We start from the raw sequence: 103,959 nt of genomic DNA, 5'->3' as shown, positions 1-103,959 counted from the left end.
TCCCCCATCCGCGTCATCCCGGCCGAAGCGCCGAAGGCGCGCAGAGCCGGGATCGGAGAGCCTCCGCGCCTGCCGAATTCGCGTTGTCGATACCGAAGAGGTTCCCCGCTCCCGCCGTGGCTCTCCGGTCCCCGACAATCGCGCTGCGATTTCCGGGACGACGATGGAGAGGTCAGGGCGCTCCGCGAGTCACGGCTGTGAGGCCGGCGGCTCCCGTCTCCCCCATCCGCGTCATCCCGGCCGAAGCGCCGAAGGCGCGCAGAGCCGGGATCGGAGAGCCTCCGCGCCTGCCGAAGGCACACAGCCGATACCGGAAAGTTCCCCGCTCCCGCCGTGGCTCTCCGGTCCCGGATAATCGCCGGGCGATTTCCGGGACGACGATGGAGAGAGGTCAGGGCGCTCCGCGAGTCACGGCTGTGAGGCCGGCGGCCCCGCCTCTCCCCTTCCGCGTCATCCCGGCCGAAGCGCCGAAGGCGCGCAGAGCCGGGATCGAAGAGCCTCCGCGCCCGCGCCCGAAGGAAAAGCTGCGCCGATAAAAGGAGAGCCCCCGCGCCCGCCACCTTCCCATCGACGCGCCCACGCAGCTCCGGCGCCGTTCAGGACGTCTCCGACGTCTCCAGCGCCGCCGGGTCGACGTGGTACTCGGTTGAGCAGAACTCGCAGGTGACGACGATCTCGTCGTCCTTGACCATGTCGGCGCGCTCCTCGTCGGAGAAGCCCCGCAACATGTCGGTGATGCGATCCTGCGAGCAGCGGCAGCGCTCGATCAGCTCGGTGGGATCGAACACCCGCACGCCGCGCTCGTGATAGAGCCGGATCAGCAGGTTGCCCGCCGAGATCGACGGATCGATGAGTTCGTGGTCCTCGACCGTCTCGAGGATCATCCGGGCCTCGGTCCATTCGTCGACCTCGTCGAAATCGGGAAGTTCGACGCCCTCGGGCACGTCGCCCGGATCGAGGTCGGGCATGCGTCCGGGCCCGGCCTCGGGAAGATGCTGGACAAGGATGCCTCCGGCGCGCCAGTGGAAGGTGCGGTCGCCGCCCCGGTCGCTGCGATAGGCATGGGCGGCCGCCAGCCGCACCGCCGTCGGGATCTGTTCGGACTGCCGGAAATAGAGCCGCGCGGCGTCTTCCAGCGAACCGCCGTCGAGCGGCACCACGCCCTGGTAGCGGCTCGCATGTGTGCCGGGATCGATCGTCATGGCCATGTGACCGGTGCCGAGCAACGCCCCGACCGGCGCCTGGTCCGCGGCAAACGCCTCGACCCGCTCCCTGTCGAAGGTGGCGCAGGCCCTGATCCGGTTCGGCAGCTCGAAGTCGACGACCAGCAGGTTGACCGGCCCGTCGCTCTGGGTCTGCAGGATGAAGCGGCCCTCGATCTTCAGCGACGCGCCCAGCATCACGGCGAGCGTGGTCGCCTCGGCCAGCAGCGTTGAGACCGCATCGGGATAGGAATGGCGCGCCAGGATGGCGTCGATGGCCGGCCCGAGCCGGACGATCCGCCCGCGCACGTCGAGGCCTTCCACCGAGAAGGGGAGCACGAAATCGTCGGCCGAGGTGTCGAGCACGACGGCCGCCGGCGAGTCTGACGACATCAGGCCGCGCCTGCTCCGAAACACCAGGCCAGGATGCCCTTCTGGGCATGCAGGCGGTTTTCGGCCTCGTCGAACACCACCGATTGCGGTCCGTCCATGACGGAATCCGTGACCTCCTCGCCGCGATGAGCCGGCAGGCAATGCATGAAGATCGCCTTCGGCGACGCCTCGGCCATCAGCGCGTCGTTGACCTGATAGGGTTTGAGCAGGTTGTGGCGACGCTCGCCGTCGTCGTCGCCCATCGAGACCCACGTGTCGGTGACGACGCAGTCGGCGCCGCGAACCGCCTCGAACGGATCGTCCAGCACCTCGACGTCGGCGCCCTCGCGCTGCGACCAGTCGATCAGGCCGTTGGTCGGCGCCAGCTCCGCCGGACAGGCGATCCTCAGGGCGAAGTCGAAGCGCGCCGCGGCGTGCACCCAGGACGCGGTGACGTTGTTGGAGTCGCCGGTCCAGGCGACGGTCCGCCCCTTGATCGGGCCGATGTGTTCCTCGAACGTCATGACGTCGGCCATCACCTGGCAGGGGTGCGACAGTCTGGTCAGCCCGTTGATGACCGGCACCGAGGCGTGCTTCGCCAGTTCCGCCAGCGCCTCGTCGTCGAGGATGCGGATCATGATCGCGTCGACGTAGCGCGACAGCACGCGGGCCGTGTCGGCGATCGTCTCGCCGCGGCCGAGTTGCATCTCCTTGCCAGTCAGGAACACCGTCTCGCCGCCGAGCTGCCGCATCGCCACGTCGAAGGACACGCGGGTCCGCGTCGACGGCTTGTCGAAGATCATCGCCAGCGTCTTGCCCGCGAGCAGCGGCTGGCGGCCGTCGCTGTCGGCCTTCATCTGCCGGCTGTGATCGATGATCCGCCTGAGTTCCGGGGCCGAAACCTCGGTGAGGTCGACGAAGTGGCGGGGTTGTGCGGCACCCGGTCCTGCCGGGGAATGATCGCTCATTGCGCCGCCTCGCCGTCCCTGGCGCCGACGCCGCTTGAGAGGGCCGCGCAGGCCGCATCCATCCGTTCCAGCGCCAGGTCGATGTCCGCCGGCTCGATGATCAGCGGCGGCACGAGGCGCACGACGTTCTCGCCGGCCCCGACCGTCAGGACGTGTTCGGCGCGCAGGGCCGCGATCAGGTCCTTGCTCGGCACCTTGCACTTGATGCCGATCATCAGCCCCTCGCCGCGGATCTCCTCGACGATGTCGGGATAGGTGTCGGCGATCCGCGCCAGCCCCTGGCGGAAACGCAGCCCGGCGTCGCGGACATGCTCCAGGAAGTCCGGTTCGAGGACGATGTCCAGCACCGCATTGCCGACCGCCATGGCCAGCGGATTGCCGCCGAAGGTGGTGCCGTGGATCCCGGGCGCCATGCCCTTCACGGCATCGTTCGTGGCCAGGCAGACGCCGACCGGAAAGCCGCCGCCGATACCCTTGGCGACAGCCATGATATCGGGCGTGACGCCTGACCATTCGTGCGCGAACAGCTTGCCGGTGCGACCGACGCCGGACTGCACCTCGTCGAGGATCATCAGAAGGCCGTGCTCGTCGCACAGTTCGCGCAGCGCCCGCATGAAGGCGTTCGGAGCGACCCTGATGCCCCCCTCGCCCTGCACCGGCTCGATCAGGATGCCGGCGGTCTCGGACCCGATCGCGGCCTTGACCGCGTCGAGGTCGCCGAACGGCACCTGGTCGAAGCCATCCACCTTGGGGCCGAAGCCTTCCAGGTACTTCTGCTGCCCGCCCGCCGCGATCGTCGCCAGGGTCCGGCCGTGAAAGGCGCCTTCGAAGGTGATCAGCCGGTAGCGCTCCGGGGCGCCGTTCACATAGTGGTAGCGGCGCGCCGTCTTGATCGCCGTCTCGACCGCCTCGGCGCCCGAGTTGGTGAAGAAGCAGACGTCCGCGAACGTCGCCTCCGTCAGGCGGTCGCCGAGCTTCGACTGCTCCGGGATTTCCCACAGGTTCGACACGTGCCACAGGCGTCGGGCCTGGTCGGTCAGTGCCTCCACGAGATGGGGGTGGCTGTGGCCGACCGAAACCACGGCGATACCGCTGGCGAAGTCGAGATATTCCTCGCCTTCGACGGTAAACAACCGAATCCCTTCGCCCCGCTCGAAAGCGAGGTCGGCCCGCGCGAAGGTTGGGTATAGCGCAGACGTCACGGCTTAGAATCCTGTCCAGAAACGAAATATGCCGCCTGCTGAGGCGGCACCGGCTTAATTCTAGGCGAGGAGGCAGCGATGTCAATCTGTGCCGCCGGCAACGGGCCGTGGCGCCGACATCCCGCCCCCGGCTATGGCGTCCGACCCCGCCGACATCGGGACAGGACACCCTTCTCCCGCGCGTCTCCCGCGCGCGGGGGCGGGAAAGTGTTGCATTCGCGACTCACATTCGGGGGTTCCTGGGGAAATCGTTGAGGAACCGTTACTGCGGGGTTGCCGGGGAGTCCGCCGGTATTGTAGCTTTCGGGCATTGGGTACGACATTTCGTGCGGCGGACCAGTACGTCACCCAGATTTAGTGGGAACAGCGGCTCGTAAAATCGCGATTCCGCGATGGACTCGGAGTCTGCCCGCAACCTAGACATGGAGTGGCGGATGTCTTGGACAGAAGAACGTGTCGAACTCCTCAAGAAGCTGTGGACCGACGGTCTGAGCGCGAGCCAGATCGCGGCGGAGCTTGGAGGGGTGACGCGAAATGCGGTTATCGGGAAGGTGCATCGGCTCGGACTGTCGGGACGCACCAAGACGACGCGTCCGGCTGCGCCCCGCGTGCGCAAGGCGCGCAGCCCCTCGATGCCGCCGCGGCCCGTCACGCGGGTGATCGGTAACACCGCGCTGAAGTTGAACGTCGTGGCCGAGCAGCAGGTCGAGGCCGAGATCGTCCCCGTGCGCACGCTGGCGCCGGTCACGGAACTGTTCATTCCGCCGGAGCAGCGCGCAACCATCCTGGAGCTCAACGAACACACCTGCAAATGGCCGATCGGCGATCCCGGCCATGACGACTTCTACTTCTGCGGCCGGCGCTCGGAGTCCGGGGTGCCCTATTGCGAGCATCATTGCAGCGTCGCCTATCAGCCGGCCTCGGATCGCAAGCGGTCCAAGGCGTCGGGCGCGAACTGACCCGGGTTCAGCTCTGAAAGCCTACGCCCGGCATCGTCCCTGCGGAGTCAGACGTTGGCGGGCGGGACGGTGACGCCGTTCGAACGGACCGTCCGGTCGCGCGGGTCGTGCCGCCAGGCGGCGGGGGGACAGTGGAAAGCCCGCGAAAAGGCGCGGCTGAAGGCGGCTTCGGTCCCGTAGCCTGCCTCTTCCGCGATCACGGGGATCGGCTTGGCGGTCGTCCTCAGGTCGGTGCTCGCAAGATAGAGCCGCCACTCGCGCACGTAGCGCATCGGCGATGTGGCGAGCACCGCTTCGAACCGGTCCGTCAGGGTGCTGCGCGACAGACCGGCCTCGGCCGCCAGCGTGGCAACGCTCCACTCCCGACGCGGCTGATCGTGGATCAGGGCAAGGCATCGGCCGAGTGCCGGGTCCCCGGCCGCAGCCAGCCAGCCGACCTTCTCCGGCGGCCCGGCGATGATCTGGTGGCGCAAGAGCTCGATGAAGATGATCTCGGTCAGCCGCTCGATGACGGACTGTCCCCCCGGCCGCGGGTGGTCCGTCTCCAGCTCCATTTGCCGGATTGTCGCGGCAAGCCAGCGGGTCTGCTCCGAGGTCGCGGTGCGCACGTGCAGCAGCGTCGGCAATGACTGTCTCAGCGGCCGGAAGTTCACCGCATCGCATTCGAGGTAGCCGCACAGCAGCCGCACCCGGCGGCCGTCGCCGCCGTAGCGCAGCACCGGCAGCTGGTTCCAGGGCTTCGGCGGAAGATCGTCGGTCGGCGAAATCCGGCGGCCGCCGCGGCCTGCGCCCAGTTGATGGCCGGTCGCAAACGGAAAGGCGGCGACGTCGCCGGCCTCGAGCGCCCATTCCCCTCCCTGCATGCGCAGCCAGCATTCGCCTTCGACGAGGATGTGGAACGGGATCGCTGCGACCGCCCGCGTGGCCAGCGCCGCCATGCGCGGCTTGTCGTCGGTTTCCCAGTCGCCTTCCGGCATCAGGCAGAACTGGAGGGCGCCGCCGAGCCGGACCGTGCGCAACAGCGCCGACAGCACGTCTCCGCCCGGGCCCGCCGGCCGAGCCGGCGCCGGCCGTTCGATCAACTCTTTCGGCGCTCCGGCCAAAGACGTCAGGACTCCCGCCGCCTATTGATCATCCGCAGTTCAGGCAGGAGCACATTACAATGACTGCGGAAACCGGAAAACTCGTGATTGTCGTAACCAGGGGCATCGACTCGGAGCTCTCGTCGGTCGCCTTCACGATTGCAAACGGCGCCTTGAGCGCCGGCATGAAGGTGTCGCTCTTTCTCACCAGCACGGCAATCGACCTGGTGCGCAAAGGCGGGCAGACGATGACCCAGGTGGCGCCGCTGGAGCCGCTGGCGGCGCTGATCTCGTCCTTCCAGGACCGCGGCGGCGTCATCTGGGCCTGCCCGCCCTGCGTCGCCTCGCGCGGCTACCGGCAGTCCGACCTGCTGGACGGCGTCGTCGTGATCGGTGCGAGCGCGATGTTCGAGGAAATCCGGACCGGAGCCGCGACGCTGTCCTTCTGAACCTCGTCAGGCGACGGTCACGAACTGCTCGTTGAAGGCGTAGCCGGCGCCGCGCACCGTGCGGATCGGGTCGGCCCGGCGGCCGCGGTTGATCGCCTTGCGCAGCCGTCCGACATGCACGTCGACGGTGCGCTCGTCGACATAGACGTCGCGGCCCCAGACGCCGTCGAGCAGTTGTTCGCGGGTGAACACCCGGCCCGGGCTCTGCATCAGGAATTCGAGCAGCCGGAACTCGGTAGGCCCCAGGTGGATCTCCCGGCCCGAGCGGCGCACCCGGTGGGTGTCGCGGTTGAGCTCGATGTCGCCGGCGTTGAGCACGCTCGCGATCAGCTCAGGCTTGACGCGCCGCAGCAGCGCCTTGACGCGCGCCATCAGCTCCGGGATCGAGAAGGGCTTCACCACGTAGTCGTCGGCGCCGGTGGCGAGACCACGGATCCGCTCCGTCTCCTCGCCGCGCGCCGTCAGCATGATGACCGGCAGCCCGTTGGTTTCGGGACGCGTGCGGATGCGGCGGCACAGCTCGATGCCGGAGATGCCGGGTAGCATCCAGTCCAGCAGCACCAGGTCGGGCGCGCCCTCGCGGATCCGCGTCTCGGCTTCGTCGCCGCGGCTGACCGCGTCGACGTCGTAGCCCTCCGACTCCAGATTGTACCGAAGCAGGAGGGTCAGAGGCTCCTCGTCTTCGACAATCAGGACCTTGGCGTTCATTGCCCCTGAATCCCGTGATTGGTCATCGTCTCGAAGTCGTTCGTCTTCCTGCGATCAGTCATCGGTTTGCGGATAGTCGGCCGGCGTGAAGCTCGAGGCGTCCTTCTTCGGACGCGCCTCGCGCAGCGGTGCGCCGGTGGAGAGATAGTAGATCGTTTCGGCGATGTTGGTGGCGTGGTCGCCGATGCGCTCGATGTTCTTGGCGGCGAACAGCAGATGCGTCGAGAACGTGATGTTGCGCGTGTCTTCCATCATGTAGGTCAGCAGCTCGCGGAAGATCGACGTGTACATGGCGTCGAGCTCGGAATCGCGATGCCAGACGTCCATGGCCTTGTCGACGTCGCGCTGCGTGTAGCTGTCGAGGACGTCCTTGAGCTGGCGCGACGCGATCCGGCTCATGCGGTCGATGCCGAGCGCCGCCTTGACGGCGCCGGTCTCCGACTGGATCGCCACCGCCCGCTTGGCGATGTTCTTCGCCAGGTCGCCGATGCGTTCCAGGTCGGACGAGATCTTGATCGCCGCGATGACCTCGCGCAGGTCGGCCGCCATCGGCTGGCGCTTGGCGATCATCAGGATCGCCAGTTCCTCGATCTCGTGTTCGAGCCGGTCGATCTCCTCGTCGGCGTTGATCGTGCGCATCGCCAGCTCTTCGTCGTGGCGGTTGAGCGCCTGGGTCGCGTCCGTCAGGACCTTCTCCGCATGGCCGCCCATGCGCGTGATCATGATGGCGAGCGCCTTCAGTTCGTCGTCGTAGGAAGTAACGATGTGTTCCGTCATGTCCGTTTCCTCGGTCCGCGGAGGCTTGTCCTCACGTACGTGCGATCAGCCGAAACGGCCGGTGATGTAGTCGTGGGTGCGCTCGTCCTTCGGGTTGGTGAAGATGTGCTCGGTGGGCCCGGCCTCGACCAGGATGCCGAGATGGAAGAAGGCGGTGCGCTGCGAGACGCGCGCGGCCTGCTGCATCGAGTGGGTGACGATGATGATGCAGTAGTTCTCCTTCAGCTCGTCGATCAGTTCCTCGACCTTGGCGGTGGCGATCGGATCGAGCGCCGAGCACGGCTCGTCCATCAGGATGACTTCGGGGCTCACCGCGATTGCCCGGGCGATGCACAGGCGCTGCTGCTGGCCGCCCGACATGCCGGTGCCCGGCTCGTCAAGGCGGTCCTTCACCTCGTTCCAGAGGCCGGCCTTGCGCAGGCTCGTCTCGACGATCTCGTCGAGCGCCGCCTTGTTGCTGGCCAGCCCGTGGATGCGCGGACCGTAGGCGATGTTCTCGTAGATCGACTTCGGGAACGGGTTCGGCTTCTGGAACACCATGCCGACCCGGGCGCGCAGTTCCACCACGTCGAGCGTGCGGTCGTAGATATCGCGTCCGTCCAGCGTGATGTCGCCGGTGACGCGGCAGCCGTCGATGGTGTCGTTCATCCGGTTGATGCAGCGCAGGAAGGTCGACTTGCCGCAGCCGGACGGTCCGATGAAGGCTGTGACCGAGCGCTCGGGAATGTCGATCGCCACGTCGAACAGGGCCTGCTTGGCGCCGTAGAACACGGAAACGTCCTTGGCGGAGACCCGGACGGGGTTCATGTCCGGATCGGGGATGATGATCGGCCCGGTCGCGGCGCGCTGCTCGGCGGTGGTCACTTGGTTCATGTCGTTGCTCCCGTTACCACGTCCGCTCGAGGCGCTGACGCAGGAAGATGGCGATACCGTTCATGATGATGAGGAAGCCCAGCAGCACCAGGATCGCGGCCGACGTCCTGTCGACGAAGCCGCGCTCGGGACTGTCGGCCCAGATGAAGATCTGCGTCGGCAGGGCGGTCGACGCATCGAGCAGGCCGCCGGGCGGCGAGGTGATGAAGGCGTTCATGCCGATCAGCAGCAGCGGCGCGGTTTCGCCCAGCGCCTGGGCGAGGCCGATGATCGTGCCGGTCAGGATGCCCGGCAGCGCCAGCGGCAGGACGTGATGCATGACCACCTGGTGCCGGGAGGCGCCCATGCCGAGCCCGGCCTCGCGGATCGACGGCGGCACCGCCTTCAGCGACGCCCGCGTCACGATGATGATGGTGGGCAGCGTCATCAGCGACAGCACCATGCCGCCGACCAGCGGCGCTGATCGCGGCAGGCCGAAGAAGTTGAGGAAGACGGCCAGGCCCAGCAGCCCGAACACGATGGACGGCACGGCGGCCAGGTTGTTGATGTTGACCTCGACCAGGTCGGTCCACCGGTTCTTCGGCGCGAACTCCTCGAGATAGACCGCCGCCGCGATGCCGACGGGGAACGAGATCAGGAAGCAGACCAGCAGGGCGTAGAACGATCCGACGATGGCGCCGGCCAGACCGGCGAGCTCGGGGAACCGGCTGTCTGAGTTGAAGAACAGGCCCCAGTTGAACGGCGTCGAGATCCGCCCTTCCTCCACGAGCTGGTCGTACCAGCCGATCTGCTGGTCGTCGATCTTGCGCTGATCCTCCGGGAGGTCGCGGCTGAGCACGCCCTTCTCCAGCTGGTCGAAGGGATCGGAGACCGGCACCGTGATGTCGAACGTCGTGCCGATCAGGGCGGGATCGGCGACGACGCGGTCGCGGATCATGTACTGGGTGTTGTTGGTCAGGAGCTGGCCGAGGTCGCGCTGCTGGCGCGGATCGGTGACCTCCGGGAAAAGTTGCGCAAGCGTGTCCTTGACGATCGCCCGGTAGTTGCCCTTGGAGGGATCGTCCTCGCTGACATATTGCGGATCGACGTAGACCGGCACCGTCACCATCGTCTGGACGAAGGAGCGGTAGCCGTTGGCGACCAGCGAGACGATCAGGATGCCGAGCAGCCCGACCGCGATGCAGATCGCGCCGATGCCCAGCAGGCGCAGCCGGCGGTCGGCCATGTGGCGGCGCCTGCGCCTCGCGGCCGCGGCTTCGCTGGACCAGTCGAACTTGGCCGGCAGGGATGCGTCAGCGGTGCTCATTCGTACTGCTCCCGGTATTTCTGGACGATCCGCAAGGCGATGATGTTGAGGCAAAGCGTGACGACGAACAGGACCAGGCCGAGCGCGAAGGCGGCCAGGGTCTTTGGACTGTCGAATTCGGTGTCGCCGATCAGCAGGGTGACGATCTGCACGGTCACCGTGGTCACCGAGTCGATCGGGTTGAACGTCAGCGTGGCGATCAGTCCCGCCGCCATCACCACGATCATGGTCTCGCCGATGGCGCGGCTCAGCGCCAGCAGCACGCCGCCCATGATGCCCGGCAGTGCCGCCGGGAGCATGACCTTGACCATGGTCTCGGCGCGCGTCGCACCGAGCGCCAGCGAGCCGTCGCGCATGGTGCGCGGCACCGCCTTGAGTGCATCGTCCGACAGCGACGAGATGAACGGGATGATCATGATGCCCATCACCGCGCCGGCCGCCAGCGCGCTGTTCGGCGATATGGCGATGCCCATTACCGAGCCGGTCTCGCGCACGGCCGGGGCGACGATCAGCACCGCGAAGAAGCCGTAGACGACGGTCGGGATGCCGGCCAGCAGTTCCATCACCGGCTTGACCACCGTGCGGACGCGGTCGTTGGCGTATTCGACGAGGTAGATCGCCGTGTAGATGCCGATGGGCGTCGCCACGAGCATGGCGATGAAGGCGATCAGCAGCGTGCCGGTGAACACCGGAATCGCGCCGAACGCGCCCTTCCCGGCGACCTGGTCGGCGCGCAGCGCGATCTGCGGCTCCCAGCTCAGGCCGAACAGGAACTCGTGCAGGGGAACGCGCTTGAAGAATTCCCAGGCCTCGAAGACCAGAGAGGCGACGATGCCCACGGTCGTCAGGATCGCCACCAGCGAGCAGAAGATCATCAGGCCCGACAGCACCGTCTCGAAGTTGTTGCGGGCCCGGAACCGGACGGCCAGCCGGCCGCGCGCCACGACCAGCGCGATGATCATCAGCGCCAGCGTCACGACGAGCATCGCCCAGCGCGCGATCGCCTCCCATCGGTTGTACATCTCCGCTGCCCGCGTGATGTCTGGCGTCGGCTCGGCGAAGATGCGCCCGGCGGCGACGTTCTTGATCTCGGAGAGGACGAGGCTCGTGCGCGAGGCGCTGTCACCGTCGAGATAGCCGGCCGGCAGGCTGGACAGCAGCATGTGATCTATGACGGGGCCCTGCAGGAACAGCCAGAGCAGGACGAGAACGAACGCCGGAACGCCTACCCAGACGGCGACGAAGGCGCCGTGATAGCCGGGCAGCGAATGAACGTGGCGGCCGTCGGTGGCGACATAGCGCCTGCCCGCCGTCTGGCCAATGAAGTATCCGACGACTGAAACGATGACGATCAGGAGAAGTGCGTACCCGGCCACGACGGCTCTCCCTGGGAGTCGGCACCGGCGACAAACGGACCGGCGCGGGAAACGGGGAAACGGCCTCGCGCCGCCCGCTGCCGGGCGGCGCGAGAACCGGTAGCCTCTGCGATCAGCTGCCGAAGCGGCTCATCGGCGTGCCGGCTTCGGTGGCTTCGCGGGTCTTCGTGCGCTCTTCCTCCGACAGCGGGATGAGGCCGCGCTCGGAGAGGTAGCCGCCTTCGCCCATCGAGGCCTCGGAGACGTATTCGGTCACGAATTCCTCCAGGCCCGGGACGACGCCGCGGTGCGCGTTCTTGACGTAGAAGAACAGCGGGCGCGACACCGGATAGGAGCCGTCGGCGATGGTCTCGGTCGAGGGCGCGACGCCGTCGATCTTCTCGCCTTCCAGCGTGTCCTGGTTCTCGTACAGGAACGAGAAGCCGAAGATGCCGAAGGCGTTGTGGTCGGCGTTCAGCCGCTGGACGATCAGGTTGTCGTTCTCGCCGGCCTCGACGAACGGACCGTCCTGGCGCATCCGCTTGCAGACTTCGTCCTTCTTGTCGTCCTCGAGAGCCTCGATCGCCGGGAAGGACGCGCAGCCCTCTTCCATGACCAGCTCGACCCAGGCGTCACGGGTGCCGGAGGTGGGCGGCGGGCCGAAAACGGTGATCTCGGCGTCGGGCAGCGAGGGATCGATTTCCGACCACTTCTTGTACGGATTGGCGACGATCTCGCCGTCCACCTCGACCTCGGCGGCGAGAGCCTGGAACAGCTGCGGCCGGGTGATGTCCATCGTGGTGCCTTCGCGCGACGAGGCGAAGGCGATGCCGTCATAGCCGATCAGGACTTCGGTGATGCTGTCCACGCCGGCGTCCTGGCAGGCCTTGTATTCGGATTCCTTCATGGCACGCGAGGCGCCGGTGATGTCCGCGAAATCCGGGCCGACGCCGCCGCAGAAGATCTTCATGCCGCCGCCGGTGCCGGTCGACTCGACGACCGGGGCCGGATTGCCGGTGGCGTTGGCGAATTCTTCGGCAACGGCCTGCGTGAACGGAAACACGGTCGACGACCCGACGATGCGGATCTGATCGCGGGCGGCGGCCGGCGAAGCGGCGATGGCCCCCGCTACCGCGATCGCGGCAACGCTGGCGAATGTGGAATATTTCACGTGATTGCTCCCTGTCAGGATCGGATTGAGTACGCGGTTCGATACGCGTCGGTTCGGACCGAAGCGTTTGCCCGGGCCACATCCCGCCGCGACTCTATGGGCCTCGTGCGATCCTTCTACGACAGGCCTGTAACGTATTGATGACAAGATAATATGTTGTTTTTGTTATGGAATCTCATCCGCACGACTGTGGACGACGGAATCACGTCACATTTTCCGCGCCGTCCAGCAGCACCTTGAATTCCGCCCCCTCCCCGGGCTTGCTGTCGATCAGGAGCTGGCCGTGGTGACGGTTCAGGATGTGCTTGACGATCGCCAGTCCGAGGCCGGTTCCGCCCTTTTCGCGGCTCGAGGCGGTGTCGACGCGATAGAAGCGCTCGGTGAGCCGCGGAAGGTGTTCGGCGGCTATTCCCGGCCCGTAGTCGCGCACCGTGACCGAGGCGCGCGCCGGCTTGCCGGCGCCGCGCTGCACCGACACGGCGGTCACGTCGACCCGGCCGCCCGACTGGCCGTACTTGATGGCGTTATGGACGAGGTTCTGGAAGACCTGCGCCAGTTCGTCCCGATCGCCGACCACCGACAGCGGCCGGTCGCGGATGTCGAGCTTCAGCTCGACGCCGCTCTCGATGGCGAGCGGATGCATGGCGTCGGCGACGTGCTCCAGGATCGGCGCGACGTCCACCACCGTCTCCGGGCGCACATGCGCCTTCAGCTCGATGCGGCTCAGCGACATCAGGTCGTCGATCAGCCGCGACATGCGCCGCGCCTGCACGGCCATGATTTCCAGGAACCGCTCGCGCGCGTCGGCGTCGTTGCGGGCCGGGCCCTGCAGGGTCTCGATGAAGCCGGTGACGGAGGCGAGCGGCGTCCGCAGTTCGTGGCTCGCATTGGCGACGAAATCGACCCGCATGCGCTCGACGCGCTGGGCCTCGGTGAGGTCGCGCAGCAGGACCAGGTAGACGGCCGGTCGCGCCGGGGCGGCCGGGCCGGCGTCGCCCAGCGGGCTCACCCGCGCCTCGAACCAGCGGTCCGCCGGCACCCGCTCGAAGAACGTCACGGTCGCGGTGGCACCGGTCGCCCTCGCCCGCTGCACGGCATCGCCGACCTCCGGAGCCCGCAGCACGAACGAGATCGGCTGGTTCTTCGCGACGACGCCGAACAGCTTGCTCGCCGTCGTGTTCTGGAAGCGGACGTTGCCGGCCCGGTCGATCAGGAAGCACGGATCCGGCAGGCCGTCGGCCACCGCCGCGTATCCGGCAAGCGGGTCCAGGACGTCGGCCGTGCCGGTGGCGCGGTCGGCCGGCTTTCCGTTGGCATCGCCGTGGCGCAGGAGCACGATCGCGACGATGGCGAAGCCGAGCGCCGCGACCGGAAGGCTCAAGCCCGCAAACAGCCAGCAGCCGACGAAGACCGCAGCAGCGATTGCGAGCGGCCAGCGCGCGGCCTCGATGCGCCGCACGAGCGCCGAGGCGCGGGTCGGAGTGCGCCGGGCCGGCTCTGATTCAGTCCGCGTCATGGGTCCCCGAAATCTCGACGTTCGCGCTTCCCTTATCCCCAAGCACCGCCGAGGCCAACTCTCTCGTTGCGGTTTCCCGGGCCGGGCCCGCGCGTTGGCATGCCCGCGTGACACTGCCGTGTCCGGTGATACTGTCTGGGAAAGGGTTCACGGCGCCGGGAGGTCGCAGATGGGAAAATCGAAGGACACGCCGTCCTCCGGCGGCAAGAGTTCGAGGAAGTCGGCCGGCAAGGCCTTCGATCTCGACGATCCGAAGCTTCCGAAGCGCATCGACCATGGCGCGCTGCAGTCGGGCCACTATCCCTATGACAGCAAGATGGACTCCCACGCCTACGAGGACGAGCTGCGGCTGCTGCAGATCGAGCTGCTCAAGCTGCAGGCCCACGTCCGCGATGCCGGCATGCGGCTGGTGGTGCTGTTCGAGGGCCGCGACTCCGCCGGCAAGGGCGGCACGATCCGGCGGTTCATGCGCCATCTCAATCCGCGCCATGCACAGATCGTCGCCCTGTCGAAGCCGAACGAGCGGGAGGCCGGCGAATGGTACTTCCAGCGCTATATTCGCCGGCTTCCGACAAAGGGCGACATCGCCCTGTTCGACCGCTCCTGGTACAACCGGGCCGGCGTCGAGCGGGTCATGGGGTTCTGCACGCCGGAGGAGACGGAACGGTTCCTGCAGGTGGTGCCGACGTTCGAGCGCATGCTCGTGGACGACGGGATCGTCCTGATGAAGATCTGGCTGAACATCGGCCGGGAGATGCAGATGAAGCGGTTTCACGCCCGCCGGCACGACCCGCTCAAGCAATGGAAAATCTCCGACGTCGATCTCGCCGCCATCGAAAAGTTCGACGCCTACACGATTGCCCGCGACGAACTCCTGTCGCGCACCCACACCGAGTACGCCCCCTGGACCGTCATCCGCGCCAACGACAAGAAGCGGACCCGCCTGAACGCCCTGCGCCTCGTGCTGTCGCATTGCGACTACGAGAAGAAGGACGAAAAGATAGTCGGCGTACCGGATCCGAAGATCGTTCTCCCCGCGCCGGCGTTCCTCGCCGATCGCGGCGACTGAGCAGGTCCGGGGCCGCAGCAGCGCCCTTGATTCCGGTGCGGCGATGTTTAAGTGACCTTCCGGAGGACGACCTCCCCCGCAGATTGGGCAATTCGACCGGGACGGCCCGGGCATGGTGAGCATCATGTCGTGGGTCTTTTTGTTTCTTGCCGGTCTTCTCGAGGTTGTCTGGGCGACTGCGATGAAGGAATCGCAGGGCTTCACCCGTGCCGTGCCGACGGCGATCACGCTCGCAGCATTGGCCGGTTCGATGGGACTGCTGGCGATCGCGATGCGCAGCCTGCCGCTCGGCACCGCCTACATGGTCTGGACCGGGATCGGCGCGATCGGCGCGTTCGCAGCCGGTGTCTGGTTCCTCGGCGAGGCGCTCACCCTGCAGCGGGTCGTGGCGGCCCTGCTGATCGTCGCCGGGATCGTGACGATGAAACTGTCCCACTGACCGTCCGGTCGTCGGGGCGCGGGAGGCCTTGAGCAAGTCCTCCCCGGGTGGAATCATTCCGCGACGATCCTGGCACGGGAGGCGACGGCGAGCGATCATGGCGAAGGAAATCGAACGGAAGTTCCTCGTTGCCGGCGACGGCTGGCGGCGTGGGGGCCATTCCAGCATGCGCCTGCGCCAGGCCTATCTGGCCAGCACCGACGCCGCCGCGATCCGGGTGCGCATCGTCGATGACCGCGACGCGTTCCTGACCATCAAGTCCGCCGGCAAGGGCATGTCCCGCGACGAGTTCGAATATTCGATCCCCGTCGCGGACGCCGAGGCGATGCTGGCGCTGCGGGTGGGAGAGATGATCGAGAAGATCCGCCACGCGATCCCCTGCGCGGACGGCGACCTCACGGTGGACGAATTCGGCGGCGGCAACGAGGGACTCGTGATCGCCGAGATCGAACTGCCGGACGAGGCCTGCGATCCGGCGCTGCCGGACTGGATCGGCGCCGAGGTCACCGACGACCGCAGGTTCTACAATGCGAGCCTTTCCGCCCGGCCGTTCTCCGCCTGGGCGCCTGCGGACCGCGCGGCCATACTCGGCAGCGGCGGATAGCCCTCAAGCCGTCACTTCTTCCGGGCGGGCCCGGCCGTCGGTATCTCGTGCCCCGGGCTGACGACGGCAGGCGGATCGCTGGCCGGAAACGTCTCTTCGAGACCCTCATCGAGCAGGTGGTTGAGATGCTCCTTGCGCTTCGTCCGGTCGTCCTCTTCGGACATCGGCCGCGGCTTTCGCGATTGCTTCGTCATGACATCTCCTTCGCCCGGAGCCGGAGGCTCGCGTTTCGTTGCACCGGCGACACTCCTTTATATGGGGAGCATCCCCTCGGACTTCACCTCCTCCATCACCGCATAGGTATGGGTCTCGCGCACCCCCGGCATCGCCAGCAGCACATCGGCGAGGAAGCGGCGGTAGGCGGTCATGTCGGCGACGCGCGCCTTGACCAGGTAGTCGAAGCCGCCGGCCACCATGTGGCACTCCATCACCTCCGGGGCGCGGCGCACGGCAGCGGCAAAGGTATCGAACACGTCGGGCGTGGTCCGGTCGAGCTTCACCTCGACGAAGACCAGCAGGCCGAGCGCCAGCTTCCCCGGGTCGAGGCGCGCCGAATAGCCCAGGATGACTCCGTCGCGGGTCAGCCGCCTGACCCGTTCGGCCGTCGCCGTCGGCGACAGCCCGACGCGCTCCGCCAGGTCGAGCGTCGTCATGCGCCCCTCCGTCTGCAGGGCGGCGAGGATGCGGCGATCGATACGGTCGATTCCGTGAATTTCGCGCATCGCCGCCTGTTTCGCCTTCGCTGCCACCGCAATCCCCGCCCATTTCCGTGAAAGTCACCATGTATTACCTGATATCGTGGAGAATATCCAAGCGTGGAGGCTGATTTGCCCGCAGATGCTTCGCCGACCCTCGACCCGGCCCCGGACGGCGCCCCGCCGTCCGGCCCCGAGGTCGTCCCCGGTTTCGCCGCCCCCTACGCCGCCGCCGACGGCCCGCTGATCGCCCGCCTGCTCGCCGACACCCGGCTGTCGCCGGAAGCCGAGGACCGCGTCGACGACACCGCCCGCCTCCTGATCGACGGCATCCGGGCGCGCATCGGCGGCATCGGCGGGGTTGAGGACTTCCTGCGCGAGTACGGCCTGTCGACCCGCGAGGGCCTGGCGCTGATGGTGCTGGCCGAGGCGCTGCTGCGGGTTCCCGACGCCGCCACCGCCGACCGGCTGATCGAGGACAAGCTCGGCGTCGCCGACTGGTCGGAGCACGAGGGCCACGGCGACACGTGGCTCGTGTCCGCCTCGACCTGGGCGCTCGGCCTGTCGACCCGCTTCGTCCATCCCGGCGAGACGCCGGAGGGCATCATCGCCGGCCTCGTCAAGCGGCTCGGGCTGCCGGCCGTGCGCACCGCGACGCGGCGGGCGATGCGCGTGCTCGGCCACCAGTTCGTGCTCGGCGAGACGATCAGGGATGCACTTTCCCGGGCCCGCTCGGCGTCGAGCCGCGGCCTGCGCTATTCCTACGACATGCTCGGCGAGGGCGCCCGCACCCAGGCCGACGCCGACGGCTACTTCGCCTCCTACGCCAATGCCATCGACGCGATCGGCAAGACCGCCGGCAACCGTCCCCTGCCCGACCGGCCGGGCATCTCCGTCAAGCTGTCGGCCCTGCACCCGCGCTACGAGGCGGTGAAGCGCGAGCGCGTCATGCGAGAGCTGGTGCCGAGCCTGATCGAGCTCGCCCGCAAGGCGAAAGGCTTCGACCTCAACCTCACCGTCGACGCCGAGGAGGCCGACCGGCTGGAACTGTCGCTCGACGTCTTCGCCGCCGCGCTCGCCGATCCCTCGCTGGCCGGCTGGGACGGCTTCGGGCTTGCCGTGCAGGCCTACCAGAAGCGCGCGCCGCGGGTGATCGACTGGCTCCGCGAGGCAGCCGAGCACCACGACCGCCGCCTCATGGTGCGCCTCGTCAAGGGCGCCTACTGGGACACCGAGGTGAAGCGGGCGCAGGAGCGCGGCCTCGACGGCTTCCCTGTGTTCACCCGCAAGCCGGCGACCGACCTCTGCTACATGGCCTGCGCCTCACGCCTGCTGGCGGCGCGGCCCCGGCTCTATCCGCAGATCGCCACCCACAACGCGCTGACCGTCGCCGGCGTCCTGGAGATGGCCGGCGGCGCCGATGGCTACGAATTCCAGCGCCTGCACGGCATGGGCGAGGCGCTCTACGAGACGCTGGCCAGGCACGTGCCGCAGGCCGCCTGCCGGATCTACGCCCCGGTCGGCGGACATCGCGACCTGCTCGCCTACCTCGTCCGTCGCCTGCTCGAGAACGGCGCCAATTCCTCCTTCGTCTCGGTGGTCGGCGACAAGTCGGTGCCGGTCGAGCGGCTGCTGGTGCGGCCGGCGGCCTATCTCGGCCCCGACGAGCCGGCCCGCCATCCGGCGATCCCGCTTCCCGTCGACCTCTACCGGCCGCGGCGCGCCAATTCGCGCGGCCTCGAGTTCGGCCACCGCGCGGCGCTCGCCGCGCTGGTGAAGGGTGTCGACGCGACCGCCGTCCCGGTCGCCGACGCGCGCCCGGTGGCCGGCGGCAAGGCGCTGCAGGGCACCGCGCGTCCGGTCGTCAGCCCGGTCGACGGCAAGACCGTTGTCGGTACCGTCCACGAAGCCGCGCCCGACACCGCCGACGCGGCGGTCGAGGCGGCGGCGAAGGGCTTCGCCGCCTGGTCGCGGGTCGTCCCCGAGGAGCGCGCCCGCATCCTCGAGCGCATCGCCGATGCCTACGAGGACAAGCAGGACGACCTGATGGCGCTGCTGGCGGCCGAAGGCGGCCGCACCCTCGTCGACGGGCTCGCCGAGGTCCGCGAGGCCATCGATTTCTGCCGCTACTACGGCGCCGAGACCCGCCGGGTCTTCGTGGAAAAGGTCATGCCCGGCCCGACCGGCGAGGAGAACCGCTACCGCCACCGCGGCCGCGGCGTCTTCGTCTGCATAAGCCCGTGGAACTTCCCGCTGGCGATCTTCACCGGCCAGATCGTCGCGGCGCTTGCCGCCGGCAACGCCGTCGTCGCCAAGCCGGCCGAGCAGACGCCGCTGGTCGGCGCTTTTGCCGTGCGGCTGATGCACGAGGCCGGCATCCCCGGAGAGGCGCTGCAGATCGTCCCGGGCGACGGCGCGGTCGGCGCGCGGCTTGTCGGCCACCGCCGTGTCGCCGGCGTCGCCTTCACCGGCTCCACCGAAACCGGCGGGAAGATCAACCGGGCGCTCGCCGCCAAGGACGGGCCGATCGTGCCGCTGATCGCGGAGACCGGCGGCATCAACTCGATGATCGTCGACGCCACCGCCTTGCCCGAGCAGGTCGCCGACGACGTCGTGATGTCCGCCTTCCGCTCCGCCGGCCAGCGCTGCTCGGCCCTGCGCCTGCTGCTGGTGCAGGAGGACGTCGCCGACAAGGTGATCGACATGATCTGCGGCGCCGCCCGCGAACTGACGCTCGGCGATCCCGCCGACCCCGCCACCGACATCGGCCCGGTCATCGACGCGGAGGCCCGCGACAGGCTCGCCGCCCATGTCGCCCGCATGGAGACGGAGCAGACGGTCCGCTTCTCCGGTGCCACTCCCGACGGACCGCTGGCCGGCGGCACCTGGTTTGCCCCGCACGTGGTCGAGCTTGAATCGGCGGCCGACCTCACGGAGGAGATCTTCGGCCCAGTGCTGCACGTGGTGCGCTGGAAGGCGCGCGACCTCGACGCCGTGATCGACCGGATCGGGGCCACCGGCTACGGCCTGACCCTCGGCGTCCACAGCCGCATCGACGCCGTCCATCGCAAGGTCGCCGACCGGCTGCCCGTCGGCAACGTCTACGTCAACCGCAACATCATCGGCGCCGTCGTCGGCACCCAGCCCTTCGGCGGTTCCGGCCTGTCGGGCACCGGTCCCAAGGCCGGCGGCCCCGACTACCTCGCCCGCTTCGCCCAGGAGCAGGTCGTCTCGATCAACACCGCCGCCGCCGGCGGCAACGCCTCGCTGATCGCCATCAGCGACGACCGCGGCTAGGAGGCGACGCACCGGGCAAAGCGTCCGCGGCGACCCCCGGGGCGATCCCTCGCTCCGCTCATCTCCGCGGACCCTACCTCCCAACGCCCCCTCCCGATCATCCCCGCGGACCCAGCCCGGTGAACGCCACCTTCCGCTCATCCCCGCGGACTTGCGCAATCGACCACTCTCCGCTCGTCCCCGCGGAAGCGGGGACCCAGCGCAAGGCCCGGCGAAGCCGCCGCTTTCCCCCCGCCAAACGCCCTCTCCCACGTCATCCCGGAAACGGCGCAGCCGTTATCCGGGATCGGAGAACCGGGGCGCCACCTGTGGCTCCCCGATCCCGGCTCTCCGCTGCGCTCCGGCCGGGATGACGAGGGAGACGGAATGCAGCGGCTTCTCCACGCTGACAGGAATAGCCCGAGACGCGCCCCCTCCCCCCGCTCGTCCCCGCGGACGCGGGGGCCCCAGCGCAACGACCCGGCCAAGCCGCCGCCTTCCTCCCCCGTACCCCGCACCCTCTACGTCATCCCGGAAACGGCGCAGCCGTTATCCGGGATCGCCAGGAGCCGCAGCGGCTGCGGTCTGGGGCGATCCCGGCTCTCCGCTGCGCTCCGGCCGGGATGACGCGCGTGGGCTGGTACGACTGGTGGCATCGTCGGAGCGCAATGGACCGGCAGGAAGCCACAAACCTCCGCCTCTGCCCGCCCGGAACGGCCCGGCCACACCCTTCCCCCGCTCGTCCCCGCGGAAGCGGGGACCCAGTGCAACGACCCGGCGAAGCCGCCGCTATTCTCCGGCCCAACGCCACACCCTCTCCCTCGTCATCCCGGAAACGGCGCAGCCGTTATCCGGGATCGCCAGGAGCCGCAGCGGCTGCGATCTGGTGCGATCCCGGCTCTCCGCTGCGCTCCGGCCGGGATGACGTAAGTGGGCTGGGGCGACTGGGGGTTTCGTCGTCGGGGATCTCCGAGAGCCAGCCGCCCCCTCCCCGCTCGTCCCCGCAGAAGCGGGGACCCAGCACAACGACCGGCGCAGCCGCCGCCTTCCTCCCCCCTACCCCGCACCCTCTACGTCATCCCGGAAACGGCGCAGCCGTTATCCGGGATCGGAGAGCCGGGGCGCCTCCTGTGGCTCGCCGATCCCGGCTCTCCGCTGCGCTCCGGCCGGGATGACGCGGGTGGGCTGGTGCGACTGGTGGCATCCTCGGAGCGCAAAAGACCGGCAGGAAGCGGCGAACCTGAACGCTTGCGCCTGCTCGGAAAGGTCCCACTGCACCCTCCCCTCCGCTCGTCCCCGCGGAAGCGGGGACCCAGCGCAAGGCCGGCGAAGCCGCCGCGTTCCTCCCGCCACACCCTCTCCCTCGTCATCCCGGAAACGGCGCAGCCGTTATCCGGGATCGCCAGGAGCCGCAGCGGCTGCGGTCTGGTGCGATCCCGGCTCTTCGCTGCGCTCCGGCCGGGATGACGCGGGTGGGCTGGTGCACCCGGTGGGATCTTCGTCGCGGATTCCCGAGAGCCGGCCGCCCCTCCTCCCCCGCTCACCCCAGCACGCGCGCGGGGATCCAGCGCAACGGTCCGACGCCGCCGACCGGCTTCGCGCTCGCGATCGAGCGGGGGCGGGGATGTGACCGCTCGAGCCCCGGACCCGAGCCCCGCGCAGCCGGTTGGCGCCATCCGTCGCACCCGGCTTCGTTGACATCGGGACGTGTCTGCGCTTTGTTCCACGCGGAAACATGACTTTTAGAGTCTGGAATTATTCCAACTCGTCCAGGGGTTTACGGGGCGAGCTGGTTCGGCTCGCAGACATCGAATCTCACGACGAAGGGACCTGGGGACACCGACATGCGACACACGATACTGACGCTGGCGACGGGCGGGCTGCTCGCCCTGTCGAGCGCGTCCGCCAATGCCGCCGACGCGAAGGCGGTGCTCGAGAACTACGCCGACATCGCGCTTGCCGGCTACGAGGATTCGCTGCAGACGGCCAGGACGCTGGAAGCCGCCATCGACAAGCTGGTCGCCGATCCGAGCGAGGCGACGCTGAAGGCCGCCCGCGAGGCATGGCTCGCCGCCCGCGTCCCCTATCAGCAGACCGAGGCGTTCCGGTTCGGCAACGCCATCGTCGACGACTGGGAAGGCAAGGTGAACGCCTGGCCGCTCGACGAAGGCCTGATCGACTACGTCGATCCGTCGTACGGCACCGAGTCCGACACCAACGGCTACTACACCGCCAACATCGTCGCCAATCCGGTGGTGAAGGTCGGCGGCCAGGAAGTCGATGCCAAGACCATTTCGGCGGACTTCCTCTCGGATACGCTGCAGGAGATCGGCGGCGTCGAGGCCAATGTCGCGACCGGCTACCACGCCATCGAGTTCCTGCTCTGGGGCCAGGACCTGAACGGTACCGGGGCGGGCGCCGGCAACCGGCCCCACACCGATTTCGACCCGGCCAACTGCACCGGCGGCAACTGCGAGCGCCGCGCCCAGTACCTCACCGCCGCTGTCGACCTGCTGGTCCGCGACCTGGACGACATGGTCGGCGAATGGGGCAAGGACGGCGAGGCCCGCGGCAACCTCATCGGCGGCGAGCCCGATGTCGGCCTGATAGCCATCCTGACCGGGCTCGGCAGCCTGTCCTACGGCGAACTGGCCGGCGAGCGCATGAAGCTCGGCCTGCTGCTGCACGATCCCGAGGAGGAGCATGACTGCTTCTCCGACAACACCCACAACTCCCACTACTACGACCAGCTCGGCATCGTGAACGTCTACACGGGCTCCTACACCCGGGTCGACGGCTCCAGGGTCGAGGGCGCGAGCCTGTCCGATCTCGTCAAGGCGAAGTCGCCCGAGCTCGACGAGGAACTGCGCGCCAAGCTGCAGAAGACGCTCGACGCGATGGACGAGATCCGCAAGCGGGCCGCCGACGGCGAGGCCTACGACCAGCAGATCGGCGAAGGCAACGAGGCGGGCAACGCGGCGGTGCAGTTCGCCATCGACGGCCTGGTCGACCAGACCCGCTCGATCGAACGCGTCGTCTCCGAACTCGGCCTTCAGGGAGTGACGATCGAGGGCTCCGACAGCCTCGACAATCCCGATGCGGTGTTCCAGTAGGACCGGATGACGGGGCCGGCGCGAGCCGGTCCCGATAGGGAGCCTTCGAAATGCACGTTCGGCGGGGTCTGGCAGCGGCGGTGGCGGTCATCGCCTTGTCGGGCCCTGTCGCCGTCGCCGTCGCCGCCGCAACCGGTGTCCTGGAGTGGCGCGACGATCTGTCGCCGCACGACCGCGGCCGCGTCGCAGCGGTGACCGCGCCGGCGACGGGCTTCTCGGCGCCGGAGCCCTTCGAGCTCAAGCCGGCCGGCGCCGCCACCGTCGACAAGATCGTCAATCGCGACATCTTCTCCCATCCCTCGGGCAACCTGTCCTTCGAGCAGCGCGAGAGCTTCTTCCTCGGCAACGGCCTGTTCCGCAAGGACTGGGTGTCGTCGCCGTCCTCGACGCAGGCCTCCGACGGCCTCGGCCCGCTGTTCAACGCCCGCTCCTGCCAGGGCTGCCACCTCAAGGACGGCCGCGGCCATCCCCCGCGCAACGCCGAGGACGACGCCGTCTCGATGCTGATCCGCCTGTCGGTGCCGCCGTCGAGCGACGCGGAACGCAACCAGCTCCTCGAGCGCAGCCTCGCCGTTCTGGCGGAGCCGACCTACGGCACGCAGCTGCAGGATTTCGCCGTCCCCGGCCTGCCCGCCGAGGGCAAGGTGAGCGTCACCTACGAGGAGATCCCGGTCGCGCTGAACGGCGGCGAGACGGTGAGCCTGCGCAGGCCGACCTTCGCGATCACCGACCTCGGCTTCGGCCCGATGCGCGAGGACACGCTGATCTCGCCGCGCATCGCCCAGCCGATGATCGGCCTCGGGCTGCTGGAGGCGGTGGCCGAAGCCGACATCCTCGCCAGGTCCGATCCCGACGACGCCGATGGCGACGGGATATCCGGCCGCCCGAACCTCGTGCGCGACGTCGAGACCGGCGAGATCATCCCCGGCCGCTTCGGCTGGAAGGCGATCCAGCCGACCATCCGCGCCCAGACCGCGCATGCCTTCGCCGGCGACATGGGACTGTCGACGCCGGTCCTGCCTGTCCATTCGGGCGACTGCACCGACGCCCAGGCCGACTGCCTCGCCATGCCGGACGGCGCGCAGCCGGCGCTCGGCCCCGAGGAGGTTCCCGAGGACCTGCTCGATCTCGTCGTCTTCTATTCCGCCAATCTCGGCGTCCCGGAGCGGCGCGACGTCGACGACCCGCAGGTGCTGGCCGGCAAGGAGCAGTTCTACGCCGCCGGCTGCCCGGCCTGCCACACGCCGAAATACGTCACGCGCCGCGACGCCGAACGCGAGGCGCACCGCTTCCAGCTGATCTGGCCCTATACCGACATGCTGTTGCACGACATGGGCGAGGGCCTCGCCGACCACCGGCCGGAGGGCGATGCCGACGGCAGCGAATGGCGCACCCAGCCGCTCTGGGGGATAGGCCTGACCGGCACCGTCAACGAGGAGGCGACCTTCCTGCACGACGGCCGGGCCCGGACGATCCTCGAGGCGATCCTCTGGCACGGCGGCGAGGCGCAGGCGGCCCGCGACAGGGTCGTGGCGATGCAGCCCGCCGAGCGGGCAAACCTCATCCGGTTCCTGGAGTCCCTGTAGGATGCGAACGCTCATCGCGGCACTTGGGCCAGTACTTGGCTCGGCACTTGCGATCCTGCTGGCCTCGACGCTTGCCCATGCCGGCGCGCCGAAGGATATCGGCGCAAACCTGGTCGACGGCTACATCCGGCCGGCGACGACGCAGTTCTCCGGCGACGCGGCGGCGATGACCCGGTCGCTGGAGAGCTTCTGCGGCGCGCCCGACGCGGCCGGCGAGGCTGAGGTCCACGCCCGCTTCGACGCCCTCGTCCGCGACTGGTTCGCCGTCATGATCCTGCGCTTCGGACCGCTGGTCGAGGACAACCGGTTCGAGCGGATCTTCTTCTGGCCAGACCCGCGCGGCGTCACGCTGCGCCAGGTGCAGGGCCTGCTTGCCGGCGATGATCCCGCAGCCGTCGACGCGGCGCGGCTCGCCGAAAAGAGCGTCGCCGTCCAGGGGCTGCCGGCCCTCGAATACGCGCTCTACGGCACCGGATCAGACGGTCTCCTCACGGACTCCGACCAGGGCCGCTACCGGTGCGCCTATGCGCTGGCCGTCAGCCGGCGGATCGCCGCGACTGCCGGCGGCCTGGCGGACGCCTGGGCGCCCGGCAGCGCCTACGCCCGCGACTTCTCGATGCCCGGACCGGACAACGACGTCTACCGCGACGACGGGGAAGTCACGGCGGAGGCGATCAAGGCGATGGCGACCGGCCTCGTCTTCGTCGCCGATGCCGTCGTGACGCCGTTCCTCGGCGACGACCCCGCGAAGGCGAACTACAAGCGCGCGCCGTTCTGGCGCAGCGGGCAGGCGCTTCCCGCGATCGCAACCACGCTGACCGCCGTGCGGGACTTCTATTCGGCGGCCGGGTTCGCCGGCTCCCTCGACCAATCCGACCAGTGGATCGACGGCAGTCTCCGGTTCGAGATCCGCAGCGCCCTTGCCGCGCTCGACAGCGTCGACGTGCCGCTCGAACAGGCCGTTGCGCCGGGTCCGGCCCGGGACGCGCTGACCTATGTCGTCATTGCGATGAAGAGCATCCACACCACGATAGAGACGGTGCTTGCCCAGGCGGCCGGCGTCGCGGTCGGATTCAATGCGCTCGACGGCGATTGATCGACGGACGTTCCTGGTGTTGCTGGCGGCAGCCGGCGTCGCCCCGAAGGCGCTGGCGGCGGCGCCCGAGCCGGACCTCGTGCGCTACCTGACCGCCCGCAAGCGCGATGCGCGGTTCGAGGTCGCAGTCCTCGACGAGGCGGGCCGCGACCTGCTGGTCGTGCCGCTGGAGGCTCGCGGCCATTCCTTCGCGATCGCCGGCGACGGGCGCCGGGCGATCGCGTTTGCCAGGCAGCCCGGCCGGTTCGCGGTCGCCTTCGACACGACCGGCGCCGAGGCGCCGACCGCCTTCGCCTCGCAGCCCGACCGCCACTTCTTCGGCCACGGCGCGTTTGCCGACGGCGACCGGCTGCTGTTTGCCACCGAGAACGACTATGACGGCGCCCGCGGCGTCGCAGGCGTCTACGACGTCGCCGCCGGCATGCGCCGGATCGGCGAGTTCGCGACCGGCGGCCTCGACCCGCACGAGGCCGTGCTGATGCCGGACGGCAGGACGCTGTGCATCGCCAATGGCGGCGTCCTGACCCATCCCGACTACGGCAAGCTGGAGCTCAACCTCGACACGATGGCCCCGTCGCTGTCCTATGTCGACGTGACGACCGGCGACATCGTCGAGCAGGTCTCCGTCGACCCGTCCCTGCACCAGCTCGCCTTCCACCACCTGGCGGTGGACGCCTACGGCGCGGTCTGGTTCGGCGGCCAGTATCACGGCCCCAGGGGCGACCGGCCGCCGGTGGTCGGCCGGCACAGGCGCGGCCGCGAGCCGGAGCTGTTTTCCGGCTCCGACGACGTCCTGCGCGACCTTGGGAACTATATCGGATCGGTTGCCGTCGATTCCTCCGGCACCACGGTCGCCACCTCGAGCCCGGTCGGCGGCAACGTCGCCTACTGGGACGCGGCGACCGGCCGCTGCCTCGGCACCACGGCGCTGCGCGACGTCTGCGGCGTGGCCGCCGGCTCGGCCGAGCCGTTCCGCCTCACCAGCGGCTACGGCGAGATGCAGGAATCCGGTCCCGGCATGCCGACGGACGTGCTGATCGACGCGCCGGACGAGCCGACCGCCTGGGACAACCACCTCCGGCGGCTGCCCACCGAACCGGCCTCGGGCTGAGGCTGCGGCTCAGACCTTGACGACGACCGGGGTGCCGACCGGCGTGCGGTCGTAGAGGTGCTCGACGTCGGCATTCAGCATCCGGATGCAGCCGCTCGACATCGCCTGGCCGATCGAAGACGGCTGGTTGGTGCCGTGCAGCCGGTACAGCGTGTCGCGGCCGCCACGATAGAGATAGAGCGCGCGCGCACCCAGCGGATTGTCGGGGCCGCCCGGCATTCCGGCGGCGTACTTCTTCAGTTCCGGCTGGCGCTTGATCATGTTCGGGGGCGGTGTCCAGGTCGGCCACTGCGCCTTGCGGCCGACGGTCGCCCGGCCCGACCACGAGAACCCGGCCCGTCCGACCCCGACGCCGTAGCGCGTCGCCATGCCGCCCTCCTCGACGACGTAGAGAAAGCGCTCGGAGGTGTCGACGATGATCGTGCCAGGCTTTTCGCGGGTTTCGTAGCGCACCCGCTGACGGCGGTACTGCGGCGCCACCTCGCCGCTGACCGGCGCGTAGGCCGTCCAGCTTTCCATCGTCTGCGAGGTGCAGCCGGCAAGTGCAACAGACAAGCCGCCGACGACGAACGTACGGCGGCTCAGCAATATATTTCCGTCAGTATCCTCGGAACTGTCAAACCGCATATGAAGCCCCTTGCTCCCGTGTCTCAAAATGACACTGATTCGCCCCGATCTTTACCACGAATCGGCAAGATGCGTATCGATCCCTCAGCACTATGTGGCGATAGTGCGATCAAAGATCCTTGACCGGCCAGATGGCGTCGCAGACGGCTCCGCCGGGTCCTCAACCCGGGTCCCGGCGCAGCGGCCGGGACGTATCCCGTGCCGGGGCTCGGCTTCGCCATACGGAAAGCTTACGCCCCGGACCCGATCCGGGGCCCAGCACGGCGGCTGCGGCATCCGGCGGGTCGGGAGACCGGGCGCCGGGCGCCCGGAAACGGCGGCTGCGCCGGGTTCTTGCGCTGGATCCCGGCGCGAGGGCCGGACGTAGTCTGTGCCGGGGGCGGGAACTTTGCCATACGGGAGGATTACGCCCCGGACTTGATCCGGGGCCCAGCGCGGCGGCTGCGGCATCCGGCAGGCCCGAATAGCGGGCGCCGGCACGCCCTGATGCGGCGACTGCGCCGTGTCCTCACGCCGGATCCCGACGCAGGGGGCCGGGATGCGAGACTGTTTTTGGAGGCAGGACTTTGCCACACGGGAAGCGTACGCCCCGGACGTGATCCGGGGCCCAGCACGGCGGCTGCGGCATCCGGCGGGTCGGAGACCGGGCGCCGAGCGCCCGGAAACGGCGGCTGCGCCGGGTTCTTGCGCTGGATCCCGGCGCGAGGGCCGGGACGTAGTCTGTGCCGGGGGCGGGAACTTTGCCATACGGAAAGCTTACGCCCCGGACTTGGTCCCAGGCCCAGCGCGACGGCTGCGGCATCCGGCGAGTCCGGAGACCGGGCACCGGCGAACTCCCGATGCGGCGACTGCGCCGTGTCCTCACGCCGCATCCCAGCACCGGGGAGCCGGGATGCAAGGCTGTGTTTGGAGGCAGGACTTTGCCACACGGGAAGCGTACGCCCCGGACGTGATCCGGGGCCCAGCGCGGCGGCTGCGGCATACGGCGGGTCCGGAGAGCGGGCGCCGGCACATCCGCAGGCGACTTCGCCGCATCCTCACGCCGGGTCCCGGCGCGGAGCCGGGACGTAGTCTGTGCCGGGGGCGGGAACTTTGCCACCCGGGAAGAGTACGCCCCGGACTTGATCCGGGGCCCAGCCGGGCGCCTGCCGCGTATCGCGCTTCCGTCGAGACGGGCGACCGCGCGCCCGCGATACGGCCCTCAGCGGCCGCCGGCGGCGCGGACCTTCTCCGGCAGGTCGGCGACGAGCGGCGTCGCCGCCGCGAAGCCCTTGCCGATATTGACCTTGGAATCGGCAGGCAGGTTGTCGACGAACTCCGAGGGATGAATGAATTCGTCGCGGAACCAGGGGAACCTCTCGGGGTCGAAGATCCGCTTGATCCAGTCGATCACGAGCGTGTTGCGCTGCGTGCGCCTGATGTCGGGATGGAAGGTCATCCAGACGTCCATCGAGTGCCGGATGCCGATGTCGACGGGAACGATCGGCGCGCCCAGCGCCGCGGCGTAGGTGGGCAGCGCCCCGATGCCCGCCCCCTTCTCGATCGCGTAGAGCAGCGCCGAACTGAGATTGGTGCGCAGCGACACGATCCCCTCGACGTCCTGCAGCTTCAGCAGCCGCGCCCAGGCACCGGTGTCGAGCTGCGGCGCCGCCTGGTCGACGAGGCGGTGGCGCTTCATTTCCTCCACCGACTTGGGCAGGCCGTAGATCTCGGCATAGCTCTTGGCGGCGAACGGATAGATGTGCAGCCGCCCGAGCTTGGTGACGATGAGATCCGGCGAGGTCGGCCGGTCGAACTGCACCGCCAGATCGGCTTCCATGCGCAGCACGTCGGCGCTCTCCATGCCGCAGCGCATGTCGATGATCAGGAACGGGAACTGCCTCTGGAACTCGACCAGCCGCGGCATCACCCAGTAGGTGCCGATGCCTTCGGTGACGGAGACCCGCACGGTGCCGCGCGTCGTCGTGTCCTGCTTCTCGACGCGGCGGAACACCGCGTTGATCGCCAGTTCCATGCGGTGCGCGTGATCGACGATCGAGCGCCCCTCCTCGGTCGGCACGACGCCGTCCGGCGTCCGGGCGAAGAGCGGGCTGCCGAGCGCATGCTCGAGCCGGTCGATGCGCCGCACCACGGTGGACGAACTGACCCGAAGCTCGGCAGCCGCGCGTCGGAAGCTGCCGGCCTGCACGCAGGACAGGAAAATCCGGATATCGTCCCACGAGACGTTCCGAAGCTGCTTCTCCGAGACCCGGCGCTCCATTTACGCATCACCCCTTTGCAACAATTGCTGCACAGTATAGCCGACTTTGCCCCCTATGATAAAGCATTACGCCTGAAGCGGAGTGTTTTTTGATGCCTGCCAGTCAACCCGTTCTGCGGATCGTCCGAGGGGATGCTGCAAATTTGCAGCGCCGCGAATTCGACCATCTCGGCCGCATCCACCGGTCCGGAACGAACGTCCGTCGGGTGCAGAGGGCCGAGATCGGCAGCCTGCTGGCCTTCGCAGGCCGCGAGATCCCGGTCCTGTCATCGGCGGAGAAGGTTGTCGCCAAGGTGATCAACCGGAACGCGGACAGCATCTGGGTGTTCGAGCGGGGCGACAGCGCCGTCGGCATCTACGCGATGCTGCATCTGTCGAGGGACGGGCTTGAGGCCCTGCTGCTGGGCGAACTCAACGCGGGCGATCCCGATCCCTGCACGCTGGTGCCGACCGGCGGCACGCCTGCGGCGATCTACAAATGGGCCGTCGTCGCGCCGGGCCCGGCGATTGCCGGCGTCTGCGCCATGAGCCGGCTGCTTCAGGCCGATACCTTCGCATCGGCCAACCTGTACGCGCGGCCGACCACCCCGCAGGCCCGGCCGCTGATGGCGCATCTGGGCTTCCATGACGTTCGTTCGGGATGTCCCGGCCTGCAGCGCTACGTGCGTATCGCCAATCGCAGCGGCGGACTGGTCGGCGACCGGTAGCGGCGTTGGCCCGGGCGAACCGATGTACAGGGTGAACGAGCGCAGTGACAGGGAGAACCAGACGATGACCACCCCGATTTACGCCACCTACGGCAGGACCGAATCCCGGAGTGCGCCCGGCAAGTCCAGGCCGTACAGCATACAGGTTGCCCGGACCCTCAACGACATGATGAAGGTGGTCGCCATCCGCTCGGCGGTGTTCCTGAGCGAGCAGACCTGCCCCTATCCCGAGGAATTCGACGGCAACGATTTCTGCGCCACCCACCTGATCGGCTACGTCGACAACGAGCCGGCCGCCTGCCTGCGGGTGCGGTTCTTCGCCTCCTTCGCCAAGATCGAACGGCTCGCCGTGCGCCACGAGCACCGCAATTCGCGCCTCTCCTTCGATATCGTCTGGGCGGGAATCGAGCTGTGCCGGAAGAAGGGCTACACGACCATCTACGGCCATGCGCAGGACCGCCTGGTCAAGTTCTGGAGCCGGTTCGGCGCCAAGCCGATGGGCGGCAACCGCAAGCTGGTGTTCTCCGACTACTCCTATACCGAGATGCTGCTCGAGGTCGAACCGCACCCCGATCCGCTGACGCTGGACAGCGATCCCTACGAACTGATCCGTCCGGAAGGCGAGTGGGACGAGCCCGGCGTGCTCGAGAACTCGATGGCCCGGCCCGTCACGTCGCCCCTCGGCGACCGGAAAGCTGCCTGAACGGAGGATACGAATGACTGTGATCCAGTTTCCGCGCCACACGGAGGACCTTGGAACACCGCTGTTCGTGTTCCTCGACCTGCAGCAGGAATACATCAGCGACGGCCGCGCCTATGCGCTTTCGGGCCGCGACCCCTGGTGGTCGAACTCGCTGCGGCTGCTCGATTTCGCACGCGACCGCGGCCTCCCGGTCGCCCATTTCCGGCAGCTGCGGCGCGAGCCGTTCTTCAACCGGGCGACGCCCTTTGCGGAGTGGATCGAGGAGTTCCGGCCGCGGCCGCACGAGATGGTCTTCGAGCGCTCGCATCCCTCCTGCTATTCGAACGATTCCTTCAGCACCTTGCTCGACAGCCTGTCGAGCCCATTTTTCCTGCTGGCCGGCCTGACCTGTGAAAGCAACTGTCTCTCGACCATCTTTGATGCGCATCACCGTGGTCATAAGACAACATTGGTTTCGGATGCCTCGGCCAGTAAGGCATTGGGAGACCACGATGAAAGGGAGGTCCACGAAATTGTCGCGGAGATCGCTGGACTCTTTTGCGACGTGACGTCAACCTCGCAGATCGTCTCCCGCTACACCGGGAGAAAACCGAGCCTGGCCGGATAGGGTGCCGCCAGGCCTAACTGGTCCGGCATCGGTGAGGGGCCCGCTAACGCCTTTGCGGGCTCCGGCGGACCTCGTCCGATGCCGGACATTTTTTCCGGCTTGCCGCCTCATGCGGCGGGCTCGGTTTTCTTCCGGTGGCACCGGCGACCGTCCGGGGCCAGTCCTGCCCTGCGAGTGAACCGCCCTGCGCGTCCCGTGAGGCCGACGGCTCGAGGCGCCTGAGACATCAGGGCGTCCGTCTCGGCGTCCTGCCGGCCCGGGCGCTTGACAGCGAAGCCGTGTCTCTGTTGCCTCTGCGCGACCCGCTTCTCGTCCAAGGCCGCTTCCTGCGTCGCGCCAGATGAACGACACGCCCTGCAAGGTCTGCTTCCTGCTGATCCCCGGTTTCGCGCTGATGTCCTACGCGAGCGCGGTCGAGCCGTTGCGGGCGGCCAACCGCCTGGCCGGACGCACGCTCTACCGATGGAGCCACGCGACCCTCGACGGTCGTCCGGCGCAGTCCTCCAACGGGGTGACCATCGCCCCCGACGTCGCCGTCGGCGCCGACCAGGGCATCGACTGGCTCTTTGTCGTCGCCGCCGCCGAGGGCGCCGGCGTCGACAGCGGCCGCGCCATGGCCTGGTTGCGGCACCTGGCGCTGCGCGGCGTGCGGCTCGGCGGCGTGTCGGGCGGACCGTTCCTGCTCGCCCGCGCCGGCGTCCTCGCCGGCTATCGCTGCACCGTCCACTGGGACCATCACGCCGCCTTCGTGGAACGGTTCCCCGATCTCGACGTCACCCGCTCGCTGTTCGAGATCGATCGCGGCCGCTTCACCTGCGCCGGCGGCATCGCCGGCCTCGACCTCATGCACGCGCTGATCGCCGAGGCGCACGGCCGGGCGCTCGCCTCCGAGGTCAGCGACTGGTTCCTGTCGACGCAGGTGCGCGCCGGCTCGCGGCCGCAGCGCCTCGAGATCGCCGCCCGCTACGGGATCGGCGACGCCAAGCTGATCGCCGTGCTCGGCCGCATGGAGGAAGCCATCGAGGAGCCGGTCCGCCGCGAGGAACTTGCCGCCGTCGCCGGCGTCTCGGTGCGGCAGCTCGAGCGCCTGTTCCGCTCCAAGCTCGGCTGCACGATCAAGGAGCAGTACCTGCGGCTGCGGCTCGACCGGGCGCGGGCGCTACTCACCGAGACCTCGCTGTCGGTATCGGAGGTCGCGATCGCCTGCGGCTTCGTCAGCGCCAGTCATTTCGCCGACGCCTTCCGGCGTCGCTACGGCACGTCGCCGACACAGGCCCGGCGCACCGGGGTCCCGGAGCTGGCACGTCCATAGCACAGCCCTGGCACGGTTACGGCACGCTGATGGCACCGTCCTGGCAGCCTCCTGACACGTAGCTACCGACGAAAGCCGCCGCCGCGCGAGAACCCGCCGCCGCCCCGTGAAGGTGCCCGGACCTGCGGTGCCGCCGGCCGGCTGCCCATGCGCTGGCCCTGCATCATCTGGTTGCCGAGCTGCCGGCCGAACTGATCGGCCCGAATGTTCGAAGGCACGTTGCGGGCCTGCGGGACCTGGATGTTGGGATGCGACGAAATGTTTGGCCGCGCTTGGAAATTCGGCGTCTGCGGCAGATTCGGACGGGTCGCCGGCCGGGTGGCCTGCGGCACCGTACGGGCCGGCGTCGCCGGCGGCTTGACGGCCCCCCAGCCGTTGCCGGTGCGCTGCTGCCATTGGCCGTTCTGGTTGCGGTAGACGGTGCCGTCACGGCCTGCGAACACGTTGTCGCCCGGCCGGCGCCCGGCCGAGTATCCTGCCCCCGCGGTTCCGACGCCGGTGCGCCAGCGGGCGGCGCTGGCGCTGGTCAGACCGGTCCCCCGCGACCGCGCCCAGGCGGCTCCGCCGGTGACCCCCGTGACGCCCCTGGCTCCCCAGGAGCCATAGATGTTGTGGCCTCCGGCGGCGAACCCGCCAGACCCGGTACGCGGATTGTAGGCCGCCACGAACCCGCGGCTGCCCAGCGGACCGTAGGATCCGCCGGCACGGACATAGGTACCGGTGCGCGGGTTGTAGTAGCTTGCCCGCCCGATGCCGCGATACGGCCCGTACGCGTAGCCGTACCGCCCGTAGACGCCCCGAACCGGGTTGTAGTAGGCGCCGATGCCGTAGGTGACAGGCCGCGGATAGTAGATCGGGTAGCGGGCGGCGCCGTACCAGCCCCAGTAGGGCGGGTAGTACCAGCCGGTGCCGTAGACGAGGTTGTCCCAGGCCAGATAGGCGCCGAGATAGCCCATCGTGTACCCGAACCAGACGGCGCCGGGTTCGGTGTCGTACACCCGCACGTAGGTGACGTTGTAGACGGGCGAGGACGGCGGTATCTCGTAGATCGCCTCCGGCACCGACGTCGCCACGCTGAACGGGCCGTTCGGCGTGTCGCCCACGAACCAGACGCCGTCCTGCAGCAGGTAGTATTTGGTCCCGACCTGGATCACCTGGCTCTGGGTATTGTCGGCATAGGCGAGTTCGGTCCCCTCGATCGGCTTGAACTCCGGGTCGCCGGAGTACTCCACCGATCCGGTGATCGTGCCGTCCGTCTCGACGCGCGCGGTCTGCGGGACCATGGCCTTGAGGCGCGCCTCGTCGCTTTCCGACGTACCGGGAACGGACGCCCGCACCGTGTAATAGGGGGTATCGTCGGGGATCTTGCGGAAGTCGTCGGGAAGGTTCGTCGTGGCAAAGGTCCAGGGGCCATCAAGCGAGGTGGCGCTGAACCAGCGGCCCGAAAACAGGGCGTACCAGGTCTTCGAGGCCGTGTAGAAGAACAGGTCGGTCTCCGTGTTCGAGACCCATTCAAGCGCGGTCCCCGGCACCGTTTCGAGCTTCGGTTCGCCGTCCAGCAGGATCAGTTCGGCCGGCTTGTCCGAATACACCACCTTCGGCGCCCTGCCGTCCGCGAAGGGCGTCGGCGGCATGGCCTCGCGGGCATCCTTCCAGCTGTCGTCGTCGGGCAGCTTCGACAACACCTCCGGCAAGCTCGTCGCCTGCTGCCAGTCGCCGCTCAGCGACTTGCCGGTCAGCCACGACGTCTCGTCACGAAGATAGTAGTCGCCCGATGACGTCACCTTGAAGAGGTCCCAGTTTGTGTTGACGACGAAGGTCAGCCCGTCGACAGCCTCTATCGGCGCCTCGACGGCCTCCCCTTCGGTCTGCACCAGGATGGCCGGTGACTCCGACACGAAAATCGGCGGCGGATCCGACTTCAGGCCCTCGACGTCGCCAAGCTGTTCGTAAGCGGCCAGACTCGCCGTCAGGCGCTGCATCGACAGCGTGATCGGGTCCGTCGGCAGCAGTTTCCCGACCTCGAGCGACAGATCGCCGAGCTGGTCGCGGCCGAGAACCGAAAAATTGAGCTCGGTCACCGTGATGTCGCTGATAACGACGTCATTGTTCTCGTGATCGGCCTGCGTCTTGCCTTTCAGGCCGATGACGCCGAACACGGCGTCGGCATCCTTGCCCGGCTTGTATTCGGCCGCGACGAGGGCGGATAGGTCCGTGAAATTGTCCCAGGCCGTGACCTGCGGCTGATGCAGGACGATCGTCGCGCCGCCGTCGGTGGTGAAGGCGCGCGGCCAGGCAGTCGGATCCTCGTCGATCGTCAGGTACTGCCCGCTGACGAAGCCGTTGCGGTCGCCCTGGCTGACGGCGCACCACGCACCGGATTCATCGCAATCGCCGACCTCGACCGGGGTTCCGGAGGCCAAGGTTCCCATGCTGGCGTAACTCGTGCCGGGGCCGGTGCGGAAATTGACGTTCGCGGTGGTGACGCCGGGAGCCGCGCGGGCCGGGACAACGAGGGACGGCGCGGCCAGGAGAATCGCCACGATCGCCACGGAAATGCCTTGCCGCATCCTATTCCTCCTCGCTGCTCGCACCTGGCCGGCGGCCGCCATACCGTAACGTCCGCCGGGCGGGATGTTCTGACGGCCGGACCGCAAGTGCAAGTTTTGATGTCCGGAATGACTCCCGGCGTATCGAATGATGCGAATTCGCGGCGAAGGCCTATATGTGTGAAGCCTGCCCGCCTTTTCCGAACAGTCCTCGAACCGCGGTTGCCCACCCCATGACGTCAAACAAGCCCGGCACCACCCATCAATCGGCAAATCCGCTCCTTCGCGACTGGCACACGCCGCACGCGGTGCCACCGTTTGCAGAGATCGACGTGGCGCATTTTGCGCCCGCATTCGAAGCGGCACTGAAGGAACACGATGCCGAGCTCGCCGCAATCGCGGGGGATCCCGGCGAGCCGACCTTCGACAACACGATCGTGGCGCTGGAGAAGAGCGGCCAGTCCTTGCGCCGCGTCTCCTCCGTCTTCTTCAACCTCGCCGGCGCCCACACGAACGACGCACTGCAGGCGATCGAGCGGGAAATCGCTCCTGTCCTCTCCCGCCACAGCTCGGCCATCTTCCTGAACGAAAGCCTGTTTTCCCGGGTCGACGACCTGTTCGCTCGCACCGACGCGCTCGGCCTGGATAGCGAACAGGCGCGCGTGCTGGAGCGTTACCACACGGCTTTCGTGCGCAACGGGGCTTCTCTCGATCCAGAGGGCAAGAAGCGCGTCTCGGAAATTGCCGAGCGGCTAGCAACGCTCGGCATCCGGTTCGGGCAGAACGTGCTTGCCGACGAAAAGGACTTTGCCCTGGTTCTGGAGAGCGAGGAGGATCTTGCCGGCCTTCCGGAAACACTTGTCGATGCCGCCGCCCAGGCCGCGGCGGACCGGGGCCTGCCCGGCAAGCACGTGATCACCCTGTCGCGGTCGAGTATCGAGCCGTTCCTTCAGTATTCCGCACGGCGCGACCTCCGCGAGACTGCCTTCAACGCCTGGATCGCGCGCGGCGAGCGGGGTGGCGAGACGGACAACCGCTCCATCATTGCCGAGATGGTGGCGCTGCGGGCCGAGCGCGCGGCGCTGCAGGGCTACCAGAGTTTCGCCCATTTCCGGCTCGACGATTCCATGGCAGGTACTCCCGAGGCAGCGCTCGGCCTGCTTCAGACGGTGTGGGGGCCGGCTCGCGCCCGGGCGCTGAATGAGCAGGCAGCGCTGCAGGAACTGGTCAGCGAAGATGGCGCAAACTTCGAGCTGGCACCGTGGGACTGGCGCTACTACTCCGAAAGGAAGCGGGCCGCGGACTTCGACCTCGATGAAGGCAGGCTGAAGCCATACCTGCAGCTCGACCGCATCATAGACGCCGCCTTCTACACCGCAAACCGGCTGTTCGGGCTGTCGTTCACCGAACGGGACGATGTTCCAGTCTACCACCCCGACGTCCGCGTCTGGGAGGTGACCGGCCGGGACGGCCGCCATGTCGGGCTGTTCCTCGGCGACTATTTCGCCCGATCCTCCAAGCGCAGCGGCGCGTGGATGAGTTCATTCCGCAGCCAGGAAAAGCTGACCGGCGACCGCCGGCCGATCGTCGTGAACGTCTGCAATTTCGCCAAGGCGTCGGCAAACGCACCGACGCTGCTAAGCTTCGACGACGCCCACACCTTGTTTCATGAGTTCGGCCATGCCCTGCACGGCCTTCTGTCCGACGTCACCTATCCGATGATCTCCGGCACCAGCGTTGCACGCGACTTCGTCGAGTTTCCCTCGCAGATCTACGAGCACTGGCTCGAGCGGCCGGAGGTGCTGCAGAAGTTTGCGGTCCATTATCGCACCGGCGAACCGATGCCGCCGGAACTGCTCGAACGCCTGCTGGCGGCACGCAATTTCAACCAGGGTTTCGCGACGGTGGAATATCTGTCCTCGGCGATGGTCGACATGATGGTGCACATGCAGCCGCCGGGCGACGGCTTCGACATCGGGGAGTTCGAGGGGAGAAGCCTCGAGCAGATCGGAATGCCCCGCGCGATCGCCATGCGCCATCGCCCGCCGCACTTCCTCCATGTATTCGCAGGCGACGGCTACTCGGCGGCATATTACAGCTACATGTGGTCCGAAGTGCTCGATGCCGACGGCTTCGATGCATTCGTCGAGGCCGGCGATCCATTCGATCCCGATACGGCCAACCGGCTTTACCAGCACGTCTATTCGGCCGGCGGGCGGCAGGAACCCGCAGCCGCCTACGAGGCGTTCCGGGGGCGGCCGCCGGTCGCCGATTCTCTCCTGAAGAAGCGTGGTCTTGCGGACGCCTGAACGTGACGCCTCACCGGTTCGTGCGGCAGGCCGGGCGGGGGCCATGGCTCGTTGAATTCGTCATCCGGCCGGGATAGCATTCCCTATCGTCAAGACCTCGGATCGACATTCTCCTGACAATTGATTGGATGGGCCAAAGGAATGATCAAGCGCGTCATATTGCCTACACTGTGCATATTGGCGGTCGTCACCGGAAGCGTGGCTCCCGGGCTTGCCGCCACTAAGGTCGGCAGCGAGTTTCGGGTGAACTCGAGGGCGGCCGGTAATCAGATCCAACCGGCCACCGACGGCTTCGCGGATGGAGCATCCATCGTCGTCTGGAGCTCGTCGGGCAATTCCAATCCTGATGCGCCCGAATACGACGTATTCGCCCAGTACTACAACAAGAAGGGCAACAATACCCGGGGCGGCTCCTTCCGGGTGAACGGCTACACGAACGACAACCAGACGAATCCGGACGTGGCCACGCTCGAGAACGGCGGCTTCGTCGTCGTCTGGACTTCGGAGGGCCAGGACGGATCGATATCGAGCATCTACGCCCGTCGATTCGACAAGAACGGGAACAAGGTCGGCAAGGAGTTCCGGGTCAACACGTATAACGACGAAGACCAGTTCTCCCCGCGTGTAGCCGGGCTGAGCAACGGCGGCTTCGTCGTCGTGTGGGGGTCCTGGGACCAGGACGGATCGCAAGGCGGCGTCTACGCACAGCGCTACAACAAGAAGGGCAAGCCGGCGGGCGGCGAATTCAGGGTGAACACCACCACGCAGTACAGCCAGCTCTATCCCGCGATTGCGAGCCTCAAGAACGGAGGATTCGTCGTCGTGTGGAGTTCGACGTTTGCTTCAGTCAACGATCCCACCAAACTCTTCGGGCAACGATTTACTGGCAAGGGCGCCAAGGTGGGATCGCAGTTTCCGGTTAGCGCCAAGGACCACCATGCGCGAAACCCGGACGTGGCGGTGCTCACGAACGGAGATTTCGTGGTCGCCTGGACGTATAGCGGGGTCGGCGGGGGCACATACAGCGTCTACGCCCAGCGCTTCTATCAAAAGGCGAAGAAAAAAGGCGGAGAATTCCGGCTCAACGCAAAGAACAAGGGCGACCAGCTTGCGCCAAGGATTGCTGCCCTCCCCAAGGCCAAGTTCGTCGGGACGTGGTCCGAGGCAACCAATTTCGCGGTGCCCTCGACCTACGACATCAAGAGCGGCGTGTTCAACAAGAAGGGCAAGCGGGTCGGCAAGGAATACACGGTCAACACCTTTAAGAACGGCCGCCAGAACCAGTCGGACGTAGCTCGCCTCGGCGACAGGGGCTATCTGATCGTCTGGAAATCGGAGGATCAGGACACCTCCGGCGACGGCATCTACGGGCAGCGGTACAAGTAGCCTGCCGAGCGCAGGGGATCGCCGCAGTGCCGCGGTTCCGGCCAACGGATACCAGCGGCACGCAAGTCGGGAAACCGGCGGCCGCAGAAATGGCTCGCGGTCAGCCCCTCGAGGGTCGGACGCGCCCCGTCTACGTTCCGCCTGGCCGCTTTGGCCTGGTGCTCTCGCGCTCGACGATCGTAAAGCCCAGGTCGATGCGTCGCTCTTCAGGGCGGTTGCCGGAACCGCGGACGACGTCGAGCACGATCTCGGCGGCGCGCCGGGCGATCTCGTAGCGCGGGGTCGAAACCGACGTCAGCGCCGGATAGGAGCTGGCACAGAACTCCAGATCGTTGAAGCCGATGATCGACAGGTCTTCCGGCACCCGGATACCGCGGCGCTGACACTCGAACAGTGCCCCCAGCGCCAGATCGTCGTTGCAGCAGAACACCGCCTCCATGTCCGGCGTCGAGGCCAGACCTTCGGCGAACATCTCGGCTCCGAGCGCGAAGGTGGACGGCCGCCTGGTGCTGGCCACCAGCAGGTTCGTATCCTGGCCGAACTCCTCCATGGCCCGCCGGTAGCCCTCCATGCGGCGGCGCGCGCGAGGCTCCAGGCGCGCGGCGACATGGCCGATGCGGCGGAACCCGAGATCCAGAAGGTAGCGCGTCGCCGCGTATCCGGCGTCGACCTGGGAAAGGCCGATGTTGATGTCGATGGGATCGTCGGCGAGTTCCATGGTCTGGACGACAGGAATGCCGGCGTTTTCCAGAAGCTTTCGGGCGTGGTCGGTCTGATCGATGCCGGCGACGATCATCGCCTCGGGATGCTGCCCCAGCAGCGTCGAGATGGCGCGTTCCTCGTCGACGAGCGCATAGCGCGAATTCAGCACCAGAACCTGGAACCCGGCGGGCTGGAAGATGTCGTGCAGCGCCTTGAGGTAGTCGGCGAAGACGATGTTGGTGAGCGACGGTACTACGACGCCGATCGTGCCGGTGCGTGCCGACGCCAGGGCGCTTGCCAGCTGGTTGGGGATATAGCCGAGCTCGCGCACGGAAACGTCGATGCGCTCGCGCAGGTCGAGCGAAACCATGTCCGGCTGCCTGAGTGCGCGCGACACCGTCACCGCGCTGACACCGGCATGGCTTGCCACGTCACTCAGCGTCGTGCGCCGGCGCGAGCGCCCTTGAGAGTTTTTCGGAACCTGCGTCATCCCCTGCCAACACGTTTTGCGTAGCACGATTCCGCCTGACGTTCAGCCACGGCGGCGACACTGCGACCCTCCAAAACGCTTGATGTATTTATCATCTCATGCGGACAAGTGAGGGCAATTGACAGCGCTTTCATCTATGCATATCATACCCCGACAAAAAAGTTCTGCAGAAAATACCATGTTCTTTCAGAAGAATGTGCGCCTTTCCTGCTGCCTGCGCAGAGTCGACGTTTATTGAAATGTGGCCTTTGCGCTCAGAAAAATAGAATCCCGGGAGGAACGGAAATGAAAACCTTAACCAGCGTATCTGCCTGCTTGGGCATCGGCACGCTCGCCGCCGCTGCGCTTGCCTTCTCCGCTCCGGCGCGCGCCGAGGGACCGGAGATCGTTGCCGGACCGGCGGCGGATGCCGAGTGCTTCGTGCCGTGGAGTGCCGACACGAAGTTCTTCAAGTACCCGGCGAAGGAAGGGCCCTACCGGATCGCACTTGCCAACGGCTACATCGCCAATACCTGGCGCATCCAGATGATCAAGACCGCCAAGGCCTATGCCGAGCAGCCTGAGGTCGCCGAGAAACTCGAGGAGTTCAAGGTCGTCTCGACCGGCGAGGACGTCGCCGCGCAGATATCCGCGATCAACAACTTCATCGACTCCGGCTACGACGCGATCGTCGTCAATGCCCAGAACCCGAAGGCCTTCGCCCCGGTGATCAAGCGCGCCAAGGACGCCGGGGTCATCCTCGTCGCCTTCGACAACATTCTCGACACCGAGGACGCCATCAACGTCAACGTCGACCAGAAGGGCCTCGGGGTGCTGTGGGGCGAGTGGCTGGCCAAGCATCTCCCCGACGGCGGCAAGATCCTCGAGGTCCGCGGCGTCCAGGGCACTTCGGTCGACCGCGACCGCCACGAAGGAGTCCACGAGACGCTCAACGCCACCGGCAAGACCTGGGAGATCGTCGAGGTCGACGGCAAGTGGGACGATCCGACCGCCCAGAAGGTGACGGCGGACGCGATCGCCGTGCACAAGGCCTTCGACGGCATCACGGCGCAGGGCGGCGACACCGGCATCGTGCAGGCAATGATCGACGCCGGCCACCCGATGGTGCCGTTCGGCGGCGAAACCGAAAACGGTTTCCGGAAATTCTGCGCCGAGTACTCCGACAAGGGCCTGAAATGCTCGTCGGCCGGCACCGGCCCGGCGCAGGTCGCAGTGGCGATCAAGACGGCGATCGCCGCGCTGGAGGGCCAGGTCGTTCCCCAATCCGTCAAGCTTCCCACCGCGATCGTCGAGGACCCGAACTTCAAGGAAGGCGAGAATTTCTACCCCGGCCAGTCCGACAACTTCTTCGTCGGCAACTCCTTCCCGACCTGCGGCATCAACTTCACGGCGCAGGAAATCATGGGCCAGTCGGAAGCCAACGACTGACCGGGGAACCGGCCGTCAGCTGAAACACAAGCATGTCGAGGCGCCGCCGGATCGGACCGGCGGCGCTTCCGGTCGGGGGACGACATGGCACCAAGCGAGCCGCTGTTCCGGATGGAGGGGATTTCGAAGCGCTATGGCGGCGTCCATGCGCTCGAGAAGGCCGAGCTCGCGGTCGAAGCCGGGCGCATCCATGCCCTTCTCGGCGAGAACGGCGCCGGCAAGTCGACCCTCATCAAGGTGATGTCCGGCGTGGTGGCGCCGGACGAAGGGCGGATGACGCTCGACGGCCGCGAGATCGCGTTCGATTCGCCGGCGGCCGCCAACCGTGCCGGCATCGTCTGCATCTTCCAGGAGCTCTCGCTCATCCCGGACCTGTCGGTTGCCGACAACATCGCGATTTCCAATCCGCCGACTCGGTTCGGACTGATCGACCGCCGCCGACAACGCCGGATCGCCGAAGACGCGCTGGCGCGGGCGGGCGCGGAGGACATCCATCCGCGCGCCCTCGTCAAGGACCTGCCGCTGTCGCGCCGTCAGATGGTCGAGATCGCCAAGGCCCTGGCGCGCGATCCGCGCATCCTCATCCTCGACGAAGCGACATCGGCGCTGACCCAGGCGGACGTCACCAGGATCTTCGACGTCCTGAAGCGGCTGCGCGCGGACGGCCTGGCGCTGCTCTACATTTCGCACCGCATGCACGAGATCACCGAACTCGCCGACGACTGCACTGTCTTCCGCAACGGCCGCAACGTCGCGACCTATCTCGCCGGCACCAAGACCGACAACGAAGTCGTCGAGATGATGATCGGGCGCGAGTACAGCCACATCTTCCCGGCCAAGCCGGAAACTGCGGACATGCGCAAGCCGCCGGTGCTCGAGGTCCGGAACCTCTCGTGGAACGACCGCGTGAAGGACATTTCCTTTGCGGTGCGACCCGGCGAGGTGGTCGGACTGGGCGGCCTCGACGGCCAGGGCCAGCGCGAACTTCTGCTCGCCCTGTTCGGCGTGCTGCGCGGGGTAACGGGCGATCTGATCATCGACGGCAAACCGACCACGATTTCGAGCCCGCGTTTTGCCAAGAGCGAGCGGGTCGGGATGGCCCTCATCCCCGAGGACCGCAAGACGGAGGGGCTCATGCTGCCGATGTCTGTGCGCGACAACCTGTCCTTCGCGACACTGGACCGGCTATCACGGGGAGGCATCATCGACACGGCTGCCGAGCACGCCAAGATCGAGGAAATGATCAGGCTGCTGGCGATCCGGACGGCCGGCACCGGTATTCCGGTCGGCGCGTTGTCGGGCGGCAACCAGCAGAAGGTCGTCATCGCCAAGTGGCTCATGCGGGGCCCCCGCATCATCCTCCTCAACGATCCGACACGCGGTATCGACGTCGGCACCAAGCAGGAGATCTACCAACTGCTCCGGAGGCTCGCCGATGCCGGCGACGCGATCATCTTCTACTCCACCGATTACGACGAACTGATCGGCTGCTGCGACCGCGTGCTCGTCCTCTACGACGGCGCGGTCAAGCGCGAACTGATCGGCGATGGAATCACCGAACATGCGCTGGTCGCCAGCGCCCTGAACATCGACGAGGGCAACGGAGGCGGAGCCATGGCAGCCACGGTTGCGGCCGGCACATGACGGAGTGGCGATACCTCGTCAACGACAATCGCGGCACGCTGCTGGCGATCGCCATCTTCGTCGTGATGTTCACGATCTATGTCTCGAACCATCCGGCGGGGCTGACCTCGAACGTGGTCACGACCGCTTCCAACAAGGGCGTTCTCCTCGCCTTCGTTGCGATGGCGCAGACGCTGGTCGTCCTGACGGCGGGAATTGATCTTTCCGTAGGGATGATCTTCGTCCTCACGAACTGCCTGGCCTCGGGCCTGGTCTTCGGCACGGCGCTGGAAACCACGATCGGGGTCGTAGCGGTCCTGGGCGCTGGCCTGGGATGCGGCGCGCTGAACGGTCTCATCGTCATTTACGGACGCCTTCAGCCGATCGTCACGACGATCGCCACCGGAGCAGTCTTCTATGGGATCGCCCTGGCGTTGCGGCCGGTTCCCGGCGGCGAGGTCAATCCGGTGCTCGCCGACGCGCTGACCGGCAAGCTGTTCGGATTCTTTCCGGCAAGCCTGGCGACGCTGATCCTGGTGGTCCTGGTCGTCTGGATCCCGTTCCGCCGCTCCGTGCTCGGCCGCGCCGCCTACGCCGTCGGCTCGTCTGACCAGGCCGCCTACATGTCAGGCGTGCCGATAAAGGCCGGCAAGTTCGCTGCCTACGCGCTTGGCGGGCTTCTGGCGTCCATCGGCGGGCTCTTCCTGACCTTCTTCACCTACTCCGGGGAGGCATCGGCAGCAAACGGCAACACCTACACGCTGTTTGCCATCGCCGCAGTCGTGCTGGGCGGGGTGTCGCTGTATGGAGGGGTGGGCAGCGCGATCGGCGCGATCTTCGGGGCACTGGCGTTCCGTACGATCGGCGACCTGCTGTTCGTCTTCGATCTCGAGCCGTTGTGGCAGCCGCTGTTCCAGGGCGTCGTGCTGTTTGCGGCCGTATGCCTCGGATCGCTCAGGCTGATCCAGGTCCGCAACCGCCTGGAATACTTCCGGTAGACGATCATGAGCAGCGATCACCTGAGCCAGACCTCGCGCGTGCCTATGTTCCGCCGGATCGATCCGGCCGTCCTCATCGCGTTCGGGTGCATCGTCGCTCTGCTGCTGGTCGGCAGTCTCTACTCGTCGAGCTTCCTGTCGCCGGAATATCTGTTGCAGCAGTTGAAGGTGGCGTCCTTCCTCGGCGTGATCGCGACGGGCATGATGATGGTCATCCTGCTCGGCCATATCGATCTCTCCGTACCGTGGGTGGTTGCGGTCGGCGGCATGATGTCGACGGCGATGGCGGCGTACGGTCCTCTCGGCGAGGCACTGGCGATCCCCTTCGGCGTCTTGTGCGGCGTCATTCTCGGGCTCGTCAGCGGCATCGGCGTCGCCTATCTGCGCATCCCCTCGATGATCATCACGCTCGCCGTCAACGCGGTGGCGCAGGGGCTGATGGTGGTGCACACCGGCGGCTTCTCGCCGCAGGACGCGGCGTCCGGCGCCATGCGCTACCTGGCGACCGGCTTCATCATTCCCGGCGTGCCGAACGCCGTGCTGGTCTGGGGCGTCGTCGGCGCGGTCGCGGTGTTCGTCCTGACGCGGACGACCTTCGGACGATCGATCTACGGGATCGGCAACCAGGAGCGCGCCGCCTATCTGTCCGGGATCGACGCCCGGCGCGCGGTGATGCTCGTGTTCGCCACGGCGGGCGGTCTCAGCGCCTTCGGCGGCGTGCTGCTGGCGGGGTACGCCAGCAAGGCGGCGCAGGCGATGGGCGACCCCTACCTGCTGCCGGCGATCGCGGCCGTGGTCCTCGGCGGCACCTCGATCCTCGGCGGCCGGGGAACCTATCTCGGCACGGTCGCCGGGGTCATCCTGATCACGCTGCTGCAGTCGATCCTGTCGGTCATGCAGATGCCCGAGGCCGGCCGCCAGATCATCTACGGTGCAGTCATCGTCGCCATGCTTCTGCTCTACGGGCGGGAAAAACTCCTGCGCTGACCCTCCCGTCCCGGGCGCCTGCTACTTCAGCACGTTGCTGTCGACCAGCTTCCAGACGTCGCTCAGCCGGCCGTCCAGCACCGCCTTGGCGCCGTAGATCGCCGTCGACACGACCTCGCTTGCCTCGACGATCGGCGGCATCACCAGCTCCATCCGATTGACCGCGACGTCGAGCAGGGCCGGCCCGGGCTGCGCCAGCCATTCGCGCATCGCACCCTCGAGATCGTCGGCGTTGTCGACGCGGGCGCCGTAAAGTCCGCACGCCCGGGCGACCGCGCCGAAATCGGGGTTCTTGAGTCCGGTGTAGCTGTCGAGCAGTCCTTCGACCTTCATCTCCATCTCGACGAAGCCGAGCGTGTTGTTCTGGAACACCACGAGCTTCACCGGCAGTTCCTCCTGCACCAGCGTCAGAAGATCGCCCATCAGCATGGTCATGCCGCCGTCGCCGCACATCGCGATGACCTGGCGGCCGGGATGCGATTTCTGGCAACCGATGGCCATTGGATAGCCATTGGCCATCGAGCCGTGCAGCAGGCTCGTCAGGAAGCGGCGCCTGCCGTTGGCGCGGATGTAGCGAAGCATCCAGACGAACGGCGTACCGACGTCGCAGGTGAAGATGGCGTCGTCGGCCGCCAGCCCGTCGAGTGTCTTGGCGACGAACTGGGGATGGATCAGGTCGGGAGATTTCTCCTTCGTCTGGTCGTCCAGCTCCTTCAGACTCGACTGGTGCTCCTTCAGGCATTTCTGCAGGAAGCTGTCGTCGCTGCGCTCCTCGAGCTTCGGCAGGAGCGCCGCGATAGTGTCCTTGACGTTGCCGACGAGCCCGAGCGCCACGGGAACGCGACGGCCGATATGGGTCGGATCGTTGTCGATCTGAACGATCCTGGCGTCCTTCGGGTAGAATTGCGTCCACGCGAAGTTGGTCCCCAGGCACAACAGGAGATCGCAGTTTTCCACCGCCTCGAAGCCCGACTTGATGCCGATGATCCCTGTCATCGAGACGTCGAATGGATTGTCGTACTCGAGAAACTCCTTGGCTCGCGATGTGTGGGCGACCGGCGCCTTCAGTTTCGCGGCCAGCGCAACGACCTCGTCATGGGCGTCGCGGCAGCCGTAGCCGCCATAGATGGTGATCTTCTTGGCCGCACCGATCATGTCGACGAGCTTGTCGAGTTCCTCCTCGCGCGGCCGCAGTACCGGATCGGGCACCGACACGCTCCAGTGGATCGAGTCCGCCGTCCTGGCCTTGGTGGTATCTCCGTTGACGACGATCACGGCGACGCCGCGTTTGGTCAGCGCCGCCTGCGCCGCCATCACCGTGATCCGCCGCGCCTGGTCGGGATGGGCGATGTACTCGCAGAACACGGAGCACTGCTCGTAGATCTTCTTCTGGTCGACGGACTGGGGAAAATCGAAGCCTTCCTGGACGCTGTCGATCTGCGAGGCGATCAGTACGACCGGCGCGCCATTGCGGTGGCTTTCGAAGATCCCGTTGATGAAATGCAGGCTGCCCGGGCCGGTGGAGCCGGCGCACAGCGTCAGTTCCCCGGTCATATAGGAATCCGCCCCGGCGGCGAAACCGGCCACCTCTTCGTGGCGGACGTGGATCCAGTCCATGCCCTTCCGCCGCATCGAGTCGGTGACGTAGTTGAGGGTATCACCCACGATGCCGTAGCAGCGCCTGGCGCCCGCTTCCATCAGGGCTTCCACCATCACGTCCGCAACTGTCTTGGTCACTGTCAGAGTTCTCCCTGTTGATGGTGGCGCCCGATCCTGAACGTCGCCGACCATATTTTCAGTCGGCACACACGTAAATGCCGAGGCGATGCGATCAGCCGCCAATCACTCCTGCACAACGCTCCCGCAGCCCGATACTCGGTTTTGGGTTTGACGGTCCGGGCATTCAGGATAGGTTCGCGGTGTCCGACGGGCTGGCGATATCGCCGGGTCCATACAATCGATGATTTCCACACCGCGTGCAGCGCCGGCGCCGAAGACGTCCCGGTGCGGTAGCGAGGTCATGCGGCCGGTGGATGTATGGCGAAACCGATAAATGGTTCAGGTCAAGAAAGCTGAAGTGCGTGACGCGATCCTCGATGCGGCGTTCACGCTGTTCGAGGAAAAGAGCTACGCCCGCACGTCGATCGCAGAGATCGGCCGGGTGGCGGGCGTCGCCCCCTCGGGAATCTACATCTATTTCGGTTCGAAACTCGAGCTGTTCTATTGCGTCTACGAGCCCTGGCTGAAGGAACGTCTCGTCCGGCTCGAACGGGAGATCGAGCAGGTATCGGGATATCGCGCGAAGGTGCGGCGGATCGTCGAGGTGATCTGGCTCGATATCCCCAGCGAATGCAATTTCTTCGCCAACAACCTGATCCAGGCGGTCTCCACCGCAACGCCCACGGACGGCTACAGCGGAGAGCTGCTGGACTGGTGCGAGTCCCGCGTCGCAGGCATCCTGCGGGCCTCGCTGCCGCCGTCCCGGCGCAACCGTACCGATCATGCCCAGATGGCCCACGTGATCTTCATGGCATTCGACGGCTTCGCGGTACGTTCCTATCTTGGAGTACGGGCCGAGAAGATGCGCACCGCGATCGACACCATGACCGACCTGATCCTCGGCAGCGATACGGCGCCGAAGCTGTCGGCAGTGCCTCCTCCCGGTGACCCCGGGCGGCCAGAAAAACCGGCCTGACTACAGATCGATCGTCCTGCTGTCGGTAATGCTCGCAAGGTACGACATGACCTCGAGCGAGGCCGTGTGCGCCGCACCGTTTCCGGATGTGCAGCAGTCGCGGACGACAGTCACCCGGTAGCCGAGGTCGGTGGCGTGCCGCACGGTGTGCTCCACCGAGAACTGCGTCGCAAGGCCTGTCACCACGATCGTGTCGATGCCCCGCTCGCGGAGGATTTCGTCGAGACCCGTGCCGTGAAACGCGTTGTTGCCGCTGTGGACGAGGACGACATCGTCCTCGCGGGGCTCGAATCCCCTCATCGGCGCCGCACCCCAGGACCCACGCTTGACGGCACCCAGTTGCTCCACCGCATTGAACAGCCGGCAGTTGCGCGGAAGGTCGGAATAGTCCGGCGCAAACGCGATGTGGACATGGACGACCGACCAGCCCTTTTCCCGCGCTGAATCGATCAGCCCGCGGCTTGCTTCGAGGAATCGGGCCGGTTCCGGACCGTCACGATCCAGGGAAAACGGAATACGCCCGTCGGGATGGCAGATGTCGTTCTGATAGTGCAATGCGATCAGCGCGCTGGGCATCGTAATCTCCAAAAACGTATGGTATTCATTTTAAGCTTGAAGCAAACACGATTGCACATGCAATGTGAACCAGAACGGAGCAGACCGCCACAATGACCGATGCAGCCGATATGCAGGGCCCGCCCCCGCCGACCGTCGATCCGACAGGCCTGAAGGAGATCGCTGCGGGCGTCTGGATCATCGACGACAAACGCGTGCCGCTGGTGCCGAATATCGGGATCGTCGCCGGCTCCGAGGCGGTGCTCGTCGTCGACACCGGGATGGGACCGGCGAACGGCGCGAAGGTTCTCGAGGCGGCGCGCAGGGTGGCGGGCGACCGGCGACTGATCCTGACGCTGACCCACTTCCACCCTGAGCACGGATACGGCGCCCAGGCGTTCAGAGGAGAGGCCGAGATCTTCTACAACGCCGCCCAGCGGGACGAACTTGCGCAGAAGGGCGCGCCGTATCTCGGCATGTTCAAGACCTTCGGCCCCGCCGTCGCAGAGGCACTCGAAGGGACCGAGATCGTGATGCCGGACCGGGTCTACGAGGGCCGTTCCGCCGAACTCGATCTGGGCGGCCGGACGGTCGAATTTCGCACCTGGGGGCTCGCCCACACCAAGGGCGACCAGATCGTCTGGCTTCCCGCGGAGCGCGTCCTCTTCACCGGCGACCTGGCCGAAGAGCGGATCTTTCCGATCTTCCCGTGGTTTCCTCCCGAAGACGCGGATCTGGACGCGGCGCGCTGGGTCGAGATCCTGTCCGAACTGGAGGCCCTCGATCCCGCCATCGTCGTGCCGGGTCACGGCGATATCGGCGGCCCGAGCATACTTTCGGCCGTGCGCGGCTACATGGTCGATCTGGCGGCCCGGGTCGGCGCCGAGCGCAAGGCGGGCAAGGACGCCGACACGATCGTCAGAGAGCTTGCGCCGGTCATCCGCTCCGAGCATCCCGATTGGGACGCACCGGAATGGATCGACTTCGCGATCCGCTACTACGCGACGGTGTCCTGAGGCCGATCGCAAAGGTCGCCCGCGCGGACGCTATCGGCCGAACGGCCAGCCGATCTCCTTTCCGCCGGCAATGCCCTTCGGCCGGAACAGGATGATCAGCAGCATCAGCAGGGCCAGCACCACGTCGCCCAGACCGCCGGGGGCGGCGAACGTCGTGGTCCCGACGGTGACACCCACCTCGGCCTGCCGAAGGAGTTCCGTCAGTCCGGAAATGACGATCGCGCCGGCCACCGCGCCCGTCAGGCTGCCCATGCCGCCGATCACCAGCATCGCGACGATCAGGAAGGTCAGGTCGAGGTAGAACGTCTCGACCCGTACCGTTCCGAGAAAATGGGCGAGCAGCACCCCCGAAATCCCCGACAGGAAGGCGCTGACCACGAACGCGCCGATGCGGTGCCGGACCATGTTGACGCCTGAGGCCGCCGCCGCCGCCTCGTCTTCGCGCGATGCCCTCAACAGTAGCGCCGAACGCGATTCCTGGTAGGTGAAGGCGACGACGATCGCAAACAGCGCTCCAATAGTCGCGGTCCACGGGCCGACATGGATGGGCAGTCCCATCAGGGAGTTCTGGCCGCCGGTGACGGAAGACCAGTTGCCGATCACCACGTAGGTCACGACCAGGATCGCGAAGGTGGCGATGCTCGCCGAGATCCCCGACAGGCGCATCAGCGGCAGACCGACCACGAAGGCGAGCACCGCGGCAGCCGCGCCCCCGGCCAGTGCCGCCGCGAACGGCGCCCACTCCGCCGATCGGAGCCAGAGCGGGAGGTCGGGGAGGAAGACGCCCTTCGCCGCTGCCGACATCGTCAGGAGCGCCGAGACATAGGCACCGACCGCCATGAAGGCGACGTTGCCGAAGGCCAGCACCCCCGAATTTCCGACGAACACGTAGAGTCCGACCACCGCCACCAGATAGATCAGCGCCTGGGTGATGCGGCGCTGCAGGACCGTCGGCGCAAGGTCCGCCGCGACGCCGATGGCGACCACCAGCACGATCAGGCAGACCAACGGCCAGAGCCGGCGCAGCACCTGTGCCCCGGCCATCAGATCCGCTCCTTCAGGCCGCGCGCGGGAATTATGCCCTGCGGCCGGAGCAGCAGGACGAGCGCGACGGCAACGAATACGAAGGCTTCCCGGAACACCCGAAGGTCGGGCGGCAGCAGGGTTTGCAGGAGGATCGTGGTCGCGCCCACCAGAAATCCGCCGAGCGCCGCACCGGGCAGGCTGCCGAGCCCGCCGATCACGGTGCCGACGAACGCGATGACGACGAGTTGCAGGCCCATGCGCGGCTGAACCAGGCCGGTCTGCGCCACGAACAGGCAGGCCACGACCGCGGCCAGCACCGCGCTGATGGCGAAGGCGGTGGCGATCACCCGATTGGCCCGCACTCCCAACACCTGCGCCATTGCGAAGTTCTCGGCTGCGGCGCGCATCTCGAGACCGAGACGCGTCGTCCTGAGGAACCAGCTCAGGCCGACCAGGAGGATCGCGCTGACGACGATCGTGACGATCTGCAGCAGTTGCAGCCGTATCCCGGCAATCTCGACCTGCCGGGCGAGGTCCGGAAGGAAGTCGACCCCCTTCGGCCGCGAGCCGACGAACAGGATCATCGTCTTCTGCAGGAAGAAGCTCACGGCGAAGGACGAGATCAGCAGCGTCGGCGGATCCGCGGTCCGGATGGGACGGAAGGCGGCGCGCTCGATCGCAAGCGCCAGCAGCACCGAAGCCGCAAGCGCTCCGATAACGACCAGCCCCACCGGCATGTCGAACATCAGCAGGACGGCATACCCGGCGATCATGATCAGTTCGCCGTGGGCGAAATTGATCAGCCGCATGACGCCGAAGATCAGCCCGATGCCGAGCGCCGTCAGGGCGTAGAGTCCGCCGACGCTGACCGCGTCGACCAGTGTCTGGACGAGCCGGTCCATCAGGGCCTGCCTGCCGCTTCCGGCGGCGCTGCCTCGGCCATCGAGACGCCAAAATAGGCAGCGTCGAAGTCGGCGTGCGCGCGCAGTTCGTCAGGCGTACCGGCGAGCGCCAGGCGGCCGTGCCTCATGACGTAGGCGCGGTCGGCTACGGCGAAGGCGCGCGCGGCGTTCTGCTCGACCACGAGGATCGTGACACCGCCGTCGCGTATCCGCTCCAGTTCGGCATAGACCTGCTCGACGATCTTCGGGGCGAGCCCGAGCGAGGGCTCGTCGAGCATGAGCAGCGTCGGACGCGACATCAGCGCGCGGGCGATCGCCAGCATCTGCTGCTCGCCGCCCGACAGCAGCCCGGCCGGCTGGTTGCGCCTCTCGCCGAGAATCGGAAACGACTCGAAGAACGCCTGCAGATCCGACCGCACCGCCGCGTCGCGCCGGATGGTGGCGCCGAGTTGCAGGTTTTCCAGGACCGTGAGGCTGGCGAAGATATTGCGACCTTCCGGTACCAGCGCGATACCATGGCGAACGACGTTCTCCAGGCCGACCGTCTCCAGCGTTACGTCCCGCAGCAGGATCGCCCCGGCCTGAGGCCTGACCAGCCCGGCAATGGAGGACAGCAACGACGTCTTGCCGGCCCCGTTCGGGCCGACGATCGCAACGATCTCACCGGCATCGACGTGGAGACTCAGACCGTGCACCGCTGTGATCGCGCCGTAGCGCACGGTCACATCGCGCACCTGCAGGAGCGGTGCGAGGGTCGCCTCGGCGGCCGTCATCGTGCGGCACTCGCTCCCAGGTAGGCAGAGCGCACCGTCTCGTCGGCCCTGATGGCGTCCGGCGTACCCGCAGCGATCGTCCTGCCGGTGTCGAGAACATGGATATGGTCGCAGAGGCTCATCACAAGCGCCATGTTGTGTTCGATGACGAGCACGCCGCATCCGTACCTGTCGCGGATGCCGCGAATGGTCGCCGCGAGTTCGTCAGCCTCGGCCGGTGCGACGCCGGCGGCGGGTTCGTCCAGCAGGAGATGGCGCGGCTCCATCGCCAGTGCCCTGGCCAAACCGGCGCGGCGTTCCTGGCCGTAGCTCAGGCCCGTCGCCGGCAGGTCGGCCTTGTCGGCGAGGTCGAACTCTGCCAGGAGCTCCCTCGCCTTCCGGCGCGCCGCGCCACGAGCGATGCCGCGGCTGACGTAGCCCACCTCGACGTTTTCGCTGACCGTCATCGATCTGAACAGGCGGACCGCCTGGAACGTGCGCACGATACCGGATCTGGCAAAGCCGTCACGCGCGCGCCCGGTCAGGTCCTCCTCGCCCAGCCGGACCCTCCCGGCGCTCGGGCGCTGAAACCCGGACAGAACGTTGACGAGCGTCGTCTTGCCGGCCCCGTTCGGCCCGATCAGGCCGACGATCTGGCGCGGCCTGACGCGGATCGTCACGCCGTCGGTCGCAACCAGGCCGCCGAACCGGACGGTTATGGAATCCGCATTGAGGTCCACAAGCTGTCCATCCGGTGCGGCGACTGTACGTCGATCAGAAGTTCGGCACCTCCTCGACCGCGTATCGGCCTTGCGCGCTGAACTTTCCGTCGTCGACGCCGATGATGGCCATCGGCCGCGTCGTTGCAATATGCAATTCCTGTGTGAAGGTCGTCGGACCGATCACCAGCGGCTCGTCCTTGAAGGTGTCGAGAACGGCTGCGACCTTGTCGCCGTCCAGCGAGCCGGCCTCGTTGGCCGCCTTCGCCCAGGCCTGGACCGCAGAGTAGCCGCGCAGGCCGTAGGAAACGTCGGCGGGCTTGCCGTACTTCTTCTCGAAGCGTTCGAAGAAGGCGTTGACCTCCGGATCCGGGTCGTCGCCGTACTTGGAGCCGTAGTTCACGACGTAGAAGTTGCTGAGATCCGGCACGCTGCCGATCCAGTAGTCGCCGTCCATCGACTCCCCGGTCAAGATGGCCGATTCGATGCCGGCGGCGCGCATCTGCCGGATCGCGCTCGGGCCGCCGGGCGCGTAGGAACACAGGAAGACGATGTCCGGCTGCTCGGACAGGCTGGTGATGCGCGTGACCTGCGCGGCGACGGAGGGATCGCTGTTGAGGAACGTGTCCTCGCCGACCAGACCGTCGTCGCCGGCAAGTTCCTTCCAGCGCTCGGCGAAGCTCCCGCACAGCGACTTCGTATAGGAGATCGTGTTGTCGAGCAGCACGTATGCGGTCCGCCAGCCCTTGTCGTTGTAGGCCCATTCGGCCATCAGCGCGCCCTGAGCCTGCCCCGCGTTGGACACCGAATAGGCCAGCGGGCCGATGCCCTTCACCCCGAACTTCGGGTCGGAAGCCGCGGAAAAGGCGATCACGTTGTTCTGCTGGGCGACGAAGGCGCCGGGGGCGCCGAAGTCGAAGTCGCTCGGAAACAGGATCGCCTTGGCCTCCTTGTCGATCACCTCGATCGCCCCGTCGGCGCCGAGCGCCGGCTCCGACTTGTTGTCGAACTCGACGATTTCGATCGGCTGGCCGAGCACGCCCCCGGCCGCGTTGATGTCCTCGACCGCCAGCTTCGCCCCGGCGATGGTGTCGGCGTCGATCGGCTGGAACCAGCCGCTGAACGACATGACCAGCCCGAAGACCGGCTTGTCGTCGGCCTGCGCCGCCGAGACGGCGAGGGCCGACAGGACACCGACCAGGCTGAGCGTCCATTTCTTCATGCTGAACTCCTGTCCCTCTGTCATCCGGCCTGGGCCTGTGCCCGGCCGCTTATCCTTTAGCGTCCGCAACGAAGTGACCCTCGCTCGGCGCAAAAACGAACGTTAATCGATATTGGGGATGGTTCAAGCTTGAAATGATTGCGGCGGCAGCGCCTCGGCCCAGTACGCCGACCCCTCCCGATGGGGTGGCCTGCTCGACTTCGACAGTTGAGACAAACCTGAAGTAGAGCGAGCGCCTTGTTGGGTATTGGGCGATCCTGCCCATGAACGCGCACATAAATTGGCATTCAGGCGTGAATATCGAGAATTTTTCATGTAGGGGAGCCGGACAATATCTTGCCCCTTCGGAAGGATCGTGATGCCTGATAGTCCGACGCGTTCCGACGGCCCGTCGAGCGAGCCGGTGACGGATCTCATGGCGACCGATGTCGTGCTCCTGTCCGCCGGACTGAGTTGCGGTGAGGCGATCGCCCGGCTGGCGGCGCAAGACACCGCCCGGGGCCTCTACCATGCGTGTGTCGTTGCCGAGGACGGCCGGTTTGCCGGATTGGTATCGCTGCGCGACTGCCTAGTCGTGCCGGCTGCGACGCCGCTCGCGGATGTGGTCACTCAGCCGGTGCTGACGTTGCGCGACACCGACGACGCACGGGTCGCGGCCAGGAGTATTGTCGAATCCGGGCACGGCGGCGCTCCCGTCCTCGATACGGGCGGCCACGTGGCCGGATTCGTCACCACGGACGTCGCCAGCCGCTTCCTGCTGCATGAAATGGAGGAATCCACCGGCAAGTTCGCGGGCCTCCTCGGCGAGGCGCGGGATGATTATCTCGACTATACCGTCTGGACCGACTTTCTCCGCCGCGCGCCGTGGATCCTCGGTCTGGCCGTTGCCGGCCTTGCATCCGGTTACGTCGTCCACGTCTATGAGGATGCGCTGAGCGCCCTCGTCATCCTTGCTCTGTACATGCCGATGGTGGCGGATACGGGCGGCAACGTCGGGACGCAGTCGGCAAGCCTCGTCACCCGAGCGATTTCCATAGGCGACGTCGGGGTTCGCGATGGAGCCCGGGTGCTCTGGCGCGAAGCCCGCGTATCACTGCTGATGGCGGCGGCACTCTTCGTCTTCGCCTTCCTCAAGGTCTATCTGATCTCGAACTCGGCGGACGTTCCGCTGGGGCTGACAATCGGCGAAATCGGCTTCGCCATCGCGCTTGCGCTCGCCGTCCAGGTGATCACGGCGACGCTTCTCGGGGCGGTGCTGCCGCTTGCAGCGGTGGCTGCTCGCCAGGATCCCGCCGTGATCTCCGGTCCGGCGCTCACCACGATCGTCGATCTGAGTGGGCTGATCCTCTACTTCATCATTACCGGCCACCTGCTCGGCTTGCCGGCAGCCGTGCCCTGAAGAGACCAGGTCACCGGCCCGAGCAGGCGCCTCAGGGGCCGGAGGTGCGGCTCGGAGCGTCCTGCGAGGTCAGATTGCCGAGCGCAAATGCGAGCGTCGATGCAGCGACGAGCGCGGCGGCATGGGCGTCCGACAACGACTGGCGGGCATCGAGCAATCCCGAATCGGCGGCCGTCGCGTCGGTTATCGTGCCGACACCGGATCGATAGGACTGGAAGGCGGCGTCATAGGTCACTTCCGCAGCAATCGTCAGCTCGGTCGCGGCCACATAGGCCGCCAGAGCGGTTCGCAACGTGTCGCTCGCGATCACGATCTCGCGCGCAGCGGCATCCTGGGTCTGCGTGAAGGTCGCCTCGGCCGACCGCGACAGGGACTTCGCCTGCTCGACCTGTGCCCTCTGCAATCCGCCGGAATAGATCGGAAGCGCCACTCCGACGAGAACGCCAGCGGATGTCGATTGCTGCCCGACCCCCGGGAATCCGCTGACCGCGAAACCGACCTGATCACTTGCAGCGATGCCGCTCAGGTAGACTTTCGGTCGGAACTCCGCTTCCGCGGCACGGATACCGGCCTCCGTCGCCTTCATGCGGGAATAGGCCGCCAGCACGTCGGGACGCCGGGCTAGCGCCGACATGATCAGCTGTTCCGTCGGCTCCCCGATGGAGCGCGGCAGTTTTCGCGCGGCCACGTCGCCGATTCCGATCTTCGTCATCGGCGAGACGCCCATCGCGGCCAGCAGGGTCTGATAGGCATCGCGCCGCGCGCCCTGTGCCTCGACAACCCGCAGATTGGATTGGGCGACCTGCTGGCGCGCCTGGGCGACCTCGACGCTGGTCCCGATGCCGCGCCCGTATCGGCTGTCGGCGGCATCCTCGATCAACTGGCTGTTGGCGAGGGCCTGCCGCGCGGCCCGCTCCTGCTCCAGAGTGGCACCGTAACGGTAGTAGGCCACGGCGACGTCGTAGATGACCTGCTGGTGCATCCCGTTGAACGAGATGTTTGCGGCAAACGAATTGTGGCGCGCGGCGTCGACGTTGGCCCGCCTCTGGCCGAAGTCGAAGAGCAGCCATTCCAACACCAGGGCCGGCACCACGCCGTCAATTGTCGACGTATACGAGGCGTTGCCCGCCGGTCCGCCGGGCAGTTGCGTCTCGACCTGTTGGGCGCCGCCGATCACGGTCGCGGTGATCGTGGGTAGAAACGTCGCTTCGGTCATGCCGACGGCAAGCGCCGCCTGTCTGGCTTCCTCCCAGGCCAGGCGAGTCTGCGGATTGTTGCGCGCCGCGATGTCGATAAGGGCAGGAAGCTCGTAGGTCCTGCCTTCCACCAACTGCGGCGGCGGCGCGAGCAGGGCCGCCGCCGGATTGGACGGAACGGAAAAATCGGCCTGGCCGGATCCGGGCGATGCGTCCGGAGCCCTCGCCGGCAGCAACGCCGATTCCGAGGTCGCTGCAGGTGCCCACGGATTGGACGGCGACTGTGGTGCGAGCTTCAGCGCATTGTCCGCGCAGCCCGCCAGCGCGACCGCGACCGCGAGCGCGAGGCAGGCGCAAAGCCGCGGGGCTCCGATCGTCCTCATGCGACGTTGCTCAGGTATCGGGCGCATTCAGTTGGCAACGTGGCTCTTTGCCCGCCCGCCGTTTCCGGCCAGCGGGCGCAGGGCAATCGCATCCCCCGGCGCATCTTCCGACCGGAGCCCATTTTGCCCCAGAGCGGCCGCGATCCCGGAAAGCCGCTCCGACAGCGTCGGCTGCCCGGTGTCGCCTATGGCAAGACCCGGCGCGAGGGCGGCTGCAGATTCGATCAGGGCTGCGATCCGCCGGACCTCGGACTTGCCTGGCTGTTGGCGGCGAGGCTCGAACGGCAACAGAAACAGGCCCTCGCGTGCACCCGCCAGTGCCACGGTCGCCGTCGCGACGTCGTCGATGCGGCCGGTTGGAGATGCACTCGGGAACGCGGCCGCGCGAGAGAGGGCTCTCAACGCGACTTCGAGCCGGTCTCGCACGGCAGCGATGGCGCTGCGCGGCCAGATGCCCGTGAAAATCAGGTAGACGATCACGTTGCCCAGCAGGATGCCCGCGATGCGGTCGCCTGCAGCGCTCATGTCGGTACTCGGACCGAAGCCGTTCAATATGGTCAGCAGAAAGGCAAGGCCGATCTGTACGCCGGCATAGGCGATGCGCTCGCTGCCGGCCGCCACCCAGCCGGCAACCAGTATCCCCGCAAACACGAGCACCATCAGGCCGCCGATCGACTGGAGCTGGGGGATCACAAATACGATAGCGCCGACCCCCAGAATCGCCCCGATCAGACATCCGACGATGCGCAGGGCCAGCTTGTGAACCGTCTCGCCGGTCGTCCCGAGCGCCGCCACGTAGCAGGTGATCATGGCGGTGTGGATCCCGTCCCAGCCAATCCCCGTGTAGATCAGGTAGCAGATCATCGCGGCGGCCGTAGTCTTCAGGGCGTAGCGCTGATGATCCGGATTCGTAAGGGCATCCGGTGCCAGAAACGGTGATTTTTTCGGCGCCGGGTCGGCGCCGCCATTGGACTGGGCAAGACCGCGCAGCGCTTCCCAAGCCACGGCTTCTGCCGGCGAACCGGTTGTTGCGGGGGAATCTGGAACCACCGGTCGGCGATCCTCGCTCACCGCCGCAGCTGCCGCCCGGCAGGCAGCCGAAAGACGTGCGCGCGCCCTGGCTGCATCGTTCGGAAGGGCGGCGGTGGCCAACATCAAGCGGTAGCTGGTATCGACTGCGCCTGCGAGCCATCTCGTGCGGCGGGCCGGAGCGAGATGGAGCAGGCGCGCGACCTGGACCTTCTTGGCAAGGTCGTCGTTGCCCTCGGCCAGCAACTCGTGCAGTGCCTGAACAGTGTCTTCGGCCTCCAGGGCACCGGCTGCCGCGTTCAGGCGGGCGGCAATCTTGTCGGCAGCCAACCCATGCGGGCTGCGGCCGAGCGCGAGGCAGAACACGATCATCAGCAACATTGGCATGACGGCCATCTGCCACGCATACAGCAGCCCTTGGGATGCGACGATTCCAGCCGGAACGTCACTGGACAGCGTCATGATGAAGGCGACGACGAGGCCGATGATCGCGCCCGTTTCGCCGAGAGAGGTGGCGGAGCTGAGATAAAGCATGACGAAGGACACCGTCGCCATCACCAGGAGTCGGAGAAATGCCGAGTCCATCGTGGCCGTGATCAGGGGCGCCATCACCAAGACGATCACGCTTGCCAGGCCGATCAGCCCGACAGCCTGACCGATTGTTTCGCTGGCGTCGGGCCGCATGAGAAAGATCACGAGGTAGCAGCTGATCGCAGCTTCGGGGATCTTGAAGAGCATCGCCGCGGCCGTCACCAGCGCGCAAAGGAGCGCGATGCGCCAGGCCATGCCAAATCGCCCCGGCGCCGGACCCAGATCCCGGATCGCGCGGGCGAATATCGCCGGCCAGGTCGCCTCAGCAATCGGTTTCATCGTGCACCGTCGCCGTTGCCGAAGCGCCCATTCGCATCAGGCTCGGTGGCGGATCAAGCAGCCGGATCCGTACCGGGAAGCGCTGTGCGACGCGGACCCAGTCGAGAGAACGTGGCACCAGCGGCAGCCCGCTGGGAATATTGATCATCTGCTCCGACGTCACGCCCCATCCCGCGCCCTCGACGCGCCCGCGTATGGCGACGCTTCCGTCGGCGAGGGCATGGACGGTGGCGCAACTGCCGACCTTGACGCGGCCCAGTTCCGTCTCGACGAAGTTCGCGCTCGCATACCAGGTGGATGTATCGATCAGGGTGAAGACAGCCTCGCCGGGCAGCACGAACTCGCCAGCCGCGACCGCAAGGCCGACGATGCGGCCGTCGTGCGGCGCGCGCACCACCGTCTCGTCCAGCTCGTGCTCGGCGATCGAGAGAGCGGCTTCGCGGGCCTGCACGAGCGCCTCCGCGCCGGCAGGATCGCCGATGAGGGCCGCCGCGGCCTCTGCCTGTCGCTGCGCCTCGCGGAGACTGATCTCCGCGTCGCGCCGGGCCGTTGCCGCGGTATCGACCTCCTGGGCGCTGACGTAGCCCTTGGGCCGAAGCGGCATGAGCCGGCTCAGTGTCTCCGTCGCGTAGGCGAGGTTTTCTTCGGCCCGCTCCACCTGTGCCGTGGCAATCTCTGCGTTGCGGGTCTCGGCTTCGATTTCCCGATGACGGTCGGAAAGAGCCGCCCGGGCGATTGCCAGATCCCCCGCGGCCTGATTCACGGCGAGCTGATAAGGGACAGGGTCAATACGGAACAGGACGTCGCCCTTGCGTACCGCTGCGTTCTCGGTCACCTCCATGTCGACGATCCGTCCGGAGACCGTGGCAGCGATGTGGACAACATCCGCGGTCAGCACGGCTTCCTGGGACAGCGGGTTGAGCCGCGCGGTGCGCAGGTGGTTCCAGCCAAGCATCGCAGCCGCGAACACCAGGACCGTGGCAACAATGACGCCGCCGACACGAGAAGCGTGTATGCGATCACCATTCATCGGCTCACCGCCCGAAGACCGTCATGGAGACGAGAAGACCCGCCACCGTGGCCACGGCCAGATAGACGAGCAGCCGTGCGGGAAGTACGTCGTCGAGCCTGATCCACACGAACGCGATGCGCACGAGGATCGCGGTCAACACCCCGGCAAGTGCACAAAGCAGCCAGGAAGGAAAATAGGCCCCCAACATCGGCACGGCCGGAGCAGCCGTCTGGGCGCATCCGCCGAAGCAATTGACGAGCAACGCCATTGCGAGCGCCCTCGTCCACCGCCTCGGACGTCTGGTCCGATCGGCCGGGAGATCGGTGTCAGCCGGCGAACGGAGAGGATACACGCGTACAACTCCTCTCCATTCGCTCAGCGATGCGCCGAGTCGCGGCTCTCGCGCATAAGCAGGATGGCGCCGACAAAGAAGCACAGCGCTCCGAACCACAGGTGCACATTGCCGACGACAGGAACCCAGGCCGGCTCCGTGCCAGCTGGAACGTAGGCCAGTATGGCCGCCGTCATGAAGGCGATACACCCCACGAGATTTACGAAGACAATCCACCAGGCGAGTTCTTTCGGCCGCCAACTCCAGTAGGCGTGTCCTGCCTCGATGTAGGCGAGATAGCCGGATATAAGAAAGAGCAGCGAGCCGATCATTCCGGGAATCCATATGACAAGATCCTGGGCCCTCCAGCCGGACGGGTCGTAGATTGCGTCGAACGTGTTGAGGTTGAACGCGACGGTTCCCACGAACTGGGCAAGGGTGCTGAGCCATCCCGGACTTTCCGGATGCCATCCGATCAATGCGATCCGGCCGGACGAAATCGCGCTCGCCGGCCGTGCGGGCGCGAATGGCCCGGCATTGGCGGCCTGGAAGAGCTGCAGATAGCCCGCGGTGGTGAAGGGGATCGAGCCGAGAAAAAAGACGGAGTTGATCGTCGTCGGGTCCAGGGCTTCCCAGACCTGGCTGATCAATGTCAACACGCAGCCGGTCATGAACAGGAACGCGCCGACGGCGAATATCGCGCCGGTCAGCCAGTTGTATCTCTCGGTGTGCCAGAAGGGCGCCTGCGTCGGGTCGAGGCCGCGCGTTTCGTGTTGGAGCCCTTTCCTGTGCTGGCGGGCACGCCAGGTCAGCAGCCGGCCGTCGTGACGGTACCGACGGAGCGTCACGAATGGCCAGGGCCCGGACTGAGAGACGCGAGACCGGCCGGAGCCGGACGGGCTACGCCCGCCGGGCTCCGCCGCTGCGGTTTTCCCCATGTCGACAGTCAATGATGGAAGCCCGAAGCCTCATGTTTGGTTAGCGGGTTCTGGACCGGGTGCGTCTGGAAATAAGTGAGGGCCGCCTTCATGTGGTCGAGCAGCATCGAGCACAGATCATAGCTGACACCGTTTCGCACGAGGATGCGCTGAACCGCCTGATCCTGGCAGTTGGCGGGCAAAGTATAGGCCGGAACCTGCCATCCGCGGACACGCAACCGGTCGGCGAGATCGAAGAGCGTGAAACCGGGATCGGTTGCCTCCTTGAGCCTCCAGCAGACCGCCGGAATGCCCCGGGAGGGCGCGCCATCGAACAAGATCTCGAAAGGTCCCATCTTCGAGATCTCTTCGGCGAGATACTCCGCGCTGCCATAGCAGGCACCATGGACCTTTCGGTATCCCTCCCGCCCCAGTCGCAGGAAGTTGTAATACTGGCAGATGACCTGGCCGCCGGGACGCGAGAAGTTAAGAGCTATGTCGCGCATGTTGCCGCCCAGGTAGTTCACCCAGAACACCATCTCGTCGGGGAGGTCAGCCTCCTCGCGCCACAGCACCCATCCTACTCCCAGCGGAGCGAGACCGAACTTGTGCCCTGACGCATTGATCGAGCGTACGCGAGGCAGGCGGAAGTCCCATTCCAGATCGCGGTCGCAAAACGGAGCGAGGAAGCCACCGCTCGCGCCGTCGACATGGATGGGAATGTCAAGACCGGTTCTCGCCTGAAGGTCATCCAGGGCGTCGCTTACCGCCTTTACGGGCTCGTACTCGCCGGTAAAGGTCACTCCCAGCGTCGGCACAACTCCGATCGTGTTCTCGTCGCACCGGCTCAGCACCTCCTCCGGGGACATCAGGAAGCGGCCGCTGTCCATCGGAATCTCGCGGTGTTCTATGTCCCAGTAGCGTGTGAACTTGTGCCAGCAGATCTGGACCGGACCCGTTACTAGGTTTGGATTGTCCGTGGGCTTGCCCTGCGCGCGACGCCTGGCCTCCCATCGGCGTTTCATCGCCAGGCCGCCGAGCATTGCCGCCTCGCTGGAGCCGGTGGTCGAGCATCCTGGAGCCGTCTGCGGATGGGGGGCGTTCCAGAGATCGGCAAGCATGTGCACGCAGCGGGATTCGATCTCCGCCGTCTGCGGATACTCGTCCTTGTCGACCATGTTCTTGTCAATGCAGTCGTCCATCAGTCGATGGACTTCCGGTTCCTCCCAGGTCTGGCAGAACGTCGCCAGATTCTGCCGCGCGTTTCCGTCGAGCATGAGCTCGTCGTGCATTGCCGCGTACACGCGTCGAGGATCCCTTTCGGCGTCCGGAAAGTTGACCTTCGGAAGAGCTCGCGCAAGGTCTCCGGCACCGTAGGTCGTGTCGTCGTTGTCGTCGTGTCGATGGTGTGTCTTCGTCATGGCCCGTTTCTTCGATTGAAAATGCTGGGACGGTTCAGGCCGGACCGCCGGCCACACCCAGATCCGACGCCACCGGATTCGCAGCGGCGATCTTCTGGAGGGGAACCACCCTCGGCTCCAGTGTGCCCGCGAGACTGGCGAGATCGAATCGCGTGAAGTTCAGGCTCCGATAGTCGCGGACAAAAAAGCTCTTCCCAGTTAGATCGGAAAGGCTCGTCCACGCGGTGTACTCCGTCGCGTAGTCCGCTTCGCCGCCCGGTTCGAGCCCGGCGACTTCAAGATGCCCGGCGCCGGCTGCCGGATAGTCGATCGTCGCCCCGCGCGGTCGGTCGAAATTGTTCATGATGTGCGCAAGCGTCAGCACGGCGAGATCCGGCGTCGCGGCCTTCTCCGTGAATTGCGCGTAGTATGCCGCACGCACGAACCTGCCCACGGATGTATTCGAACCCGGCAGGGCCGCGGTCGCGATGCCGGAATCCGGCTGCACCGCCTTGTACGCACCGAATGTCGCCACCGGCCGGTCGACATTCGTCAGATGCGTGTAATTGTCGAGGTTGGTGAGGTGCCAGTCGAACCTCGGACCGTTCGTCATGACACCGACAGGATTGTCATAGACGGTCATCTCACCGCGATGGAACTCAATGACGATCGAGCCGCCTTCGGCATCGTGGACGATGTAATGGAACGGGGATTCGGCACCGCCGAGGACCGCCAGCGGCTCCAGCATCACGGGTTGGTCAGCCAGCGCCGACTTCACTTCTCCGACGCGGGCAAAACTGGCCAGTATCCAGCTGCCGAGATCCGACGCAGCGAGCACGGCGTGCGTCATTTCCACCGGTTTCTGGGTTCCACCGGCCGAGGGATAGGACAGGACGCTGAAGGTCAGGCCCTCGGTGTTCAGTCCTTCGAGGACCTTCATGTCGCCGAGCCCGAGGGGGGCGGCGGCGGTCGGCATGCGCGCCGGCATTGCGACGGCGAGAAAGGCATTTTTCGCCGGGTAGGAGAGTACGGGGTGCCCGGGCACCTCGGAGGAGAAGGCTTGCCCTCTCGGAACGAACACCAGCTGGTAGGGAAGATCGACGGTCAGTTCGAGCGTTCGCCCGAAATAGAAGTTCCCGTTCTTGTCACTGTAAATCAGGGATGTACACATGGCGTCTGACTCGAGCGCTGGTTTCGCAGGGGAAGATGGTGGAACGTTCCGGCATCTGGTTCGAGGAGGCGGTGGCAGCTAGCGCGCGGAAAGCCAACGAGGTATCGTTGTCTCCTATAGGTTCAGTACCGCTTCGATATTCGTGGCGCCCGTTGCCATCGCCGGGTTCGTCCGGTCGTCATCGTGAAGTCCGGTGCCGCAATGCCGGGCCGGTTCATGCGCGGGTGTCCTTGTAGATCTTGCCGTCCTTCATGATCAGCCGGAGGTTGGTCTCCGGGTCGGAGAGAAAGTCGAGGTTCTCGGTCGGATCACCATCCGCAACCAGGACGTCTGCAAATGCACCGGGCTCGATCACGCCGAGCTTCCCGTCATAGGGATTGCGTGGGCCTGACAGCCGAAGCAGTTCGCCGTTCGTCCCTGTCGCAATGGCCAGCAGGTCGAGCGGATCATAGAACCGGGTGAGTTTCGCAAGCTGGCGGCCCTGGCTTGGCAGGTTGTCGGGGCTGAACAGGATGTCGGTCCCCCACGCGGTCTTCACGCCGAAGTGCTGCGCCATCTCGTAGGCGCGTACGGTTCCCTTGGCGACCTCTTGCTGCTTCGCCCTGGCGTGCGGGCCGGACTTGATGTTGGCGTCGACGTCGGCGAGGAACGGCTGCAGGCTCCACCAGACTCCGGCGTCGACCATCATGCGGACGGCCTCCTCGTCGGCAAGCTGGCCATGTTCGATGGACCGGGCACCGGCACGAATGGCGCGCTTGATCCCCGGGGGCGTGTAGACGTGAACCATCACGTAGGTGTTCCAGTCGCCTGCCGCCCTGACGCCCGCGTGCAGCTCCTCCTCGGTGTATTGGAGCGTGTCGAGCGGATCGTAAGCCGAGCTGACTCCGCCCCCGGCCATCAGCTTTATCTGCGAGGCGCCGAGCATCAGCTGCTCGCGCACACGCCGAAGCACCTCGTCGGCGCCGTCGGCGATCGCCGCCATGCCGGCGCGTTCGCTGTGGCTGAGATCGCCGGGGCTGCGGGGGAGCTCGTGCCGCATGCGGAAGTCGCCGTGCCCGGAGGTCTGCGAAATCATCGCGCCGGAGGGGTATATTCGCGGTCCGTGCACGATCCCCTCGTCGATGGCGCGTTTCAGGGCGAACGACGGGCCGCCCGCGTCCCTGACTGAGGTGAATCCCCGCAGCAGGGTGCGCTCGGCCTCGCGCGCGGCCACCAGATAGATGTAGCCGACATCTGAAGTCATCGCGGCGAGTTCGGTGATCGCGCAGAGCATGGTGTGCCAGTGCGCGTCGATCAGCCCGGGCATGGCGAGGCGGCCGCCGCAGTCCAGGACCTCGGCGCCCTCGATCCGCTCCTCCGCTCCCGGCAGTCCGGAGATGCGATTCCCCTCGACGAGAATCGAGACGTTTTCGCGGAGAGTGGCATCGCGGCCGTCGAACAGGCGCAGGTTGGTCAGCAGCAGCGGCCGGTCCGACATCTTTGGCCCGGCGGCGAAAGCCGGCGTTGCGCCCCTCCCGAGAAACGGCGCGACAGCCGCGGCCGCGGCTCCGAGGAGAAGGGACCTGCGCGACTGGTCGGCCGCTACCTTTTCGGCGATGGCGAGTGCCGCCGGTCCGGCGCAATCGCAGGCATGGCGATGGGAATGACGGTGCCTGTGCCCGGTGCCGTGTGCGCACGCAAATGTCGTAGGCGATTCGACATACATGGCCGATCCCGGTTGACTTTCGATGATGGAGAAAGGAGCATGCCCATCGACGAAACGAAGCCGCCCTACCCGTTGCCGAGCATAAAGTTCGATGCAACGCTGTCAACCGGCCCCGTCCTGTCGGGCAGTTTTATTTCGGAACTATTGAAAAATGTGAGTTAACATTTTGGTAGAGCCGTAAATATAGGTCAGTTATTCAAATTTTCATAAAGTAACCCTGAATTTGTCTATGAATCCTGGTTTCTGTTTTCTCCCGATATTGCCTCCCGGAGGTCATTTCCTCTGGAGTCCGGGCGCTACGGCCGGAAGCGATGGAGACGAAGATCAGCCGCATAAAGACGTTTCACTCGCCGCTATCCGAAAGGCATTTCTGATGCTCCGACATGCCCTGCCGCTGCTCGTCGGACTATGTCCGACGGTCGGCCTCGCCGATGACGTGGGTTCGCTCTCGATCAATCTGCCGCTGGGCGAGGACGCCGGTGTCGTTGTGCAGCGGTATCGCTGCGGCGACGACGCCCCCTTCGCCGTCCGCTATGTCAATGCGGAACCGAACCAGATTGCCATTCTGCCGGTCGACGACCAGCCTCGCATCTTCGTCTCGGTCATTGCCGCTTCCGGCGCTCGCTATGTCGCCGGGCCGTATGAATGGTGGACCAAAGGTCAAACGGCGACCCTGCGCAACGAACTGCAGGAGGGCGGCGGCGCCGAGTGCGGAGCGGTGACGCCGAGTGAATTCAGGACCGGGGATTGAGCAACGAAGGGAATACGCCCGCTTGCCGGACAGCACTGCAGTCCAAATATTGGCTAAGTGATTGATTTTATTGGCGCGCCGGGGAGGATTCGAACCCCCGACCCCCAGATTCGTAGTCTGGTGCTCTATCCAGCTGAGCTACCGGCGCCAAGAGAACGCGTCCGGGAGGGGTAGACCATCTCGGATGCGCAATGCTTCGCCGCAGGGTGAGGGCGAAGCGCGGGGCATACCTAGTCCCAACTCGGGGGGAATGCAAGACGCGGGATTGCGGGATGAGGGTCGCGTCCGGCCCGGTCGGGACGCTCGCTCTGACGCGGCCGATCAGCCGGCGCTGCGGCGGCCGTCCTGCGGCGCGCGGATGCGCACGACACGGTCGGGAACCTCGATCGAGAATGTCGCGCCGAGCGTCCCCTCGGCGAGCCGGATCGTGCCGCCGTGCGCCCGCACCAGTTCGGCGGCGATTGCCAGGCCCAGCCCGACACCGCCGGGACGCGTCGAGCCCTGGAAGGCCTCGAACAGCCGGCTGCGCGCCTTGTCGCTGACACCGGGGCCGGTATCGGCGACCTCGATCGTCACGACCGAACCGTCGCGCCGGGCCGACACGCGGATCATGTCGTGTTCGGGGTCGGCGTCGCCGCGGCCCTCGATCGCCTGCATGGCATTGCGGACCAGGTTGACCAGAACGCGGAAGAGCTGATCGGGATCCGCGTCGACCTCGAGGTCATCGCCTACGGCATTGAGGAAGCGCAGGCTCGAGCTCGACATCAGTTCCAGGGTATCGCCGACCTCCTCCACCAGAGCGCGCAGTTTCAGCCGCCGGCGCTCCGGCGGCGATTCCTGGGCGCTGCCGTACTTGAGCGTGTTGGTGCAGAACTCGACGGCCCGGTCGAGGGTGCGGATCAGTTTCGGCGCAAGCCGCTGCACCAGCGGGTCCTCGACGGCGCCGACGCGGTCGACGACCAGCTGGGCGGAGGCGAGCATGTTGCGCAGGTCGTGGTTGATCTTCGAGACCGCCAAGCCCAGGGCAGCCAGCCGGTTCTTCTGGTTCAGCGTACCGATCAGCTCGCGCTGGAGATGGGCGAGTTCGCCCTCGGCAACGCCGATCTCGTCGGTCCGGCCGGACGCCTCGATCACGCGGGAAGGATCTTCCGGATTCTCGGTGAAGGCGACCATGTTGGCCGTCAGCCGGCGCATCGGCCGCACCAGCAGCCAGTTCAGGGCCAGGTAGACGAGTGCCGCAGTGATGATCGAGATGAAGATCGACAGCGTCAGGATATTGACCGAATAGTCGATCATCGCGCGCCGCAGCGGCCTCTCGTCCATGACGATCTCGATGAATTCGCCACCGGTCGGCGCATCGCCGATCACCCGGACCGTGCGGCCGTTCACCGCGGCGAGGGTCCTGAAGGATTCCAGGATCTCGCCGGGGATGCTCATCTCGCGCAGGTCGAAGGTCTTCTCGACATCGGGCGGCATGTCGGAAATCGCCAGCAGTCGACGGGTCGAACCCCGCTTGTGGGCCACCGTGTAGGCGCCGACCTGTTCGAGCAGTTCCTCCTCCAGGGCCTTTGGCACCATGTTGTCCGGAGCCGCCTCGAGCACGAGCGCTGCTGTCTGGGCGGAGTTCAGCCGATCATCGAGCCAGGAACGGCGAAAATTGGCGATCGACGGTACGTAGATCAGAATTTCGCTGACCATCACGAAGAGGACGGTAAGTATCAGGAGTTTTCCCGACAGGCCGATGCCACGCACTCTGCCGGGCGGGCGGGTGTCCGTGTCCGTGGTCGTTGTCCTGCCGGTCACCTGTTCTGGCTCGTTGTCTCGTGATCGCGCGCCGACCGCTGCTTTCAGCCGAACAGCCGCATGAAGGCAATGATGCGCCTCACCCAGGGGCTCGTCAAACTCGGCCTGTAGAACTGGATGGCGGCGCGCTTGCCGACCTCGCTCAGCGTCGGGTAGGGGGACACGAACCCGGTCATCGCCTTGATGTCGAGGCCCTTCAGGATCGCAAGCCCCCACATCTGCACGATCTCGCCGGCGCCGGCCCCGGCGATGCCGACGCCAAGAATTCTGCCGCGCGTCGTCGTGATCACCTTGATGAAGCCGTCCGTCTCCCGCTCGGCACGGGCACGATCGTTCTCCGCATAAGGCCAGCGCAGAATCCGAAAGTGCCCATAGCGCTCCCGCACCTCGGCCTCGGTCACGCCGACCTGGGCGAATTCCGGATCGGTGTAGGTGACGCGCGGAATGTGGTCGTAGGACACTTTGGCGCCGAGCCGGAACAGGATGCTCCGGATGACGGTGCCGGCATGATAGTTCGCGACGTGGGTGAACTGCGGGCCGCCCGCGACGTCGCCGACCGCATAGACCCTGCGGTTGGACGACCTGAGCGTCCGGTCCACCCGGATGCCCTTCGCGTCGACCTTGACCTCGGCCTTGTCCAGGTCGAGCCCGTCGGTAACGGGGGCGCGGCCGGTTGCGATCAGAAGGGCGGATCCGTCGACGGTTTCCTCCCCGTCCTCGCCGTCCAGTACCACCCGCACGCCGGAGCGGCGCTTGGCGACCCGGGCGATCCTCGCCCCCGAGCGCAGGGTGACGCCGTCCCGCGCCAGCCGGTCGAGCACCACGGCCGCAAGCTCCGGATCCTCGCGGCCCAGCGCCCGTGCCGCCTCGAGGACCGTGACCTGGCTGCCGAGACGGCGGAAGGCCTGGGCGAGCTCCAGGCCGACCGGTCCGCCGCCGATCACGATCAGATGGGCGGGCTTGCGGGTGATCTCGAAGATCGTCTCGTTGGTGTGGAACCTGACCGTGTCCAGACCGGGGATCGGCGGTACTGCGGGCCGCGATCCGGTCGCGATCACGAAGCGGCGCGCCTTGATCCGGGTCTCCCCGGCCAGCACCGTCTTGGAGTCCTCGAAACGGGCTTGCGCCTCGATCACGGTGACGCCGAGCGCGCGGAAGCGCTCGACGGAGTCCGTCGGGGCAATGCCTGCTATCACGTCGCGGACGTGGTCGTGGATCCTGCGGAAGTTGACCTGCGGATCGACGGCGGCGACGCCGAAGGCGTCCGCCTCGCGCATCTGCTGGGCACGTCTGGCGGACGCGATCAGGGCCTTCGAGGGGACACAGCCGGTGTTGAGGCAGTCGCCGCCCATCCTGCCCTTCTCCACCAGCACCACGGACACGCCGAAGGCGGCCGCTGCGGCGGCCACCGACAGGCCGCCGGAGCCTGCCCCGATCACGCAAATATCCGGTCTGAGAACGTCCGCCATGAAACCGCCTTGCACAAATTCCGCCTCGTTCCGGCCTAACGCGCGGAACGGCGCCTCAGCACTTTCTTAGCCGCTATCGGAATCAACGCAAGGACACCCAGCGCGGCCAACGCGGCGAGGAGGCCCGGCGTGACGAGTGCCGCGACATCGAGGCCCAGGTCACACGCGCTGGCTGGATCGAGACCTCTTGCCGATGCATCCGCCATGCAGGTCTCGAAACTTGCACGTTGTGCGTCAACGACGCCGTCGAGGCCGGCACCGACGAACGCGAAGGCGAACGTTCCCGGCACGATGCCGATGAATGTGCCGACGACATAGGTCTTCAACGACACGCCGAGCAGCGCCGGCGCGATATTGACCAGCCAGAAGGGGAAGATCGGAACCAGCCGCAGGAACAGAAGATAGTTCAGGGCATTTGCCGCGAACCCCTCCCGAAGGGCCGCCAGCCGCGGTCCGGCGCGTTCGGCCAGCGATTCGCCGAGCGACGAGCGGGCGACCAGGAAGATGAGGATCGCTCCCGCCGTTGCGGCCAGGACGGTGAGACCACCGCCGAGGAACCAGCCAAACAGATAGCCGCCGGCCAGGGTCAGAATGAGCCCTCCGGGCAGGGAAAGCGCCACGACTAAGACATAGACCAGCGCATAGATCGCCAACGCACCGAACAGATTGGAGTCGATGAAAGCGCGAAGCGCCCTTTCATGAGCGACCAGGGAGTCAAGCGTCAGGGAGCGGTGCCAGCCCGTCCCGAAGGCCACCGCCGTCAGGACGAGGATTATTGCAAGCGGCGCCCATCGGCGCAGCGTCCCTCTGCTCCGCGCGGGATCCGCAGGCCGATCGTCCTCGGTCACACTCGTTTCGGGACGCTGCAAGGTTGTCATTCACATCCAAGTCGGGCCGAGCGGCTGCCGGGGCTCCAGACTTTCACGCTGATTTGGTACATGGCCATACCTGAGCGGTTTCGCTTGCCGCGACCCCAGTAGCGGCCAAGTTAGGGAAATGGCCAGCCATTTGCTCGGGTTTTCACCGGGAAGTGATGGCACGGCAGCGAGCGTGACCGCGGGCCGCAGGCCGCGACGCCAGGTAACCGGGCTGCGACAGGCGGCCGCGCGTTGACTTGATCCGGCCGTGTCCCGTATAAGCCCGCACGACTTGGCGTCGCGCTCGCGCGCCGGGATGGTATGGGTTTTCACCGACAGGTTTGTTGCCAAGCGGTTACGCCGATACCGGCCGGCAAGGTCTCAGTCTCGTGTTCGGAACACGACCCAGCAGAGCGGCGACACATTCCAATTTCAGCCGGAACATCGGAGTGCGGCAGTGAAACGGACGTATCAACCCTCCAAGCTGGTGCGCAAGCGGCGCCACGGCTTTCGCGCGCGCATGGCCACGAAGGGCGGGCGCAGTGTCATCTCCCGGCGTCGGGCACGCGGGCGCAAGCGCCTGTCGGCCTGAACGGCATCGGCGCGGACAAGCCTATGAGCGCCGGCGCGGATGTCCTTGCCGATCGCTCCGGGTCGGAATCGGATCGAGCGGGCACCCTCCCAGGTGACGGCGCCGTGCCCGACAAAGTGAAGATCGAAAGATTGCGGCGGCGGGCCGACTTTCTTGCCGCGGCGCGCCACGGCCGAAAGCTGGCCAAACGTTCGCTGGTGCTTCAGGGCCGCCAGCGCAACGACGTGGTTCGGCACGACGACCTTCCGGATTGCGGGCTGGCCGGCAGGGCCCGCGTCGGCTTCACCGTCAGCCGCAAGGTCGGCAACGCGGTCGAGCGCAACAGGGTACGACGACGCCTGCGGGAGGCGGTACGACTGCGTGCCGCGCCGCTCGTACGGGCCGGCTACGACTACGTGGTGATCGGCCGCCGCGCGGCCCTGACGACGTCGTTTGCCACGATCGTCTCGGACCTGGAGCAGGCGTTCCGGCGCATTCACGAAACGGCGCCCGAGCGGGCTCTGAAAGGGCACTAGACCGATGTTCGGTGGTGACAACCGGAACTACATTCTGGCGATAGCGCTGTCGCTGGTCATCCTTGTCGCCTGGCAGTACTTCTACGCCATTCCACAGATGGAAAAGGAGAAGGCCCGGCAGGAGCTGATCGAACAGTCGCAGGCACCGCAGACCGGGAGCGGAACCGCACCGTCGCCCGGCTCCACCGCGCCCGGAGCGGATGTCCAGGTTCCCGGCACGATCGGGACGGCCCCGTCCCAGCCCGGTTCGGCTGCCCCCGCGGAAACGCGTGAAGCAGCACTCGCCGCCAGCCCCCGAGTTCCGCTGGAGACGCCCTCCGTCCGCGGTTCGATCAATCTGAAGGGCGGCCGCATCGACGACGTCGTTCTCAAGGACTACCGTGTCACCGTCGAGCCGACGAGCCCGAACATCGTCCTGCTGTCCCCCTCGGGCAGCGCCGATCCCTACTACGTCGAACTGGGCTGGGTGCCCGACGGGACTGATATCTCCGTACCCGGTGCGCAGACGGTCTGGTCGGCGCCCGACGGCGCCAAGCTGACCCCCGAGACGCCAGTGACGCTGACCTGGGACAACGGTCAGGGGCTCACGTTCAAGCGCACGATCGCCGTCGACGAGAACTATATGTTCACGGTTGCCGACGCCGTGGAGAACGCCGGCGACGCCAGCGCTACGCTCTATCCTTACGGCCTCGTGTCACGCCACGGCGAGCCCAGCACCGCCGGCTTCTTCATTCTGCATGAGGGCCTGATCGGCGTGCTCGGCGACGAAGGCCTGGTCGAGATCGATTATGACGACCTGGCCGACGACGGGCCGCAAACCTTTCCCGTCACCGGCGGCTGGCTTGGCATCACCGACAAGTACTGGGCAGCCGTCCTGGTCCCCGATCAGGAGACCCCCTACGAGGGCCGTTTCATTTCCGGTGTCGCCAACGGTAAGCCGACCTACCAGGCCGACTTCCTGCGCGACGCTGTCACAATTGCGCCGGGGAGCACCGCCGAGGCGACCAGCCGCATATTCGCGGGGGCAAAGGAAGTCGGCCTCATCGACGGCTACGAGACCCAATACGGGATCAAGAAGTTCGAACTGCTGATCGACTGGGGCTGGTTTTATTTTCTGACCAAGCCGCTGTTCTTCGCCATCGACTACTTCTACAGGCTGGTGGGCAATTTCGGCGTGGCCATCCTGATCGTCACCGTGCTGATCAAGATCGCGTTCTTCCCGCTCGCCAACAAGTCCTACGTCTCGATGAGCCGCATGAAGCTCGTGCAGCCGCAGATGATGGAGTTGCGCGAGAAGTACAAGGACGACAAGCTGAAGCAGCAGCAGGCGATGATGGAGCTCTACAAGAAGGAGAAGATCAACCCGCTGTCCGGCTGTCTGCCAATCGTGCTGCAGATTCCCGTCTTCTTCGCGCTCTACAAGGTCCTGTTCGTCACAATCGAGATGCGGCACGCGCCGTTCTTCGGATGGATCCAGGATCTCTCCGCCCCCGATCCGACCACGATCTTCAACCTGTTCGGTGTGATACCGTGGGATCCGCCGCAGTTCCTCATGCTCGGCGCATGGCCGCTGATCATGGGCATCACCATGTGGATCCAGATGCGGCTCAACCCGCCGCCGCCCGATCCCACCCAGGCGATGATCTTCAACTGGATGCCCGTGGTCTTCACGTTCATGCTGGCCTCGTTCCCGGCCGGTCTCGTGATCTACTGGTCGTGGAACAACACCCTGTCGGTGCTGCAGCAGTACACGATCATGCGCCGGCAGGGCGTCAAGCCGGACATTTTCGGCAACATGGCCGCGACGTTCAGCAAGAAGAAGCGTCAGGAAATCGCCGAACGCGAGGCGGCGAACGCCAAGGCCGGCCAGACCAAGAACAAGCCGGCGCCAAAAGTGGAGGACGACGAGGACAAGCCGGCCCCAGAGCCGGCGCGCAAGCGCAAGCGCAAATCGTCGAAGCCGACAAAGCCGGCCGGTTCGGAAGCGGGTGAGTGACCTCCTCGCCCGCGCTCGGCGGCGCAGATGACCGATCCCGAGAGCCCCGACCCGCTGGGCCAGAATGCCGAGGCTCTCGAAGCCGGGCGACTGCTGTTTGCACGGCAGTGGGTATTCCGGCTCGGCGTCGTCAAGCTGGACGCCCTGCCGCCTGCTGACAGGGCCGAAGTGGCCTTCGCCGGCCGCTCGAACGTCGGCAAGTCGAGCCTGCTCAACGCACTCACCGGCCAGAACGGCCTTGCCCGCACGTCCAACACGCCGGGTCGCACCCAGGAGATCAACGTCTTCGAATGCGAGGACGCGGACCTGCGACTGATCGACATGCCGGGCTATGGGTATGCATCTGCGCCGAAGGGCAAGGTCCAGGCGTGGACGAGGCTGGTCAAGCAGTACCTGCAGGGTCGGCCGAACCTGCGCCGGGTCTTCCTGCTGATCGACGCCCGCCACGGCATCAAGGCGGTCGACGAGCCGATCATGGACCTTCTTGACGGCGCCGCCGTCTCCTACCAGGTGGTGCTGACAAAGGCAGACAAGATTGGCGCGGCGGCGCTGGACGAGGTTACTGCCAAGGTGCTGGCGAAGCTGGCCAAGCGGCCGGCGGCGTATCCATTCGTCCTGGCCACGTCGAGCGAGAAAGGCACTGGGATCGCGGAACTTCGCGCCGAGATCTTCGTACTCTCCGGCTAGGGTCAACCACGGCGATCATTGAGCCGCCCGCCGCTGTCGGGTATGACCCTGCCCCACGAGATTCAAAGAGCCGCACGCAGCCCATGCCCGACACGATCGCCCCGCCGACCCAGACGCCGCCGCAGGATCAGGCCCGTATCCTGTCCGAGGCCCTGCCCTACATGCTGCGCTACGATGAGGAGACCGTCGTGGTGAAGTATGGCGGCCACGCCATGGGCGATCCCGATCTCGCCCGCGCCTTCGCAAAGGACATCACGCTGCTCAAGACGTCGGGCATCCACCCGATCGTCGTCCATGGGGGCGGCCCGCAGATCGGCGCGATGCTCGACAAGCTCGGAATCAAGTCCGAGTTCCGCGAAGGCTTGCGCATCACCGACAAGGCGATGGTCGAGGTCGTCGAGATGGTGCTGGCGGGGCGCATCAACAAGGAAATCGTCCAGTCGATCAACCGGGAGGGCGGCAAGGCGATCGGCTTGTGCGGCAAGGACGGCAACCTGATGACCGTGCGCAAGGTCACCCGGACGGTCGTCGATCCCGACTCCAACATCGAGAAGGTGGTCGATCTCGGCTTCGTCGGCGAACCCGACAAGGTCAATCCGGCCGTCCTGAGGATGGTCTCCAAGGAAGACCTGATCCCGGTGATCGCCCCGGTGTCGCCGGGGGCGGACGGGGAAACCTACAACGTCAACGCCGACTCGTTCGCAGGCGCGGTCGCCGGCGCGCTCGGCGCAAAGCGGCTGCTGTTCCTCACCGACGTTGACGGCGTGCTCGGTGCCGACAAGGAGCTCATCAAGGAACTCACCGTCGACGAGGCACGCAGGCTGATCAGCGACGGCACCATCTCCGGCGGCATGATCCCGAAGGTGGAGACCTGCATCGAAGCCGTCGAGAAGGGCGTCGAGGGCGTCGTCATCCTCAACGGCAGGGTGCCGCACGCGGTGCTGCTCGAGTTGTTCACCGAGCACGGCGCCGGGACGCTGATCACGCCGTGAGTTCGGCACCCGACGACGGCGCGGCTGTGGCCGGAGCGTTCAGCAAGGTCGAGACCTGGATATTCGACCTCGACAATACCCTCTATCCGCCACGATCGAACCTGTTCGCGCAGGTCGACCAGAAGATGGGCGCCTTCATCTCACGGCTGCTGGACGTCGATCTTCAGGAGGCCAAGCGCCTCCAGAAGGGCTATTACCGGCAGTACGGCACGACGTTGCGCGGGCTGATGAGCGAGCACGGCGTCGACCCGCACGATTTCCTCGCGTTCGTCCACGACATCGACCATTCGCCGATCGAGCCCGATCCGGCGCTCGGAGCAGCGCTCAGCCTGCTGCCGGGGCGAAAGTTCGTTCTGACCAACGGATCGCGAAGGCACGCGGAATCGATCGTCGCACGGCTCGGCATCGAAGATCATTTCGAAGACCTGTTCGACATCATCGCCGCCGAGTTCGAGCCGAAGCCGGCGCGTCCGCCCTACGACCGGTTCCTTGCCCGCTACGATGTCGATCCCACGCGTTCGGCGATGTTCGAGGACCTGCCGCGCAACCTCGACGTACCTCACGAACTGGGCATGCGGACCGTCCTGGTGGTGGCCCCGCCCGACACCCCGCAAGAGACAGTCGCCTATCGGCAGCAGTGGGAAATCGAGATCGGCGACGCGGCCAGTATCGACCACGTCACGGACGACCTCGCCGACTTCCTGGTCAGCGTTTCGGAAGACCTCGGCAGCACGCCTTCGCCGACCGATTGACAGGTCCCGGTGCGGGCGGTAGTCCGCCGGTCATCAGTCCAGCGCCAGAAATTCTCGGGAGGAACCGCATCGTGGACATCGCGCAGATCGAATCCGTCGTCGAAGCCGCCTTCGATGCCCGCGACGACGTCGGTCCGGGGACCGGCGGCGAGGTCCGCGAGGCCGTCGAGACTGCGCTCGATCTCCTCGATTCGGGCAAGATGCGGGTCGCCGAGAAGCGAAGCGACGCGTGGGTGGTGAACCAGTGGCTGAAGAAGGCCGTGCTTCTGTCCTTCCGCCTCAACGACATGACGGCGATACCGGGGGGGCCCGGGACCGCGACGTGGTGGGACAAGGTACCGTCGAAGTTCGAGGGGTGGGGCGCCGAGGAATTCGGGGCCGCCGGATTCCGCGCGGTGCCGAACTGCATCGTCCGCCGGTCCGCCTTCATCGCGAAGGGAGTGGTGCTGATGCCATCCTTCGTCAACCTGGGTGCCTATATCGACGAGGGCACCATGGTCGATACCTGGGCGACGGTCGGGTCCTGCGCACAGATCGGCCGGAACTGCCACATATCCGGCGGCGCCGGCATCGGCGGCGTGCTGGAGCCTTTGCAGGCCGGGCCGGTGATCATCGAGGACAACTGCTTCATCGGAGCGCGGGCCGAAGTGGCGGAAGGAGTCGTGGTCCGCGAGGGATCGGTGCTGTCGATGGGTGTCTATCTCGGCGCCTCGACCAAGATCGTCGACCGGGCGAGCGGCGAGATCATGTACGGCGAGGTGCCGCCCTATTCCGTCGTCGTGTCAGGCACCCTTCCCCCCGCAAAGCCGGCCGCCGCCAACGCGCCTAACCCAAGCCTCTACTGTGCGGTCATCGTGAAACGGGTGGACGAGCGGACGCGCTCGAAGACGTCGATCAACGAGTTGCTGCGCGACTGACAACGGAAACTTAAGGCACGTCCCGTAGCGTCATCCTTCCGCAAAACGCAGCATTGGGGGGGTGACATGGACTGGCACAATCTTTTCTGGAGTTTCGAGGGCCGCATCAGCCGGATGCCGTTCTGGATCGGCGGCCTGATCCTGGGCGTCATACACTGGGTGATTTCCGGCATTGCCTACGGGATCGGCGGGCAGACGACGATGAGCGTGGTCGGCGGCATCGTTTCCCTGATCCTGATCTATCCCTCTCTCGCCGTCGCCACCAAGCGCTGGCACGATCGTGACAAGTCGGGGTGGTGGACTCTGATCATCCTGATCCCGGTCGTCGGCATCATCTGGTACATCGTCGTTCTCGGCTTCCTGCGGGGAACCGACGGGCCGAACCGTTACGGCCCCGATCCGCTGACCGGGCAGTAGCAGGAACCGGCCGCCGAGGTAACCGGCTTCCAGGAGGCCGCGGCCGGCTGCGCCGGACGCCGCCATTGCCCATCCGCACCGGGATAATATATGCCGGGGGTCCCCAACCCCCGGTACACTGTCCCAGCGGCCGCCCGATTCATGTCCACTCCCCAGCTTCCGCCGCCGAAGGGTTCGAGCGCGTCGTTCCTCTGGCTCTATTTCGGCTTCGCAGGTCGGATCAACAGAGAGGTCTACTGGCTGGGCATCGGGCTGCTGTGGAGCGTGCTTTTCGTCCTCGTCGGCATGATGATCGACCCCTATAGCGACGAGGGGATGCCCGGCGGGGTGATCCTGCTGGCGATCCCCTCGCTTTGGTGCGAGATGGCATTGCTGGTCAAGCGGCAGCACGACCGGGGGCTGCCCTGGTACTGGTGCCTGCTTGCCTTCATCCCCCTTGCCGGAGCGGTCTGGATGGTGTTGGCGGGACTGGTCGCCGGCAATCCGGGACCGAACGCCTATGGCGAACGCGCCAACGAGATACCGGAATAAGGCCGACAGTCCCGGCGGGCGACCGGCTATTCTCCGGCCAGCAGCCGCGGCTGCGCGGGCGGGCTTCCGGCCTTCTCTCCGGATCCCGTCTCGTCCACCAGGTCGAGCTGCTCGATCTTGTCGCCGCGCTTGAGGATCTTCTCCGAGGACGTCAGGATCTGCTCGATGTCCTTGTTCGCCTGGCCGAAATGGCCTTGCAGCTTGAGCACGCGTTCCTGCAGACGTCGCACGTCGTCCGACAGGTAGGTGACCTCCTTGTGGATCAGATGCGCCTGCTCGCGCATCCGCGCGTCGCGCAGGATCGACTGCATCACCTGGATCGACAGCATCAGCATGGACGGCCCGACGACGATGATGCGGGCCCGGTGCGCCTTCTGGACGGCGTCCTCGAAATGCTCGTGAAGATCGGCGTAGATCGATTCGGACGGGACGAACATGATGGCGAGATCCTGCGTCTCGCCCGGGATGAAGTAGCGTTCGCCAATATCGGTGACGTGCTTCTGGACGTCGGTTCTCAGCCGCTGCGCCGCCTGCTTGCGGGCCTCTTCGTCGGCGGCATCGCGGAACGCCCCAAAGGCCTCCAGCGGGAACTTCGCGTCGATGACGAGCACGGCATCGGTGTTTGGAAAGCGCACCACGCAGTCCGGCCGCCGGCCGTTCGACAGCGTCGCCTGGAACTCGTAGGCGCCGGTCGGCAGGCCGTCCTGCACGATCGCCTCCATGCGTCCCTGACCAAAGGCGCCGCGGGACTGCTTGTTGGCGAGGATGTGATGCAAACCCACAACCTCCCGGGACAGATCGGTAATGTTCTTCTGAGCCGTGTCGATCACCGCAAGCCGCTCGTTCAGCTTCGACAGGCTGTCATGGGTCGCCCGCGTCTGCGTTTCCATCGACTGGCCGACCCGGTGACCGAGGTTGTCGAGGCGCTCGCCCAGCGCGCGGGCGAGATCGGCGTGGCGGGTACTGAATACCTCGGCCATGGTCTGCATGCGCCCGGTCATTTCCGCTTGCGCACGGCTCATCTCGGCCAGCCGCAACTCGGCTTCGTGACGGCGTGCCTCGTCGGCGGCATTCGGCCGTCCGGACCGCAGGACGGCGAACAGGATCGCTATCAGGATAGCGAAGCCGAGCACCGCCGCGGCGAATGCGCCTTCGCCGACGGTGACCCCCCGTCCCCCGATCTCGATGAGTATTTGGTTCATATGTCGATCCGCGGCCTGGAATTCCGAGGATCAATCTAGTCGATTCGGCTCCCAATGCGAGACCAAAGCGCGAACATCGCCCCTGAGAACCTTGTAAACCCAAAGCGGGCGACCAATCCTATGATGATGAATACAGGACTCTGGATCGCCATGGGCATCGCACTCGGGGCGGGACTGGGTACCGCACTGGACAATCTCGCAATCGGGATTGCCATCGGTGCCGGCATCGGCGTGGCGATTGGCGCTGCCTCGAACCACAAGCAGTCGGGCACCGGTGACGACGACAGCGATGCCAACGATACGCACTCCGACCACGGCTGACGCATGCCGCAGATGAGTTGACCGCAATCGGCCGATCTCCTATCTGGTCGCCATGACAATCCGAGACATCGTGCTATTGCCCGATCCCGTCCTGCGCACCCAGTGCGAGCCCGTCGAGGCGGTCGACGACGCTGTGCGGGCGCTGATGGACGACATGCTGGAGACGATGTACGACGCGCCGGGCATAGGTCTGGCGGCGATCCAGATCGGCGTCCCCAAGCGCCTCGTCGTGATAGACGTTTCCAGGGACGAGGACGCCAAGAAGCCCCTCTTCCTGGTCAACCCCGAAATCGTCTGGCAGTCCCCGGAAACCTCGATCTACGAGGAGGGTTGCCTGTCGATCCCCGACTACTACGAGGAAGTCGAACGGCCGGCTGCGTGCAAGGTGCGCTTTCTCGACCGGGACGGCAAGGAACAGGAACTCGCGTGCGAGGGCCTGCTTGCGGTCTGCGTGCAGCACGAGATCGACCACCTGAACGGCGTCCTGTTCATCGACCACATCTCGAGACTTCGGCGCGACCGCGTGGTCAAGAAGTTCGCCAAGGCGGCCAAGCGCGGCGAACTGCCCGAGTTCAAGCGTCGCCGGTCGGAGGGTGCCGAGGAAGCCGACGCAGCCGAATGACTGCGGGTGTGACAGGCATCCTCACCGACCGTTGCACCTCCCCGGTCCCCCGGAGACGCCGATGAGCCTGCGCGTCGTCTTCATGGGCACGCCCGACTTTTCGGTGCCGACGCTCACCGAGATCGTCGGAGCCGGCCATGAGGTCGCCGCAGTGTATTCGCAGCCGCCGCGCCCGGCCGGTCGCGGCATGTCGGAGCGAAAAAGCCCGGTTCAGGTCGCAGCAGAGCAGTTCGGCCTGCCTGTCCTGACGCCGAAATCCCTGAAGGTCGAAGGCGAGCAGGCCCTGTTTGCCGGCCACGGCGCGGATGTCGCGGTGGTGGTCGCCTACGGACTGATCCTGCCGAAGCCTGTGCTCGACGCCCCGAGGGATGGCTGCCTGAACCTGCATGCCTCGCTGCTGCCGCGCTGGCGCGGCGCAGCCCCGATCCAGCGCGCCATCATGGAAGGCGACGCCGAGACGGGGGTCGCCGTCATGCGCATGGAGGAAGGGCTCGATACGGGCCCCGTCTGCATGGAGGAGCGGGTCGCGATCGGGCCGGAAACGACCGCAGGCGAATTGCACGACCGGCTGGCGGTGCTCGGCGGCGGCCTGATGATCCGCGCGCTGGCCGCGCTGTCGCGCGGCAGCCTGGACTGCCGGCCCCAGCCCGATGCGGGCATGACCTACGCCCGCAAGATCGAGAAGGCGGAAACCCGGATAGACTGGTCGCAGCCGGCCAGCCGGGTGCACGATCACATCCGCGGCCTCTCGCCCTTCCCCGGCGCCTGGTTCGAGATGGGCGGCGAGCGCATCAAGGTGCTGCGCGCGCAGCGAATGGCGGGGGAGACCGGCGCTGCGCCCGGAACCCTCCTGGATTCCGAAGGAAACGTTGCCTGTGGTGCCGGCGTAGTCCGCCTGGTCGACGTCCAACGGACCGGGCGCCAGCAGATGAGCTATGCGCAATTCGCACGCGGGGCGCGCCTGGAAGCTGGTATAGTGCTCCGATAACAGGAGCTTGCCGACTACAAATATGCGCGTTGCACCCGAACTGGATGGCCTCGAGGTTCGTGAAGAAACCGGCGCCGATACTGCCACCATCCACAATCTCGTTACCTGCGCCTTCGATAGCGGCCTCGAGGCCCGGCTGGTCGACAGGCTCCGCGCAGACGGCGATCTCGTCCTGTCGCTGGTCGCCGAGTTGAACGGCAAGATCGTCGGATATGCTGGCTTTTCGCGCCTTGCGATTCAGGGCCGCGCCCTGAAGGCGACGGCGCTCGCGCCCGTGGCGGTTGCCAGGACCTACCGGCGGCGCGGTATTGCCACGGCGCTGGTTCGCGAAGGAATCCGCAGGCTGGAAGAGGCCGACGAGAACCTCGTCTTCGTGCTCGGCGATCCGCCCTTCTACCAGCGCTTCGGCTTCGATGGGCGCGTCGCCCGGCAGTACTGCGCGCAGTGGTCGGGTCCGGCCTTCATGGCGCTGGAGCTGGCGCGCCGCGTCGAGCCGGACAGCCGTCCCAAGGTCCAGTACCCGGCGGCCTTCGATATTTTCGGCTGACCAGCGCACGGGCCTCTGCCGCAAGACGCCGCGGCGCAGACGTGCGTCAGCGTTCCCGCCGCTCCGCAAAATGCCCGCGCATCTGCAGCCACCACAGCAGCAGCAGGCCCGGAATGCCGGCCAGCGCGGTAATGCCGAAGAACGTCACCCAGCCGACCGCTTCCGCCGCATAGCCGGCCTGCGCCGACAGCACCGTGCGGCCGACCGCGGCGAGTGCCGTCAGCAGCGCGAACTGCGTCGCAGTGTGCCGTGCGTCGTTGCAGAGTCCCGAGATGTAGGCAACGAAGATCACCGTGCCGATGCCGCCGGTGAAGTTCTCCACCGCGATCGTCACGGCCAGCGCGGCATTGTTGACGCCGACGATCGCCTGCCATGAGAAGACCAGGTTCGAGGCCATCTGCAGGAAACCGGCGATCCACAGCATCGTCACCATCGGCACGGCCTTCAGCATGAGCCCGCCGGCAAAGCCACCGGCCAGCACGGCAAACAGGCCGACCCCCTTCACGATGCCGGCATAGGCAGCCTTGTCGAAGCCTATGGTGATGACGAAGGGGCCGGTCATCACGCCGGCAAAGGCATCGCAGAACTTGTAGAGAACCACGAAGGCGAGGATGACGATCGCGTCCTTGCGCATCAGGAACTCGGAAAATGCGTCGACGGCCGTGCGGCCGACGCGGGTGATCGGGTTCTCGTCGGTTGCTGTCCCCTCCGGCTCCGTCGGCTCCAGGCCGAACAGCGCGGCCGCCGCGCCGATCAGCACGAGGCATGCCATAGCCGCATAGGCCCAGGACCACCCCGCCGTGGTGTCGACGCCGCTCGCCTCGAGCCAGGCGACCATGGCGACGCAGCCCGCCGTCGAAACCAGCATGCCGACCCGGTAGGCCGATACGAACCAGGCCATGCCCGCGGCCTGCTCTTCGGTCTTCAGGCTCTCCACGCGGAACGCGTCGATGACGATGTCCTGGGTGGCGGAAGCTGCGGCGACCAGCAGGGCGCCCAGCGCGACGAACCACGGCGCGGCGACCGGATCTGTGAAGCCGAGGTAGACGATCGCCGCCATCAGCAGGATCTGGGAGAAGATCAGCCAGCCGCGCCGCCGGCCGAGCAGCCTGGAAAGCACCGGGATGCGGATCGCGTCGACCAGCGGCGCCCAAAGGAACTTGATCGTGTAGGGGAGGCCTGCCAGCGAGAACAGGCCGATCGTGCCGAGATCGACCCCGACGTCGGTCATCCGGATCGCCAGCGTCGACCCCGACAGCGCAAGCGGCAGGCCGGAGGAGAAGCCGAGGAACAGGATGATGAGGACACGGCGCTGGAAGAATACCGCAAACGCGGCGGCCAGCCTTTCCCCGAGCGGCTTGTGCGCGCCGCTTCCGGGCGGCGGCGATCCGGCCGTCTGTGTCGCGGACGTGTTGTTGGGCGGCATCTCTGGCCTCGCGCGAATCAGGACGGTTAGCCTAAGGTCAGACCGCGGCGAGGGACAGGGGCGCAGCCCGTCGGGAGCCACTGCCGTCAGCCGATATACTCGATAATTCCCCCGGAATCCGGGGCAGGCGTACCCCCGCAAAGCCAGCGGACGAAGTGCGACGGTTCCGTCTTCATGTCCAGCGGCGCGGCTCAAAGCTTCGATTGACGCTCACGCGAATACCGCGCTAGACCCGCCGAATGCCTTCAGACACCGACACCGTCGAGATCTCCAGCATCGCCGACCCGCTTGCCATCGCCCAGGCTCTGATCCGCTGCCGAAGCGTCACGCCGGAAGAGGGCGGCGCGTTGCAATATCTTGCCGACCTGCTCGCCGGCGCGGGCTTCGAGGCGGAGGTCGTGCGGTTTTCCGAGGATGGAACCGAGGACGTGCAGAACCTGTACGCCCGGATCGGTGCCGGTCCGCCGCACCTGACATTTGCCGGTCACACCGACGTGGTACCGCCGGGCGAGGAGTCGCGCTGGCGCCATCCGCCCTTTGCAGCCGAGGTTGAAGACGGCACCCTGTATGGACGCGGCGCCGTCGACATGAAGGGGGCCGTCGCCTGTTTCGCGGCCGCTGCTCTCGACTACCTGAAGGCAAACGGCACCCCGGCCGGTACGATCTCCCTGCTGATCACCGGCGACGAGGAGGGTGTCTCCATCAACGGCACCCGGAAGCTGCTCGCCTGGGCGAAGCAGCGCGGCGAGACGTTCGACCATGCACTGGTCGGCGAGCCGACAAATCCGGACACGCTCGGCGACATGATCAAGATCGGCCGGCGCGGCTCTCTTTCCGGGACCATCACGATCACCGGAAAGCAGGGCCATTCCGCCTACCCTCATCTGGCCAACAACCCGGTGCGGGGCATGGCGAAGGTTCTCGAGAGCCTGTTCGCCGAGCCGCTCGACACCGGCACCGACGTTTTCGACGCCTCGACCCTGGAAGTCACCAGCGTCGATGTCGGCAATCCGGCGTTCAACGTGATCCCGGCCAAGGCGTCGGCCCGGTTCAACGTCCGTTTCAACGACCTGCACACGGCCGAAAGCCTGCGCGCACGGATCGACCGGCGGGTCGAAGAGGCGCTCGCCGGCAGCGGGCTGGCGGGACAGGTCGACTACGTGCCGAATGCCGCGGAGGCATTCCGCACCGAGGCCGGCGACATCGCCGAGCTGCTCTCGCAAACGATCGAGGAAGAGACTGGTCGCCGGCCCGCCCTGTCGACGACCGGCGGCACATCGGATGCACGCTACATCAAGGACTACTGCCCGGTGATCGAGTTCGGCCTCGTCGGCCAGACCATGCATCAGGTCGACGAGCACGTCGCCGTGGCCGATCTCGGCGCCCTCACGGCGATCTACCGTCGCTTTCTCGACCGGTACTTCGACAGGTTCGGCGGCTGACCGGGATGCTCGACGCCGACGACGTTCAGCGCGGACTGTCGGCGGCCTGGCAGCTTTTCCTCGGCAAGCGCGACGCCATCCGGAAGTTCGACACGAGCTTCGACGGATTCTGGCGCTCGTTCGCGGCTGTGATCCTGGTGCTGCCGATCTACGTGCTCTACGTCGGCGCCGAGCGCCGGATGATCATCGCCGAGCTGCCGCTGGACGCCACCTTCGCGGAGCTTACCTTCGCGCTGACCCGACTCGTGGCGCTGGTGCTCGACTGGGTCGCCTTTCCGATCGTCGCCTTCCTGCTCGCCAGGCCGCTGGGGTTTGCCGGCCGTTATGTCCGGCTGATCGTCGCCTTCAACTGGGGGGGACCGATCGTCTCGGTGATCGTCGCGCTGCCCGCCATCCTCTACGCCTTCGGGATCATCCCGCAGTTCGCCGCGTCGCTGCTGCTGTTCCTGGCACTGGTGCTGGCCGTGCGTTTCCGCTTCATCACCGCAAAGGCGGCGCTCGACTGCGGCTTCGGTCTCGCTGCCGGGCTTGTGGCGCTGGAATTCCTGCTGTCGCTGGTGCTTGGAGAGGCGCTGACGCGGCTGGCGGGCGTCTAGCTTTCCTGAGGATAGTCGACCTTAACGAGATAGAGTCCGTCCGGAGGCGCGACGGGACCGCAGGCGGCCCGGTCGCGCGCGCCAAGCGCGGCCGCCATGTCGTCGCGCGTCCATTTGCCCTCGCCGGCCAGCTTCAGCGAGCCGACCATGGAACGCACCTGGTTGTGCAGGAACGATCGGGCCGAGGCTTCGACCACGATGCGCTCTCCATGGCGCATCACGTCCAGCCGATCGAGGGTCTTTACCGGTGATGCCGCCTGGCACTCGGACGAGCGAAACGTGGTGAAGTCGTGCTTGCCGACGAGGGCCTGCGCCGCCTCGTGCATGGCGTCGGCGTCGATGCGCCTCATCACGTGCCAGGCGCGGCCCTGCTCGATCGCCAGCGGCGCGCGGCGGTTGACGATCTCATACCGATAGTGGCGGCGGTTCGCCGAGAAGCGGGCGTCGAACCCGTCATCGACCCGTTCGGTCGCCAGGATCGCCACGGGCTCCGGCCGCAGGTGGGCATTGACCGCGTCGCGCACGGTGTCGTTCGGCCATTCTCGTTCGAGGTCGATATGGGCGACCTGCCCGAGTGCGTGGACACCGGTATCGGTACGCCCGGCCCCGTTCACCCTGACCGGCTCGCCGCAGAACGCCAGCACCGCCTCCTCGATCGCCTGCTGGACGGCGCGGCCGTTCGCCTGGCGCTGCCAGCCGACGAAGGGCGCGCCGTCATACTCGATCAGCAGGCGGTAGCGAGGCATGCTTCAAAACGGTGTGCGCGAGCGCATCGCAGCAGCCAGCGTGCCGTCGTCGAGATAGTCGAGTTCGCCGCCGACCGGCACGCCGTGGGCAAGGCGCGTCACCCTCACCCCGGTCTCATGCAGAAGATCGGTGATGTAGTGCGCGGTGGTCTGACCCTCGACGGTGGCGTTGACGGCCAGGATGATCTCGCTCACGGCAGGATTCCCGGCCCGCCCGATCAGGTCGGCGATCCTCAGATCGTCCGGGCCGATCCCGTCGAGCGGCGACAGGGTGCCGCCGAGCACGTGGTAGTGGCCCTTCGTCGCCTGGGCGCGTTCGAGCGCCCACAGGTCGCTCACCTGTTCGACGACGCAGATCGTCGCCTTGTCGCGGCGTGGATCCGAGCAGATCGCGCACGGGTCGACGGTATCGACGTTGCCGCAGGTCGAACAGATGGTGATGCGCTCGGCCGCGGCCGCAAGCGCATCGGCAAGCGGCAGCAGAAGCTGCTCGCGCTTCTGGATGAGGTGCAGCACCGCGCGGCGCGCCGAGCGTGGCCCGAGGCCGGGCAGACGGGCGAGCAGCTGGATCAGGCGGTCGAGTTCGGGACTGGTCGCAGAACCGTTCATACACGTTTTGTTCCGATTCGCGGCAAGGTATCCGGCAACGACGGACGCGTCTACAACGGCCGCCTACCTCTCGACCGTCTCCGCCATGTCGGCGACGATCCGGATCAGCAGTTCGATGTCCTCCGGCCGCGACAGCCGGTGGTCGCCGTCGTGGACGATCGACAGGGTCACGTCGTCGTGGGCGAGCCGCGAAACGAGTTCGAGCGACAGCGACAGCGGCACGTCGGGATCGTCCCGGCCGTGCAGGATGTGGACAGGGCAGCCGACCTGCAGCGTGGCGCGGTCCATGACGAGGTAGTGGCGGCCGTCCTCGATCAGCTTGCGGGTGATCGGGTTGCCGGCCGGGTCGTACTGCGAGGGTTCGACGAAGACGCCCTTCTCCATGATCTCGGCGCGTACCGTCTCCGGAAATTCGGCCCACATCAGGCGCTCGGTCATGTCGACGGCGGGCGCAAGCAGAACGAGGCCGCCGAGCGGCTTGCCGGCGGCGAACCGGCCCAGCGCCAGCAGCAGCGACAGGAACCCGCCCATCGACGAACCGACGAGGATCGGCGGCGCCTCGGTATAGGCGTCGATGACGGTGGAGGATTCCGCCAGCCAGCGACTGATCGAGCCGTCGAAGAAGTCCCCGCCCGACTGGCCGTGGCCGGAATAGTCGAAGCGGACCGCGCCACGCCCTTCCCCGGCCGCCCAGCGGTCGAGCGCCTCCGCCTTGGTACCGGCCATGTCGGAGCGATAGCCGCCGAGCCAGACGATGTCGGGCGCCTTGCCTGTGCGCCGCAGGACGGCGATCGACCGAGCCTCCGCGCCTTCGCCGATCTCGATGTCGCTGCGTGCCGCCTCGTCCACTCTCGTCTCCCGGGTCGCAATGGGGTACCCCTAATCGCATGGACGGCCGTTCCGAAAAACCCCTGATGACCCGCCCGCCCGATCTCGCCGGCGTCACCGTGCTGCAGGTCGTGCCGTCGCTCGATGCCGGGGGAGCGGAACGCACCGCCGTCGACGTCGCCGCCGCCTTGGTGAAGGCCGGCGGCCGTGCCCTGGTGGCGAGCAGCGGTGGCCGGCTGGTGCCGGAGCTGGAAGCTGCCGGAGCGGAATGGATCGACTTTCCCGCCGCCACGAAGAACCCAGCGCGGATCCTGTGGAATGCAGAAAAACTGAGGCGAATTGCAGAACGGGAAGGCGTTTCGCTGATCCACGCGCGCAGCCGGGCGCCCGCCTGGAGCGCGCTGATCTCCGCCCGCCGCCTCGGGCTGCCCTTCGTCACCACCTATCATGGTGCCTACAAGTCCGGGGGCGGCGTGAAGAACTGGTACAACTCGGTGATGGCGCGCGGCGATGTCGTCATCGCCAATTCCAGGTTCACCGCCGGATTGATCGAGGAGCGGCATCCGGTCGCAAAGGGCAAGGTGCGCGTCATCTATCGCGGCACCGACCTGGCCAGGTTTGCGCCGCCAGCCATAGCCTCGGACCGCGTCGACCGCCTCCGGGCCAGCTGGGGCGTTCCGCGGGGACGCCGCATCGTCCTGCTGGCCGCACGCCTGACCGCCTGGAAGGGACAGGAGGTGTTGATCGATGCGGCGGCCCGGTTGGCCGCAGCCGGCCTGGACGACGTGGATTTCATTCTTGCCGGCGATCCGCAGGGACGCACGGATTATGTCGCGGGGCTCCATGAACGGATCGCGAAGCATGGCCTGCAGCAGCGCGTGCGGCTGGTCGGCCATTGCGAGGACATGCCGGCGGCAAACCGCGCCGCCGACGTGGTGGCGGTTCCCTCGACCGAGCCGGAAGCCTTCGGCCGCAGCGCGGCGGAGGCTCAGGCGGTCGGCGTGCCGGTGGTCGTCAGCGACCTTGGCGCCGTGCCCGAGACGGTGCTCGCGCCGCCGGACGTGGCTGCGTCCGAGCGCACCGGCTGGCGCGTGCCGGCGGGAGACGCGACCGCGCTGGCCGACGCGCTGATGGACGCGCTGGCGCTGGACGATGCAGAACGCTCGAGGATGGCCGCCCGGGCGCGGGCCCATGTGGCATCGGCCTTTTCGCTGGAGGCAATGACGGCGGCGACATTGTCTATCTATGCGGAGCTATCGGGCCGCGTCGCGTGATCCCGACCCTGAAGATTGCGGGTTGACCCGGCCCCCGGGGCAGGGCCGACGGTCGGACCGGTCGAAGGAAAGAGGTGATTCATGACGCACGCGGATCAATACCTGACCGCTTCCGAGGCGGCCCGGCGGCTCGGCGTTTCCGCAAAGGCGCTGCGGCTCTACGAGCAGCGCGGGCTCTTGCGCCCGACCCGCACCGAATCGGGATGGCGGACTTACGGCCCGGATGCCATGGCCCGCGCAGGCGAGATCGCCGCGCTACGCGCACTGGGCTTCAGCCTCGCCCAGATCGGGCGTGTGCTGGCGGGCGATCCCGAGGGCCTGGAAGCTGCGTTGGCGTCCCACCAGTCGACGCTGGAGGCCCGGGCCCGACAGCTGTCCGGCATGATCCAGAAGGTGCGGTCGCTGCGCAGCGACATCGTCCAAGGCAGGCCCCCGTCCATCAATGAACTGACCCGCCTGTCAAGGCATGATAGCGACGTCCGCATCGCCTTTGATCTTCCCTGGCCGTGGGGCGGCGAGCAGTTCGAACTTCGGGACCTGCGGCCGCTTACGTGGATCGTCGGGCCGCTCGGCAGCGGCAAGACCCGGTTTGCCCGCCGTCTGGCAGAGGTGCTGCCCGGAGCGGTGTTTCTCGGCCTCGACCGTCTGGAGGATGCCGGATCGGCGATCCGCGCGCGGCTGGAACCGGATTCAGCGCTGAAGGCGCGGGTCGACCGCACACTCGCCTGGCTCGTCGAGGACGGCGCCATCGCCTCCGACGCGCTCGCCCTCCTGCTCGCCGGCCTCGAGGACGACGAACCCGCCGCCCTCGTCGTCGACATGATCGAGCAGGGGCTCGATCAGGCCAGCCAGCAGGCCCTCGCCGCCCACCTGCGCCGCCGTGGCGCGAAAGGGCCCCCGGTATTCGCGATGACACGCTCCAACGCCATGCTCGATCTGGCGGAGGTCACCGCCGAGGAAGCGATCATCCTGTGTCCGGCCAACCACAGTCCGCCGAGCCTGGTCGCTGCCGTTCCCGGCGCACCGGGCTTCGAAGCGGTTGCAACTTGCCTCGCGGCCCCGGACGTCCGGGCGCGGACGGACGGTGTCATCGCCTGGCGGCCGCAGGTCGCCTGAGGCGTCATCCGGCGCGACGTTGCCGGATGGGAGCAAGAGGAACCTGACAGGCGGGAAATACCGCGACGATTGACTTGCCGGGCCTTTCTCACGATCTTATAAGCGCCGATCTTCGCAGGGTGTGCCCCGGCGAAGGCGTTTGTGCTGTCCTCTTGCGTATGATCGAGGCAGCTGCGCCGGGCACCGTCCACAACAAAGGAGACTACACAATCGCACGCCGTCCAATGAAGCCGCAGCCCGTCCAGAAGGATGGACCGCGCGTCAACCAGGAGATTGAAGCTGCGCAGGTTCAGCTCATTACCGATACAGGCGAAAACCGGGGCATCGTCCCGATTGCCGACGCGCTGACGCTTGCCGAGCAGGTCGGACTCGACCTCGTCGAGATTTCGCCGAACGCCAGTCCGCCGGTCGCAAAGATCCTCGACTACGGCAAATACAAGTACCAGGCCCAGAAGAAGGCCGCGGAAGCGCGCAAGAAGCAGAAGACCATCGAGATCAAGGAGATCAAGATGCGTCCCAACATCGACACGCACGACTACGACGTGAAGATGCGGGCGATCCGGCGCTTCTTCGAAGAAGGCGACAAGGTGAAGGTGACGCTCAGGTTCCGCGGCCGCGAAATGGCCCACCAGGAACTCGGGATGAATCTGCTCGTTCGCGTTCGCGACGAACTCGACGAGATCGCCAAGGTCGAGGCCGAACCGAAGCTCGAAGGCCGCCAGATGATCATGGTCCTGGCGCCGCGTTGAGGGCCAATCCATCAAGACCAGGATCCGGCACTCCTCCCGGACTCCCGCCGATAGCGTCGCCTGAGGCCGGTCGAAGGCGCCAGACGATGTAGCCGGCTCCAATCGGTCGCACCCCCCGCGCCCCTGTTCGGCCACAAACGGAAACATTGCTGTGGCAACTGTGAAAGCGGGCGCATGAAAGACCAGGCATTCGATCAACAACCGGCGTCAGGGGCGGCAACCGGCTCCTGGCTGCAGGACATCCAGCGCCGCCGCAAGTGGGTGCTGCGCATCCTGGCGGCGGCCGCCGTCGGCGGAGTGCTCGTCTCCGATTCGATGTGGCCGTCGGGCGGCCTGGTGCACGAAGCGATCGAGTATGTCGGAATCGGCCTGCTGCTCGTCTGCGTGGCCGGTAGAGCCTGGTGCACGCTGTATATCGGCGGCCGCAAGAAGGCGGAACTCGTCCAGGACGGGCCCTACTCGATCTCTCGCAATCCGCTCTACGTCTTCTCCTTCCTGGGTGCGGCCGGCGTCGGGGCGGCGGCCGGCAGCGTCGTCACCACCTTCCTGACCGCCATTGCCTGCTATGCCGTATTCGCGGTGGTCGTGTCGAAGGAGGAAACCTTCCTGGCGGCGAAGTTCGGTCGGGCCTACCGCGACTACTGCGCCCGCGTCCCGCGCTTCGGACCCCGCCTTTCAACGTGGCACGACGTGGAGACGGTCGAGGCGAGCCCGCGCCTCGTACTCACCTCGGTGTTCGACGGAGCGCTGTTCTTCCTCGCGATTCCCCTGATCGAAGGCATCGAGTACCTTCACCAGATCGGCACCCTGCCGACCCTGTTCGTGCTGCCGTAACACTACCCCGCTGCATCCAGGCGGATCTGCCTCGACATCGTTGCCATCCCGAGCGTCCCGGGGAGCCCCCGTGGACGGCGTCCGAGACCGGGCGCCCATTTGTCGCCACAAACGCGCACCCTATATCGGCGAAGCGAAAGCGGGGGCGATGGAAAACCAGAAAATCGAACGCCAGGGTGCTTACGGCTCCAACTCCTGGCTCCAGGACGTCCAGCGCAGGCGCAAATGGGTGCTGCGCGGTCTGTCGGTCGTGGCGTTTATCGGTGTGCTCGTCTCCGATTCGATGTGGCAGCCCAACGGGCTCGTCCAGGAAACCATCGAGTTCCTGGGCGTCAGCATGCTTGCCCTCTGCGTGCTCGGCCGGGCCTGGTGCACGCTCTATATCGGCGGGCGCAAGAAGGCAGAGCTCGTCCAGGACGGCCCCTACTCCATCTCGCGCAATCCCCTTTACGTGTTTTCGATCATGGGCGCCGCAGGCGTCGGGGCAGCGGCCGACAGCATCGTCATCACCGTCCTGACGGCAGTCGCCTGCTACGCCGTTTTTGCAGTGGTGGTTCTTCAGGAGGAAGCCTTCCTGTCCGCGAGGTTCGGCCGCGCCTACGAGGCCTATTGCGCCCGCGTGCCGCGCTTCTGGCCACGATTTTCGGTCTGGCGGAATGTCAAGACGGTCGATGCGAGCCCGAATCTCGTACTCGCCTCGGTGCGTGACGGCGCGCTGTTCTTCCTGGCGATTCCGCTGATCATGGGGATCGACTACCTGCGCGACATCGGCGTCCTGCCAACGCTGTTCGTGCTGCCGTGATCACGGCGGCGCCGGTCGGGTAAAGACGAACAGCGCGACGAACACCATCACGACCGCCTGAACGATCAGGATCCGTTTCGGGGCGCCGAAGGCGGCCGCCGCGCCGATCGCTGCCAGCATTGCGACACCGGCGGCGATCTTGGCGGCACGGGATATCGCCCCGTGCTCCCGCCATTCGCGGATCGGCCCGCCGAAGCGCGGATGGGCCAGCAGCCAGTCGTGCAGGCGCTGCGAGCCGCGGGAGAAACAGAACGCCGCCAGCAGCAGGAATGGCGTCGTCGGCAGGAGCGGCAGCGCAATGCCGACGATGCCGAGGACGAGCGCCAGCATCCCGGCGGCCTGCCAGGCGAGTCGATGGACACTTCCCGCGGCCACCCGGAGCTTTTCGCGCATCCTTAGATCGTTCCTTACGCCGGGACCCGACATATAGGGCGCATGCGGATGCCGGGGATAGCATCGTCGGCTCGGCCGCACGCCATGCCGCACCCGCATGCCGGGCGCGCTCCCAGCTCATCTCTCCATTGCCAAGCCGGGGCAAGTGCGGTAGGTCGCTAATGTTATGTTATAACATAACTGTCAAATGCTCTGCATGTTCAGATGCCGGGCATCGACACCCAGCAAACCAGAAAGGCTTACGACATGAGTTCAGCGCTTGTCAGACGCGTCGGCGCGCCGGCGATCGGATTGATGTTGGTCTTTGCGAGCCAGGCATTGGCTGCAGGAGACAAGAAAACCGAAGAGACCAATGCACACGACCACGCGCATGCACATGCGCATGAGAGCGGATCCGACGCCATCTACAAGGGGTATTTCGAAGACAGCCAGATCAAGCCGCGCACGCTCGCGGACTGGGAAGGAGACTGGCAGTCCGTCTACCCCTATCTGCAGGACGGCACGCTGGACCCGGTAATGGAACATAAGGCGGAAAGCGGCGACATGACGCCCGAGGAGTACCGCGCCTACTACGAGATCGGCTATCGGACCGACGTCGACCGGATCGTCATCAGTGGCGACAGCGTCACGTTCTACGAGGACGGAACTCCGATCGAAGGCCGCTACGCCTCCGACGGTTACGAGATCCTGACCTACAAGAAGGGCAATCGCGGCGTCCGTTTCATTTTCGAGAAGACCGATGGCGACCCGGACGCGCCGCAGTTCATCCAGTTCAGCGACCATCGCATCGCGCCCGCCCGGGCAGATCATTACCACCTGTACTGGGGCGAGGATCGCGCGGCCCTGCTGGAGGAACTGACCAACTGGCCGACCTATTATCCCTCTTCGCTGAGCGCCGGGGAAATCGTTAGTGAAATGACCGCGCATTGACCTTGCCGGGCGCGGCCGGAATTCGGACGCGCCCAATCGCATTGCGTTTGCGGCCGCGCGCCGTTATATACGCTCCCGCAATCCGGATCGCCCGGCTCGAATGGGCATGCCGCGGCGATCCCGAAAGCTCAGATGGACACGGCGGAAACTCCGGGCGTCAGGTCGCGCACCGGAATTTTTCGCGTCAAGCGACTGCAAGGAGAAGAGCGAAATGCCCAAGATGAAGACCAAGAGCAGCGCCAAGAAGCGATTCAAGGTGACTGCGACCGGCAAGATCAAGTTCACGCAGGCCGGCAAGCGGCACGGCATGATCAAGCGCACCACCAAGTTCATCCGCAATGCCAAGGGCACCGCGGTGATGGACGAATCGGATGCGGGCATCGTCCGCAAGTACATGCCTTACGACCGCAAGAAGCGGCGTCCGAGGGCAGTGTCGCAGAAGACGGAGGGCTGATCGATGTCGCGCGTCAAACGGGGCGTCACCTCGCACGCCCGCCACAAGAAGGTTCTGAAGAAGGCGAAGGGCTTTTACGGCCGTCGCAAGAACACCATCCGCACGGCGAAGCAGGCGGTCGACAAGGCCGGCCAGTACGCCTATCGCGACCGAAAGGTGAAGAAGCGCACATTCCGCTCCCTGTGGATCCAGCGCATCAACGCCGCGGCCCGCGAGAACGGCATGACCTACGGTCGATTTATCGACGGCCTCGGAAAGGCCGGGGTCGAGGTCGACCGGAAGGTGCTCGCCGACATTGCCGTGCACGAGCCGGTCGCCTTCAAGGCACTCGTCGAGCAGGCCCGCGCCGCGCTCGGCTGAGCATCGCCGTCGAATTACCTCAACGGCTTTTCCGGGGCCCGCGCCCGCCGCGCCGAAGCGGCGGGCTGCCACCGGGTCCGGACAAAGACACATCCCTTGACGTATCGTTTCGGACCCGCTTTCTCGCAATCCACGACGAAAGAGCGGAGTTGAAACCATGGCCGACCTCGAGCGGCTCGAATCCGACATCCTGAGTCAGGTCGCCGGCGCGGACGACGAGCCGGCGCTGGAATCCGTGCGCGTCGCCGCGCTGGGCAAGAAAGGCTCGATCAGCGACCTCTTGAAGAGCCTCGGCTCGATGAACCCCGAGGAGCGCCGGACCATGGGGCCGGCCATAAACGGCCTCAAGGCCAGGGTCGGCGAGGCGATCCAGGTGCGCCGTGCCGAGCTCCAGGAGGCTGATCTCGAACGCCGCCTCGCCACCGAGAAAGTCGACGTCACACTGCCGCTGCGCGAATCGGCGCTCGAGGCCGGCCGCATCCATCCCGTCTCCCAGGTGATGGACGAACTCACGGCGATCTTCGCCGATATGGGCTTCTCGATCGCGGAAGGTCCGCACATCGAGGACGACTTCCACAACTTCACCGCGCTAAACATTCCCGCCGACCATCCCGCCCGCGAGGAAATGGACACGTTCTATTTTCCCCGCAAGGACGACGGCTCGCGGATGCTGCTGCGCACCCACACCAGCCCCGTGCAGATCCGCACCATGCTCGAGCAGGCGCCGCCGATCCGCATCATCGCGCCGGGGCGGGTCTATCGCTGCGACTACGACCAGACCCACACGCCGATGTTCCACCAGGTCGAGGGCCTGGTGATCGACGAGGAGGCCCATCTCGGCCACCTGAAATGGGTGCTGGAGGAGTTCTGCAAGGCGTTCTTCGAGGTCGACGACGTGAAGATGCGCTTCCGCGCATCGCACTTCCCCTTCACAGAGCCATCGATGGAGGTCGACATCAACTGCTCCAGGAAAGGCGGCGAGTTGCGGATCGGCGAGGGCGACGACTGGCTGGAGATCCTCGGCTGCGGCGTCGTCCACCCGAACGTGCTGCGACACTGCAACCTGGATCCTGCGCGTTACCAGGGCTTCGCCTGGGGCATGGGGATCGACCGCATCGCCATGCTGAAATACGGCATGCCCGACCTGCGCGCCTTTTTCTCCGCCGATCTGAGGTGGCTCAAGCACTACGGCTTCTCGGCCCTCGACATGCCCAGCCTTGCGGGAGGACTGAGCCGATGAAATTCACCCTGTCCTGGCTCAGGGACCATCTCGATACCGAAGCGACGATCGAGCAGATCGTCGACAAGCTGAGCCTGATCGGGCTCGAGGTGGAGAGCGTCCACAATCCGGCCGAGGCGCTCAGTGCGTTCAAGGTGGCGCACGTCCTCAAGGCCGAACCGCATCCGAATGCCGACAAGCTGCGCGTCTGCACCGTCGACACCGGCACCGACACGGTGCAGGTCGTCTGCGGCGCACCGAACGCGCGGACGGGCATGAAGGGCGTGTTCGCGCCGTCCGGCACTCATATCCCGGGCACGGGGCTCGACCTGAAGCCCACCAGGATCCGCGGCGTCGAATCGAACGGCATGCTGGTCTCCGAACGCGAGATGGGCCTGTCGGACGAGCACGACGGCATCATCGATCTGCCCGAGGACACCCCGATCGGCACGCCGCTCGCCGAGGTGCTGGGTCTGAACGATCCGGTCATCGAGGTGGCGGTGACGCCGAACCGGCCCGATGCGCTGGGCATTTCCGGCATCGCCCGCGATCTGGCCGCAGCCGGCCTCGGCACCGTCGTCACGACGGAGCCGGAGCCGATCCAGGGCAACGGCCCCTGCCCCGTCGCGGTCAGGATCGATTTCGCCGGGAGCGACAGACACCTTTGCCCGGCCTTCGCGATGCGGCTGGTGCGCGGCGTCAGGAACGGCCCATCGCCGGACTGGCTGAAGCAGCGGCTGGAGGCAATCGGGCTCAGGCCGATCAACGCGCTCGTCGACATCACCAACTACATCACCTACGACCGCAACCGGCCGCTGCACGTGTTCGATGCGGCAAAGGTCAGGGGCGACCTGACCGTCCGCCACGCCCGGCGCGGCGAGGAATTGCTGGCGCTCGACGGCAAGACCTATGTATTCGAGCCGGAGAACGTCGTGATCGCCGACGACAACGGCGTCGAATCGATCGGCGGCGTGATGGGCGGCGAACAGTCGGGCTGCGACGAGACCACCACCGACGTGCTGATCGAATCGGCGCTCTGGGACACCGGCGCGACCGCCCGCACGGGCCGTATGCTGAACGTCCAGTCGGATGCGCGCTACCGCTTCGAGCGCGGCGTCGACCCGGCATTCACAATCCCTGGCCTCGACATGGCCACGGCCATGGTCATGGAGCTGTGCGGCGGCGAGCCGAGCGAAGTTCTGCTGGCCGGCGAGATCCCGGATCCGCAGCGCTCCGTCGCGTTCCGTCCCGCGGAAGTGAAGCGGCTGACCGGCCTCGACCTGAAGCCCGACGAGATGACGCGGATCCTCGGCGATCTCGGCTTCGAGACGTCAGGCCAGGGTGACGACATGCGGGTCTCGGTGCCGAGTTGGCGGCCGGACGTGCACGAGATGGCCGACCTGGTCGAGGAGGTCACCCGCATCGTCGGCGTCGACCGGGTGCCGACTGTACCCCTGCCGCGCAGCGCAGGTGTGGCGAAGCCGGTGCTGACGCTACGCCAGAACCGGGCCCGGTTCGCGCGCCGGACGCTTGCGGCGCGCGGCCTCGTCGAGGCGGTGACGTGGTCGTTCATTCCGAAGGAGCACGCCGAAGCGTTCGGCGGCGGCGACGAGGCGATCGTGCTGTCCAACCCGATCTCGTCGGAAATGAGCGACATGCGGCCGAGCCTGCTGCCCGGTCTGATCGCCGCCGCTCAGCGCAATGCCGACCGGGGCTTCTCCGATCTCGCGCTGTTCGAAGTCGGCGGCGTCTACCACGGCGACCGTCCGGAGGACCAGGACGAGGTGGCAGCCGGCGTCAGGCGCGGCACCGCGAAGGCCGGCGGCGGCGGCCGGCACTGGGCAGGAACGGCCGGGCCGGTCGATGTGTTCGACGCCAAGGCCGACGCTTTCGATGTCCTCGCCGCGCTGGGCGCACCGGTCGCCAATCTGCAGGTGCAGCAGGGCGGCGGCGACTGGTACCACCCGGGCCGCTCCGGCCTGATCACGCTCGGGCCGAAGACGGTTCTGGCGCGGTTCGGCGAACTGCACCCTCGAACGCTGGCGACCCTTGATGCGGACGGGCCGATGGTCGCCTTCGAAGTCTATCTCGATGCGCTGCCGCAGCCGCGCGCCAAGCCGACCAAGGCGCGTCCGGCTCTGAACGCCTCCGACCTGATGCCGGTGACGCGTGACTTCGCGTTCGTCGTCGGTCCCAGCGTCCAGGCCGGCGACATCGTCCGAGCCGCCCGCGGCGCCGACAAGGCGCTGATCACAGGCGTCTCGGTCTTTGACCTGTTCGCCGGCGCCAGCCTCGGCGAGGGGCGCAAGTCCGTGGCCATCGAGGTCACCCTGCAGCCGCGCGACCGGACGCTGACCGACGAGGAGATCGACGCGGTCGCCGCGAAGATCGTCGCGGCGGTCGAAAAGGCAACCGGCGGTACGCTCCGATAGGCGTGGGGTGTGGCAATCCCGGCCGGCTGACGCGCAATTCGGGCGCGTCAGCAAGTGGAAGATATCCCCTGCGAACTTACCTAGCGTCGTGTAGAATCGCCTTGATCGGGCAATTTTTGTTTACTATTTGCGGCCCGGTACTGGCCGGGTCCGGATATGTTCCTCAATTGTATTGGATACGTTCCAATCGATTCGTTCGCCATGCAAATTTTGAATGCATCCGCGCCCGATCGAGTTCCTAACGATTCATGAAGCCCTGATGACGGTGCGGCAGAAACAGCCTGTCTCTGATTCACAACGCGCGTCGGCTGCTTTGCCGGTGGCCCCGCTGTTCTCTTCGGATCTTGGTTGCCGCAGCGGGCCACCGACAGACTCCGCAAATGCCGACGGGCGACGCGTCTGCTCCGGATGCATTCAGGCAGGTCCGGCCGCACGCTGCCCGATTCAGGATGATCCCGCTCCGGCCACGGTCCGTTCCCTGTCTGTCCGGACCGATTCGCCGAAAGCGCCGTTCCTTCCCCGAGTCCGGAGCGGCCGAATCCTTAACGAAACGTGAAACTACATTATTTCTCAATACCATAGCCCAAGCGCGCGGAAGCGTGGCGCGCGTACGATCGGAACCGTGCGGAGTGGCGGAGCGGGCCGCCGGTCGGGAGCGGCCACATAGGGCCGGCGCGGCGCGGCTTGGCGCCCGCGCAGAGACATCAGCCGGGCGACCCGGTCCTGGGTGCGCGGGTGGGTCCTGAGCAGCGAGGGATCGGGGATTCGCTGGCCGGGCAGCATCATCTCCCACATTCGTCCCTGCCGTCGCTCCAGCGTCTGCAATGCCGAGGCGAGGCCGTCGGGGTCGCCGGTCAGGCCGACCGCATCGAGATCGGCGTCGTATTCGCGCGCCCGCGACAGGGCGAGTTGCATGAGCGCGCCGACCGTCGGGGCGGCCAGCAGTATGGCGATGCCGAGCCACGGCATCGGCGCGTCTGCCGACATGACGAACGGCAGATTGAGGAACAGCAGCACGATGCCGGCCGTCGACATCGCGCCGGTAACGCGCGCGACCATGTCGGCGACCGCCATGACGCGGATATCGCCGTTGCGGATATGGGAGATCTCGTGGGCGAGCACACCGGCGAGCTGGCGCAGCGTCAGGCCGCGGATCAGCCCGTCGGTCACGCAGATCGCTGACTCCTCGGGGCGGCCGACGGCGAAGGCGTTCATCATCCGGCTCGGCACGTAGAACAGCCGCGGCATGGCGGGCAGCTCTGCGCGGCGCGACAGTTCGGCGACCAGCCGCGCCCCCTCGGGGAACTGCGCCTGCGTCATCGGCCGGGCACGATAGAGCCTGAGCACCATCCAGGGCGATGCACGCAGCGACGCCACGAGCAGGAACGTGCCGAAGATCGCCGCCCACACGATGCCCTCCAGCCCCGCGAAGACGAAGGCGCAGAGAACCAGCAGACCGATGCTTCCGCCGACCAGCAACCAGGTCTGCACGGTATTGCGCAGCTTGTGGCGGCGTCTTGTCGTCGGGTCGAGCGGGGCGAGCACCATGCGGGACAATATTGGGTCGCCGCACCTGTTCGCAAAGGCCGTCGCGCCGGCTTGCCGCGGTGCGCTCTCGGCCTTTATAACGGATACGAAACGAAAGTCCGGCATTCGAGCGTCCATGTCCGTCCATCTGCGCCCCGCCCAGTCGCTGGAACTGTGGCACGACGTGTCCCTTGCCCTGGTGCAGGCAGGTGAGGACGATTTGTCGTCGCGGCAGATGGCGATCCTGCTGACCATCTACCTGGAAACGCCGCCCCACACCGTGCGCGGGCTTGCCGCCAGGCTTGGTGTCACCAAGCCCGTGATCACGCGGGCGCTCGACACGATGGGTGCCAAGGGCCTCGTCAACCGCCGCCGCGACGAGACCGACCGGCGCAACGTGATCATCCAGCGCACCGTGAAGGGAGCGCTCTACCTGGAGACGCTCGGCGATCTGATCACCTCCAAGGCCGCCGATCTGAGATAGGAGCTCGTGCGATGAGACCACTCCCTGCAAGACGAGCCGCGACGAGCCGCACATGAACCAGTTGCATCCCCGTCTCAACGCGTTCCGCACCGATCTCGCCGACGCGCGTCTGCAGGGCCGGGTCAGCGCGGAGCGGTTCGTCGAAGGTGCTCCACGGCAGGTGGTGACTGCCAGTGCCCCCCTGCGCCGCGATCCGCATCCCGATGCGCCGCTCGACACCGAGTTGCTTCACGGCGAAAGCGTTCGCGTCTTCGAGGAGACGGCCGAGGGCTGGGCCTGGGTGCAGTCGGACAGCGACGGCTATGTCGGCTGGTGCCCGGGCGAGGCGCTCGGCGCGGTCGGCGCGCCGCCGACCCACCGGGTCCGCACGCTCAGGACATTCGTCTATCCCGGCCCGAGCATCAAATTGCCGCCGGTCACGATGCTGTCGATCAACTGCCGGGTGGCGGCAACCGAACAGGACGAGCAATTCGTCCGCATCGGCTCAGGCTTCGTCTATGCCCGCCATCTGGCCCCGGCCGACGCGTACGAGACCGACTGGGTCGGCGTCGCCGAAAGCTTCCTTGGCACGCCCTACCTATGGGGCGGCCGAACGTCGATCGGGCTCGACTGCTCGGCTCTGGTGCAGATGGCGATGACCGCCGCCGGCCTGCCCTGCCCGCGCGACACCGACATGCAGGAGGAGGCGCTCGGCACGCCGGTCCAGGCCGACGACCTGGCCTCGCTTGAGCGCGGCGACCTGTTGTTCTGGAAGGGCCACGTCGCGATTGCCCGCGGCGACGCCACCATGGTGCACGCCAACGGCCACCACATGGATACCGTGATCGAACCGATCGACGGAGCGAACCGGCGGATTGCACGGGCCGGCCTCGACGTGACCTCGGTGAGGCGGCTGTGAGATGTCCGGTGGGCCGATGAACGGGAACAAGACGGAAGTCGCTCAAGTCCAGCCGGTCTTCCGGCGCGCCCGGGCGGCCGACGTTGCCGCAATCGTCGCGATGCTTGCCGACGATCCGCTTGGCAGCCGGCGCGAGGACCTGTCGGAGCCTGTCGCCGCTTGCTATCGCGCTGCATTCGAGGCGATCGACGCCGATCCCAACCAGCTTCTTGCGGTGGCCGAAGTGGGCGAAGCCACGGTCGGCTGCCTGCAGCTCAGCTTCATCCCCGGCCTGTCGCGCAAGGGCATGTGGCGCGGCCAGATCGAGAGCGTGCGCATCTCGTCTTCCGCCCGCGGCAGCGGTCTCGGTCGGCTGATGATCGGCTGGGCGATCGAGGAATGCCGCCGGCGCGACTGCGGTCTGGTGCAGCTCACCACCGACAAGTCACGGACGGATGCCCGCCGTTTCTACGAATCGCTCGGCTTCTCCGCCAGCCACGAGGGAATGAAGCTCGCGTTGTGAGGGCCGCGGCGGCCTTTCCTGTCAGGTCGCCCATCGGTCGAGACGCCCGCTTCACGCGCTCCTCAGGATGAGGTTCGTGGGTGTGCAACGGCGTTTCCCTACACAGCACCTCCCCCCGAAAGCGGGAATCCGGCGGTAGGGAACCTGTACTGTCCAGCAGGGTTCGCCGCTTTCGCTGGAATGAGTGGAAGAGGCCGGTCCTTGCGGCTGAACCGCGAGGCCAACCTGTGCTTAGATGCCGTCCTGTCAACCACGCGGTCGAGACATCTTCCATGGACAAGCAGCGCATCCAGGCATTCGCCGACAAGGTCTATGACGATATGGCCGGGACCATGGCCGTCGGCATGGCCTATGCCGGCGTCAAGACCGGCCTGTTCGGAACGATGGCCGGCAAGGGCGCGATGACGTGCGCCGACGTCGTCGCCGCCTCCGGACTGGAGCCGCGATACGTAGAGGAGTGGCTGAACGGCATGGCCGCGGGCGGCTATCTCGACTACGACGCCGATGCGGAGACCTGGAGCCTGCCGGACGAGCACGCCTACCTGCTCGCCTCCCAAGGCACCGACCACTTCATGGGCGGCCTGTTCTTCATGGGCACTTCGCTGCTGGCCGTCGCACCGCAGGTGGCGGAGGCCTTCGCGACGGGCGGCGGGGTAAAGTTCGAGCATTTCGGCCCGGATTGCGTCAACGGTCTCGACATGCTCAACCACGGCAGCTACGCGCAGCGCTTCACCGGCTACTGGCTGCAGACGCTACCGGACGTGGTCGCCAGGCTGGAGAGCGGCGGCCGGGCCCTCGACTTCGGCTGCGGCTCGGGTCGCGCCTGCATCGCGCTGGCGAAGGCCTTCCCGGAGGCCGACGTGGTCGGGCTCGATATCGATGCGCACTCTGTCGCGATGGCGCGCGCGATGGCCGAGGACGCAGGCCTCGCAGACCGCATCGCCTTTGTCGCCGCGGATATCGCGTCCTTTGCGCCGGAGGAAAAGTTCGACCTGATCTGCGCCTGCGACTGCGTCCACGATCTCGCCGATCCGCACGGCACGCTGGCCGCGATCCGGTCCCTGCTGAAGCCCGACGGCACGCTGTTCGTCGCCGAGCCGAAGGCTGCCGACCGGCTGGAGGACAACATGACGCCGCTCGGCACCGTCTTTTACGGCTTTTCGATCTTCCACTGCATGACGCAGTCGCTGGCAAACGGCGGGCCGGGCCTCGGCACCTGCATGGGACCGGCGCGCACCGAGGCGCTGCTCAGGGACGCGGGCTTCGGGTCGGTGGAGATACTCGACATCAAGAGCCAGACGAACCTGTTCTACGCCGCACGGGTGTGAGCGCGCCTCGCGCCTTTCGCCGGAATGAGGGCCGCGTCCAGTGCCGTCCGCGCCCGGGAAATCCTCACGATGAGGAGCGGCTGGAGGGCGCGTCTCGGACCATGGGATTGTGGCACCTCTGCCTGGACCCCGGGTCAAGCCCGGGGCGTCGGCTGCGATTTGGAGCGATGCTGTGCCACATACACAGATCTATGCCCCGGACCTGATCCGGGGCCCAGCGCGATCCGCACCGAATTATCCACCGGCAAAAACGCCGGCCGGATATCAGTATCCCAGCACCCGGTCGACGACGTTCTCCAGGCCCCGGCCGGATTCGTAATTCTCGATCTGGCGCAGGACGTAGGCGCACAGGTAGTCCGGATCGCTGTCGGCGGCGACGTGCGGCGTGACGGTCACCTTCGGATGCGTCCAGAACGGACTGTCCGGCGGCAGCGGCTCTTCGTGGAATACGTCGAGGGTGGCGCCCGCCAGGATGCCGTCTGCCAGCGCCCGCAGGATGTCCTCCTCGGCCTGCAGACGGCCTCGTCCCGCGTTGACCAGCGCCGCGCCGCCCATGTGATTGGTTCGCCTGAGGTTTGCCAGCAGGTCGTAGTCGATCATGTTGGCCGTATCCGGCGTCAGCGGCAGCAGGACGACGAGGATATCGGTACGGGCAAGAAACGGCCCCAGTCCCGCATTGCCGTGGAAGCAGGCGACGCCCGGAATCTGCTTGGGCGAACGGCTCCAGCCGGCGACGTCGAAGCCGAGGATATTCAGCTTCTCCGCCGCGTCGGTTCCGAGCACCCCGAGCCCCATGATTCCGACGCCGACGGCATCGGCGGCCGGCTGGACCAGGCCCTTCCACACCTTGTCGTGCTGCTGGACGTCGTAGGCTCGCTGCAGGCGGTGGTGCATCAGCACCTGCAGGACGACCCACTCGGTCATGCGCGACGTCAGGCTCGGATCGACGATGCGCACCAGAGGCACGTCGGGAAGGTCGCGATCGGCCAGCATCGCGTCGGCGCCGGCGCCGAGCGAGAACATGACCTCGAGATCGGGCAGCTGCGCCAGAAGGCCGGCCGGCGGGTGCCAGCACACGGCGTAGCGCACGCCGTCCGGAGCGGCCGCATCCGGCCAGACCCGGATCTCGCGGCC

Annotated in this window: 97 protein-coding genes and 1 tRNA gene; 53 read left to right on the top strand and 45 right to left on the bottom strand. The window is 66.8% G+C overall.

All coding sequences use genetic code 11. From position 1 onward, the window contains the following. Positions 1-596 precede the first annotated feature (596 nt). Genes V3328_RS05740 through V3328_RS05730 form a run of 3 tightly spaced genes read right to left on the bottom strand, consistent with a single transcriptional unit; the run spans position 597 to position 3,744 of the window. On the bottom strand, positions 597-1,595 hold the full coding sequence (locus V3328_RS05740; RefSeq protein ID WP_340328657.1) for an Hsp33 family molecular chaperone: 999 nt from the start codon (positions 1,593-1,595) through the stop codon (positions 597-599). Next, complete coding sequence (argF, locus tag V3328_RS05735) at positions 1,595-2,542, bottom strand: ornithine carbamoyltransferase (RefSeq protein ID WP_340328656.1); 948 nt, start codon at positions 2,540-2,542, stop codon at positions 1,595-1,597. Before argF ends, V3328_RS05740 begins: the two co-directional genes overlap by 1 nt. Beyond that, on the bottom strand, positions 2,539-3,744 hold the full coding sequence (locus V3328_RS05730; protein ID WP_340328655.1) for an aspartate aminotransferase family protein: 1,206 nt from the start codon (positions 3,742-3,744) through the stop codon (positions 2,539-2,541). The genes argF and V3328_RS05730 overlap by 4 nt, the downstream gene beginning before the upstream one ends. Before the next feature lie 434 nt (positions 3,745-4,178). Here V3328_RS05730 and V3328_RS05725 point away from each other — a divergent pair, with 434 nt between their 5' ends. Beyond that, a complete protein-coding gene (locus tag V3328_RS05725) occupies positions 4,179-4,703 on the top strand; it encodes a GcrA family cell cycle regulator (RefSeq protein ID WP_340328654.1) in 525 nt (174 codons plus the stop codon). 47 nt (positions 4,704-4,750) lie between these two features. On the opposite strand, the gene V3328_RS05720 is transcribed toward V3328_RS05725, so the two are convergent. Further along, positions 4,751-5,782, bottom strand: a complete 1,032-nt coding sequence (locus tag V3328_RS05720; protein ID WP_378759006.1) for an AraC family transcriptional regulator — start codon at positions 5,780-5,782, stop codon at positions 4,751-4,753. A gap of 83 nt (positions 5,783-5,865) precedes the next feature. Between V3328_RS05720 and V3328_RS05715 the strand changes: the two genes are divergently transcribed. Continuing rightward, complete coding sequence (locus V3328_RS05715) at positions 5,866-6,234, top strand: DsrE family protein (protein WP_340328652.1); 369 nt, start codon at positions 5,866-5,868, stop codon at positions 6,232-6,234. 6 nt (positions 6,235-6,240) lie between these two features. Here V3328_RS05715 and phoB read toward each other — a convergent pair whose 3' ends face one another. From phoB to phoR, 7 genes are all read right to left on the bottom strand, one after another. After that, complete coding sequence (phoB, locus tag V3328_RS05710; RefSeq protein WP_340328651.1) at positions 6,241-6,942, bottom strand: phosphate regulon transcriptional regulator PhoB; 702 nt, start codon at positions 6,940-6,942, stop codon at positions 6,241-6,243. A 54-nt stretch (positions 6,943-6,996) separates the two neighbouring features. Next, the gene (gene phoU, locus V3328_RS05705) at positions 6,997-7,719 is read right to left on the bottom strand and encodes a phosphate signaling complex protein PhoU (RefSeq protein ID WP_340328650.1); all 723 of its coding nucleotides are present in this window, start codon (positions 7,717-7,719) and stop codon (positions 6,997-6,999) included. A gap of 45 nt (positions 7,720-7,764) precedes the next feature. Further along, entirely contained in the window at positions 7,765-8,526 is a 762-nt protein-coding gene (gene pstB, locus V3328_RS05700; protein WP_340328886.1) for a phosphate ABC transporter ATP-binding protein PstB, read from the bottom strand. 79 nt (positions 8,527-8,605) lie between these two features. Beyond that, positions 8,606-9,898, bottom strand: coding sequence for a phosphate ABC transporter permease PstA (gene pstA / locus V3328_RS05695; RefSeq protein WP_340328649.1), 1,293 nt, complete (start codon positions 9,896-9,898; stop codon positions 8,606-8,608). After that, positions 9,895-11,274 carry a phosphate ABC transporter permease subunit PstC gene (gene pstC, locus V3328_RS05690; RefSeq protein ID WP_340328648.1) on the bottom strand — a complete coding sequence of 460 codons (1,380 nt, stop codon included), beginning with the start codon at positions 11,272-11,274 and terminating at the stop codon, positions 9,895-9,897. Before pstC ends, pstA begins: the two co-directional genes overlap by 4 nt. Before the next feature lie 112 nt (positions 11,275-11,386). Continuing rightward, entirely contained in the window at positions 11,387-12,424 is a 1,038-nt protein-coding gene (locus V3328_RS05685) for a substrate-binding domain-containing protein (RefSeq protein WP_340328647.1), read from the bottom strand. 202 nt (positions 12,425-12,626) lie between these two features. After that, positions 12,627-13,940 (bottom strand): phosphate regulon sensor histidine kinase PhoR, encoded by a 1,314-nt coding sequence (phoR, locus tag V3328_RS05680; protein WP_340328646.1) that lies wholly within the window; start codon positions 13,938-13,940, stop codon positions 12,627-12,629. A gap of 169 nt (positions 13,941-14,109) precedes the next feature. Here phoR and ppk2 point away from each other — a divergent pair, with 169 nt between their 5' ends. The 3 genes from ppk2 (at position 14,110) to V3328_RS05665 (ending at position 16,052) form a co-directional block, all read left to right on the top strand. Then, on the top strand, positions 14,110-15,009 hold the full coding sequence (ppk2, locus tag V3328_RS05675) for a polyphosphate kinase 2 (protein WP_340328645.1): 900 nt from the start codon (positions 14,110-14,112) through the stop codon (positions 15,007-15,009). 124 nt (positions 15,010-15,133) lie between these two features. Beyond that, the gene (locus V3328_RS05670) at positions 15,134-15,448 is read left to right on the top strand and encodes a DMT family transporter (protein WP_340328644.1); all 315 of its coding nucleotides are present in this window, start codon (positions 15,134-15,136) and stop codon (positions 15,446-15,448) included. Positions 15,449-15,545: 97 nt separating this feature from the next. Continuing rightward, a complete protein-coding gene (locus V3328_RS05665; RefSeq protein ID WP_340328643.1) occupies positions 15,546-16,052 on the top strand; it encodes a CYTH domain-containing protein in 507 nt (168 codons plus the stop codon). A gap of 11 nt (positions 16,053-16,063) precedes the next feature. On the opposite strand, the gene V3328_RS05660 is transcribed toward V3328_RS05665, so the two are convergent. Then, a complete protein-coding gene (locus V3328_RS05660; protein ID WP_340328642.1) occupies positions 16,064-16,246 on the bottom strand; it encodes a hypothetical protein in 183 nt (60 codons plus the stop codon). A 57-nt stretch (positions 16,247-16,303) separates the two neighbouring features. After that, positions 16,304-16,774, bottom strand: coding sequence for an Lrp/AsnC ligand binding domain-containing protein (locus V3328_RS05655; RefSeq protein WP_340328641.1), 471 nt, complete (start codon positions 16,772-16,774; stop codon positions 16,304-16,306). A gap of 105 nt (positions 16,775-16,879) precedes the next feature. Between V3328_RS05655 and putA the strand changes: the two genes are divergently transcribed. From putA to V3328_RS05630, 5 genes are all read left to right on the top strand, one after another. Next, positions 16,880-20,044, top strand: coding sequence for a bifunctional proline dehydrogenase/L-glutamate gamma-semialdehyde dehydrogenase PutA (gene putA, locus V3328_RS05650; RefSeq protein WP_378759000.1), 3,165 nt, complete (start codon positions 16,880-16,882; stop codon positions 20,042-20,044). Between the two features lie 1,823 nt (positions 20,045-21,867). Continuing rightward, a complete protein-coding gene (locus V3328_RS05645; RefSeq protein ID WP_340328640.1) occupies positions 21,868-23,136 on the top strand; it encodes an imelysin family protein in 1,269 nt (422 codons plus the stop codon). Between the two features lie 50 nt (positions 23,137-23,186). Further along, the gene (locus V3328_RS05640; protein ID WP_340328639.1) at positions 23,187-24,722 is read left to right on the top strand and encodes a di-heme oxidoreductase family protein; all 1,536 of its coding nucleotides are present in this window, start codon (positions 23,187-23,189) and stop codon (positions 24,720-24,722) included. A gap of 1 nt (position 24,723) precedes the next feature. Further along, complete coding sequence (locus V3328_RS05635; protein WP_340328638.1) at positions 24,724-25,818, top strand: imelysin family protein; 1,095 nt, start codon at positions 24,724-24,726, stop codon at positions 25,816-25,818. A gap of 16 nt (positions 25,819-25,834) precedes the next feature. Beyond that, positions 25,835-26,929 carry a DUF1513 domain-containing protein gene (locus tag V3328_RS05630; protein ID WP_340328637.1) on the top strand — a complete coding sequence of 365 codons (1,095 nt, stop codon included), beginning with the start codon at positions 25,835-25,837 and terminating at the stop codon, positions 26,927-26,929. Between the two features lie 9 nt (positions 26,930-26,938). Here V3328_RS05630 and V3328_RS05625 read toward each other — a convergent pair whose 3' ends face one another. The 3 genes from V3328_RS05625 to V3328_RS05620 all read right to left on the bottom strand — a co-directional run bounded on the left by V3328_RS05625 (position 26,939) and on the right by V3328_RS05620 (position 29,816). Next, the gene (locus tag V3328_RS05625; RefSeq protein ID WP_340328884.1) at positions 26,939-27,514 is read right to left on the bottom strand and encodes a L,D-transpeptidase; all 576 of its coding nucleotides are present in this window, start codon (positions 27,512-27,514) and stop codon (positions 26,939-26,941) included. A gap of 550 nt (positions 27,515-28,064) precedes the next feature. Beyond that, positions 28,065-28,538 (bottom strand): PH domain-containing protein, encoded by a 474-nt coding sequence (locus V3328_RS26560; protein ID WP_378758999.1) that lies wholly within the window; start codon positions 28,536-28,538, stop codon positions 28,065-28,067. A gap of 219 nt (positions 28,539-28,757) precedes the next feature. Further along, positions 28,758-29,816, bottom strand: coding sequence for a LysR family transcriptional regulator (locus tag V3328_RS05620; RefSeq protein ID WP_340328636.1), 1,059 nt, complete (start codon positions 29,814-29,816; stop codon positions 28,758-28,760). A gap of 143 nt (positions 29,817-29,959) precedes the next feature. Here V3328_RS05620 and V3328_RS05615 point away from each other — a divergent pair, with 143 nt between their 5' ends. From V3328_RS05615 to V3328_RS05600, 4 genes are all read left to right on the top strand, one after another. Beyond that, the gene (locus V3328_RS05615; RefSeq protein ID WP_340328635.1) at positions 29,960-30,523 is read left to right on the top strand and encodes a hypothetical protein; all 564 of its coding nucleotides are present in this window, start codon (positions 29,960-29,962) and stop codon (positions 30,521-30,523) included. A gap of 64 nt (positions 30,524-30,587) precedes the next feature. Continuing rightward, complete coding sequence (locus V3328_RS05610; protein WP_340328634.1) at positions 30,588-31,226, top strand: GNAT family N-acetyltransferase; 639 nt, start codon at positions 30,588-30,590, stop codon at positions 31,224-31,226. A 13-nt stretch (positions 31,227-31,239) separates the two neighbouring features. Beyond that, positions 31,240-31,833: a cysteine hydrolase family protein gene (locus V3328_RS05605; RefSeq protein WP_340328633.1), complete on the top strand. Its 594-nt coding sequence runs from the start codon at positions 31,240-31,242 to the stop codon at positions 31,831-31,833. 340 nt (positions 31,834-32,173) lie between these two features. Next, positions 32,174-33,145 (top strand): GlxA family transcriptional regulator, encoded by a 972-nt coding sequence (locus V3328_RS05600; protein WP_340328632.1) that lies wholly within the window; start codon positions 32,174-32,176, stop codon positions 33,143-33,145. A 62-nt stretch (positions 33,146-33,207) separates the two neighbouring features. Here V3328_RS05600 and V3328_RS05595 read toward each other — a convergent pair whose 3' ends face one another. Continuing rightward, complete coding sequence (locus tag V3328_RS05595; RefSeq protein ID WP_340328631.1) at positions 33,208-35,715, bottom strand: SH3 domain-containing protein; 2,508 nt, start codon at positions 35,713-35,715, stop codon at positions 33,208-33,210. Between the two features lie 212 nt (positions 35,716-35,927). Here V3328_RS05595 and V3328_RS05590 point away from each other — a divergent pair, with 212 nt between their 5' ends. Beyond that, positions 35,928-38,003 carry a M3 family metallopeptidase gene (locus tag V3328_RS05590; RefSeq protein ID WP_340328630.1) on the top strand — a complete coding sequence of 692 codons (2,076 nt, stop codon included), beginning with the start codon at positions 35,928-35,930 and terminating at the stop codon, positions 38,001-38,003. Between the two features lie 141 nt (positions 38,004-38,144). Beyond that, on the top strand, positions 38,145-39,389 hold the full coding sequence (locus tag V3328_RS05585) for a hypothetical protein (RefSeq protein ID WP_340328629.1): 1,245 nt from the start codon (positions 38,145-38,147) through the stop codon (positions 39,387-39,389). Positions 39,390-39,519: 130 nt separating this feature from the next. On the opposite strand, the gene gntR is transcribed toward V3328_RS05585, so the two are convergent. Further along, the gene (gntR, locus tag V3328_RS05580; protein ID WP_378758997.1) at positions 39,520-40,581 is read right to left on the bottom strand and encodes an HTH-type transcriptional regulator GntR; all 1,062 of its coding nucleotides are present in this window, start codon (positions 40,579-40,581) and stop codon (positions 39,520-39,522) included. A gap of 285 nt (positions 40,582-40,866) precedes the next feature. On the opposite strand from gntR, the gene V3328_RS05575 reads away from it, so the two are divergent. The 4 genes from V3328_RS05575 (at position 40,867) to V3328_RS05560 (ending at position 45,617) form a co-directional block, all read left to right on the top strand. Next, positions 40,867-42,009, top strand: a complete 1,143-nt coding sequence (locus V3328_RS05575) for a sugar ABC transporter substrate-binding protein (protein ID WP_340328627.1) — start codon at positions 40,867-40,869, stop codon at positions 42,007-42,009. An 84-nt stretch (positions 42,010-42,093) separates the two neighbouring features. After that, the gene (locus V3328_RS05570; RefSeq protein WP_340328626.1) at positions 42,094-43,653 is read left to right on the top strand and encodes a sugar ABC transporter ATP-binding protein; all 1,560 of its coding nucleotides are present in this window, start codon (positions 42,094-42,096) and stop codon (positions 43,651-43,653) included. Then, positions 43,650-44,630: an ABC transporter permease gene (locus V3328_RS05565; RefSeq protein WP_340328625.1), complete on the top strand. Its 981-nt coding sequence runs from the start codon at positions 43,650-43,652 to the stop codon at positions 44,628-44,630. Before V3328_RS05570 ends, V3328_RS05565 begins: the two co-directional genes overlap by 4 nt. A 6-nt stretch (positions 44,631-44,636) precedes the next feature. Then, the gene (locus tag V3328_RS05560; protein WP_340328624.1) at positions 44,637-45,617 is read left to right on the top strand and encodes an ABC transporter permease; all 981 of its coding nucleotides are present in this window, start codon (positions 44,637-44,639) and stop codon (positions 45,615-45,617) included. Positions 45,618-45,638: 21 nt separating this feature from the next. Here the strand turns inward: V3328_RS05560 and V3328_RS05555 are convergent, their stop codons facing one another. Further along, positions 45,639-47,354 carry a thiamine pyrophosphate-dependent enzyme gene (locus V3328_RS05555; protein ID WP_340328623.1) on the bottom strand — a complete coding sequence of 572 codons (1,716 nt, stop codon included), beginning with the start codon at positions 47,352-47,354 and terminating at the stop codon, positions 45,639-45,641. Between the two features lie 316 nt (positions 47,355-47,670). On the opposite strand from V3328_RS05555, the gene V3328_RS05550 reads away from it, so the two are divergent. Then, entirely contained in the window at positions 47,671-48,312 is a 642-nt protein-coding gene (locus V3328_RS05550) for a TetR/AcrR family transcriptional regulator (RefSeq protein ID WP_340328622.1), read from the top strand. Here the strand turns inward: V3328_RS05550 and V3328_RS05545 are convergent, their stop codons facing one another. Further along, a complete protein-coding gene (locus V3328_RS05545; protein WP_340328621.1) occupies positions 48,313-48,888 on the bottom strand; it encodes a cysteine hydrolase family protein in 576 nt (191 codons plus the stop codon). It abuts the gene before it with no gap. Between the two features lie 92 nt (positions 48,889-48,980). On the opposite strand from V3328_RS05545, the gene V3328_RS05540 reads away from it, so the two are divergent. Then, on the top strand, positions 48,981-49,883 hold the full coding sequence (locus V3328_RS05540) for an MBL fold metallo-hydrolase (RefSeq protein ID WP_340328620.1): 903 nt from the start codon (positions 48,981-48,983) through the stop codon (positions 49,881-49,883). A 30-nt stretch (positions 49,884-49,913) separates the two neighbouring features. On the opposite strand, the gene V3328_RS05535 is transcribed toward V3328_RS05540, so the two are convergent. Genes V3328_RS05535 through V3328_RS05515 form a run of 5 tightly spaced genes read right to left on the bottom strand, consistent with a single transcriptional unit; the run spans position 49,914 to position 54,504 of the window. Continuing rightward, positions 49,914-50,927, bottom strand: a complete 1,014-nt coding sequence (locus V3328_RS05535) for a branched-chain amino acid ABC transporter permease (RefSeq protein WP_340328619.1) — start codon at positions 50,925-50,927, stop codon at positions 49,914-49,916. Next, the gene (locus V3328_RS05530) at positions 50,927-51,811 is read right to left on the bottom strand and encodes a branched-chain amino acid ABC transporter permease (protein ID WP_340328618.1); all 885 of its coding nucleotides are present in this window, start codon (positions 51,809-51,811) and stop codon (positions 50,927-50,929) included. The genes V3328_RS05535 and V3328_RS05530 overlap by 1 nt, the downstream gene beginning before the upstream one ends. Further along, a complete protein-coding gene (locus tag V3328_RS05525) occupies positions 51,811-52,584 on the bottom strand; it encodes an ABC transporter ATP-binding protein (protein ID WP_340328617.1) in 774 nt (257 codons plus the stop codon). Before V3328_RS05525 ends, V3328_RS05530 begins: the two co-directional genes overlap by 1 nt. Continuing rightward, on the bottom strand, positions 52,581-53,303 hold the full coding sequence (locus tag V3328_RS05520) for an ABC transporter ATP-binding protein (RefSeq protein ID WP_340328616.1): 723 nt from the start codon (positions 53,301-53,303) through the stop codon (positions 52,581-52,583). Before V3328_RS05520 ends, V3328_RS05525 begins: the two co-directional genes overlap by 4 nt. A 34-nt stretch (positions 53,304-53,337) precedes the next feature. Then, entirely contained in the window at positions 53,338-54,504 is a 1,167-nt protein-coding gene (locus tag V3328_RS05515) for an ABC transporter substrate-binding protein (RefSeq protein ID WP_340328615.1), read from the bottom strand. A 358-nt stretch (positions 54,505-54,862) separates the two neighbouring features. On the opposite strand from V3328_RS05515, the gene V3328_RS05510 reads away from it, so the two are divergent. Next, positions 54,863-55,903, top strand: coding sequence for a magnesium transporter (locus V3328_RS05510; protein WP_340328614.1), 1,041 nt, complete (start codon positions 54,863-54,865; stop codon positions 55,901-55,903). Positions 55,904-55,934: 31 nt separating this feature from the next. Here the strand turns inward: V3328_RS05510 and V3328_RS05505 are convergent, their stop codons facing one another. The 8 genes from V3328_RS05505 to V3328_RS05470 form a co-directional block, all read right to left on the bottom strand. Then, positions 55,935-57,482 (bottom strand): TolC family protein, encoded by a 1,548-nt coding sequence (locus tag V3328_RS05505; protein ID WP_340328613.1) that lies wholly within the window; start codon positions 57,480-57,482, stop codon positions 55,935-55,937. Positions 57,483-57,509: 27 nt separating this feature from the next. Continuing rightward, a complete protein-coding gene (locus V3328_RS05500) occupies positions 57,510-59,381 on the bottom strand; it encodes an FUSC family protein (RefSeq protein WP_340328612.1) in 1,872 nt (623 codons plus the stop codon). Further along, on the bottom strand, positions 59,365-60,336 hold the full coding sequence (gene mdtN / locus V3328_RS05495) for a multidrug transporter subunit MdtN (protein WP_340328611.1): 972 nt from the start codon (positions 60,334-60,336) through the stop codon (positions 59,365-59,367). Before mdtN ends, V3328_RS05500 begins: the two co-directional genes overlap by 17 nt. 79 nt (positions 60,337-60,415) lie before the next feature. Next, a complete protein-coding gene (locus tag V3328_RS05490; RefSeq protein WP_340328610.1) occupies positions 60,416-60,661 on the bottom strand; it encodes a YtcA family lipoprotein in 246 nt (81 codons plus the stop codon). Between the two features lie 107 nt (positions 60,662-60,768). Continuing rightward, positions 60,769-61,572, bottom strand: a complete 804-nt coding sequence (locus V3328_RS05485; protein WP_340328609.1) for a hypothetical protein — start codon at positions 61,570-61,572, stop codon at positions 60,769-60,771. Positions 61,573-61,670: 98 nt separating this feature from the next. Beyond that, positions 61,671-63,062: a glutamate decarboxylase gene (gene gad / locus V3328_RS05480; protein WP_340328608.1), complete on the bottom strand. Its 1,392-nt coding sequence runs from the start codon at positions 63,060-63,062 to the stop codon at positions 61,671-61,673. 34 nt (positions 63,063-63,096) lie between these two features. Further along, the gene (locus V3328_RS05475) at positions 63,097-64,212 is read right to left on the bottom strand and encodes a linear amide C-N hydrolase (protein ID WP_340328607.1); all 1,116 of its coding nucleotides are present in this window, start codon (positions 64,210-64,212) and stop codon (positions 63,097-63,099) included. A 214-nt stretch (positions 64,213-64,426) separates the two neighbouring features. Continuing rightward, complete coding sequence (locus V3328_RS05470) at positions 64,427-65,689, bottom strand: metal-dependent hydrolase family protein (protein ID WP_340328606.1); 1,263 nt, start codon at positions 65,687-65,689, stop codon at positions 64,427-64,429. A 601-nt stretch (positions 65,690-66,290) separates the two neighbouring features. Here V3328_RS05470 and V3328_RS05465 point away from each other — a divergent pair. Next, on the top strand, positions 66,291-66,668 hold the full coding sequence (locus V3328_RS05465) for an MliC family protein (protein ID WP_340328605.1): 378 nt from the start codon (positions 66,291-66,293) through the stop codon (positions 66,666-66,668). 71 nt (positions 66,669-66,739) lie between these two features. Here the strand turns inward: V3328_RS05465 and V3328_RS05460 are convergent. The 4 genes from V3328_RS05460 to V3328_RS05445 form a co-directional block, all read right to left on the bottom strand. Further along, positions 66,740-66,816 (bottom strand) — tRNA-Arg (locus V3328_RS05460). A 173-nt stretch (positions 66,817-66,989) separates the two neighbouring features. After that, the gene (locus V3328_RS05455; RefSeq protein ID WP_378759005.1) at positions 66,990-68,366 is read right to left on the bottom strand and encodes a sensor histidine kinase; all 1,377 of its coding nucleotides are present in this window, start codon (positions 68,364-68,366) and stop codon (positions 66,990-66,992) included. 149 nt (positions 68,367-68,515) lie between these two features. Continuing rightward, on the bottom strand, positions 68,516-69,940 hold the full coding sequence (locus V3328_RS05450; RefSeq protein WP_378758996.1) for a dihydrolipoyl dehydrogenase family protein: 1,425 nt from the start codon (positions 69,938-69,940) through the stop codon (positions 68,516-68,518). Between the two features lie 35 nt (positions 69,941-69,975). After that, entirely contained in the window at positions 69,976-70,788 is an 813-nt protein-coding gene (locus V3328_RS05445; protein ID WP_340328602.1) for a TVP38/TMEM64 family protein, read from the bottom strand. 466 nt (positions 70,789-71,254) lie between these two features. On the opposite strand from V3328_RS05445, the gene rpmH reads away from it, so the two are divergent. From rpmH to V3328_RS05400, 9 genes are all read left to right on the top strand, one after another. Next, positions 71,255-71,389, top strand: coding sequence for a 50S ribosomal protein L34 (gene rpmH, locus V3328_RS05440; RefSeq protein WP_340328601.1), 135 nt, complete (start codon positions 71,255-71,257; stop codon positions 71,387-71,389). Between the two features lie 104 nt (positions 71,390-71,493). After that, on the top strand, positions 71,494-71,904 hold the full coding sequence (gene rnpA, locus V3328_RS05435) for a ribonuclease P protein component (protein ID WP_340328600.1): 411 nt from the start codon (positions 71,494-71,496) through the stop codon (positions 71,902-71,904). A gap of 4 nt (positions 71,905-71,908) precedes the next feature. Next, entirely contained in the window at positions 71,909-73,900 is a 1,992-nt protein-coding gene (yidC, locus tag V3328_RS05430; RefSeq protein WP_340328599.1) for a membrane protein insertase YidC, read from the top strand. Positions 73,901-73,927: 27 nt separating this feature from the next. Continuing rightward, positions 73,928-74,587 carry a ribosome biogenesis GTP-binding protein YihA/YsxC gene (gene yihA, locus V3328_RS05425; protein ID WP_340328598.1) on the top strand — a complete coding sequence of 220 codons (660 nt, stop codon included), beginning with the start codon at positions 73,928-73,930 and terminating at the stop codon, positions 74,585-74,587. 83 nt (positions 74,588-74,670) lie between these two features. Then, the gene (gene argB, locus V3328_RS05420) at positions 74,671-75,579 is read left to right on the top strand and encodes an acetylglutamate kinase (protein WP_340328597.1); all 909 of its coding nucleotides are present in this window, start codon (positions 74,671-74,673) and stop codon (positions 75,577-75,579) included. After that, positions 75,576-76,331 (top strand): pyrimidine 5'-nucleotidase, encoded by a 756-nt coding sequence (locus tag V3328_RS05415; RefSeq protein WP_340328596.1) that lies wholly within the window; start codon positions 75,576-75,578, stop codon positions 76,329-76,331. The genes argB and V3328_RS05415 overlap by 4 nt, the downstream gene beginning before the upstream one ends. 71 nt (positions 76,332-76,402) lie before the next feature. Next, entirely contained in the window at positions 76,403-77,248 is an 846-nt protein-coding gene (gene dapD / locus V3328_RS05410) for a 2,3,4,5-tetrahydropyridine-2,6-dicarboxylate N-succinyltransferase (protein WP_340328595.1), read from the top strand. 66 nt (positions 77,249-77,314) lie between these two features. Further along, the gene (locus V3328_RS05405) at positions 77,315-77,665 is read left to right on the top strand and encodes a DUF805 domain-containing protein (RefSeq protein ID WP_340328594.1); all 351 of its coding nucleotides are present in this window, start codon (positions 77,315-77,317) and stop codon (positions 77,663-77,665) included. 141 nt (positions 77,666-77,806) lie between these two features. Continuing rightward, positions 77,807-78,196: a DUF805 domain-containing protein gene (locus V3328_RS05400; protein WP_340328593.1), complete on the top strand. Its 390-nt coding sequence runs from the start codon at positions 77,807-77,809 to the stop codon at positions 78,194-78,196. Between the two features lie 26 nt (positions 78,197-78,222). Here V3328_RS05400 and V3328_RS05395 read toward each other — a convergent pair whose 3' ends face one another. Further along, positions 78,223-79,398: a DNA recombination protein RmuC gene (locus V3328_RS05395; protein WP_340328592.1), complete on the bottom strand. Its 1,176-nt coding sequence runs from the start codon at positions 79,396-79,398 to the stop codon at positions 78,223-78,225. A gap of 120 nt (positions 79,399-79,518) precedes the next feature. Between V3328_RS05395 and V3328_RS05390 the strand changes: the two genes are divergently transcribed. The 4 genes from V3328_RS05390 to V3328_RS05375 all read left to right on the top strand — a co-directional run bounded on the left by V3328_RS05390 (position 79,519) and on the right by V3328_RS05375 (position 81,876). Further along, complete coding sequence (locus tag V3328_RS05390; RefSeq protein WP_340328591.1) at positions 79,519-79,719, top strand: glycine zipper domain-containing protein; 201 nt, start codon at positions 79,519-79,521, stop codon at positions 79,717-79,719. 52 nt (positions 79,720-79,771) lie between these two features. Continuing rightward, on the top strand, positions 79,772-80,341 hold the full coding sequence (locus V3328_RS05385) for a peptide deformylase (protein ID WP_340328590.1): 570 nt from the start codon (positions 79,772-79,774) through the stop codon (positions 80,339-80,341). A 61-nt stretch (positions 80,342-80,402) separates the two neighbouring features. Further along, positions 80,403-81,329 carry a methionyl-tRNA formyltransferase gene (fmt, locus tag V3328_RS05380; protein ID WP_340328589.1) on the top strand — a complete coding sequence of 309 codons (927 nt, stop codon included), beginning with the start codon at positions 80,403-80,405 and terminating at the stop codon, positions 81,327-81,329. A 22-nt stretch (positions 81,330-81,351) separates the two neighbouring features. Continuing rightward, the gene (locus V3328_RS05375) at positions 81,352-81,876 is read left to right on the top strand and encodes a GNAT family N-acetyltransferase (protein ID WP_340328588.1); all 525 of its coding nucleotides are present in this window, start codon (positions 81,352-81,354) and stop codon (positions 81,874-81,876) included. A gap of 46 nt (positions 81,877-81,922) precedes the next feature. On the opposite strand, the gene V3328_RS05370 is transcribed toward V3328_RS05375, so the two are convergent. Further along, a complete protein-coding gene (locus V3328_RS05370) occupies positions 81,923-83,302 on the bottom strand; it encodes an AmpG family muropeptide MFS transporter (RefSeq protein WP_340328587.1) in 1,380 nt (459 codons plus the stop codon). 239 nt (positions 83,303-83,541) lie between these two features. On the opposite strand from V3328_RS05370, the gene dapE reads away from it, so the two are divergent. Further along, the gene (gene dapE / locus V3328_RS05365; protein WP_340328586.1) at positions 83,542-84,744 is read left to right on the top strand and encodes a succinyl-diaminopimelate desuccinylase; all 1,203 of its coding nucleotides are present in this window, start codon (positions 83,542-83,544) and stop codon (positions 84,742-84,744) included. Positions 84,745-84,749: 5 nt separating this feature from the next. Further along, a complete protein-coding gene (locus tag V3328_RS05360; protein ID WP_340328585.1) occupies positions 84,750-85,340 on the top strand; it encodes a hypothetical protein in 591 nt (196 codons plus the stop codon). On the opposite strand, the gene truA is transcribed toward V3328_RS05360, so the two are convergent. From truA to V3328_RS05345, 3 genes are all read right to left on the bottom strand, one after another. Then, on the bottom strand, positions 85,337-86,086 hold the full coding sequence (gene truA, locus V3328_RS05355; RefSeq protein ID WP_340328584.1) for a tRNA pseudouridine(38-40) synthase TruA: 750 nt from the start codon (positions 86,084-86,086) through the stop codon (positions 85,337-85,339). The genes V3328_RS05360 and truA overlap by 4 nt on opposite strands. A 3-nt stretch (positions 86,087-86,089) precedes the next feature. Next, positions 86,090-86,695: a recombination mediator RecR gene (recR, locus tag V3328_RS05350; protein ID WP_340328583.1), complete on the bottom strand. Its 606-nt coding sequence runs from the start codon at positions 86,693-86,695 to the stop codon at positions 86,090-86,092. Between the two features lie 63 nt (positions 86,696-86,758). Further along, positions 86,759-87,544: an alpha/beta hydrolase gene (locus tag V3328_RS05345; RefSeq protein ID WP_340328582.1), complete on the bottom strand. Its 786-nt coding sequence runs from the start codon at positions 87,542-87,544 to the stop codon at positions 86,759-86,761. Between the two features lie 65 nt (positions 87,545-87,609). Between V3328_RS05345 and V3328_RS05340 the strand changes: the two genes are divergently transcribed. The 5 genes from V3328_RS05340 (at position 87,610) to V3328_RS05320 (ending at position 92,298) form a co-directional block, all read left to right on the top strand. After that, entirely contained in the window at positions 87,610-88,797 is a 1,188-nt protein-coding gene (locus V3328_RS05340; RefSeq protein WP_340328581.1) for a glycosyltransferase family 4 protein, read from the top strand. An 81-nt stretch (positions 88,798-88,878) separates the two neighbouring features. Then, the gene (locus V3328_RS05335; RefSeq protein ID WP_340328580.1) at positions 88,879-89,913 is read left to right on the top strand and encodes a MerR family transcriptional regulator; all 1,035 of its coding nucleotides are present in this window, start codon (positions 88,879-88,881) and stop codon (positions 89,911-89,913) included. A gap of 224 nt (positions 89,914-90,137) precedes the next feature. Further along, positions 90,138-90,662 carry a translation initiation factor IF-3 gene (gene infC / locus V3328_RS05330; protein ID WP_340328579.1) on the top strand — a complete coding sequence of 175 codons (525 nt, stop codon included), beginning with the start codon at positions 90,138-90,140 and terminating at the stop codon, positions 90,660-90,662. A gap of 174 nt (positions 90,663-90,836) precedes the next feature. Next, positions 90,837-91,496: a methyltransferase family protein gene (locus V3328_RS05325; RefSeq protein ID WP_340328578.1), complete on the top strand. Its 660-nt coding sequence runs from the start codon at positions 90,837-90,839 to the stop codon at positions 91,494-91,496. Positions 91,497-91,644: 148 nt separating this feature from the next. Then, positions 91,645-92,298 carry a methyltransferase family protein gene (locus tag V3328_RS05320; RefSeq protein WP_340328577.1) on the top strand — a complete coding sequence of 218 codons (654 nt, stop codon included), beginning with the start codon at positions 91,645-91,647 and terminating at the stop codon, positions 92,296-92,298. Here V3328_RS05320 and V3328_RS05315 read toward each other — a convergent pair whose 3' ends face one another. After that, positions 92,299-92,628 (bottom strand): YbaN family protein, encoded by a 330-nt coding sequence (locus V3328_RS05315; RefSeq protein WP_378759004.1) that lies wholly within the window; start codon positions 92,626-92,628, stop codon positions 92,299-92,301. Between the two features lie 309 nt (positions 92,629-92,937). On the opposite strand from V3328_RS05315, the gene V3328_RS05310 reads away from it, so the two are divergent. From V3328_RS05310 to pheT, 5 genes are all read left to right on the top strand, one after another. After that, positions 92,938-93,621, top strand: a complete 684-nt coding sequence (locus tag V3328_RS05310) for a ZinT family metal-binding protein (protein WP_340328883.1) — start codon at positions 92,938-92,940, stop codon at positions 93,619-93,621. Between the two features lie 211 nt (positions 93,622-93,832). Continuing rightward, the gene (gene rpmI / locus V3328_RS05305; RefSeq protein WP_340328575.1) at positions 93,833-94,075 is read left to right on the top strand and encodes a 50S ribosomal protein L35; all 243 of its coding nucleotides are present in this window, start codon (positions 93,833-93,835) and stop codon (positions 94,073-94,075) included. A 3-nt stretch (positions 94,076-94,078) separates the two neighbouring features. Further along, positions 94,079-94,435 carry a 50S ribosomal protein L20 gene (rplT, locus tag V3328_RS05300; protein WP_340328574.1) on the top strand — a complete coding sequence of 119 codons (357 nt, stop codon included), beginning with the start codon at positions 94,079-94,081 and terminating at the stop codon, positions 94,433-94,435. A 157-nt stretch (positions 94,436-94,592) separates the two neighbouring features. Then, complete coding sequence (pheS, locus tag V3328_RS05295; RefSeq protein ID WP_340328572.1) at positions 94,593-95,675, top strand: phenylalanine--tRNA ligase subunit alpha; 1,083 nt, start codon at positions 94,593-94,595, stop codon at positions 95,673-95,675. Further along, the gene (pheT, locus tag V3328_RS05290) at positions 95,672-98,086 is read left to right on the top strand and encodes a phenylalanine--tRNA ligase subunit beta (protein WP_340328571.1); all 2,415 of its coding nucleotides are present in this window, start codon (positions 95,672-95,674) and stop codon (positions 98,084-98,086) included. The genes pheS and pheT overlap by 4 nt, the downstream gene beginning before the upstream one ends. Before the next feature lie 570 nt (positions 98,087-98,656). Here pheT and V3328_RS05285 read toward each other — a convergent pair. Continuing rightward, positions 98,657-99,634, bottom strand: a complete 978-nt coding sequence (locus V3328_RS05285) for a zinc metalloprotease HtpX (protein WP_340328570.1) — start codon at positions 99,632-99,634, stop codon at positions 98,657-98,659. Between the two features lie 115 nt (positions 99,635-99,749). On the opposite strand from V3328_RS05285, the gene V3328_RS05280 reads away from it, so the two are divergent. The 4 genes from V3328_RS05280 to V3328_RS05265 all read left to right on the top strand — a co-directional run bounded on the left by V3328_RS05280 (position 99,750) and on the right by V3328_RS05265 (position 102,825). Then, positions 99,750-100,097: a MarR family transcriptional regulator gene (locus V3328_RS05280; protein ID WP_340328569.1), complete on the top strand. Its 348-nt coding sequence runs from the start codon at positions 99,750-99,752 to the stop codon at positions 100,095-100,097. 52 nt (positions 100,098-100,149) lie between these two features. Beyond that, a complete protein-coding gene (locus tag V3328_RS05275) occupies positions 100,150-100,995 on the top strand; it encodes a C40 family peptidase (protein WP_340328568.1) in 846 nt (281 codons plus the stop codon). Between the two features lie 16 nt (positions 100,996-101,011). After that, a complete protein-coding gene (locus V3328_RS05270; RefSeq protein WP_340328567.1) occupies positions 101,012-101,497 on the top strand; it encodes a GNAT family N-acetyltransferase in 486 nt (161 codons plus the stop codon). A gap of 272 nt (positions 101,498-101,769) precedes the next feature. Then, positions 101,770-102,825, top strand: coding sequence for a class I SAM-dependent methyltransferase (locus V3328_RS05265; protein WP_340328566.1), 1,056 nt, complete (start codon positions 101,770-101,772; stop codon positions 102,823-102,825). Between the two features lie 264 nt (positions 102,826-103,089). Here V3328_RS05265 and V3328_RS05260 read toward each other — a convergent pair. Then, positions 103,090-103,959: 2-hydroxyacid dehydrogenase (locus tag V3328_RS05260; RefSeq protein WP_340328565.1), on the bottom strand; the 870-nt coding region annotated here is incomplete at its 5' end.

This window comes from Microbaculum marinum, assembly GCF_037855135.1.
GTDB lineage: Bacteria > Pseudomonadota > Alphaproteobacteria > Rhizobiales > Tepidamorphaceae > Microbaculum > Microbaculum marinum.
The sequence above is the reverse complement of the archived record's forward strand: the minus strand, read 5'-3'. Positions and strand labels throughout refer to the sequence as shown.

Excerpts from the sequence above, each read along its gene's own strand:
- V3328_RS05265 (WP_340328566.1), top strand. The coding sequence starts at position 101,770 with ATGGACAAGCAGCGCATCCAGGCATTCGCCGACAAGGTCTATGACGAT.
- pheS (WP_340328572.1), top strand. The coding sequence starts at position 94,593 with ATGGCCGACCTCGAGCGGCTCGAATCCGACATCCTGAGTCAGGTCGCC.
- fmt (WP_340328589.1), top strand. The coding sequence starts at position 80,403 with ATGAGCCTGCGCGTCGTCTTCATGGGCACGCCCGACTTTTCGGTGCCG.
- V3328_RS05400 (WP_340328593.1), top strand. The coding sequence starts at position 77,807 with ATGTCCACTCCCCAGCTTCCGCCGCCGAAGGGTTCGAGCGCGTCGTTC.
- V3328_RS05660 (WP_340328642.1), bottom strand. The coding sequence starts at position 16,246 with ATGACGAAGCAATCGCGAAAGCCGCGGCCGATGTCCGAAGAGGACGAC.
- gad (WP_340328608.1), bottom strand. The coding sequence starts at position 63,062 with ATGACGAAGACACACCATCGACACGACGACAACGACGACACGACCTAC.
- V3328_RS05540 (WP_340328620.1), top strand. The coding sequence starts at position 48,981 with ATGACCGATGCAGCCGATATGCAGGGCCCGCCCCCGCCGACCGTCGAT.
- V3328_RS05275 (WP_340328568.1), top strand. The coding sequence starts at position 100,150 with ATGAACCAGTTGCATCCCCGTCTCAACGCGTTCCGCACCGATCTCGCC.
- V3328_RS05385 (WP_340328590.1), top strand. The coding sequence starts at position 79,772 with ATGACAATCCGAGACATCGTGCTATTGCCCGATCCCGTCCTGCGCACC.
- V3328_RS05585 (WP_340328629.1), top strand. The coding sequence starts at position 38,145 with ATGATCAAGCGCGTCATATTGCCTACACTGTGCATATTGGCGGTCGTC.
- V3328_RS05640 (WP_340328639.1), top strand. The coding sequence starts at position 23,187 with ATGCACGTTCGGCGGGGTCTGGCAGCGGCGGTGGCGGTCATCGCCTTG.
- V3328_RS05600 (WP_340328632.1), top strand. The coding sequence starts at position 32,174 with ATGAACGACACGCCCTGCAAGGTCTGCTTCCTGCTGATCCCCGGTTTC.
- yihA (WP_340328598.1), top strand. The coding sequence starts at position 73,928 with ATGACCGATCCCGAGAGCCCCGACCCGCTGGGCCAGAATGCCGAGGCT.
- V3328_RS05270 (WP_340328567.1), top strand. The coding sequence starts at position 101,012 with ATGAACGGGAACAAGACGGAAGTCGCTCAAGTCCAGCCGGTCTTCCGG.
- rpmI (WP_340328575.1), top strand. The coding sequence starts at position 93,833 with ATGCCCAAGATGAAGACCAAGAGCAGCGCCAAGAAGCGATTCAAGGTG.
- argB (WP_340328597.1), top strand. The coding sequence starts at position 74,671 with ATGCCCGACACGATCGCCCCGCCGACCCAGACGCCGCCGCAGGATCAG.
- V3328_RS05590 (WP_340328630.1), top strand. The coding sequence starts at position 35,928 with ATGACGTCAAACAAGCCCGGCACCACCCATCAATCGGCAAATCCGCTC.
- phoU (WP_340328650.1), bottom strand. The coding sequence starts at position 7,719 with ATGACGGAACACATCGTTACTTCCTACGACGACGAACTGAAGGCGCTC.
- V3328_RS05535 (WP_340328619.1), bottom strand. The coding sequence starts at position 50,927 with ATGGCCGGGGCACAGGTGCTGCGCCGGCTCTGGCCGTTGGTCTGCCTG.
- V3328_RS05635 (WP_340328638.1), top strand. The coding sequence starts at position 24,724 with ATGCGAACGCTCATCGCGGCACTTGGGCCAGTACTTGGCTCGGCACTT.
- pstA (WP_340328649.1), bottom strand. The coding sequence starts at position 9,898 with ATGAGCACCGCTGACGCATCCCTGCCGGCCAAGTTCGACTGGTCCAGC.
- infC (WP_340328579.1), top strand. The coding sequence starts at position 90,138 with ATGAAGCCGCAGCCCGTCCAGAAGGATGGACCGCGCGTCAACCAGGAG.
- V3328_RS05575 (WP_340328627.1), top strand. The coding sequence starts at position 40,867 with ATGAAAACCTTAACCAGCGTATCTGCCTGCTTGGGCATCGGCACGCTC.
- V3328_RS05715 (WP_340328652.1), top strand. The coding sequence starts at position 5,866 with ATGACTGCGGAAACCGGAAAACTCGTGATTGTCGTAACCAGGGGCATC.
- V3328_RS05605 (WP_340328633.1), top strand. The coding sequence starts at position 31,240 with ATGACTGTGATCCAGTTTCCGCGCCACACGGAGGACCTTGGAACACCG.
- gntR (WP_378758997.1), bottom strand. The coding sequence starts at position 40,581 with ATGACGCAGGTTCCGAAAAACTCTCAAGGGCGCTCGCGCCGGCGCACG.
- V3328_RS05725 (WP_340328654.1), top strand. The coding sequence starts at position 4,179 with ATGTCTTGGACAGAAGAACGTGTCGAACTCCTCAAGAAGCTGTGGACC.
- V3328_RS05500 (WP_340328612.1), bottom strand. The coding sequence starts at position 59,381 with ATGAAACCGATTGCTGAGGCGACCTGGCCGGCGATATTCGCCCGCGCG.
- V3328_RS05645 (WP_340328640.1), top strand. The coding sequence starts at position 21,868 with ATGCGACACACGATACTGACGCTGGCGACGGGCGGGCTGCTCGCCCTG.
- V3328_RS05530 (WP_340328618.1), bottom strand. The coding sequence starts at position 51,811 with ATGGACCGGCTCGTCCAGACACTGGTCGACGCGGTCAGCGTCGGCGGA.
- V3328_RS05570 (WP_340328626.1), top strand. The coding sequence starts at position 42,094 with ATGGCACCAAGCGAGCCGCTGTTCCGGATGGAGGGGATTTCGAAGCGC.
- pstB (WP_340328886.1), bottom strand. The coding sequence starts at position 8,526 with ATGAACCCCGTCCGGGTCTCCGCCAAGGACGTTTCCGTGTTCTACGGC.
- V3328_RS05450 (WP_378758996.1), bottom strand. The coding sequence starts at position 69,940 with ATGGCGGACGTTCTCAGACCGGATATTTGCGTGATCGGGGCAGGCTCC.
- V3328_RS05465 (WP_340328605.1), top strand. The coding sequence starts at position 66,291 with ATGCTCCGACATGCCCTGCCGCTGCTCGTCGGACTATGTCCGACGGTC.
- V3328_RS05505 (WP_340328613.1), bottom strand. The coding sequence starts at position 57,482 with ATGAGGACGATCGGAGCCCCGCGGCTTTGCGCCTGCCTCGCGCTCGCG.
- pheT (WP_340328571.1), top strand. The coding sequence starts at position 95,672 with ATGAAATTCACCCTGTCCTGGCTCAGGGACCATCTCGATACCGAAGCG.
- V3328_RS05665 (WP_340328643.1), top strand. The coding sequence starts at position 15,546 with ATGGCGAAGGAAATCGAACGGAAGTTCCTCGTTGCCGGCGACGGCTGG.
- mdtN (WP_340328611.1), bottom strand. The coding sequence starts at position 60,336 with ATGCTTGGCTGGAACCACCTGCGCACCGCGCGGCTCAACCCGCTGTCC.
- V3328_RS05510 (WP_340328614.1), top strand. The coding sequence starts at position 54,863 with ATGCCTGATAGTCCGACGCGTTCCGACGGCCCGTCGAGCGAGCCGGTG.
- rplT (WP_340328574.1), top strand. The coding sequence starts at position 94,079 with ATGTCGCGCGTCAAACGGGGCGTCACCTCGCACGCCCGCCACAAGAAG.
- V3328_RS05620 (WP_340328636.1), bottom strand. The coding sequence starts at position 29,816 with ATGGAGCGCCGGGTCTCGGAGAAGCAGCTTCGGAACGTCTCGTGGGAC.
- V3328_RS05740 (WP_340328657.1), bottom strand. The coding sequence starts at position 1,595 with ATGTCGTCAGACTCGCCGGCGGCCGTCGTGCTCGACACCTCGGCCGAC.
- V3328_RS05405 (WP_340328594.1), top strand. The coding sequence starts at position 77,315 with ATGGACTGGCACAATCTTTTCTGGAGTTTCGAGGGCCGCATCAGCCGG.
- V3328_RS05655 (WP_340328641.1), bottom strand. The coding sequence starts at position 16,774 with ATGCGCGAAATTCACGGAATCGACCGTATCGATCGCCGCATCCTCGCC.
- V3328_RS05285 (WP_340328570.1), bottom strand. The coding sequence starts at position 99,634 with ATGGTGCTCGCCCCGCTCGACCCGACGACAAGACGCCGCCACAAGCTG.
- V3328_RS05560 (WP_340328624.1), top strand. The coding sequence starts at position 44,637 with ATGAGCAGCGATCACCTGAGCCAGACCTCGCGCGTGCCTATGTTCCGC.
- V3328_RS05370 (WP_340328587.1), bottom strand. The coding sequence starts at position 83,302 with ATGCCGCCCAACAACACGTCCGCGACACAGACGGCCGGATCGCCGCCG.
- V3328_RS05325 (WP_340328578.1), top strand. The coding sequence starts at position 90,837 with ATGAAAGACCAGGCATTCGATCAACAACCGGCGTCAGGGGCGGCAACC.
- V3328_RS05375 (WP_340328588.1), top strand. The coding sequence starts at position 81,352 with ATGCGCGTTGCACCCGAACTGGATGGCCTCGAGGTTCGTGAAGAAACC.
- V3328_RS05335 (WP_340328580.1), top strand. The coding sequence starts at position 88,879 with ATGACGCACGCGGATCAATACCTGACCGCTTCCGAGGCGGCCCGGCGG.
- V3328_RS05490 (WP_340328610.1), bottom strand. The coding sequence starts at position 60,661 with ATGGCGTTGCTCGTCAATTGCTTCGGCGGATGCGCCCAGACGGCTGCT.
- V3328_RS05320 (WP_340328577.1), top strand. The coding sequence starts at position 91,645 with ATGGAAAACCAGAAAATCGAACGCCAGGGTGCTTACGGCTCCAACTCC.
- V3328_RS05595 (WP_340328631.1), bottom strand. The coding sequence starts at position 35,715 with ATGCGGCAAGGCATTTCCGTGGCGATCGTGGCGATTCTCCTGGCCGCG.
- V3328_RS05395 (WP_340328592.1), bottom strand. The coding sequence starts at position 79,398 with ATGAACCAAATACTCATCGAGATCGGGGGACGGGGGGTCACCGTCGGC.
- V3328_RS26560 (WP_378758999.1), bottom strand. The coding sequence starts at position 28,538 with ATGCCGCAGCCGCCGCGCTGGGCCCCGGATCACGTCCGGGGCGTACGC.
- V3328_RS05670 (WP_340328644.1), top strand. The coding sequence starts at position 15,134 with ATGTCGTGGGTCTTTTTGTTTCTTGCCGGTCTTCTCGAGGTTGTCTGG.
- argF (WP_340328656.1), bottom strand. The coding sequence starts at position 2,542 with ATGAGCGATCATTCCCCGGCAGGACCGGGTGCCGCACAACCCCGCCAC.
- yidC (WP_340328599.1), top strand. The coding sequence starts at position 71,909 with ATGTTCGGTGGTGACAACCGGAACTACATTCTGGCGATAGCGCTGTCG.
- V3328_RS05360 (WP_340328585.1), top strand. The coding sequence starts at position 84,750 with ATGCTCGACGCCGACGACGTTCAGCGCGGACTGTCGGCGGCCTGGCAG.
- V3328_RS05315 (WP_378759004.1), bottom strand. The coding sequence starts at position 92,628 with ATGCTGGCGCTCGTCCTCGGCATCGTCGGCATTGCGCTGCCGCTCCTG.
- V3328_RS05545 (WP_340328621.1), bottom strand. The coding sequence starts at position 48,888 with ATGCCCAGCGCGCTGATCGCATTGCACTATCAGAACGACATCTGCCAT.
- V3328_RS05610 (WP_340328634.1), top strand. The coding sequence starts at position 30,588 with ATGACCACCCCGATTTACGCCACCTACGGCAGGACCGAATCCCGGAGT.
- phoB (WP_340328651.1), bottom strand. The coding sequence starts at position 6,942 with ATGAACGCCAAGGTCCTGATTGTCGAAGACGAGGAGCCTCTGACCCTC.
- V3328_RS05280 (WP_340328569.1), top strand. The coding sequence starts at position 99,750 with ATGTCCGTCCATCTGCGCCCCGCCCAGTCGCTGGAACTGTGGCACGAC.
- V3328_RS05390 (WP_340328591.1), top strand. The coding sequence starts at position 79,519 with ATGATGATGAATACAGGACTCTGGATCGCCATGGGCATCGCACTCGGG.
- V3328_RS05525 (WP_340328617.1), bottom strand. The coding sequence starts at position 52,584 with ATGACGGCCGCCGAGGCGACCCTCGCACCGCTCCTGCAGGTGCGCGAT.
- V3328_RS05475 (WP_340328607.1), bottom strand. The coding sequence starts at position 64,212 with ATGTGTACATCCCTGATTTACAGTGACAAGAACGGGAACTTCTATTTC.
- V3328_RS05515 (WP_340328615.1), bottom strand. The coding sequence starts at position 54,504 with ATGAAGAAATGGACGCTCAGCCTGGTCGGTGTCCTGTCGGCCCTCGCC.
- V3328_RS05565 (WP_340328625.1), top strand. The coding sequence starts at position 43,650 with ATGACGGAGTGGCGATACCTCGTCAACGACAATCGCGGCACGCTGCTG.
- V3328_RS05310 (WP_340328883.1), top strand. The coding sequence starts at position 92,938 with ATGAGTTCAGCGCTTGTCAGACGCGTCGGCGCGCCGGCGATCGGATTG.
- V3328_RS05470 (WP_340328606.1), bottom strand. The coding sequence starts at position 65,689 with ATGTCGGACCGGCCGCTGCTGCTGACCAACCTGCGCCTGTTCGACGGC.
- dapE (WP_340328586.1), top strand. The coding sequence starts at position 83,542 with ATGCCTTCAGACACCGACACCGTCGAGATCTCCAGCATCGCCGACCCG.
- truA (WP_340328584.1), bottom strand. The coding sequence starts at position 86,086 with ATGCCTCGCTACCGCCTGCTGATCGAGTATGACGGCGCGCCCTTCGTC.
- ppk2 (WP_340328645.1), top strand. The coding sequence starts at position 14,110 with ATGGGAAAATCGAAGGACACGCCGTCCTCCGGCGGCAAGAGTTCGAGG.
- phoR (WP_340328646.1), bottom strand. The coding sequence starts at position 13,940 with ATGACGCGGACTGAATCAGAGCCGGCCCGGCGCACTCCGACCCGCGCC.
- V3328_RS05455 (WP_378759005.1), bottom strand. The coding sequence starts at position 68,366 with ATGGTCAGCGAAATTCTGATCTACGTACCGTCGATCGCCAATTTTCGC.
- V3328_RS05550 (WP_340328622.1), top strand. The coding sequence starts at position 47,671 with ATGGTTCAGGTCAAGAAAGCTGAAGTGCGTGACGCGATCCTCGATGCG.
- recR (WP_340328583.1), bottom strand. The coding sequence starts at position 86,695 with ATGAACGGTTCTGCGACCAGTCCCGAACTCGACCGCCTGATCCAGCTG.
- V3328_RS05340 (WP_340328581.1), top strand. The coding sequence starts at position 87,610 with ATGACCCGCCCGCCCGATCTCGCCGGCGTCACCGTGCTGCAGGTCGTG.